General features: G+C 65.6%; 109 protein-coding genes (2 of these 109 cut by a window edge). 69 read left to right on the top strand and 40 right to left on the bottom strand.

Going from position 1 to position 111,857, the window contains the following annotated elements; genetic code table 11:
- Together KT882_RS27945 and KT882_RS27940 are read right to left on the bottom strand one after the other, a co-directional pair.
- A protein-coding gene (locus KT882_RS27945) for a YfcC family protein (protein WP_228893847.1) crosses the window boundary here: on the bottom strand, nucleotides 1-142 show its 5' end (the start). 1,244 nt of this gene lie to the left of the window's left edge; 142 of the gene's 1,386 nt are visible here — the first part of the coding sequence; it begins with the start codon at nucleotides 140-142; its stop codon lies beyond the left edge, outside the window.
- Between the two features lie 16 nt (nucleotides 143-158).
- Complete coding sequence (locus KT882_RS27940; protein ID WP_228893846.1) at nucleotides 159-1,289, bottom strand: succinylglutamate desuccinylase/aspartoacylase family protein; 1,131 nt, start codon at nucleotides 1,287-1,289, stop codon at nucleotides 159-161.
- 116 nt (nucleotides 1,290-1,405) lie between these two features.
- Here KT882_RS27940 and KT882_RS27935 point away from each other — a divergent pair, with 116 nt between their 5' ends.
- From KT882_RS27935 to KT882_RS27925, 3 genes are all read left to right on the top strand, one after another.
- Nucleotides 1,406-2,653, top strand: a complete 1,248-nt coding sequence (locus tag KT882_RS27935; protein WP_161072782.1) for a cyanophycinase — start codon at nucleotides 1,406-1,408, stop codon at nucleotides 2,651-2,653.
- 55 nt (nucleotides 2,654-2,708) lie between these two features.
- Nucleotides 2,709-4,127 carry an IgA Peptidase M64 gene (locus KT882_RS27930; RefSeq protein ID WP_228893845.1) on the top strand — a complete coding sequence of 473 codons (1,419 nt, stop codon included), beginning with the start codon at nucleotides 2,709-2,711 and terminating at the stop codon, nucleotides 4,125-4,127.
- Nucleotides 4,128-4,266: 139 nt separating this feature from the next.
- On the top strand, nucleotides 4,267-4,743 hold the full coding sequence (locus KT882_RS27925; protein WP_161072780.1) for a hypothetical protein: 477 nt from the start codon (nucleotides 4,267-4,269) through the stop codon (nucleotides 4,741-4,743).
- A gap of 69 nt (nucleotides 4,744-4,812) precedes the next feature.
- On the opposite strand, the gene parC is transcribed toward KT882_RS27925, so the two are convergent.
- Entirely contained in the window at nucleotides 4,813-7,305 is a 2,493-nt protein-coding gene (gene parC / locus KT882_RS27920) for a DNA topoisomerase IV subunit A (protein WP_228893844.1), read from the bottom strand.
- Nucleotides 7,306-7,325: 20 nt separating this feature from the next.
- A complete protein-coding gene (locus tag KT882_RS27915; protein ID WP_161072779.1) occupies nucleotides 7,326-9,323 on the bottom strand; it encodes a DNA topoisomerase IV subunit B in 1,998 nt (665 codons plus the stop codon).
- A gap of 245 nt (nucleotides 9,324-9,568) precedes the next feature.
- Between KT882_RS27915 and KT882_RS27910 the strand changes: the two genes are divergently transcribed.
- Nucleotides 9,569-10,450, top strand: coding sequence for a response regulator (locus KT882_RS27910; protein WP_161072778.1), 882 nt, complete (start codon nucleotides 9,569-9,571; stop codon nucleotides 10,448-10,450).
- A 107-nt stretch (nucleotides 10,451-10,557) separates the two neighbouring features.
- The gene (locus KT882_RS27905) at nucleotides 10,558-11,313 is read left to right on the top strand and encodes a TorF family putative porin (protein ID WP_161072777.1); all 756 of its coding nucleotides are present in this window, start codon (nucleotides 10,558-10,560) and stop codon (nucleotides 11,311-11,313) included.
- Nucleotides 11,314-11,328: 15 nt separating this feature from the next.
- Here the strand turns inward: KT882_RS27905 and KT882_RS27900 are convergent, their stop codons facing one another.
- Nucleotides 11,329-12,042: a hypothetical protein gene (locus KT882_RS27900; RefSeq protein WP_228893843.1), complete on the bottom strand. Its 714-nt coding sequence runs from the start codon at nucleotides 12,040-12,042 to the stop codon at nucleotides 11,329-11,331.
- Nucleotides 12,043-12,296: 254 nt separating this feature from the next.
- Here KT882_RS27900 and KT882_RS27895 point away from each other — a divergent pair, with 254 nt between their 5' ends.
- From KT882_RS27895 to KT882_RS27865, 7 genes are all read left to right on the top strand, one after another.
- Complete coding sequence (locus tag KT882_RS27895; protein ID WP_161072775.1) at nucleotides 12,297-12,386, top strand: potassium-transporting ATPase subunit F; 90 nt, start codon at nucleotides 12,297-12,299, stop codon at nucleotides 12,384-12,386.
- Nucleotides 12,386-14,200, top strand: a complete 1,815-nt coding sequence (gene kdpA / locus KT882_RS27890; protein ID WP_228893842.1) for a potassium-transporting ATPase subunit KdpA — start codon at nucleotides 12,386-12,388, stop codon at nucleotides 14,198-14,200. Before KT882_RS27895 ends, kdpA begins: the two co-directional genes overlap by 1 nt.
- Before the next feature lie 40 nt (nucleotides 14,201-14,240).
- On the top strand, nucleotides 14,241-16,337 hold the full coding sequence (gene kdpB, locus KT882_RS27885; protein WP_161072863.1) for a potassium-transporting ATPase subunit KdpB: 2,097 nt from the start codon (nucleotides 14,241-14,243) through the stop codon (nucleotides 16,335-16,337).
- A 13-nt stretch (nucleotides 16,338-16,350) separates the two neighbouring features.
- On the top strand, nucleotides 16,351-16,935 hold the full coding sequence (gene kdpC / locus KT882_RS27880; RefSeq protein ID WP_228893841.1) for a potassium-transporting ATPase subunit KdpC: 585 nt from the start codon (nucleotides 16,351-16,353) through the stop codon (nucleotides 16,933-16,935).
- A gap of 131 nt (nucleotides 16,936-17,066) precedes the next feature.
- Nucleotides 17,067-19,871, top strand: a complete 2,805-nt coding sequence (locus KT882_RS27875) for a DUF4118 domain-containing protein (RefSeq protein ID WP_228893840.1) — start codon at nucleotides 17,067-17,069, stop codon at nucleotides 19,869-19,871.
- Nucleotides 19,868-20,578, top strand: a complete 711-nt coding sequence (gene kdpE, locus KT882_RS27870) for a two-component system response regulator KdpE (RefSeq protein WP_161072771.1) — start codon at nucleotides 19,868-19,870, stop codon at nucleotides 20,576-20,578. Before KT882_RS27875 ends, kdpE begins: the two co-directional genes overlap by 4 nt.
- A 73-nt stretch (nucleotides 20,579-20,651) precedes the next feature.
- Entirely contained in the window at nucleotides 20,652-21,332 is a 681-nt protein-coding gene (locus tag KT882_RS27865) for a DUF4214 domain-containing protein (RefSeq protein ID WP_161072770.1), read from the top strand.
- Nucleotides 21,333-21,412: 80 nt separating this feature from the next.
- On the opposite strand, the gene KT882_RS27860 is transcribed toward KT882_RS27865, so the two are convergent.
- Genes KT882_RS27860 through KT882_RS27850 form a run of 3 tightly spaced genes read right to left on the bottom strand, consistent with a single transcriptional unit; the run spans nucleotide 21,413 to nucleotide 24,044 of the window.
- Nucleotides 21,413-22,582, bottom strand: a complete 1,170-nt coding sequence (locus KT882_RS27860) for a vWA domain-containing protein (RefSeq protein WP_161072769.1) — start codon at nucleotides 22,580-22,582, stop codon at nucleotides 21,413-21,415.
- Nucleotides 22,583-22,584: 2 nt separating this feature from the next.
- A complete protein-coding gene (locus tag KT882_RS27855) occupies nucleotides 22,585-23,181 on the bottom strand; it encodes a GNAT family N-acetyltransferase (RefSeq protein WP_161072768.1) in 597 nt (198 codons plus the stop codon).
- Nucleotides 23,181-24,044, bottom strand: a complete 864-nt coding sequence (locus KT882_RS27850; protein WP_161072767.1) for an AAA family ATPase — start codon at nucleotides 24,042-24,044, stop codon at nucleotides 23,181-23,183. Before KT882_RS27850 ends, KT882_RS27855 begins: the two co-directional genes overlap by 1 nt.
- A gap of 205 nt (nucleotides 24,045-24,249) precedes the next feature.
- On the opposite strand from KT882_RS27850, the gene KT882_RS27845 reads away from it, so the two are divergent.
- Both KT882_RS27845 and KT882_RS27840 read left to right on the top strand, forming a co-directional pair.
- Nucleotides 24,250-24,588, top strand: coding sequence for a c-type cytochrome (locus KT882_RS27845; protein ID WP_161072766.1), 339 nt, complete (start codon nucleotides 24,250-24,252; stop codon nucleotides 24,586-24,588).
- A gap of 11 nt (nucleotides 24,589-24,599) precedes the next feature.
- A complete protein-coding gene (locus KT882_RS27840) occupies nucleotides 24,600-24,941 on the top strand; it encodes a c-type cytochrome (protein WP_107874336.1) in 342 nt (113 codons plus the stop codon).
- Nucleotides 24,942-25,108: 167 nt separating this feature from the next.
- Here the strand turns inward: KT882_RS27840 and KT882_RS27835 are convergent, their stop codons facing one another.
- Nucleotides 25,109-25,540, bottom strand: a complete 432-nt coding sequence (locus KT882_RS27835; RefSeq protein ID WP_161072765.1) for a DUF1841 family protein — start codon at nucleotides 25,538-25,540, stop codon at nucleotides 25,109-25,111.
- A gap of 108 nt (nucleotides 25,541-25,648) precedes the next feature.
- Here KT882_RS27835 and KT882_RS27830 point away from each other — a divergent pair, with 108 nt between their 5' ends.
- Nucleotides 25,649-26,230, top strand: a complete 582-nt coding sequence (locus KT882_RS27830) for a malonic semialdehyde reductase (RefSeq protein WP_228893839.1) — start codon at nucleotides 25,649-25,651, stop codon at nucleotides 26,228-26,230.
- 37 nt (nucleotides 26,231-26,267) lie between these two features.
- Here the strand turns inward: KT882_RS27830 and KT882_RS27825 are convergent, their stop codons facing one another.
- Entirely contained in the window at nucleotides 26,268-27,014 is a 747-nt protein-coding gene (locus KT882_RS27825; RefSeq protein WP_228893838.1) for an RNA pyrophosphohydrolase, read from the bottom strand.
- Nucleotides 27,015-27,217: 203 nt separating this feature from the next.
- Here KT882_RS27825 and KT882_RS27820 point away from each other — a divergent pair, with 203 nt between their 5' ends.
- Genes KT882_RS27820 through KT882_RS27805 form a run of 4 tightly spaced genes read left to right on the top strand, consistent with a single transcriptional unit; the run spans nucleotide 27,218 to nucleotide 32,477 of the window.
- Nucleotides 27,218-28,957, top strand: coding sequence for a proline--tRNA ligase (locus KT882_RS27820; protein WP_228893837.1), 1,740 nt, complete (start codon nucleotides 27,218-27,220; stop codon nucleotides 28,955-28,957).
- A gap of 5 nt (nucleotides 28,958-28,962) precedes the next feature.
- The gene (locus KT882_RS27815) at nucleotides 28,963-29,622 is read left to right on the top strand and encodes a lytic transglycosylase domain-containing protein (RefSeq protein WP_161072762.1); all 660 of its coding nucleotides are present in this window, start codon (nucleotides 28,963-28,965) and stop codon (nucleotides 29,620-29,622) included.
- Nucleotides 29,623-29,679: 57 nt separating this feature from the next.
- Nucleotides 29,680-31,074 (top strand): alkaline phosphatase, encoded by a 1,395-nt coding sequence (locus KT882_RS27810; RefSeq protein ID WP_161072761.1) that lies wholly within the window; start codon nucleotides 29,680-29,682, stop codon nucleotides 31,072-31,074.
- Nucleotides 31,075-31,088: 14 nt separating this feature from the next.
- Nucleotides 31,089-32,477 (top strand): alkaline phosphatase, encoded by a 1,389-nt coding sequence (locus KT882_RS27805; protein ID WP_161072760.1) that lies wholly within the window; start codon nucleotides 31,089-31,091, stop codon nucleotides 32,475-32,477.
- Nucleotides 32,478-32,636: 159 nt separating this feature from the next.
- Here KT882_RS27805 and KT882_RS27800 read toward each other — a convergent pair whose 3' ends face one another.
- Nucleotides 32,637-33,023, bottom strand: coding sequence for an SWIB/MDM2 domain-containing protein (locus KT882_RS27800; protein WP_161072759.1), 387 nt, complete (start codon nucleotides 33,021-33,023; stop codon nucleotides 32,637-32,639).
- Between the two features lie 224 nt (nucleotides 33,024-33,247).
- Entirely contained in the window at nucleotides 33,248-34,615 is a 1,368-nt protein-coding gene (ffh, locus tag KT882_RS27795) for a signal recognition particle protein (RefSeq protein WP_161072758.1), read from the bottom strand.
- A 173-nt stretch (nucleotides 34,616-34,788) separates the two neighbouring features.
- Between ffh and KT882_RS27790 the strand changes: the two genes are divergently transcribed.
- The 11 genes from KT882_RS27790 (at nucleotide 34,789) to KT882_RS27740 (ending at nucleotide 47,673) form a co-directional block, all read left to right on the top strand.
- Complete coding sequence (locus tag KT882_RS27790) at nucleotides 34,789-35,769, top strand: ABC transporter substrate-binding protein (RefSeq protein WP_161072757.1); 981 nt, start codon at nucleotides 34,789-34,791, stop codon at nucleotides 35,767-35,769.
- Nucleotides 35,770-35,778: 9 nt separating this feature from the next.
- Nucleotides 35,779-36,609 (top strand): ABC transporter permease, encoded by an 831-nt coding sequence (locus tag KT882_RS27785; protein ID WP_161072756.1) that lies wholly within the window; start codon nucleotides 35,779-35,781, stop codon nucleotides 36,607-36,609.
- Entirely contained in the window at nucleotides 36,609-37,400 is a 792-nt protein-coding gene (locus KT882_RS27780; RefSeq protein ID WP_161072755.1) for an ABC transporter ATP-binding protein, read from the top strand. The genes KT882_RS27785 and KT882_RS27780 overlap by 1 nt, the downstream gene beginning before the upstream one ends.
- Nucleotides 37,401-37,555: 155 nt before the next feature.
- Nucleotides 37,556-38,359, top strand: a complete 804-nt coding sequence (locus tag KT882_RS27775; protein ID WP_161072754.1) for a cytochrome C assembly family protein — start codon at nucleotides 37,556-37,558, stop codon at nucleotides 38,357-38,359.
- Complete coding sequence (locus KT882_RS27770) at nucleotides 38,356-38,679, top strand: PP0621 family protein (protein ID WP_228893836.1); 324 nt, start codon at nucleotides 38,356-38,358, stop codon at nucleotides 38,677-38,679. The genes KT882_RS27775 and KT882_RS27770 overlap by 4 nt, the downstream gene beginning before the upstream one ends.
- 1 nt (nucleotide 38,680) lies before the next feature.
- Nucleotides 38,681-40,393 carry a sensor histidine kinase gene (locus KT882_RS27765; protein ID WP_161073872.1) on the top strand — a complete coding sequence of 571 codons (1,713 nt, stop codon included), beginning with the start codon at nucleotides 38,681-38,683 and terminating at the stop codon, nucleotides 40,391-40,393.
- Between the two features lie 43 nt (nucleotides 40,394-40,436).
- Complete coding sequence (locus KT882_RS27760) at nucleotides 40,437-41,963, top strand: sigma-54-dependent transcriptional regulator (RefSeq protein ID WP_161073871.1); 1,527 nt, start codon at nucleotides 40,437-40,439, stop codon at nucleotides 41,961-41,963.
- A 386-nt stretch (nucleotides 41,964-42,349) separates the two neighbouring features.
- Complete coding sequence (locus tag KT882_RS27755) at nucleotides 42,350-45,274, top strand: ribonucleoside-diphosphate reductase subunit alpha (RefSeq protein WP_161073870.1); 2,925 nt, start codon at nucleotides 42,350-42,352, stop codon at nucleotides 45,272-45,274.
- Between the two features lie 59 nt (nucleotides 45,275-45,333).
- A complete protein-coding gene (locus KT882_RS27750; RefSeq protein ID WP_187358778.1) occupies nucleotides 45,334-46,434 on the top strand; it encodes a ribonucleotide-diphosphate reductase subunit beta in 1,101 nt (366 codons plus the stop codon).
- A 255-nt stretch (nucleotides 46,435-46,689) separates the two neighbouring features.
- Entirely contained in the window at nucleotides 46,690-47,220 is a 531-nt protein-coding gene (locus tag KT882_RS27745; protein ID WP_228893835.1) for a hypothetical protein, read from the top strand.
- Between the two features lie 204 nt (nucleotides 47,221-47,424).
- The gene (locus KT882_RS27740) at nucleotides 47,425-47,673 is read left to right on the top strand and encodes a hypothetical protein (RefSeq protein WP_161073868.1); all 249 of its coding nucleotides are present in this window, start codon (nucleotides 47,425-47,427) and stop codon (nucleotides 47,671-47,673) included.
- Here the strand turns inward: KT882_RS27740 and KT882_RS27735 are convergent.
- Complete coding sequence (locus tag KT882_RS27735; protein ID WP_228893834.1) at nucleotides 47,670-47,954, bottom strand: RidA family protein; 285 nt, start codon at nucleotides 47,952-47,954, stop codon at nucleotides 47,670-47,672. The genes KT882_RS27740 and KT882_RS27735 overlap by 4 nt on opposite strands.
- A 118-nt stretch (nucleotides 47,955-48,072) precedes the next feature.
- Between KT882_RS27735 and KT882_RS27730 the strand changes: the two genes are divergently transcribed.
- Complete coding sequence (locus KT882_RS27730; RefSeq protein WP_161073866.1) at nucleotides 48,073-48,963, top strand: LysR substrate-binding domain-containing protein; 891 nt, start codon at nucleotides 48,073-48,075, stop codon at nucleotides 48,961-48,963.
- Nucleotides 48,964-49,160: 197 nt separating this feature from the next.
- Here KT882_RS27730 and KT882_RS27725 read toward each other — a convergent pair whose 3' ends face one another.
- Nucleotides 49,161-49,532 carry a hypothetical protein gene (locus KT882_RS27725; protein ID WP_228893833.1) on the bottom strand — a complete coding sequence of 124 codons (372 nt, stop codon included), beginning with the start codon at nucleotides 49,530-49,532 and terminating at the stop codon, nucleotides 49,161-49,163.
- A gap of 147 nt (nucleotides 49,533-49,679) precedes the next feature.
- On the opposite strand from KT882_RS27725, the gene KT882_RS27720 reads away from it, so the two are divergent.
- Nucleotides 49,680-50,732, top strand: a complete 1,053-nt coding sequence (locus KT882_RS27720) for a transcriptional regulator (protein ID WP_161073864.1) — start codon at nucleotides 49,680-49,682, stop codon at nucleotides 50,730-50,732.
- Between the two features lie 93 nt (nucleotides 50,733-50,825).
- Nucleotides 50,826-51,338, top strand: coding sequence for a YggT family protein (locus tag KT882_RS27715; protein WP_161073883.1), 513 nt, complete (start codon nucleotides 50,826-50,828; stop codon nucleotides 51,336-51,338).
- A gap of 81 nt (nucleotides 51,339-51,419) precedes the next feature.
- Here the strand turns inward: KT882_RS27715 and KT882_RS27710 are convergent, their stop codons facing one another.
- The 8 genes from KT882_RS27710 to KT882_RS27675 form a co-directional block, all read right to left on the bottom strand.
- Complete coding sequence (locus KT882_RS27710; protein ID WP_161073863.1) at nucleotides 51,420-52,361, bottom strand: carbohydrate kinase family protein; 942 nt, start codon at nucleotides 52,359-52,361, stop codon at nucleotides 51,420-51,422.
- 9 nt (nucleotides 52,362-52,370) lie between these two features.
- Complete coding sequence (locus tag KT882_RS27705; RefSeq protein WP_228893832.1) at nucleotides 52,371-53,756, bottom strand: DUF3426 domain-containing protein; 1,386 nt, start codon at nucleotides 53,754-53,756, stop codon at nucleotides 52,371-52,373.
- 15 nt (nucleotides 53,757-53,771) lie between these two features.
- The gene (prmA, locus tag KT882_RS27700) at nucleotides 53,772-54,707 is read right to left on the bottom strand and encodes a 50S ribosomal protein L11 methyltransferase (protein WP_228893831.1); all 936 of its coding nucleotides are present in this window, start codon (nucleotides 54,705-54,707) and stop codon (nucleotides 53,772-53,774) included.
- Nucleotides 54,704-56,062: an acetyl-CoA carboxylase biotin carboxylase subunit gene (accC, locus tag KT882_RS27695; RefSeq protein WP_161073860.1), complete on the bottom strand. Its 1,359-nt coding sequence runs from the start codon at nucleotides 56,060-56,062 to the stop codon at nucleotides 54,704-54,706. The genes prmA and accC overlap by 4 nt, the downstream gene beginning before the upstream one ends.
- A 96-nt stretch (nucleotides 56,063-56,158) precedes the next feature.
- On the bottom strand, nucleotides 56,159-56,626 hold the full coding sequence (gene accB, locus KT882_RS27690; RefSeq protein ID WP_161073859.1) for an acetyl-CoA carboxylase biotin carboxyl carrier protein: 468 nt from the start codon (nucleotides 56,624-56,626) through the stop codon (nucleotides 56,159-56,161).
- 90 nt (nucleotides 56,627-56,716) lie between these two features.
- Nucleotides 56,717-57,154 carry a type II 3-dehydroquinate dehydratase gene (gene aroQ, locus KT882_RS27685; protein WP_161073858.1) on the bottom strand — a complete coding sequence of 146 codons (438 nt, stop codon included), beginning with the start codon at nucleotides 57,152-57,154 and terminating at the stop codon, nucleotides 56,717-56,719.
- Nucleotides 57,155-57,237: 83 nt separating this feature from the next.
- Nucleotides 57,238-57,783 carry a TlpA family protein disulfide reductase gene (locus tag KT882_RS27680; RefSeq protein ID WP_161073857.1) on the bottom strand — a complete coding sequence of 182 codons (546 nt, stop codon included), beginning with the start codon at nucleotides 57,781-57,783 and terminating at the stop codon, nucleotides 57,238-57,240.
- The gene (locus KT882_RS27675; protein ID WP_161073856.1) at nucleotides 57,783-58,412 is read right to left on the bottom strand and encodes a hypothetical protein; all 630 of its coding nucleotides are present in this window, start codon (nucleotides 58,410-58,412) and stop codon (nucleotides 57,783-57,785) included. Before KT882_RS27675 ends, KT882_RS27680 begins: the two co-directional genes overlap by 1 nt.
- Nucleotides 58,413-58,503: 91 nt before the next feature.
- On the opposite strand from KT882_RS27675, the gene mpl reads away from it, so the two are divergent.
- From mpl to corA, 9 genes are all read left to right on the top strand, one after another.
- Nucleotides 58,504-59,886 carry a UDP-N-acetylmuramate:L-alanyl-gamma-D-glutamyl-meso-diaminopimelate ligase gene (gene mpl / locus KT882_RS27670; RefSeq protein WP_267478627.1) on the top strand — a complete coding sequence of 461 codons (1,383 nt, stop codon included), beginning with the start codon at nucleotides 58,504-58,506 and terminating at the stop codon, nucleotides 59,884-59,886.
- Nucleotides 59,883-60,485, top strand: coding sequence for a YqiA/YcfP family alpha/beta fold hydrolase (locus KT882_RS27665; RefSeq protein WP_161073854.1), 603 nt, complete (start codon nucleotides 59,883-59,885; stop codon nucleotides 60,483-60,485). Before mpl ends, KT882_RS27665 begins: the two co-directional genes overlap by 4 nt.
- The gene (locus KT882_RS27660) at nucleotides 60,482-61,072 is read left to right on the top strand and encodes a chorismate--pyruvate lyase family protein (RefSeq protein WP_228893830.1); all 591 of its coding nucleotides are present in this window, start codon (nucleotides 60,482-60,484) and stop codon (nucleotides 61,070-61,072) included. The genes KT882_RS27665 and KT882_RS27660 overlap by 4 nt, the downstream gene beginning before the upstream one ends.
- 2 nt (nucleotides 61,073-61,074) lie before the next feature.
- A complete protein-coding gene (locus KT882_RS27655) occupies nucleotides 61,075-63,144 on the top strand; it encodes a ribonuclease catalytic domain-containing protein (protein WP_228893829.1) in 2,070 nt (689 codons plus the stop codon).
- A 137-nt stretch (nucleotides 63,145-63,281) separates the two neighbouring features.
- Nucleotides 63,282-64,166 carry a TonB family protein gene (locus tag KT882_RS27650; RefSeq protein ID WP_161073852.1) on the top strand — a complete coding sequence of 295 codons (885 nt, stop codon included), beginning with the start codon at nucleotides 63,282-63,284 and terminating at the stop codon, nucleotides 64,164-64,166.
- 3 nt (nucleotides 64,167-64,169) lie between these two features.
- Nucleotides 64,170-64,988 carry a shikimate dehydrogenase gene (gene aroE, locus KT882_RS27645; RefSeq protein ID WP_228893828.1) on the top strand — a complete coding sequence of 273 codons (819 nt, stop codon included), beginning with the start codon at nucleotides 64,170-64,172 and terminating at the stop codon, nucleotides 64,986-64,988.
- Nucleotides 64,985-65,707 carry a monofunctional biosynthetic peptidoglycan transglycosylase gene (gene mtgA / locus KT882_RS27640; protein ID WP_228893827.1) on the top strand — a complete coding sequence of 241 codons (723 nt, stop codon included), beginning with the start codon at nucleotides 64,985-64,987 and terminating at the stop codon, nucleotides 65,705-65,707. Before aroE ends, mtgA begins: the two co-directional genes overlap by 4 nt.
- 35 nt (nucleotides 65,708-65,742) lie before the next feature.
- Nucleotides 65,743-66,135: a DUF4124 domain-containing protein gene (locus KT882_RS27635; RefSeq protein ID WP_228893826.1), complete on the top strand. Its 393-nt coding sequence runs from the start codon at nucleotides 65,743-65,745 to the stop codon at nucleotides 66,133-66,135.
- Nucleotides 66,136-66,246: 111 nt separating this feature from the next.
- Nucleotides 66,247-67,212 (top strand): magnesium/cobalt transporter CorA, encoded by a 966-nt coding sequence (corA, locus tag KT882_RS27630; protein WP_161073848.1) that lies wholly within the window; start codon nucleotides 66,247-66,249, stop codon nucleotides 67,210-67,212.
- An 18-nt stretch (nucleotides 67,213-67,230) separates the two neighbouring features.
- On the opposite strand, the gene KT882_RS27625 is transcribed toward corA, so the two are convergent.
- The 6 genes from KT882_RS27625 to thiD form a co-directional block, all read right to left on the bottom strand.
- Nucleotides 67,231-67,665 carry a PIN domain-containing protein gene (locus tag KT882_RS27625; protein WP_228893825.1) on the bottom strand — a complete coding sequence of 145 codons (435 nt, stop codon included), beginning with the start codon at nucleotides 67,663-67,665 and terminating at the stop codon, nucleotides 67,231-67,233.
- A gap of 7 nt (nucleotides 67,666-67,672) precedes the next feature.
- The gene (locus KT882_RS27620; protein ID WP_228893824.1) at nucleotides 67,673-67,900 is read right to left on the bottom strand and encodes an AbrB/MazE/SpoVT family DNA-binding domain-containing protein; all 228 of its coding nucleotides are present in this window, start codon (nucleotides 67,898-67,900) and stop codon (nucleotides 67,673-67,675) included.
- 136 nt (nucleotides 67,901-68,036) lie between these two features.
- The gene (locus KT882_RS27615) at nucleotides 68,037-68,534 is read right to left on the bottom strand and encodes a hypothetical protein (protein ID WP_161073845.1); all 498 of its coding nucleotides are present in this window, start codon (nucleotides 68,532-68,534) and stop codon (nucleotides 68,037-68,039) included.
- The gene (locus KT882_RS27610) at nucleotides 68,531-69,004 is read right to left on the bottom strand and encodes a hypothetical protein (RefSeq protein ID WP_228893823.1); all 474 of its coding nucleotides are present in this window, start codon (nucleotides 69,002-69,004) and stop codon (nucleotides 68,531-68,533) included. The genes KT882_RS27615 and KT882_RS27610 overlap by 4 nt, the downstream gene beginning before the upstream one ends.
- Nucleotides 69,005-69,474: 470 nt before the next feature.
- A complete protein-coding gene (hemL, locus tag KT882_RS27605; protein WP_228893822.1) occupies nucleotides 69,475-70,761 on the bottom strand; it encodes a glutamate-1-semialdehyde 2,1-aminomutase in 1,287 nt (428 codons plus the stop codon).
- A 12-nt stretch (nucleotides 70,762-70,773) separates the two neighbouring features.
- Nucleotides 70,774-71,595: a bifunctional hydroxymethylpyrimidine kinase/phosphomethylpyrimidine kinase gene (gene thiD, locus KT882_RS27600; RefSeq protein ID WP_161073842.1), complete on the bottom strand. Its 822-nt coding sequence runs from the start codon at nucleotides 71,593-71,595 to the stop codon at nucleotides 70,774-70,776.
- A 95-nt stretch (nucleotides 71,596-71,690) separates the two neighbouring features.
- Here thiD and KT882_RS27595 point away from each other — a divergent pair, with 95 nt between their 5' ends.
- From KT882_RS27595 to KT882_RS27570, 6 genes are read left to right on the top strand one after another with little or no spacing between them, the layout of a single operon-like run.
- Entirely contained in the window at nucleotides 71,691-71,843 is a 153-nt protein-coding gene (locus KT882_RS27595; protein ID WP_057153170.1) for a rubredoxin, read from the top strand.
- A gap of 32 nt (nucleotides 71,844-71,875) precedes the next feature.
- Complete coding sequence (locus KT882_RS27590; protein ID WP_161073841.1) at nucleotides 71,876-72,277, top strand: response regulator; 402 nt, start codon at nucleotides 71,876-71,878, stop codon at nucleotides 72,275-72,277.
- A 25-nt stretch (nucleotides 72,278-72,302) separates the two neighbouring features.
- Nucleotides 72,303-72,671 (top strand): response regulator transcription factor, encoded by a 369-nt coding sequence (locus KT882_RS27585; RefSeq protein ID WP_161073840.1) that lies wholly within the window; start codon nucleotides 72,303-72,305, stop codon nucleotides 72,669-72,671.
- A 3-nt stretch (nucleotides 72,672-72,674) separates the two neighbouring features.
- A complete protein-coding gene (locus KT882_RS27580) occupies nucleotides 72,675-73,244 on the top strand; it encodes a chemotaxis protein CheW (protein ID WP_161073839.1) in 570 nt (189 codons plus the stop codon).
- A gap of 26 nt (nucleotides 73,245-73,270) precedes the next feature.
- Nucleotides 73,271-75,592 (top strand): methyl-accepting chemotaxis protein, encoded by a 2,322-nt coding sequence (locus KT882_RS27575; protein ID WP_161073838.1) that lies wholly within the window; start codon nucleotides 73,271-73,273, stop codon nucleotides 75,590-75,592.
- Nucleotides 75,593-75,611: 19 nt separating this feature from the next.
- Nucleotides 75,612-81,392, top strand: coding sequence for a hybrid sensor histidine kinase/response regulator (locus KT882_RS27570; protein WP_228893821.1), 5,781 nt, complete (start codon nucleotides 75,612-75,614; stop codon nucleotides 81,390-81,392).
- A gap of 140 nt (nucleotides 81,393-81,532) precedes the next feature.
- On the opposite strand, the gene KT882_RS27565 is transcribed toward KT882_RS27570, so the two are convergent.
- Nucleotides 81,533-82,999 carry a cryptochrome/photolyase family protein gene (locus tag KT882_RS27565; protein ID WP_228893820.1) on the bottom strand — a complete coding sequence of 489 codons (1,467 nt, stop codon included), beginning with the start codon at nucleotides 82,997-82,999 and terminating at the stop codon, nucleotides 81,533-81,535.
- Nucleotides 83,000-83,132: 133 nt separating this feature from the next.
- On the opposite strand from KT882_RS27565, the gene KT882_RS27560 reads away from it, so the two are divergent.
- From KT882_RS27560 to KT882_RS27535, 6 genes are all read left to right on the top strand, one after another.
- Nucleotides 83,133-83,792 (top strand): YqgE/AlgH family protein, encoded by a 660-nt coding sequence (locus KT882_RS27560; RefSeq protein WP_161073836.1) that lies wholly within the window; start codon nucleotides 83,133-83,135, stop codon nucleotides 83,790-83,792.
- 7 nt (nucleotides 83,793-83,799) lie between these two features.
- Complete coding sequence (gene ruvX, locus KT882_RS27555) at nucleotides 83,800-84,207, top strand: Holliday junction resolvase RuvX (RefSeq protein ID WP_161073880.1); 408 nt, start codon at nucleotides 83,800-83,802, stop codon at nucleotides 84,205-84,207.
- Nucleotides 84,191-84,724 (top strand): bifunctional pyr operon transcriptional regulator/uracil phosphoribosyltransferase PyrR, encoded by a 534-nt coding sequence (gene pyrR / locus KT882_RS27550; protein WP_161073835.1) that lies wholly within the window; start codon nucleotides 84,191-84,193, stop codon nucleotides 84,722-84,724. The genes ruvX and pyrR overlap by 17 nt, the downstream gene beginning before the upstream one ends.
- On the top strand, nucleotides 84,717-85,682 hold the full coding sequence (locus KT882_RS27545) for an aspartate carbamoyltransferase catalytic subunit (RefSeq protein ID WP_228893819.1): 966 nt from the start codon (nucleotides 84,717-84,719) through the stop codon (nucleotides 85,680-85,682). Before pyrR ends, KT882_RS27545 begins: the two co-directional genes overlap by 8 nt.
- The gene (locus tag KT882_RS27540; protein ID WP_228893818.1) at nucleotides 85,679-87,001 is read left to right on the top strand and encodes a dihydroorotase; all 1,323 of its coding nucleotides are present in this window, start codon (nucleotides 85,679-85,681) and stop codon (nucleotides 86,999-87,001) included. Before KT882_RS27545 ends, KT882_RS27540 begins: the two co-directional genes overlap by 4 nt.
- 119 nt (nucleotides 87,002-87,120) lie before the next feature.
- The gene (locus KT882_RS27535; protein ID WP_228893817.1) at nucleotides 87,121-87,888 is read left to right on the top strand and encodes a lysophospholipid acyltransferase family protein; all 768 of its coding nucleotides are present in this window, start codon (nucleotides 87,121-87,123) and stop codon (nucleotides 87,886-87,888) included.
- 6 nt (nucleotides 87,889-87,894) lie between these two features.
- Here the strand turns inward: KT882_RS27535 and KT882_RS27530 are convergent, their stop codons facing one another.
- Nucleotides 87,895-88,752, bottom strand: coding sequence for a symmetrical bis(5'-nucleosyl)-tetraphosphatase (locus tag KT882_RS27530; protein WP_228893816.1), 858 nt, complete (start codon nucleotides 88,750-88,752; stop codon nucleotides 87,895-87,897).
- Nucleotides 88,753-88,870: 118 nt separating this feature from the next.
- Between KT882_RS27530 and rfbB the strand changes: the two genes are divergently transcribed.
- From rfbB to rfbD, 4 genes are read left to right on the top strand one after another with little or no spacing between them, the layout of a single operon-like run.
- Nucleotides 88,871-89,941: a dTDP-glucose 4,6-dehydratase gene (rfbB, locus tag KT882_RS27525; RefSeq protein WP_161073831.1), complete on the top strand. Its 1,071-nt coding sequence runs from the start codon at nucleotides 88,871-88,873 to the stop codon at nucleotides 89,939-89,941.
- Nucleotides 89,938-90,840: a glucose-1-phosphate thymidylyltransferase RfbA gene (gene rfbA, locus KT882_RS27520; RefSeq protein WP_161073830.1), complete on the top strand. Its 903-nt coding sequence runs from the start codon at nucleotides 89,938-89,940 to the stop codon at nucleotides 90,838-90,840. Before rfbB ends, rfbA begins: the two co-directional genes overlap by 4 nt.
- Nucleotides 90,837-91,382 (top strand): dTDP-4-dehydrorhamnose 3,5-epimerase, encoded by a 546-nt coding sequence (gene rfbC, locus KT882_RS27515; RefSeq protein WP_161073829.1) that lies wholly within the window; start codon nucleotides 90,837-90,839, stop codon nucleotides 91,380-91,382. Before rfbA ends, rfbC begins: the two co-directional genes overlap by 4 nt.
- Nucleotides 91,379-92,248 carry a dTDP-4-dehydrorhamnose reductase gene (gene rfbD, locus KT882_RS27510; protein ID WP_161073828.1) on the top strand — a complete coding sequence of 290 codons (870 nt, stop codon included), beginning with the start codon at nucleotides 91,379-91,381 and terminating at the stop codon, nucleotides 92,246-92,248. Before rfbC ends, rfbD begins: the two co-directional genes overlap by 4 nt.
- Before the next feature lie 60 nt (nucleotides 92,249-92,308).
- On the opposite strand, the gene KT882_RS27505 is transcribed toward rfbD, so the two are convergent.
- Nucleotides 92,309-92,644, bottom strand: a complete 336-nt coding sequence (locus KT882_RS27505; RefSeq protein WP_228893815.1) for a hypothetical protein — start codon at nucleotides 92,642-92,644, stop codon at nucleotides 92,309-92,311.
- Between KT882_RS27505 and KT882_RS27500 the strand changes: the two genes are divergently transcribed.
- From KT882_RS27500 to KT882_RS27455, 10 genes are all read left to right on the top strand, one after another.
- Nucleotides 92,604-93,491 (top strand): MraY family glycosyltransferase, encoded by an 888-nt coding sequence (locus tag KT882_RS27500; protein WP_228893814.1) that lies wholly within the window; start codon nucleotides 92,604-92,606, stop codon nucleotides 93,489-93,491. The genes KT882_RS27505 and KT882_RS27500 overlap by 41 nt on opposite strands.
- A gap of 65 nt (nucleotides 93,492-93,556) precedes the next feature.
- Nucleotides 93,557-93,865: an H-NS histone family protein gene (locus KT882_RS27495; protein ID WP_161073826.1), complete on the top strand. Its 309-nt coding sequence runs from the start codon at nucleotides 93,557-93,559 to the stop codon at nucleotides 93,863-93,865.
- Between the two features lie 97 nt (nucleotides 93,866-93,962).
- Nucleotides 93,963-95,345 (top strand): phosphomannomutase/phosphoglucomutase, encoded by a 1,383-nt coding sequence (locus tag KT882_RS27490; RefSeq protein ID WP_161073825.1) that lies wholly within the window; start codon nucleotides 93,963-93,965, stop codon nucleotides 95,343-95,345.
- 14 nt (nucleotides 95,346-95,359) lie between these two features.
- Nucleotides 95,360-96,343 (top strand): lipopolysaccharide heptosyltransferase I, encoded by a 984-nt coding sequence (waaC, locus tag KT882_RS27485; protein ID WP_228893813.1) that lies wholly within the window; start codon nucleotides 95,360-95,362, stop codon nucleotides 96,341-96,343.
- Between the two features lies 1 nt (nucleotide 96,344).
- Nucleotides 96,345-97,661, top strand: a complete 1,317-nt coding sequence (gene waaA, locus KT882_RS27480; protein ID WP_228893812.1) for a lipid IV(A) 3-deoxy-D-manno-octulosonic acid transferase — start codon at nucleotides 96,345-96,347, stop codon at nucleotides 97,659-97,661.
- A 145-nt stretch (nucleotides 97,662-97,806) separates the two neighbouring features.
- Nucleotides 97,807-99,597, top strand: a complete 1,791-nt coding sequence (locus KT882_RS27475) for a CIA30 family protein (RefSeq protein WP_228893811.1) — start codon at nucleotides 97,807-97,809, stop codon at nucleotides 99,595-99,597.
- 22 nt (nucleotides 99,598-99,619) lie between these two features.
- The gene (locus KT882_RS27470) at nucleotides 99,620-100,738 is read left to right on the top strand and encodes a sensor histidine kinase (RefSeq protein ID WP_228893810.1); all 1,119 of its coding nucleotides are present in this window, start codon (nucleotides 99,620-99,622) and stop codon (nucleotides 100,736-100,738) included.
- Between the two features lie 49 nt (nucleotides 100,739-100,787).
- Nucleotides 100,788-101,393, top strand: coding sequence for a response regulator transcription factor (locus tag KT882_RS27465; RefSeq protein WP_161073820.1), 606 nt, complete (start codon nucleotides 100,788-100,790; stop codon nucleotides 101,391-101,393).
- Nucleotides 101,394-101,461: 68 nt separating this feature from the next.
- Complete coding sequence (locus tag KT882_RS27460) at nucleotides 101,462-101,848, top strand: antitoxin PaaA2 family protein (protein WP_228893809.1); 387 nt, start codon at nucleotides 101,462-101,464, stop codon at nucleotides 101,846-101,848.
- A gap of 3 nt (nucleotides 101,849-101,851) precedes the next feature.
- Nucleotides 101,852-102,106: a type II toxin-antitoxin system RelE/ParE family toxin gene (locus KT882_RS27455; protein WP_228893808.1), complete on the top strand. Its 255-nt coding sequence runs from the start codon at nucleotides 101,852-101,854 to the stop codon at nucleotides 102,104-102,106.
- A 12-nt stretch (nucleotides 102,107-102,118) separates the two neighbouring features.
- Here the strand turns inward: KT882_RS27455 and KT882_RS27450 are convergent, their stop codons facing one another.
- The 7 genes from KT882_RS27450 to KT882_RS27420 form a co-directional block, all read right to left on the bottom strand.
- Nucleotides 102,119-103,303: a M48 family metallopeptidase gene (locus tag KT882_RS27450; protein ID WP_228893807.1), complete on the bottom strand. Its 1,185-nt coding sequence runs from the start codon at nucleotides 103,301-103,303 to the stop codon at nucleotides 102,119-102,121.
- The gene (locus KT882_RS27445; RefSeq protein WP_161073877.1) at nucleotides 103,249-103,941 is read right to left on the bottom strand and encodes a lysophospholipid acyltransferase family protein; all 693 of its coding nucleotides are present in this window, start codon (nucleotides 103,939-103,941) and stop codon (nucleotides 103,249-103,251) included. The genes KT882_RS27450 and KT882_RS27445 overlap by 55 nt, the downstream gene beginning before the upstream one ends.
- A 68-nt stretch (nucleotides 103,942-104,009) precedes the next feature.
- Entirely contained in the window at nucleotides 104,010-104,561 is a 552-nt protein-coding gene (gene gmhB / locus KT882_RS27440) for a D-glycero-beta-D-manno-heptose 1,7-bisphosphate 7-phosphatase (protein ID WP_161073818.1), read from the bottom strand.
- 13 nt (nucleotides 104,562-104,574) lie between these two features.
- Nucleotides 104,575-106,683, bottom strand: a complete 2,109-nt coding sequence (gene glyS / locus KT882_RS27435; RefSeq protein ID WP_228893806.1) for a glycine--tRNA ligase subunit beta — start codon at nucleotides 106,681-106,683, stop codon at nucleotides 104,575-104,577.
- A 13-nt stretch (nucleotides 106,684-106,696) separates the two neighbouring features.
- A complete protein-coding gene (gene glyQ / locus KT882_RS27430; protein ID WP_161073816.1) occupies nucleotides 106,697-107,596 on the bottom strand; it encodes a glycine--tRNA ligase subunit alpha in 900 nt (299 codons plus the stop codon).
- Nucleotides 107,597-107,659: 63 nt separating this feature from the next.
- Nucleotides 107,660-109,222, bottom strand: coding sequence for an apolipoprotein N-acyltransferase (gene lnt, locus KT882_RS27425; protein WP_228893805.1), 1,563 nt, complete (start codon nucleotides 109,220-109,222; stop codon nucleotides 107,660-107,662).
- Nucleotides 109,222-110,100 carry an HlyC/CorC family transporter gene (locus KT882_RS27420; protein WP_161073814.1) on the bottom strand — a complete coding sequence of 293 codons (879 nt, stop codon included), beginning with the start codon at nucleotides 110,098-110,100 and terminating at the stop codon, nucleotides 109,222-109,224. Before KT882_RS27420 ends, lnt begins: the two co-directional genes overlap by 1 nt.
- A gap of 120 nt (nucleotides 110,101-110,220) precedes the next feature.
- Between KT882_RS27420 and KT882_RS27415 the strand changes: the two genes are divergently transcribed.
- Entirely contained in the window at nucleotides 110,221-110,505 is a 285-nt protein-coding gene (locus KT882_RS27415; protein ID WP_228893804.1) for a hypothetical protein, read from the top strand.
- A 108-nt stretch (nucleotides 110,506-110,613) separates the two neighbouring features.
- On the opposite strand, the gene ybeY is transcribed toward KT882_RS27415, so the two are convergent.
- Both ybeY and KT882_RS27405 read right to left on the bottom strand, forming a co-directional pair.
- The gene (ybeY, locus tag KT882_RS27410; RefSeq protein ID WP_161073812.1) at nucleotides 110,614-111,075 is read right to left on the bottom strand and encodes an rRNA maturation RNase YbeY; all 462 of its coding nucleotides are present in this window, start codon (nucleotides 111,073-111,075) and stop codon (nucleotides 110,614-110,616) included.
- Nucleotides 111,059-111,857, bottom strand: partial view of a PhoH family protein gene (locus KT882_RS27405; protein WP_161073811.1) — the 3' portion only. It continues 260 nt past the right edge of the window; 799 of the gene's 1,059 nt are visible here — the last part of the coding sequence; its start codon lies off the right edge, out of view — the gene reads right to left on this strand; the stop codon is at nucleotides 111,059-111,061. The genes ybeY and KT882_RS27405 overlap by 17 nt, the downstream gene beginning before the upstream one ends.

The following is a 111,857-nucleotide window of genomic DNA, read 5'->3' as shown; positions in this document are numbered from 1 at the left end:
GGAAGGTGGCCGGATTGATCAGCTGCTTGCCGTTGACCAGGTGGGTGTCGTACTTGCCGCCGGGGATAAGCCAGGTGGCCAGGGCGATCAGCGCCAGGATGGCGAAGACCAGGACGTAGGTATTGGGGATGCGCAGTTTCATGTGGGCCTTGAAAGGGTTACTGGCTGAGCAGGTCGCCGGAACGGAACGCCTGCGCGCCCGCGATTTTTCCGATGTTCCAGCCGCGCAGCACATGGCGGTGCGCGGTGCGCGCAAACAGCACGCCGTCCACCGTGCAGCACACCGTGGTGACGGCGCCGCTGGCCGCGTCGATCACGTCCGCCACCGCGTCGCCCGCCTTGAGCTTCTCGCCCATCTCGCGCTTGTACACCAGCACCCCCGCATGCGGCGCCAGGATGGGTTCCACGCCTTCCAGCGGCGTGGCCTCGCACAGCGGCGCGGGCAGCTCGCCCACTTCCGCATCGAGCACGCCGGCGTGGGCCAGGAAGCGCACCAGCGCGTCCGCGTCCTGCTCCGCCAGCTCGTAGCTCACGTCCATTTCGCCGCGCAGCTCCACGGTGGTGGACAGGCAGGCGGGCGGAATCGGGAATGCGTCGCCGAAGTGCGCTTGCAAGTCCCACCACAAACGGCTGCAGGCCTCGTCGAAGGGCTCGCCGCCCGCCGCCAGGGCCAGCAGCACCGCGTGCGCGCCCATCAGGCGTGCCAGCGGCGCAATCGCGTCCGCCAGCGGCGTGCCGGCGTAGATGTGCAGCACGGCCTCGTTGTCGCAATGCAGATCGAGCACGATATCGGCGTCAATCGCCATCTCCAGCAGCAGTTTTTTGTGCGCCTCGCCGTCGGACTTGGGCTGCCAGGCCGCCACCGATGCCAGCGCGTGCTGGCGGATGGTGCGCACATTGGCGTCCGCGTCCGGCCCCAGCAAGCCCGCCAGCGAGGTTTTCAGCTCCTCCGCCACATGCTTGTAGGCGCGGTTGAAATTCACGCCGGTGGTCAGGTCGAAACGGCCGAAGGGCGCGCCGTGGATGGCCTGCGACAGGCCGATGGGATTGGCCGCCGGCACCAGGATGATCTCGCCCCGCACCTTGCCCGCCGCGTCCAGCGCCTCCAGCCGCTTGCGCAGGAATTGCGCCACCAGCATGCCGGGCACTTCGTCCGCGTGCAGCGCGGCCTGAATATAGACCTTCTTGCCCGCGCCGGGCGTGCCATAGCGGTAGCTGGTCAGTTCGAACTGGGCGCTGCTGTGGGGGGCTGAAATGGGGTGCTTGATGGTGTGGTTAGCGGTTCGCATGGCGGTGGCCCGATCGATAAGGTATCGGGGGATTATGCTCATTTGATGTATATTTGCAAGCAAGAGGTACCGGTGCCGGTGCTTCTCCACGCAATTTCTCGCAAAACGGACCGGATATGGGTGTACTCAAGACTTTGATTCATAGCGTAGGCCGCTTTTCCCTGCTCTGGTACGCCATCTTCGGCGCCCCGATGCACGCCCATGCGGCCGAGCCGGCGCAGCCCAAGGGTTCGCTCGTCATCATCGGCGGCGGCCTGCGCGGCGACAATGCCGACATCTGGCAGCGCATCGTGCAGCTGGCCGGCGGCAAGGGCGCTCGCATCGCGGTATTTCCTTCGGCCGCAGGCACGCCGGAGCGTTCTGGCCAGGCCATCATCGGCTATTTGAAACGCTACGGCGCCGACCCCTTCCTGGTGCCCATCGCCGTCAAGCTGGCCAATAGCGACTACCGCAAGGCGGCCGACGACATGACCCTGGCCGACCGCGTGCGGCGCGCCGACGGCGTGTACTTCGCCGGCGGCGACCAGGGCCGCATCACGCAGGCACTGGTGCGCGCGGACGGCACCCGCACGGCGGCGCTGGACGCGATCTGGGACATCTACCGGCGCGGCGGCGTCATCGCCGGCACCAGCGCCGGCGCGGCCATCATGAGCAGCACCATGTTCTACGACGCGCGCCGCGTGCTCGCCACGCTGCAGGAGGGCGTGGCGGACGGCAAGGACATCGCGCCCGGCCTGGGCTTCATCGGCGACGACATCTTCGTCGACCAGCACCTGCTGATACGCGGCCGCTTCGCGCGCATGATCCCGGCCATGCTCAAGAAGGGCTACCAGCTCGGCCTGGGCATCGACGAGAACAGCGCCATGGTGGTCAACGCCAAGCGCGAGGTGGAGATCATCGGCTACCGAGGCGCCATGCTGCTGGACCTGTCGCACGCCACCATGGATTCCGAATCGAGCGCCTTCAACGTCAGCAACATCCTGATCAGCTACCTGGACAGGGGCGACAAGTTCAACATCGCCACCCAGACCTTCACGCCGGCGCCGGACAAGGCCGACGGGCGGCTGGACAACACGCGGCCGGTGCGGCGCGGGGCGGTGTTCAGCAACGACATCCTGGGCAACAGCGCCGTGGTGGACCTGATGGAAAAGCTGATCGACAGCGACCAGCAGGACGCCATCGGCATCGCCAGCGGCGACCCGCGCGGCACGGCGCCGGAGATCGGCTTCGAGTTCCGCTTCTCCAAGACGCCGGAAAGCACGGGCTACCTGTCGTCGGTGGTGGAAGCGTATTCCATCCTCAACCTGCGGCTCGACATCCGCCCCATAGAAGTGCAACGTCCGCTGTACAAATACAAGAACTAAATTTGGCGTGGGCTGCCTTAGAATACCGGCACACAACCCGGTACAAGGACCAGCCATGACCCTCACCACCAAGGCCCGCGCCGCATTGCTCGGCGCGGCGCTCCTGCTCTCATCCGCCGCGTTCGCAGCGCCCCCCGCCACCGTGCGGCTGGACTATCTCCACACAGGCAACGCCCTGAACGAGCAGTACGCCATGGACCGCGTGGTGATCGAGCCGCTGCCGTGGGCCGGCAAGCTCTCGCGCAACCTGGACGACACCGACCGGGGCGTGAACCGCGTGGAAGTGGTGGACGCCAAGACCGGCGACCTGCTGTATTCGCGCGGCTTCTCCACCATCTTCGGCGAATGGCGCAGCACCGAGGAAGCGCAGAAGACCAGCCGGGGCTTCCAGGAATCCGTGCGTTTCCCCAAGCCGGACCGCCCGGTGAAAGTGCGCATCCTCAAGCGCGACGAGCGCAACGCCTTCTCCGTGGTGTGGAGCGTGGAAGTGGACACCGACGCGCAGGACGTGGTGCGCAAGCAGGAGCCCGCGCCCGCCAAGCCGATCCCCATCCGCGTCAGCGGCCCGTCGCCGGACAAGGTGGACCTGCTGATACTGGGCGACGGCTACAACAAGGCCGACATGGCCAAGTTCGAAGCCACCGCGCGCCGCCTGGCGGACTACCTGTTCAGCGTATCGCCGTTCAAGGAGCGCGCCAGGGACTTCAATGTGTGGGGCCTGGCCGTGCCGACCCAGGAGTCCGGCGTATCGCGTCCCTCCACCGGCGTTCACCACGCCTCGCCGCTGGGCACCCGCTACGATATCTTCGGCAGCGAGCGCTATGTGCTGGCGCTGGACAACCGCGCCCTGCGCGACATCGCCCAGCACGCGCCATATGAATTCATAGAAATCCTGGTCAACAACGACACCTACGGCGGCGGCGGCATCTACGGCCAGTTCAGCACTGCGGCGGCCAATAGCGACTGGGCCAACTACCTGTTCGTGCACGAATTCGGCCACCACTTCGCCGGCCTGGCGGACGAGTACTACACCTCGCCGGTGGCCTACCAGTCCACAGGCGAGCGGGTGGAGCCGTGGGAGCCCAACGCCACGGCGCTGCGCGACCCGGCCAAGCTCAAATGGAAGCACCTGGTGAACGCCGCCACGCCGCTGCCCACGCCGTGGCCCAAGGCCGAATACGAAGCGCATTCGCGCGAATACCAGAAGACGCGCGCCGCGCTGCGCAAGGCCAACCGTCCCGAGTCCGAAATGAGCGCGCTGTTCAAGGAAGACCTGGCCTACACCAGCAAGCTGTTCTCGGCCGCGCCGCACAAGCACGAAGTGGGCGCCTTCGAAGGCGCCAACTACGAGGCCACCGGCTACTACCGCCCGGCGCAGCAATGCCTGATGTTCGACCGCAGCGAGAAGTTCTGCGCCGTGTGCAGCGAAGCGGTCAGCGCCACGATAGACCTGTACTCGCGCGACTCGCGCTGAAAGCAGCGCTAAAACGTTTGGTAACGATTGATACAACTACTGAGTGCGCTAGCGTACAGATGGGCAGGGCGTGTGGGCATATTCTGGATCCGTGACAAGAAATATGCACATCCCAGAAAACAACTGAAAGGTCCATACCATGAATAAGCTGATTGCCACCCTGATCGCAGGTCTGTTCGCTAGCGCCGCCATGGCGCAAACCCCAGCCCCGGCCGCCGACGTTGCCAAGGCCCAGGCCAAGGCTGAAAAAACGGTTGCCAAAGCAGAAGCCAAGGAAATGAAAAAAGACGCTGCGGCCGACCAGGATGTAGCCAAAGCCCAGGCCAAGGCTGACGAAAAAGTCGCCAAGGCGCACGCCAAGGCCGAGAAGACCCATATGAAGGGCGAAGAAAAGGTCGCCAAGGCCGACCCTGAAGACAAGGTGAAAGCCGAAGCCAAGGCCGACAAGAAAATGGCCGCCGCCAACGCCAACGTCGACAAGACTACCGCCAAGGCCGACGCCAAGGTAGCGAAAGAAAAAGCCGAAGCGATGGAAGACAAAGCCATCGCCGCCGCCAAGACCAACGAGGTGAAAGCGAAAGCCGCCGCCGACGTCAAGGCAGCTACCGTCAAATAAGCGTCCGTCAATGAATTGAGCCGCATTCGGGGGAGACCCCGAATGCGGCTCAATGCGTTTTGCAGCAGCTTATTTCGGCGCCAGCGAGGATGCCTTGATGCGCTGGATCAGCTCTTTGCCTTTGCGGGCGCGCTTGCCGAAGTGCGGCGCCAGTAAGTTGCCGGACATTTCCAGCTCGCGCGGCTTGGCCGCCATGGTGCCGTGCACGATCACGCCTTTCTGGCTGATGGCGGCCGCCGACAGCAGCTTCTCTTTCGGATCGAGCTCCATCAGGATCACGCCGCGTCCGCCGTTGGTCAGCGTCTTCATCTCGGCCATGCCGAACACCAGCAGGCGGCCTTTTTCCGACAGCGCGGCCACCGCGCTGGCGTCTTCCGCCACCACCGACGGCGGCAGCACCAGGTCGCCTTCATCCAGCGTGATAAAGGATTTGCCGCCCTTCAGGCGGCTGACCATGTCGCCGGCCTTGGCGATGAAGCCGAAGCCCGCGCTGGAGGACAGCAGCAGCTGGGTGCTGGCCGGACCGGTGAAGTAGTGCTTGATGCGGGCACCGCTAGACAGGTCGACCAGGGTGGTGATCGGCACGCCGTCGCCGCGCGCGTTCGGCAGCGCGGCCACCGGCACCGAGTACACCTTGCCGTTGTCGCCGAAGCCGAGCAGGGTGTCCACGGTGCGGCATTCAAAGGCGTCGTGCAGCGAGTCGCCCACCTTGAAGGTGAACTGGGTCTTGTCGTGGCCTATGCCGGTGCGGGCGCGTATCCAGCCTTTTTCCGAGATGATGACGGTGACCGGTTCGTCCACCACCTTCTGCTCGGCCACGGCTTTCTGCGCTTCTTCGATCAGCGTGCGGCGCGCGTCGCCGTAGGCTTTGGCGTCGGACTCGATTTCGCGGATGATCAGGCGCTTCATCGACGAAGGGTTTTCCAGCAGGTCCATCAGGGTCTGCTTGTCCTTGCGCAGCTCGGCCAGTTCCTGCTGGATCTTGATCGCTTCCAGGCGCGCCAGCTGGCGCAGGCGGAGCTCAAGGATGTCTTCGGCCTGGCGGTCGGACAGCCTGAAACGCTCGATCAGCGCCGCCTTCGGCTCGTCCGAATTGCGGATGATGTGGATGACTTCATCTATATTCAGCAGGACGGTCTCGCGGCCTTCCATGATATGGATGCGGTCGTCCACCTTCTTCAGCTTGAACTGCGTGCGGCGGGTGACGGTCTCGAAGCGGAAGCCGATCCATTCGCTGATGATGTCGCCGATGCCTTTCTGGCGCGGGCGGCCGTCGCTGCCTATCATCACCAGGTTGATCGAGGCGGACGATTCGAGCGAGGTGTGCGCCAGCAGCATCAGCATGAACTCGGTCTGGTCCTGGTTCTTGGACTTCGGTTCGAACACCAGGCGCACCGGCGCGGCGCGGCCCGATTCGTCGCGGATGGTGTCGAGCGAGCCGAGGATGAGCTGTTTCAGCGCCAGCTGGTCGGCCGACAGCGCCTTCTTGCCCAGCTTGACCTTGGGGTTGGTCAGTTCTTCGATCTCCTCCAGCACCTTCTGCGAGGAGGTGCCCGGCGGCAGTTCGGTGACCACGGCCTGCCACTGGCCGCGCGCCAGTTCTTCTATCTTCCAGCGCGCGCGCACTTTCATGCTGCCGCGCCCGGAGGCGTACATGTCGCGGATCTGCGAAGGCGGGGTGATGATCTGGCCGCCGCCCGGGAAGTCCGGACCCGGCACGAGCGCCATCAGTTCGTCGTGGCTGATCTTGGGGTTGCGTATCATGGCCACGGCGGCCTGCGCCACCTCGGTCAGATTGTGCGACGGGATTTCGGTGGCCAGGCCCACGGCGATGCCGGAGGCGCCGTTCAGCAGCACCATGGGCAGGCGCGCCGGCAGCAGGCTCGGTTCTTCGGACGAGCCGTCGTAGTTGGGCTGGAAGTCCACCGTACCCTGGTCGATTTCGTCGAGCAGCAGGCGCGAGATGGGCGTCAAACGGGCTTCGGTGTAGCGCATCGCGGCGGCGCCGTCGCCGTCGCGCGAGCCGAAGTTGCCCTGGCCGTCGATCAGCGGGTAGCGCAGCGAGAAGTCCTGCGCCATGCGCACCAGCGCGTCGTACACCGACTGGTCGCCGTGCGGGTGCAATTTACCCAGCACGTCGCCCACCACGGTGGCGGACTTGCGCGGCTTGGCGGTGTGGCCCAGGCCCAGTTCATTCATCGAGTACAGGATGCGGCGCTGCACCGGCTTCTGGCCGTCGCACACGTCCGGCAGGGCGCGGCCCTTGACCACGGAGATGGCGTAGTCGAGGTAGGCGCGCTCGGCGAAGGTGGACAGGATCAGCGTTTCGCCGCCGTCGCCGCCATCGCCATCGTCGCCGTCATCACCACCGTCGCCGCCGTCGCCGCCATTGCCGTCACCGTCGCCGTCGCCGCTTGCGGCGATCACGTCCGCGATGGTTTCAATGGTGTCTGCAGCGCCGTCGGCCGCATCGGTCAGGTCGATTTCGGCGGTGGCGGTGGCCGGGGTGGCGGCCGGTTCCACCGGCGCCGGTTCGTCAAAGAGATTTGCTTGATGAGTCATGTCAGATAACGTGTGCTGTATTAAATGTCGGCTTCGACTTCGTTGCCGTGTTCCTCTATCCATGCGCGGCGGGCGGCGGCTTCGCCTTTACCCATCAGCATGTTGAAGCGCGCGGAGGAGGTGCTGTGGCCGGGACGGCCCACTTTTACCGGCAGCAAACGGCGCGTGTCCGGGTTCATGGTGGTTTCCCACAGCTGCTCGGCGTTCATCTCGCCCAGACCCTTGAAGCGGGAGATGGACCAGCTGCCGTCCTTCAGGCCGTCCTTGCGCAGCTTGTCCTCGATGGCCACCAGCTCGCCGTCGTCCAGCGCGTACAGCTTCTGGATAGGCTTCTTGCCGCGCGCCGGCGCGTCCACGCGGTACAGCGGCGGACGGGCGATGCAGATGTGGCCATGCTTGATCAGCGCCGGGAAGTGGCGGAAGAACAGCGTGAGCAGCAGCACCTGGATGTGCGAGCCGTCCACGTCCGCATCGGAGAGGATGCAGATTTTTCCGTAGCGCAGGCCGGACAGGTCGGGCGAGTCGCCGAAGCCGTGCGGATCGACGCCGATGGCCACCGAGATGTCGTGGATCTCGTTGTTGGCGAACAGGCGGTCCTTGTCGGTCTCCCAGGAGTTGAGCACCTTGCCGCGCAGCGGCAGGATGGCCTGGAATTCCTTGTCACGGCCCATCTTGGCCGAACCGCCCGCCGAGTCGCCCTCGACCAGGAAGATTTCAGTGCGGGTGACGTCGCTCGATTCGCAGTCGGTCAGCTTGCCCGGCAAAACGGCCACGCCGGACGATTTTTTCTTTTCCACTTTCTGCAGCGAGCGCAGGCGCGACTGGGCCTGCTTGATCACCAGCTCGGCCAGCTTCTTGCCGTATTCAACGTGCTGGTTCAGCCACAGCTCCAGCGGCGGCTTGGCGAAGGTGGACACCAGGCGCACCGCGTCGCGCGAGTTCAGGCGTTCCTTGATCTGGCCCTGGAACTGCGGGTCCAGCACCTTGGCCGACAGCACGAAGGAGACGCGCGCGAACACGTCTTCCGGCAGCAGCTTCACGCCTTTCGGCAGCAGCGAGTGCATCTCGGCGAAGTTCTTCACGGCGCCGAACAGGCCGTCGCGCAGGCCCGATTCGTGGGTGCCGCCGTTCGGCGTGGGGATCAGGTTGACGTAGGATTCGCGCACCACGGCGCCGGTTTCGGTCCATGCCACCACCCAGGCCGCGCCTTCGCCCTCGGCAAAGCCTTCCGTGTCCGGGCCGGCGAACTGCGCGCCTTCGAACAGGGGGATCAGGGTTTCGCCGTCGGAGGTTTGCGCCAGCGCTTCGGTCAGGTAGCCGCGCAGGCCTTCGTCGTATTTCCAGGTCTGGCTGTCGCCGGTCTTGGCGTTGTTCAGCGTGACGGTCACGCCCGGCAGCAGCACGGCCTTGGAGCGCAGCAGGCGCTGCAGCTCAACCTGCGAGATCAGCGAGGAGTCGAAGTATTTGGCGTCCGGCCAGGCGGTGACGCGGGTGCCGGACTTTTTGCCGTCCTTGGGGGCGGGCATGGAGTTCAGCGGCTCCACCACTTCGCCGTGCTCGAACACCAGGTGGTGGAAGCCGTTGCCCTTGTCGTCCTTGCGCCAGACCGAGATCTCCAGGCGCTTGGACAGCGCGTTGGTGACCGACACGCCCACGCCGTGCAGGCCGCCGGAGAAGGCGTAGGCGCCGCCCGAACCCTTGTCGAACTTGCCGCCCGCGTGCAGGCGGGTGAAGACGATTTCCACCGTCGGCACGTTTTCTTCCGGGTGCAGGCCGACCGGGATGCCGCGGCCGTCGTCCTCCACCGTTACGCTGCCGTCGGCATTCTGCGTCACGATAATGTTTTTGCAATGACCGCCCAAGGCCTCATCGGAGGCATTGTCGATCACCTCCTGGATGATGTGCAGGGGGTTTTCCGTGCGGGTGTACATGCCCGGACGCTGCTTGACAGGTTCCAGGCCCTTGAGGACGCGGATGGATGATTCGCTGTAGTCGGAAACTGGATTTTTAGTGGCCATACGTGATCAAGCTAGGTTGTGCGGTTCTCTATTGGTGCGGCAGCTTGCTGCAAAGTGCTGTGATTATATACAGTTATTTTGCTCTGCAAGTGCTTTCTGCGCAACGCCCGCAGGCGCGCTTGCCTGCGCATTCTATCCGCAACCGGCGGCAATGGCGGGAAACTGGACGCCGGAAAGGGTGGGGAGTTGTGGTTAAATAGCTCAATACGTGGGAAAAAGCGGTGCAAATCGTCCATGAGCGAGCCATGAGTGCAGACAAATTTCCGTTCGCGGTGCGCCTGATCGGCTTTGCCGAAGCGCAGGAAGAGGCCCTGGCGGCGGCGCTGAAGCGCGCGCCGCACCACGGCCCGGCGTATTTTTTCCTGCCCGGCGACAGCTTGCAGGAGCCTGACCTGCTGATCGCCAACGGCGCCGAGCTGAAGTCCCTGGCGGTGCTGGCGGCGCTCAATCCCGGCGACGTGCGTCCGGCGCTGCTGCTGGGCGCGCCCCAAGCCGGGCCGGAGCAGGGGGCGGGCCTGCTGACGGCCCTGCCTTATCCCTCCTTGCCCATGCCTTGCGACGACGACAGCCTGCACGCCGAACTGGCCCGCCTGGTGGAGCGCCGCGCCGAAGCGCTGGCCAGGCTGGCTGGCGCGGGCCTGCCGCCGCTGGCGGAACGCCGCGCGCGCGAACGGCTGGATTTCGACCTGACCGACCCGTCCGAGTACGCGGCCATGCGCACCACGGGCCAGGACCGGCGCGGCGCGGTGCTGGTGGTGGACCGCAACGCGCGCTTCAGCCAGCACGTCGCCAAGCTGCTCAAGCCCTGGGCCATTCCGGCGCTATGGGCCTCGGATGAGCCGTCCGCACTGGCCGCCTGCGCCGATGCGCCGCAGATGCTGGCGCCGGTGGCGGTGGTCCTCATCAATACCTCGCTGGCGGAAATCGACCCCTACCTCCTGTGCGCCGCGCTGCGCGAGCAGGCCGGAGCGGATGTGCGCGCGCCGGACGTGGTGCTGCTGGTCTCGCGGGACTACGCCTACGACAGCGCCCGCGCCCGCGCAGCAGGCGCCGCCGGCCTGCTGAACAAGCCGGTGTCCGATCCCACGCTGCGCGCCGCCATCAAGCGGCTGATGCGCATCGCCTGATCCTTACGCGGCGTTTACATCTGCCGCGCCACTTTTTAGACTGTTTTTACGGCCCACCCGATAAGCTGTGCAGCTCCTGTTTTCCGCCACCAAAGAAGGACTGCACCATGAAGAAACTGCTGCTCGCCGCCGCTGCCGCGGCCACCTTGTCTGCGACTTGCGCCGCTGCGCAAGCCGAGGACCAGAAGCCGGACAATGAAACCAGCTTCAACGCCGCCGCCACATCCGACTACCGCTATCGCGGCATCTCGCAGACCCGCCTGAAGCCTGCGCTGCAGGGCGGCGTGGATTACGTCAACAACCCGAGCGGCTTCTACGCCGGCGCCTGGGGCTCAACCATCAAGTGGACCAGGGACGCGGGCGGCGATGGCGGCGTGGAGCTGGACCTGTACGCCGGCAAGCGCGGCCAGCTGGGCGCCGACGTGTCTTACGACGCGGGCGTGCTGGCCTATGTCTACCCGTCCAATGATCTGAAACACGTAGCCGGCTTTGCCAACGCCGACACCACCGAAATCTACGGCCAGCTGGGCTACGGCCCGGCCTACGTGAAGTACTCGCACTCTGTGACCAATCTGTTCGGCTTCGTCGACAGCAAGAACAGCGGCTACCTGGACGTGGGCGCCAATATCGATGCAGGCGGCGGCTACACCGTCAACCTGCACGCGGGCCGCCAGAAGGTGAAGAACGCCAGTCAGGCCGACTATAGCGACTGGAAAATCGGCGCCACCAAGGACTTCGGCGTGCTCACCGGCGCGCTGGCCGTCATCGGCACTAACGCGGGCAAGAGCGCCTACGCCTCGCCCGCCAACGGGAAATTCCTGGGCAAGAGCGCGCTGGTGCTGACGGTCAGCAAAGCGTTCTAAGCCGGGCGGCCTCGCTCAGTCGGCCAGCGAGGCGACCAGCGTCAGGCCGACGGCGAGATAGCGTTCGGCGCCGCGGCGTCCGGCGCGGTCGCCGTAGGCTATGTCGATATCGGCCCGGCCCGGAATCAGGCTGTAGCGCGCGCCCAGCTGCATGTAGCTGCCGGTGCGCTGGCGTCCGTAAGCTTCCGCCGTGAAGGCGGCGCGTTCGCCGGCCGCCAGCTCCAGGCCCAGCGCCCAGCTGCGCTGCAGGCGCGGGCTGGCTGGTTCGGGCTGGCCGCGCAGGCGCAGCCAGCCGACATTCGCGTGCAGCATGGCGCGGTCCCCCGCCAGCTCCACGCTGAGCGGCAGGTTCAGCGACAGGTCACGGTTGCTGTTTGCGCCGGTGCGCCACTGGCCGGCCAGCACCAGGCCCAGTCCCCATCCATCTTCCTGCGGCGCGCGCAGCAGCGTTTTCGCCTGCAGCAGCGACAGCGTATCCCGGCCGCCGCCTGCCAGGCTGCGCGCGCGTCCCGCGCCTGCGCCCAGCTCCCAGCCGCCGCCGAAATTGCAGGCCGGGGCCGTCCAGTATTCGTTCTGAGTCTTGTTGTGCTGTGCCCACGTCTCCAGCTGGCACTGGCGCGGATCGAGGATGGCGGCGTCGTCGGCCGCCATGGGGCGGCCCGCCTGCGCTGCGGGAGCGCATAGCATCAGAAGCAGGGTGCTGCGCCATGCCGGCACGTTTTTTTTCATGGAAGCTCCCGGAACGGTTTCAGCATAAGTGCGCCCGGCGCGATTGTCTATTCTGGCGGCCAATTTTTACACCGCGTTTACACCCTGCCCCACAGTCTTTACAACACTTTTAGGTCTCCGCCGATAAGCTGGAAGCATCAAAACAAGACCTGCGAGGGTATCAAAATGGATGTGGTGTTTATCGGCGCAATCGTCGTTTTTCTGCTCGTGAGCTGCGGCTTTGCCGCCGGCTGCGGCGCGCTGGGAGAGCGGAAATGAATAGCTTTTATCTACTCGGCGCGTTGGCGTCGGCCGGCCTGCTGGTCTACCTGGTGGTGGCGCTCCTGAAAGCGGAGGACCTGTGATGACCATGCAATCCTTTATTCTGCTGGCGCTGTTCCTGGCCGTGCTGCTGGCGCTGGCCTGGCCGCTCGGTATCGTCCTGGCGCGCGTGGGCGACGGCGGCCGCATTCCCGGCCTGGGCTGGCTGCTGCGCGTGGAGCAGCTTCTGTACCGCGCCGCCGGCGTGCCGCTCAAGGCCGAAGAGCGCGGCCAGGGCTGGAAAAGCTACGCCATCGCGCTGCTGGTCTTCAACGGCGTGGGTGCGCTCTTCACCTATGGCCTACAGCGCGTGCAAGCCTGGCTGCCGCTCAATCCGCAGGGACTGGCCAACGTCAGCCCGGATTCGTCGTTCAACACCGCCGTCAGTTTCGTCGCCAACACCAACTGGCAAGGCTACAGCGGCGAGCAGACCATGAGCTACCTGGTGCAGATGCTGGCGCTGACCTGCCAGAACTTCTTCTCGGCGGCCACCGGCATGGCCGTGGCCTATGCGCTGATACGCGGCTTCAGCTCGTGCTCGGCCAAGTCCATCGGCAATTTCTGGGTGGATGCCACGCGCTCCACGCTGTATGTGCTGCTGCCCTTGTCGCTGCTGTTCTCCGTGTTCCTGATGGGCCAGGGCGTGATCCAGAACTTCTCGGCCTACAAGGACGTGGCGCTGCTGGACCAGGTCAGCTACACCGTGCCGAAAACCGGCGCCGACGGGCAGCCCGTGCTGGATGCGCAGGGCCAGCCGGTGACGGAGGCCATGACTGCCACTACCCAGACCATCGCCATGGGTCCGGTGGCTTCGCAGGAAGCCATCAAGATGCTGGGCACGAACGGCGGCGGCTTCTTCAACGCCAACTCGGCGCACCCGTATGAAAATCCGACCGCGCTGTCCAACTTCGTGCAGATGCTGGCCATCTTTATCATCCCGGCCGGCCTGTGCTTCGCCTTCGGCCGCATGGTGGGCGACCGCCGCCAGGGTTGGGCCGTGCTGGGCGCCATGACGCTGCTGTTCGTGGCCACCACCGCCGTGGTGCTGGTGGCCGAGCAGCAGGCCCACCCCGCGCTGCAGGCGCTGGGCGTGGACCAGGCCATGAGCGCCGTCCAGTCCGGCGGCAATATGGAAGGCAAGGAAACCCGTTTCGGCATCAGCGCCTCGTCGCTGTTCGCCGCCGTCACCACGGCCGCCTCCTGCGGCGCGGTGAACGCCATGCACGACTCCTTCACGCCCATAGGCGGCATGATCCCCATGCTGCTGATCCAGTTCGGCGAAGTGATCTTCGGCGGCGTGGGCTCCGGCCTGTACGGCATGCTGGTGTTCGCCATCATGGCGGTATTCATCGCCGGCCTGATGATAGGCCGCACGCCGGAATACCTGGGCAAGAAAATCCAGGCCTATGAAATGAAGATGACGTCCATCGCCATCCTGGTGACGCCCATCCTGGTGCTGAGCGGCACCGCCATCGCGGTGATGACGGACGTGGGCAAGGCCGGCATCGCCAACCCCGGCGCGCACGGCTTCTCGGAAATCCTGTACGCATTCAGCTCGGCCGCCAACAACAATGGCAGCGCGTTTGCCGGCCTGTCCGCCAACACGCCGTTCTACAACACCATGCTGGCCGTGGCCATGTGGTTCGGCCGCTTCGCCGTGATCGTGCCCATCCTGGCCATCGCCGGTTCGCTGGCCGGCAAGCAGCGCCTGGAGGCGAACGCCGGCACCATGCCGACCCACGGCGCCATGTTCATCGGCCTGCTGGTAGGCGTGGTGGTGCTGGTGGGCGTGCTGAACTACGTGCCTGCGCTGGCGCTCGGCCCCGTGGTCGAACACCTGCAACTGTTTAACAAATAAGGAGCATCGCATGTCGCAAGCTAATACATCATCCAAGGACATGGCGCTGCACGCAACGACGCCGGCCCGGCGCCTGAAAATGTTCGACTCCGAACTGCTGCTGCCTGCCATTGCCGATTCGTTCAGGAAGCTGAGCCCGCGCACCCAGTTGCGCAGCCCGGTCATGTTCGTGGTCTACGTCGGCAGCATCATCACCACGCTGCTGTACGTGCAGGCGCTGTTCGGCCAGGGCGAGGCCAGCCCCGGCTTCATCCTGGCCACCACCGTGTGGCTGTGGTTCACCGTGCTGTTCGCGAACTTCGCCGAAGCCATGGCCGAAGGCCGCAGCAAGGCGCAGGCGGCCTCTCTGCGCAGCCTGAAGAAAAGCGTGACGGCCAAGAAGCTGGCTACGCCCAAGCACGGCACCACCTGGCTGCCATGCGATGGCCCCGATCTGCGCAAGGGCAATTACATCCTGGTTGAAGCGGGCGACGTGATCCCCATCGACGGCGAAGTGATCGAGGGCGTGGCCTCGGTGGACGAAAGCGCCATCACCGGCGAATCGGCCCCCGTGATCCGCGAATCGGGCGGCGACTTCTCGGCCGTCACCGGCGGCACCCGCGTGCTGTCGGACTGGCTGGTGGTGAAGGTGAGCGCGAATCCGGGCGAGACCTTCCTGGACCGCATGATCTCCATGGTGGAAGGCGCCAAGCGCCAGAAGACGCCGAACGAGATCGCGCTGACCATCCTGCTGGTGGCGCTGACCATCGTGTTCCTGGTGGTGACCGTGACCCTGCTGCCGTTTTCGCTGTTCTCGGTGGCGGCCGCCGGCAGCGGCGCGCCCATCACCATCACCGTGCTGATCGCGCTGCTGGTCTGCCTGATCCCGACCACCATAGGCGGCCTGCTGTCGGCCATCGGCGTGGCCGGCATGAGCCGCATGATGCAGGCCAATGTGATCGCCACTTCCGGCCGCGCAGTGGAGGCGGCGGGCGACGTGGACGTGCTGCTGCTGGATAAAACCGGCACCATCACGCTGGGCAACCGCCAGGCTTCGGCCTTTATTCCCGCCCCCGGCGTGAGCGAGCAGCAGCTGGCGGACGTGGCGCAACTGGCCTCGCTGGCTGACGAAACGCCGGAAGGGCGCAGCATCGTGGTGCTGGCCAAGCAGAAGTTCAATATCCGCGAGCGCGACATGGCCAGCCTGGACGCGGTGTTTGTGCCCTTCGCCGCCACCACCCGCATGAGCGGCGTGGACCTGCAAGGGCAGGGCGATGTCCGCGCCCTGCGCAAGGGCGCGGCCGATTCGGTGAAGAAGTACGTGGAAGCTATGGGCCAGCCTTATCCGGCGGAAGTGTCGCGCGCCGTGGACGACGTGTCGCGCCGGGGCAGCACGCCGCTGGTGGTGGCGGACGGCGGCCGCGTGATGGGCGTGGTCGAGCTGAAGGACATCGTCAAGGGCGGCATCAAGGAGCGTTTCGCGGAGCTGCGCCGCATGGGCATCAAGACCGTGATGATCACCGGCGACAACAAGCTGACCGCCGCCGCCATCGCCGCCGAGGCGGGTGTGGACGACTTCCTGGCCGAAGCCACGCCGGAGGACAAGCTGAAGCTGATACGCAGCTACCAGTCCGAAGGCCGCCTGGTGGCCATGACCGGCGACGGCACCAACGACGCGCCCGCGCTGGCGCAGGCCGACGTGGCCGTGGCCATGAACTCGGGCACGCAGGCGGCGAAAGAGGCCGGCAATATGGTGGATCTGGATTCGAATCCGACCAAGCTGCTGGAGATCGTCGAAATCGGCAAGCAGATGCTGATGACGCGCGGCTCGTTGACCACGTTCTCGATCTCGAACGACATCGCCAAGTACTTCGCCATTATTCCGGCGGCCTTTGTGGGCACTTACCCGCAGCTGAAGGCGCTCGACATCATGCATCTGGCCAGTCCTTCGTCGGCGATTATGTCGGCGGTGATTTTCAATGCGCTCATCATCATCGCGCTGATCCCGCTGGCGCTGAAGGGCGTGCAGTACCGCGCCATCGGCGCCACCGCGCTGCTGCGCCGCAATCTGCTGGTGTACGGCGTGGGCGGCATTTTCCTGCCTTTCGCCGGCATCAAGCTGATCGACATGCTGCTGGCCGCGTTCAACCTTGTTTAAACAGGAGCACACCATGACTTCCCATCTTCGTCCCGCGCTGGTGATTTTCGGCGCGCTTACCCTGACCTGCGGCGTGCTGTATCCGCTGGCCGTTACCGGCATCGGCAGCACGGCCTTCCCGGCACAGGCGGCGGGCAGCATCGTTGAGGTGAACGGCAAGGCCGTCGGCTCGGAGCTGATCGGCCAATCCTTCACTTCGCCCAAGTACTTCTGGGGCCGCCCGTCGGCCACCGTGCCGATGGCCAATAACGCGGCTGGCTCCAGTGGCTCCAACCAGGGGCCGCTGAATCCGGCGCTCACGGACGCGGTGAAGGGGCGCATCGAAGCGCTCCAGGCGGCGGACCCGGGCAATACGGCGCCGGTGCCGGTGGACCTGGTGACGGCCTCGGCCAGTGGACTTGATCCCGAAATCAGCGTGGCGGCTGCCCAGTACCAGGTGCGCCGCATTGCCGCCGCGCGCGGGCTGGACACGGAGCACGTGCGCGCGCTGATAGAGCGCGAGATGCGCGGACGGGTGTTCGGCTTCTTCGGCGAGCCGCGCGTGAACGTGCTGGCGCTGAATCTGGCGCTGGATGGAAAAAGCACGCATACTCGCTGATGGCGGCGCTGGCGGGTTACGCGCTGCGCGCTAACCCGCCCTACATTTACGCCGTAGTCTCGTAGGGCGGGTTAGCGAAGCGTAACCCGCCGAACGCAAGCCGTCAGCACGGCGTTTTACTTGTGATAATTATGCTTCCAATCGACAGTCAACGGCCTGATCCCGACGCGCTGCTGGCGCAGGTCCAGGCGCAGGAGCGCAAGGCGGCGCGCGGCAGGCTGCGCATTTATTTCGGCGCGTCGGCCGGTGTCGGCAAGACCTACGCCATGCTGTCCGCCGCGCGCAAGCTGCAGGCGGCGGGGCAGGGCGTGCTGGTGGGCGTGGTGGAAACCCACGGCCGCAACGAGACCGCGTCTCTGCTGGACGGCCTGGATGTGCTGCCGCTGAAGGAGGTTGCCTATCGCGGCAAGGTGCTGAAGGAATTCGACATCGACGCCGCGCTGGCGCGGCGCCCGCCGCTGATACTGATGGACGAGCTGGCGCATTCCAACGCGCCCGGCTCGCGCCACCCCAAGCGCTGGCAGGACGTGGAAGAGCTGCTGGACGCGGGCATCGACGTGCTCACCACCGTCAACGTGCAGCACCTGGACAGCCTGAACGACGTGGTGGGCGGCATCACCGGCATCCGCGTCAACGAAACCGTGCCTGATACGGTGTTCGACGAGGCGGACGAAGTAGTGCTGGTCGATATCCCCGCAGACGAACTGCTGGCGCGGCTGAAGAGCGGCCGCGTGTACCAGGAGCAGCAGGCCGAGCGCGCGTCGAAGAACTTCTTCCGCAAAGGGAACCTGATCGCGCTGCGCGAGCTGGCGCTGCGCCGCACCGCCGACCGCGTGGAGGACGACGTGCGCGCCTACCGCGTCGAAAAATCCATCGACGCCATCTGGAAGACTGGCGCTTCGCTGCTGTGCTGCGTAGGCCCGCGCCCGGGCTGCGAGCACGTGGTGCGCAGCGCCGCGCGCCTGGCCGTGCAGCTGGGCACCGAGTGGCACGCGGTCTACATCGAAACCCCGGCCCTGCAGCGCTTGCCCGAGGCGGAGCGCGAGCGCATCCTGAAGGCGCTCAAGCTGGCGCAGGAGCTGGGCGCCGGCACCGCCGTGCTGACCGGCGCCGACATCGCCGCGACGGCGGTTGAGTATGCCCGCAGCCACAACCTGTCCAAGATCATGCTGGGACGGGTCCATCCCACCTGGCCCTGGCGCGCCGCCCATATCAAACGCATGGCCAGCCTGGCGCCGGACGTGGACCTGATCGAGATCGGCACCGCCAGCCGCGAGAGCGCGCCGGCGGTGGAGGCGGGCGGCCTGGCTGGCTTGTCGCCCTTCGGCCGCACGCTGGTCAACCCATTCAATCCGCCCGGCGAGGCGGCAGCTCCGCGCGCTTCCACCGCGCTGGATGAGCAGCCCGACCCCGCCGCCAAACGGCGCGGCTGGCCTTATGCGGCCGCCGCAGCCGCCAGCATCGCCGCCGCGCTGGCGGCCACGCCGCTGCTGCCATATATCGACCAGGCCAATATCGCCATGCTGTTCCTGCTGGTGGTGGTGCTGGTGGCGGTGCGGCTGGGGCGCGGCCCTTCGGTGCTGGCCACCTGCGTGAGCGTGCTGTGTTTCGACTTCTTCTTCGTGGCGCCGCGCTTCAGTTTTGCGGTGTCGGACTTCCAGTACCTGATCACCTTCGGCGTGATGCTGGCGGTGGGCCTGATCACCGGCCACCTGACGGCCGGCCTGCGCTTCCAGGCGCGCGTGGCCTCGCACCGGGAGGCGCGTGCGCGCGCCCTGTACGAGTTTGCGCGCGAGCTGTCCGGCGCGCTGCAGACCGAGCAGATTTTCGACAGCACCCGCAGCGCCGTGCAAACCGCCTTCCGCGCGAGAGCAGTGCTGCTGTTGCCGGACGCCGACGGCCGCCTGCAGCCGCCTGCGCCGCAAGCGGGCGGCGGGGCGGGCTACTTGTCGGTGCTGGACATCGGCATCGCCCAATGGGCTTACGACCGTGCTGAAAGCGCGGGCCTGGGCACGGACACGCTGCCCGCCAGCCGCATCTTCTACCTGCCGCTGGTGGCGCCGATGCGCACGCGCGGCGTGCTGGCCATCGAGCCGGAGAACCGGCGCTGGATACTGATCCCCGAGCAGCGGCGCCAGCTCGACACCTTCGGCGCTCTGGCCGCCATTGCGCTGGAGCGCGTGCACTACATTGAAGTGGCGCAGGGCGCGCTGGTGAATATGGAGTCCGAGCGTCTGCGCAATTCGCTGTTGGCCGCCTTGTCGCACGACTTGCGCACGCCGCTCACGTCGCTGGTCGGCCTGTCCGAATCGCTGGCCGGATCGAAGCCCGAGCTGTCGCCGCAGCAGCTGGACCTGGCGCAGTCGCTGCACGCCGAGTCGCTGCGCATGAGCACCCTGGTGTCCAATCTGCTGGACATGGCGCGCATCCAGAGTGGGGAGGTGAAGTTCAACCTGGAATGGCAGCCGCTGGAGGAAGTGGTGGGCAGCGCCTTGCGCGCCAGCGCGCCGCAGCTGAAGCAGCACAGCATCAGCACCCAGCTGCCGCATGACCTGCCGCTGCTGCGCTACGACGCCGTGCTGATCGAGCGCGTGCTGTGCAATCTCCTGGAGAACGCCGCCAAGTACACGCCGGCCGGATCGCACATCGTCGTCAGCGCAGCGCTGCACGGCGCATGGATGAATGTGATGGTGTACGATGACGGACCGGGCCTGCCACATGGCCGCGAGGAGGCCGTGTTCGAGAAATTCACGCGCGGCGAGCGCGAATCGGCCAAGCCGGGCGTGGGCCTGGGGCTGGCGATCTGCCGCGCCATCGTGGAAGCGCACGGCGGCACCATACAGGCCGCCGCCTCGCCGCTGGGCGGCGCCGCTTTCGTCATCGCGCTGCCGCTGGGCACTCCGCCGGAACCACCGCAAGAAATACTGGAACAATGAATACTCAAGTACATGAAACGTCGCCCGTCGCCCTGCTGGTGGAGGACGAGCCGCAGATCCGCCGCTTTGTGCGCGCCGCGCTGGAGGAGGAGGGCTGGCAGGTGCACGAGTGCCCCACCATGCAGCGCGGCCTGATCGACGCGGGCACCCGCAAGCCGGACCTGGTGGTGCTCGACCTGGGCCTGCCGGACGGCGATGGCATTTCTTTCCTGGGCGACCTGCGCAAATGGTCCACGGTGCCGGTGATCGTGCTGTCGGCGCGGGTGAACGAGGCCGACAAGATCAAGGCGCTGGACGCGGGCGCGGACGACTATCTGACCAAGCCTTTCGGCGTGGGCGAATTGCTGGCCCGCGTGCGAGCCACCTTGCGCCGCCAGCGCCAGCCGCAAGCCGACACCTCGGGACTGGTGCGCTTCGGTGCGGTGGAGGTGGATTTGCAGAACCGCCGCGTGACGAAGAACGGCGAAGGCGTGCATCTCACGCCGACCGAATACCGTTTGCTGTCCGTCCTGGTCGGCAACGCCGGCCGCGTGATGAGCAACCCGCAGCTGCTGCGCGCGGTGTGGGGGCCGTCGCAGAGCGAAAACGGCCACTACCTGCGCATCTACATGGGCCATTTGCGCCACAAGCTGGAAGACGATCCGGCCCAGCCGAAATACCTGCTGACCGAGACGGCTGTCGGTTATCGCCTGCAACTGCCGGCTTAGAAACAAATTGTAATTCTTCCCATGCGCGCCAAACGTGCGGCCTAAGATTGTTCATCGATTAGGCGAGGAGGGCATGATGAGCTATGTACTGTACGGCACGGACAGGAACGACAATATCGACGGCACGGCCGGCAATGACGACATCTACGGCTATGCCGGTTCGGACTCGCTGTTCGGCGGCCGCGGCGACGATTTCCTGGACGGCGGCACGGGCCTTGACGAGGCCTTCTACAACGGCTACCGCGACGAGTACTCGGTGCTGGCCGACGGCAAGCAGTTCTGGGTGAAGGACCTGGTGGGTTCGGACGGGCTGGACCTGCTGAAGAATATAGAACGCCTCAACTTCAAGGACGGCGCGGTGGCGCTGGATATCGACGGCAACGGCGGCGAGGCGTACCGGCTCTACCAGGCAGCGTTCAACCGCGCGCCGGACGAGAAGGGGCTGGGCTATTGGATTGCGCAGCTGGACCACGGCGCCAGCTTGCGCGCGGTGGCGGCGGGCTTCGCCAGCTCCGGCGAGTTCCTCGCCACGTATGGGGCGAACGCCAGCAATGGCGATGTTGTGATGCGCCTGTACGCCAACGTGCTGCACCGCGCGCCGGACCAGGCGGGGTTTAACTACTGGGTCAATGTGCTTAATACCAAGCAGGATACGGTGGCTGGCGTGCTGGCCGGGTTTAGCGAGAGCCAGGAGAATTACGCGCAGTTGATCGGCAAGATGCAGGATGGGGTTGATTATCAGCCTTGGGTGTAGCTGGCAACTGGCGGGTTACGCAGCGGCGCTGCTAACCCGCCCTACGGTGTTTCCCGGTGCCGCCGGTAGCCGCCTGAGGGCTATTTGCTGAGCATGCGCATGGCGCGTTCGAGGCCTTCTATCGTCAGCGGGAACATGCGGTTGTTCATGAGCTGGCGGATGACGGCGATCGACTGGCGGTATTGCCACAGGCCTTCGGGCTCGGGGTTGAGCCAGATGAATTTGGGGAAGGCGTGCGTGAAGCGGCCCAGCCATTCGGCGCCGGCTTCTTCGTTGTTGTATTCGACCGAGCCGCCCGGCTGCAAAATCTCGTAGGGGCTCATGGTGGCGTCGCCGACGAAGATGACCTTGGTGTCCGGCGTGTATTTGCGCAGCACGTCCCAGGTGGGGAAGCGCTCGGCGTTGCGGCGGCGGTTGTTCTTCCACAGGTAGTCGTAGACGCAGTTGTGGAAGTAGAAGAATTCCATGTTCTTGAATTCGGTCTTGGCCGCCGAGAACAGCTCTTCCGTGCGTTCGATGTGGTCGTCCATGGTGCCGCCCACGTCGAGCAGCATCAGCACCTTGATGTTGTTCTTGCGCTCGGGCTGCATCTTGATGTCGAGGAAGCCGGCGTTGTTGGCCGTGGCGCGTATGGTCTGGTCCAGCGCCAGTTCTTCTTCGTGCCCTTCGCGCGCGAACTTGCGCAGGCGCCGCAGGGCGACCTTGATGTTGCGCGTGCCCAGCTCGCGCTCCGAGTCGTAGTCCTTGTAGGCGCGCGCTTCCCATACTTTGACCGCCGTGCGGTTGCCGCCCTTGCCGCCTATGCGCACGCCTTCGGGATTGGTGCCGCCGTTGCCGAACGGGGAGGTGCCGCCCGTGCCTATCCATTTGCTGCCGCCTTCGTGGCGTTCCTTCTGCTCTTTCAGCAGCTCGTTCAGGCGGTCCATCAGCTTGTCGTAGCCGAATTTTTCCAGCGCCGCTTTCTGTTCTTCGCTCAGCTCGCGCTCCATGCGCTTGATGAGCCAGTCGAGCGGGATGGCGCTGTTGGTGTCGAAGGCGCCGTTGATGCCTTTGAAGTACTGGGCGAAGGCGCGGTCGAACTTGTCGTAGTGCGCTTCGTCTTTCACCAGCGTCAGGCGCGACAGGTAGTAGAAGTCGTCCATCGACGAGTCGATGACGTTCTTCTGCATCGCTTCCAGCAGGGTCAAAAACTCCTTGATGGAGACGGGGATCTTCGCGTCTTTCAGCGTGAAGAAAAAGTCGATCAGCATGCTCAGTCTCTGCTTAGCTTGTAGCGCAGGTGCGCTTTGATTTCCGGCCATTCGCCGCGCACGATGCTGTACACAACGGTGTCGCGCACGGTGCCGTCGCGGCGCAGCGCGTGGTGGCGCAGCACGCCGTCCTTTTTCGCGCCCAGGCGCTCGATGGCGGCCTGCGAGGCGTGGTTGAAGTTGTCGGTGCGGAAGCCGACCACGGCGCAGCCCAGCGTGTCGAAGGCGTGCGTGAGCAGCAGCAGCTTGCAGCTGGTGTTGACGTAGCTGCGCTGGCGGCTGCGCGCGTACCAGGTGTAGCCGATTTCCACGCGGTCCAGCGCGGGCACGATGTCGTGGTAGCTGGTGGTGCCGATCACGGCACCGGTGGCCGTGTCGATGACGGCGAAGGCGTAGCGGCCGGGGCGCATCTCGAGCGCGGCGGCGATGTACGCTTCCACCATGTCCGGCTCGGGCACGGAGGTGATGCGCAGCTTCCACAGTTCGCCGTCGCAGGCGGCGGCGCGCAGGCCGGCGGCGTGCTGCAGGCCGAGCGGCTCCAGGCGCACGCCGTTCAGCTCCAGCGTCATGGGGGCGAAATTGGCCAGCAAGGCGTTCATCAGCGGTTGGTCCTGTTCATGAACACCAGGCGCTCGAACAGGTGCACGTCCTGTTCGTTCTTCAGCAGCGCGCCGTGCAGCGGCGGCACCACGGCCTTGGCGTCCTTGCTGCGCAGCGCTTCCGGCGGGATGTCTTCGGCCAGCAGCAGCTTGAGCCAGTCCAGGAACTCGGAGGTGGACGGCTTTTTCTTCAGGCCGGGCACGTCGCGCACTTCGTAGAAGGTTTGCAGCGCGGTGGCCAGCAGCTCCTGCTTCAAGGTGGGGTAGTGCACCTTGACGATCTGCTCCATCGTGTCCTTGTCCGGGAATTTGATGTAGTGGAAGAAGCAGCGGCGCAGGAAGGCGTCCGGCAGTTCCTTCTCGTTGTTGGAGGTGATGATGACCAGCGGGCGGTGCTTGGCCTGCACCATTTCGCGCGTCTCGTAGACGTAGAACTCCATGCGGTCCAGTTCGCGCAGCAGGTCGTTCGGGAATTCGATATCGGCCTTGTCGATTTCGTCGATCAGCAGCACCACCGGCTCGGGCGCGGTGAAGGCCTGCCACAGCACGCCCTTGACGATGTAGTTGTGGATGTCGCGCACGCGTTCGTCGCCCAGCTGGGAGTCGCGCAGGCGCGAGACGGCGTCGTATTCATACAGGCCTTGCTGGGCCTTGGTGGTGGACTTGATGTGCCACTGCATCAGCGGCATGTTCAGCGCGGCCGCCACTTCTTCGGCCAGCATGGTCTTGCCGGTGCCCGGCTCGCCCTTGATGAGCAGGGGGCGCTGCAGCGTGAGCGCCGCGTTCACTGCCAGTTTCAGATCATTGGTGGCGACGTAGTTGTCGGAGCCCTGGAAGCGCTGGCCTTTATTATTAGCGTGCATGAAAGCTGTCTCGTAGAGGATTTTCGATGCCACGAGTATATGCCAGATCGCTATACCACACTGCGGGCGGATGATGTGGACTCGCAACTTGTTATTGAGTTAGAATCGTTCGCTGTTGGCGTAAAAGTCAACTTTTATGCCCTCGGAGCATCGCAGTATCGTATCAGTATCATCAATATTACTGACGTTAACTTAGCCATCCACCATGAAAAAAATCTACGCAGTTCTCGTGCTTGCAGGCATCGCCAACGTTGCCGCAGCGGCGGACATCGTTGGAGACGCCAAGGCGGCTCCAGCCAAGATCGAAATGTGTATCGGTTGCCACGGCATCCCAGGCTACAAAGCCACTTTCCCCGAGGTGTTCCAGGTGCCCATGATTGGTGGCCAGTCGGCTAAGTACATCGAGAATGCGCTGCAAGGCTACAAAAAAGGCGAGCGCAAGCATCCGTCCATGAAGGGCATCGCCACCAGCCTGTCGGACCAGGATATCGCCGACATCGCTGCCTACTATTCGCAGCAGACCCAGAAAACCGCGCAGAAATGAGGGCCAAGCACATGAAAAAACTGATCATCGCCCTGTTCTGCGCAAGCGCTTCCTTCGCCGCCACCGCCGGCGGCAATATCGACGCCGGCAAGGCGCTGGCCGAGAAGTACAGCTGCGCGGCCTGCCACGGCAAGGACTACAATTCGCCGATCGACCCGTCGTATCCCAAGCTGGCCGGCCAGCACAAGGATTACCTGCAGCACGCGCTGACCGCCTACAAGCGCGGCGACGCCGCCAACGGCCGCAGCAACGCCATCATGACCGGCCAGGTCAAGCCGCTGACCAACCAGGACATCAAGGATCTGGCGGCGTATCTGCACAGCCTGCCCGGTACGCTGGCGGTGCATCGCTGATTCCGCACCGCAGCATAAGAGAAGCCACGCATTGCGTGGCTTTTTTTTGCGCCGCGTGTTGTCGGGTTACGCTGCGCTAACCCGCCCTACGATCGCCATCGGCCGCTATCGGCCGCGAGCGCTGCGTAGGGCGGGTTAGCAAAGCGTAACCCGCCGGCGCCGCAACGTCAGCGCGCTGCGCGCCGCTGCACCGCTTCGATATAGGCCAGCGCGTCCAGAGGCTGGCCGCTGCGCTGCGCGTTCCAGATCATCTCGCCCAGGCATTCCATGATTTCGTGCTGGGCCTCGTGCGCCGAGTCGAGCTTGAGCGTGAGCGCCGTGGCGGCCGCGCGGATGCCGGGCGGTTGGTCGATGGAAATCTGCTCGTCGATGGACAAGTGCATGGACAGGTGCAGGAAGGGGTTGGTCTGGCCGCTGTCGACGGAATAGTCGCGCGCGAGCGCCGCGTCCACGTCGCTGAGCACGTCTTCGTACTCGGGGTGGTGGCGTATCCAGTCGCCGGCCATGATTTCCAGCGGCGTGAGGATTTCGTTGGCGCGCTGTTTCTGGAAGACCGCGCAGAAGAAGCGGCGCACATCGTCGGAGGACGGATTGAACATAAGAGGGAGGACAAGGGCTGCTGGAAGCCGATATTGTACCTTGGCGCGGATTTGTGTACCCTGAGCCAGTTCATTAATGTAATTTAAACCATCTTGCCCGGAGCCAGCATGCTGAACCAAGACGCACTCGACACCCTGTTCCACCAAGCCCGCAGCCACCAGGGCTGGCAGCCGCGCGACATCAGCGACGAGCTGCTGCGCCAGCTGTACGACACGCTGAAATGGGCGCCGACCGCGTTCAACGGTTCGCCGGCGCGCTTCGTGTTCGTCAAGTCCGCCGAGCAGCGCGCCAGGCTGGCCGCCTGCGCCTCGCCCGGCAACGGCCCCAAGATCGAGGTGGCGCCGGTGACCGTCATTGTGGCCATGGACACGGCCTTCTACGAGAAGTTCCCGCTGCTGTCGCCGCATGTGGACGGCCAGGCTTTCTTCGCCGGCAAGACGGCCATGATAGACACTTTCGCCATGCGCAACTCCTCGCTGCAGGGCGGCTACCTGATCCTGGCGGCGCGCGCGCTCGGCCTGGACTGCGGCCCCATGTCCGGCTTCGACGAGGGCAAGGTCAACGAGGCCTTCTTCGCCGGTACCACGCTGAAAGCCAATTTCCTGTGCAGCCTGGGCTACGGCGTGCCGGAGAAGCTGCGCCCGCGCGCGCAGCGCCTGCCGTTCGAGGACGCCTGCAAAATCGTCTGAGCATAAAAAAACGGACGCCGAGGCGTCCGTTTTGCTTTTACTCCTGTCCCGGCTGCACGATGCGGGGCGTGTCGTCCGCGCAGTCGCAGGGATCGCCGTCCACCAGGGCCGGGGCGCCGCCCGCTGCGGCGGCGTTGGCGGCATTGGCTGCGTTGGCGGCCACTGCGGCGATTGCGCGGTTGGCAATGTTGCTGCTATTGCCACCGCTGCCGCCACTCGTGCCGTTGCCGCTGCCGTTTCCATTGCGCGGCGCGTGCGGCTGGCGCAGGTAGCGCGACGTATGGTGGCGGTTGCCGCCGTTGCCGTGCGCCGGCCACGTCAGGAAACGCGACAGCTCCTGCAGGGCACGCTGGTACACGTCGCGCTTGAACTCGATCACCACGTCCAGCGGCACCCAGTACTCATGCCAGCGCCAGGCGTCGAACTCGGGGTGGTCGGTCAGGCGCAGGTTCACGTCATTGTCGCGCGCGCACATGCGCAGCAGAAACCAGATCTGCTTCTGGCCACGGTAGTGGCCGCGTATCTCGCGCTTGATAAAGTGGTCCGGCACCTCGTAGCGCAGCCAGTCGCGGGTGCGGCCGACGATCTTGACGTGTTCCGCCCGTAGTCCTATTTCTTCCTCTAGCTCCCTGTACATCGCCTGTTCAGGCGTTTCGCCGTACTTGATCCCGCCTTGCGGGAACTGCCATGAGTGCTCGCGCACCCGCTTGCCCCACCACACCTCGTTATGGGCGTTAAGCAGGATGATGCCGACGTTGGGCCGAAACCCTTCACGGTCGAGCATGTTGCACCTCAAACTTTCTGCTTGCAGTACGTCCTTCTTATATTTTTGCCCACAAACCTGCGCGCCAGCCCGGTTTTCGGGGTACGAAAACCGTCGGCGGGCCATCTAATGAACGCATTTGTATAAAGTATGGACGCATCAGCCAGCTAATCCTTTAAAATTAGGTTGATTATAACTCTCTCTTTTTAAAAAGAATTCACCGTATGCGTGCCTCCCGATTTTTTATTTCAACTCTCAAAGAAGCGCCGTCCGACGCGGAGATCGTCAGCCACCAGTTGATGATGCGCGCCGGCATGATCAAACGCCTGGGCTCGGGTATCTACACCTATATGCCGATGGGCCTGAAGGTGATCCGCAAGGTCGAGGCCATCGTGCGCGAGGAGATGAACAATGCCGCCGCCATTGAGCTGCTGATGCCTCTGGTGCAGCCGGCCGAGCTGTGGCAGGAGACCGGGCGCTGGGACAAGATGGGCGCCGAGCTGATGCGCGTGAAAGACCGCCACGGCCGCGAGTTCGCCATCCAGCCGACGTCCGAGGAAGTGATCACCGATGTTGTTCGTTCGGAAATTAAATCCTACAAGCAGCTTCCGTTGAATTTTTACCACATCCAGACCAAATTCCGCGACGAGCGCCGTCCGCGTTTCGGCCTGATGCGCGGCCGCGAGTTCACCATGAAGGACGCCTACTCCTTCGACCGCGACCTGGCCGGCATGCAGCAGTCGTACAAAGTCATGTTCGACGCCTACACCCGCATCTTTACCCGCTTTGGCCTGAAGTTCCGCGCAGTGGCGGCCGACAACGGCGCCATCGGCGGCACCGGTTCGCATGAGTTCCACGTGATCGCCTCCACCGGCGAGGACGCGCTGGTGTACTGCCCGGATTCGGACTACGCGGCCAATATGGAAGCGGCCGAGGCGCTGGCCACCGGCACCCGTCCTGCGCCCGGCGCCGAACTGGTGAAAACCTCCACGCCGAAAGCGGCCAAGTGCGAAGACGTGGCCAAGCTGCTGGGCACCGCGCTGAGCAACACGATCAAGACGCTGGCGCTGACCGTGGAGCAGCAGGGGGAAGATGGAACAGCCGGCAAGAAGCAGTACTTCATGCTGCTGCTGCGCGGCGACCATGAGCTGAACGAAATCAAGGTCGGCAAAGTGCCCGGCCTTGCCAACCACCGCTTCTCGACCGAGGCGGAGATCCTGGAAGTGTACGGCTGCATCCCTGGCTACCTGGGTCCGATCGGCACCAAGGCGCCGGTCACCGTGGTGGCCGACCGCACCGTGGCCAATATGGCCGACTTCATCACCGGCGCCAACGAGGCGGACTTCCACTACACCGGCGCCAACTGGGGCCGCGACGTGGCCGAGCCGGCCATCGTGGCCGACCTGCGCAATGTGGTCGAAGGCGACCCTTCGCCGGACGGCAAGGGCGTGCTGGCGATCGAGCGCGGCATCGAAGTGGGCCATGTGTTCCAGCTGGGCACCGCCTACTCGGAATCCATGAAGGCCACCTTCCTGGACGAAAACGGCAAGGCCGCGCCGCTGCAGATGGGCTGCTACGGCATCGGCGTGACCCGCATCCTGGGCGCAGCGATCGAGCAGAACTTCGACGAGAAAGGCATTATCTGGCCAACCTCGCTGGCGCCGTTCGAGCTGGTGCTGTGCCCGATGGGCTATGACCGCAGCGAGCTGGTCAAGGAAGAGACCGACAAGCTGTACGCCGCCGCGCAGGCCGCCGGCATCGACGTGATCGTGGACGACCGTGGCCTGCGTCCGGGCGCCATGTTCGCCGACTGGGAACTGATCGGCGTGCCGCACCGCGTGGTGATCGGCGAGCGCGGCCTGAAGGAAGGCAACCTGGAATACCAGGGCCGCCGCGATACCGAAGCAACCCCGGTGCCGCTGGCCGAGGTGGTGGACTTCATCAAAGGCAAAGTGCAGCAGTGAACAGCATGATCCATCAGCGCAAAGGCGCGGAACGGCGCCGTTTCTGGGCCAGGCCGCTGCGCTGGTGGCATGTGCTGGCGTTTTCGACCGGCGTGCTGGGCGCGCCGTTCGGTTTTGCCGGCAACCAGCAGGAAGAAGCGCTGGCCGACACCGTGCGGCTGGCGCTGTCGAACGCCATCCTGGACGCCCGTCCGCCCAAGCCCAGTTTCAGCAATCCCGCCGACCGCCAGCGCTACGAAATGTGGCTGGGGCAGATGTCGGCGCGGCTCAAGCGCAAGCTGCCGGACGAGCAGGTGCGCACCGAGTTCCTCGAGACCGCGTGGTACGAGGCGCGCCGCGCCGGGCTGGAGCCGGGCCTGGTGCTGGGGCTGATCCAGGTGGAGTCGGCCTACCGCAAGTACGCGGTGTCCGTGGTGGGCGCGCGCGGCTATATGCAGGTGATGCCGTTCTGGACCAATGTGATCGGCGACAGCGACCGCCGCAAGCTGTTCAATATGCAGACCAATCTGCGCTACGGCTGCGCCATCCTGCGCATGTATATCGACATGGAGCGCGGCAACCTGTTCCTGGCGCTGGGCCGCTACAACGGTTCGCGCGGACGGCCCGACTATCCGAACGCCGTGCTCGCGGCGTGGAACAACTGGAAAACCTCCCCTCCGATCTGATTTTCCGCCGCACCGATTTCAGATAAGATGGCTGCCTTTGCGACACTGGGACAGGCCATGAAAAATCGGATTCGGAACACGGCGGACAAGCTGGCCATTGCCGCCATCGCCGCCGCACTCGGCGCGCTGGCAGGCTGCGCGGGCAGCGGCGCTAAGCAGGGCCCGCAGGTGCAGGCGCCGCTGCCGCCCGCCATGCCGGCTGAATCCGCAGCGCTCAGGCACATCATCTTCCTGGTCGGCGACGGCATGGGCATCAACACGCTGACCGCCGCGCGCAACTACGCCGTGGGCGAGTCCGGCGACCTCGCCATCGACACGCTGCCTGAATCGGCTTACGTCAAGACCTATTCCAACGACATGCAGGTGACCGACACGGCGGCCGCCATGTCGGCTTACATGACGGGCGTGAAGACCAATAACGGGCAACTGGCCGTGAGCGGCTGCGGCGCGGGCGCGGGTGCAGCCCCGCGCGCGCCGGCCACGCTGCTGGAGCTGGCCCGCAAGCGCGGCTGGGCGGCGGGCGTGGTCAACGGGGCCAGCGTGACGGACGCGCTGACGGCGGCAGGCTATGCGCACACCTGCCAAGCCACGCGCAATGAGGACATCGCCGCCGCGCTGGTGCCGGACGGCGCGGGCTACAACGAACAGCTGGCGGGCGGCCTGGACGTGGTGCTGGGCGGCGGCGCGCAGTATTTCCACAAGCGCGCCGACGGCCGCGACCTGCTGGCCGAATTGCGCGGCAAAGGCTACCAGCAAGTGGCCGACGCCGCCGCGCTGCAGGCGCTCGCACCGGCTGCGGGGCAGCGCGTGGCTGGCATCTTCGGCGCCAAGGCGCCGTCGCTGCCGGCCATGACTTCGGCAGCCATCGACGTGCTGGCCGGCAGCGGCAAGGGTTTCTTCCTCGTGGTGGGCAACGGCCAGATCGGCCAGGCGCAGCGCGCATCGACCGCGCGCCGCGCGCTCGACGAAACCGTGGCGCTGGACAAGGCGCTGCAAACGGCCATCGCCAAGATGCAGGCCATCGACCCCGGCCTCAAGCACACGCTGATCGTCATGACCGCCAGCAGCGACAGCACGCTGATACTGAACGGCTACTCCATCCGCACCGGCAAGACCACCGCCACCGAACCCGGCGTGCTGGGCCTGGTGCGCAAATACTCGAACGGCAGCTACTACAAGGACCTGGACGACGTCCCCTACACCATCATCGGCTACGGCAACGGCGTGAACCGCGTGCAGGGCAGCCGCGCCGGCGGCTCGCTGCTGAGCGACGCCATCGTCACCGAGCCGGGCTACCGGCAGGAGGCCACGGTGCGCATGGCGCCGGGCAGCACCACCAACGGCGGCACGGACGTCTACCTCGGCGCCATCGGCGCGCGCGCGGCGGACTTCCGGGGCACGCTGGAGAACACGCAAGTACACACGCTGATCAAGAACGCAGCCGGCTGGTAAAGGATAAAAACAATATGAAACCATATCTCGCGATTCCCTCCCTGCTGCTGGCGGCAAGCGCCGGCGTCCATGCCGGCGAAGCCAAGAACATCATCTTCTTCCTTGGCGACGGCATGGGGCCGACCGCCATCACCGCCGCGCGCATCCACCAGTACAAGGAAGAGGGCCTGCTCAAGTTCGAGCGCCTGGAGCGCGTGGCGCGCATCAAGACCTACTCGCAGGATGCGCAAACCACCGACAGCGCGCCTTCCATGGGCTCCTACATGACGGGCGTGAAGATCCAGAACGAAGTGATCTCCATGTCGTCCGACACCAAGGCCAGCGCGCCGAAGAAGGACGCGCACGGCAACCTCACCATCGACACCTGCGCCGCCGGCAACGGCCGCCCTGCGGCGACGATACTGGAACTGGCCAAGGCGCACGGCAAGGCGGTGGGCGCGGTCACCACCACCGAGGCGACGCACGCCACGCCTGCCTCCACTTACGCGCACAGCTGCCACCGCAACAGCGGCTACGCCATCGCGGTGCAGGCGGTGCCGGGCGGCGCGGGCTACAACGCGGCGCTGGGCGACGGCCTGGATGTGCTGATGGGCGGCGGCCGCCACCACTTCACGCCTTACAGCGCCGCCAACACCAAGGGCCGCGCCGACGGCCGCGACCTGCTGGCCGAACTGGCCGCGCGCGGCTACGCGGTGGCCACCGACAAGGCGCAGATGGACGAGGCCAGGCCGGGCCGCAAGTTCGTGGGCCTGTACGCCAAGGAAGACCATCTGGCGTATGAGCTGGAGCGCGGCGCGCGCAATCCGAAAGGGGAGGCCGCCACGCAGCCCTCGCTGTCGGAGATGACGTCCAAGGCCATTACGCTGCTGTCGGCCAGGCCGGAGGGTTTCTTCCTGATGGTGGAAGGCGGCAAGATCGACCACGGCCTGCATGACTCGAACGCCAAGCACGCGCTGGTGGACCTGGTGGCGTTCGACGACGCCATCCAGACCGCCATCGACCGCATGCAGCTGCTCGATCCGGGCCTGCGCAACACGCTGATCGTGATCACGGCCGACCATGACCACACGCTGGCCTTCAACGGCACGGCGCGGCGCGGCAATCCCATCCTGGACATCGTGCGCAACGCGGACGGCACGCCGGCGCGCGACGCGGACGGCCGCACCTACACGGCGCTGGCTTTCGGCAACGGGCCGAACCGCCCCAACGAGCGCGCCGACGTGTCCAGCGAGACTGCGCTGGGCGATGATTATCACCAGGAGACGGGGATCCGCATCAAGGGCGAGACGCATGGGGGCGGGGACGTGAAGCTGTACGCCACCGGCGCGGGCGCGCAGGCGTTCAAGGGGACGATGGAGAATACCAGGGTGTTCGAGCTGATGAAGGCCGCGTTCGGATTCTGACGCGGTGGCGGGTTACGGCCGCAACGTGTATCGCGTATCGCGGATCGCCTTCGTAGGGCGGGTTAGCGCAGCGTAACCCGCCAACACGCGGCGCAAAAAAAAAGGCCCCGGCCGCGCGTGCGACGGGGGCTTTAGTGTGCGCTGCGCACGCGCAGGCTCTTATTTCAAGTGATCGGAGATCAGCTTGGTCATTTCGAACATGGACACTTGGGCTTTGCCGCCGAAGACGGCTTTGAGCTTGTCGTCTGCGTTGATCATGCGGCGGTTGGCCGCGTCTTGCAGGTTCAGCTTCTTGATGTAGTCCCACACTTTCTTGGTGACTTCGGTGCGCGGCAGCGGGGAGGCGCCTACCACGGCGGCCAGCGAAGCCGATGGGGTCAGTTCCTTCATGAAGGCGGCGTTGGGCTTGCGTGGTGCTGCGGCTTTCTTCGCGGCGGCTGGTTTGGCGGCGGCGGTTTTGGCCGGCGCTGCTTTCTTGGCCGCAGGCTTTGCTGCTACTGCTGCTTTCTTTGCTGGTGCTGCTGGGGTTTTCTTGGCTGTTGCCATATTCGAGCCTCCTTAACGAACACAGGGAAAAGTTGCGCAATTCAATCGCACGGCTAATATTGGTTGGGATTTGCCGACTATGCAAGTGTTTTTCGAGTTTTTTCTCGGAAACGCCACGTAAAGCCCGCCAATGCTGGGCTTACGCACCGCGGCGGTGAGAAAACCGCGCGCGCGGGCGCAAAAAAAGCCGGCGCGCGGCCGGCTTTTCACTCGGGGAGAGGCGCTTAGCGCAGGCCCGGCATCATGCCTTTCATGGAGCGCATCATCTTCATCATGCCGCCGCCGGACAGCTTTTTCATCATGGTCTGCATCTGCTCGAACTGGTTCAGCATGCGGTTCACTTCCTGCACCTGCACGCCGGCGCCGGCCGCGATGCGGCGCTTGCGGGTGGCTTTGATCAGCTCCGGCTTGGCGCGTTCGCCCGGCGTCATGGAGTCGATAATGCCGACCATGCGGCGCACCTGCTTGTCCGCCTGGTCCATATTGGCGCCGCCGGCGGCCTGCTGGAACTGGGCCGGCAGCTTGTCGACCAGGCTGGCCATGCCGCCCATTTTCTTCATCTGGCCCAGCTGCGCCTTGAAGTCGTTCATGTCGAACTTGCCGCCGGATTTCACTTTCGCGGCCAGGTCGGCCGCCGCCTTGGCGTCCACGCCTTTGCGCGCTTCTTCCACCAGGGCCATGATGTCGCCCATGCCCAGCACGCGGCTGGCCATGCGGGCCGCGTCGAACGGCTCCAGGCCGTCCAGCTTTTCGGAGACGCCGGCGAACTTGATCGGCTTGCCCGTCACGTGGCGCACCGACAGCGCGGCGCCGCCGCGCGAGTCGCCGTCCAGCTTGGTCAGCACGATGCCGGTCAGCGGCAGCGCGTCGTTGAAGGCCTTGGCGGTGTTGATGGCGTCCTGGCCCAGCATGGCGTCGACCACGAACAGGGTTTCGATCGGCTTGACCGCCGCGTGCACGGCGGCGATTTCCTTCATCATCTCTTCGTCGATGCCGAGGCGGCCGGCGGTGTCGATGATCAGCACGTCGTGGTAGTGCTTCTTGGCCCAGTCCAGCGCGGCCAGCGCGATGTCGACCGGCTTGTCCTGCGCGGTGGACGGGAAGAAGTCGGCGCCGACCTGGCCGGTCACCGATTGCAGCTGGGCGATCGCGGCGGGACGGTAGACGTCGGCCGAGACGGTCAGCACTTTCTTCTTCTTTTCTTCCTTCAGGTATTTGGCCAGCTTGCCGACGGTGGTGGTTTTACCCACACCCTGCAGGCCGGCCATCAGGATGATGGCGGGCGGCTGCTGGGCGAACGACAGCTGCGACGCTTCCGGGCCGAGGTCCGCGCCCATCAGGGCGGCCAGCTCGCGCTGCACCACGCCCACCAGGGCCTGGCCCGGCGACAGCGAGGAAATGACTTCCTCGCCCAGGGCTTTTTCCTTGACCTTGGCGATGAAGTCGCGCACGGCCGGCAGGGCGACGTCGGCCTCGAGCAGCGCCATGCGCACTTCGCGCAGCATCTCGGCGGTGTTGGCTTCGGTCAGGCGCGCCTCGCCGCGCATGGTCTTGACGACCTTGGCAAGGCGCTGAGTCAGATTGTCTAGCATGTTGTGCCTACGTGAATGCGACGAAACCGCCATTCTACCTTATGGCGGCGCCGGCGCCGCGGCCGCCGGGGGCCGCGGCGCATGGCGCGGCGGCACTGATTTTTTTATATTCTTGCTTGAAGCACACGAACGCTTGGTATGATGGACGCACACCTTTAAATAGAGGAGACGGCATGAAACTGAAACTGATCGGCAGTGTGTTGGCGGCGGTGGTGTTTTCCGGTTCGGTCCAGGCGCAGGCGCAGGGGCCGGAAATCGTGCGGCTGGGGAACCTGAAGTTTGCGCATTACGGCGCCGTCTCCTATATAAAAGAGATTGCGCCCAAGTGCGGCATCAAGGTCGAGGAGCATATGTTCGCCAAGGGCCTGGACGTGATGCAGGCCATTATCGCCGGCGAGCTGGACGTGGGCACCACGGCGTCCGAGGCGGCCATTTCCGGCCGGGCCGGCGGCGCGCCCATCGTGGTGGTGGCCGGCTTCGCCAAGGGCGGCGCGCGCCTGGTGGGACGGGCCGACCTGAAGCTCAAGACGGTCAAGGACCTGAAGGGCAAGAAGGTGGGCGTGACGCGCGGCGGCATCCAGGAGGTACTGCTGCTGGCCGAGCTGCAGCAGGCCGGCCTGACCGTGTCCGACCAGCCGGGCAAGGACGTGCAGCTGGTGTTCCTGGCCTACGCCGATCTGAACCAGGCCCTGCTGGGCAAGAATATCGACGCCATGATGCAGTCCGAGCCGCAGTCCTCGCAGGCGCTCAACAAGGGCTTCGGCAACGAGATCATCAAGCCCTACGACACGCCGATCGGCGAACCCATCCGCACCATGGTGATGACGGAGAAGTTCTATAAAGAGAAGCGGCCGCTGGCCGAGAAGTTCATGCGCTGCTTCGTCGAGGCCACCAAGACCTTTATCGACCAGCCGGCCGTGGCGGAGAAATACGTGCGCGAGGTGGTGTTCAAGGGCCAGATCACCAGCGACGACTTCCAGGACGCGATCAGCAATTCGCCGTATTCCTATGACATCACGCCCGAGCATATCCAGACCACCACCGACGTGATGGTGAAAACCGGCGTGGGCAAGATGGCCAAGCCGCCGGTGGCCAGGGACTGGGTCAAGACCGACCTGCTGGACGCGGCCAAGAAAAGCCTGAACGTCAAATAAGGAGGCGCTATGGGGCTCTCTTTCAAGACCGCGTGGCGCGAGGTGGGCGTGGGCCTGGTCGTGCCGGCGGTGGTGATCGCCGTGTGGCAGGCGGTGGCGGTGCTGGGCTGGGTGAACCCGCAGGTGCTGCCCTCGCCGCTGGCGGTGGTGGAGAAGTGGATCGCCTACCTGCTGCCGCTGCAGCCCTACGCGGCGGACCAGGGCAGCTGGCTGGCGTGGGCCTTTTCGGGCGAGCTGATACACGACGCCATGGGCAGCATGTACCGGGTGGTGGTGGGCTTCGTCATCGGCGCCGGGCTGGCCCTGCCGCTGGGGCTGTCGATGGGGGCCAGCGCGCGCGTCTACGCCTGGCTCAATCCCCTGGTGCAGCTGCTGCGGCCGATACCGCCCATCGCCTACATCCCGCTGTCCATCCTGTGGTTCGGGCTGGGCAATCCGCCGGCCGTGTTCCTGATCGCGCTGGGCGCCTTCTTCCCGGTGCTGATGAACACCATCGCCGGCGTGCGCCAGGTCGACAGCATCTATATCCGGGCGGCGCGCAACCTGGGCGCGTCCGGCACCACCATGTTTGTGCGGGTGATGCTGCCGGCCGCCGTGCCGTATATCCTGTCGGGCGTGCGCATCGGCATCGGCACCGCCTTCATCGTGGTGATCGTGTCGGAGATGATCGCGGTCAACAACGGCCTGGGCTTCCGCATCCTGGAGGCGCGCGAGTATTTTTGGTCCGATAAGATTATCGCCGGCATGATCAGCATCGGCCTGCTGGGCCTGGCCATCGACGTCGGCATGAACCGCCTCAACAATTACCTGCTGCGCTGGCACCGGGGACTGGAGCACTGATGGCACATATCGTAATCGAGCAGGTGGGCAAGGTCTTCAAGACCGCCGAGCGCGACGTGGTGGCGCTGCAGGACATCAACCTGGACATTCCGCAGGGCCAGTTCGTCTGCCTGCTGGGGCCGTCCGGCTGCGGCAAGTCGACGCTGCTGAACGCGGTGGCCGGCTTCGCGCCGCCCACCAGCGGCCGCATCGTGGCCGGCGGCCAGCAGGTGGAGGCGCCGGGGCCGGAGCGCGGCATGGTGTTCCAGGAGTACGCGCTGTTTCCGTGGATGACGGTGGCCGACAATATCGCCTTCGGCCTGCAGATCAAGGGCCAGCCCAAGGCCGAGATCGAGGCCACGGTGGCGCGCCTGCTGGCCATGCTGTCGCTGAGCGACTTCCGCAACCGCTTTCCCAAGGATTTGTCGGGCGGCATGCGGCAGCGGGTGGCGATCGCGCGCGTGCTGGCGCTCGATTCGCCCATCATGCTGATGGACGAGCCCTTCGGCGCGCTGGACGCGCTCACGCGGCGCAATCTGCAGGACGAGCTGCTGCGCATCTGGTCCGAGCTGAAGAAGACGATTATTTTCGTCACGCACAGCATCGAGGAGGCCATCTATATGGCGGACCGCATCGTGGTCATGACCTACCGGCCCGGCACCGTCAAGCGCGACCTGCTGGTCGAGCTGCCGCGCGGGCGCGACCCGGCCGCGCCGGAGTTCAACGCGCTCAAGCGCGAGCTGGGCCAGCTGGTGATGGAGGAGCAGCAGCGCCACCACCACGACGAGCTGCGCATGGCGGCGGTGGATTAGTGGCGGCGCTGCGGCGGGTTACGCGGCTCCGCCGCTAACCCGCCCTACGGGGTCGCCATCGGTGGCGCGGATCGTAGGGCGGGTTAGCGCACAGCGCGTAACCCGCCAACCTGCCGGCCCGCCCGCCGGCGCGGCATAGTGTAAACTTATCCCCCATGCAGACTTATTTTTTGATCGCAGCCGCGCTGCTCTATATTGTGTGTGCCGTCCTGCCGCCGCGCCGGGCCGGGCTGATTTCGGCCGTCACGGCGGCGGCCTGGCTGCTGCACGGCGCCAGCCTGTGGCTGGCGGTGGCCGCGCCGGGCTCGCTGCGCATCGGCTTTGCCGCCATGCTGTCGGCCGCGCTGTGGATTTCGGTGGGCGCCTACTGGCTGGAAAACCGCAACTTCGCGCTCGACGGCCTGCGCCGCATCGTCATGCCCAACGCGGCGCTGGCGGCGGCGCTGCAGGCCGTGTTCCCCGGCGCGCTGGTGGCGCTGGACGGCAACGCGCGCATGCTGGGCTGGCATATCGCCATCGCCACGCTGGCCTACGCCACCTTGACCATCGCCGCCTTCCACGCGGTGCTGATGGCGCTGCAGGAGTCGCGCCTGCACACGCGCGGCGAGCGCAGCGGCTTCCTGTCGGCCGCGCTGGACCAGCTGCCGGCCCTGCTGACCATGGAAAAACTGCTGTTCCGCATGATAGGCTTCGGCTTCGTGCTGCTCAGCCTGACCGTGCTGTCGGGCATCGTGTTTTCCGAGGAGCTGTTCGGCAAGGCGCTCAAGTGGGACCACAAGTCGGTGTTCACCTTGCTGTCCTGGCTGCTGTTCGCGGCGCTGCTGGCCGGGCGCCACTTCCGCGGCTGGCGCGGCAAGACGGCGCTCAGTTTCACCCTGGCGGGTTTCGCCACCCTGCTGCTGGCCTATGTCGGCAGCCGTTTCGTACTGGAAGTGGTTTTGCATCGAGGATTGGCATGACACGTATTCTGTTCTGGCTGGCGCTGATATTCCTGGTGGTGGCGGCGATCCGCAGCAAGCTGCGCGCGGCCGCGCGCGCCCAGCAGCCGCAGGCCGACGCGCGCGAGGCCGCGCGCCGCGCCGCCGAGCTGGCCGAAGCCGAGGCGCGCGCCCGCCAGGGCGCCTCGCCCCAGGCCCAGGCGCGCGCGCGCGCGGTGGCCGAGGCGGAAACCATGCTCAGCTGCGCGCACTGCGGCATCTTCTTCCCGGCCTCGGAAGCGGTGCGGCGCGGCGGGCGCGACTTCTGCAGCCAGGCGCACGCCGAGCAGCCGGCGTCCTGACGTGACGGCGCGCCTGCAAGCGCTGACGGCGGCCTCGCGCGACACCTTCTGGCGCTCGCTGCAAACCCTGAACGCCACCCGCGTGGTGATCGCGCTGGTGCTGCTGGCCTACCTGAGCGTGGACAGCCGCGGCCTGCGCGGCCAGGCGCCGTATTTCTATGCCCAGGCCTGCGCCGCCTACCTGGCGCTGGCGCTGGGCTTCGCCGTGCTCACGGCCAAGCTGCGGCGCCGCTTCCTGGGCCAGCTGCTGCTGCAGATCGCCTGCGACCTGGCGCTGATCTCGCTGCTCTACCTGGGGGCCGGCGGCGCGCGCAGCGGCCTGGCCATCCTCTACCTGTTCCCGCTGGCCGGCCTGGCCATCCTGGCGCCGCTGGTGCTGGCGCTGTTTGCCGCCTCGCTGGTGGCGCTGTTCATGCTGGGCGCGGCGCTGTGGCAGATCGCCGTGCTCGACGCCGACAGCACCTTGCTGCAGGCCGGCCTGTTCGGCGCGGCCCTGCTGGCGGCGGTGCTGGTGGTGAACCGCATGGCCGCCAAGCTGATCGGGCAGGAGGAGCTGGCGGCGCGGCGCGGCGTGGAGATCGGCGTGCAGCAGTCGGTCAACCGGCTGGTGATGGCGCATATGAGCGACGGCATCGTGGTGCTGGGCACGGACGGCCAGGTGTACGCCGGCAATCCGGCCGCGCAGCAGATGCTGGGCCTGGCCGGCGACAGCGCCTTCCCGCTGGACGCGCTGCCGGCGCTGGCGCCGCTGGCGCGCGCCTACCGCGACTGGCTGGCCGACCCGGCGCTGGCCACGGCCTTCCTGACCATCAAGCCCTACACCGACCCGGCGCTGCAGGAGGTGACGGCGGCCTGGAGCGCGCGGCGCGACCTGGCGGCGCATTTGAAGGTGCGCTTCGCGCCGGTCGAGACCGAGGGCCTGGGCGTGGAGCGCAGCGTGATCTTCCTGCAGGACGTGACGGCCATCGAGAACCAGGCCCAGGACCTGAAGCTGGCCTCGATGGGGCGGCTCACGGCCAGCATCGCGCACGAGGTGCGCAACCCGTTGTCGGCCATCGGCCACGCCACGGCGCTGCTGAGCGAAGACCTGGACGGGCCGGTGCACACGCGCCTGCTCAAGATCGTGGGCGACAATGTGGCGCGCGTGAACCGCATGGTGGAGGACATCCTGCAGCTGTCGCGCAAGGCGCAGCCGCACAGCGAGCCGCTGGCGCTGGCCGGCTTCCTGGCCGAGCTGGCGGCCGAGTTCCAGGACACGCACGCGCTGGCGCCCGGCATCGTGCAGCTGGACGTGGAGGCGCTGGCGGCGCGCGCGGGCGGGGCCGGCGAGGGCGGCCAGGTGCGCTTCGACGCGCTGCACCTGCGCGAGGTGCTGCTGAACCTGCTCAACAACGCGGTGCGCTACGCCAGCGGCGGGCCGGCCAGCATCCGCCTGTTCGTGGTGGGCGGCAAGGGCCGCAGCCCGGGCCTGGAGCTGCACGTGCAGGACGACGGCCCCGGCATCACGCCCGAGGTGCGGCTGCACCTGTTCGAGCCCTTCTACACCACGTCCAGCAAGGGCACCGGCCTGGGCCTGTATCTGGCGCGCGAATTGTGCTTGAATAACGAAGCCATGCTGGACTACGAATACCGCTTCGACACGGCGGCGCAGGCCGACGGCAGCCGCAAGTCCAGCGGCCGTTTCGTGATCACGTTTGCGCGCCCGGGCGCCTGAGCCGGCCCGGACCGCCACCACCACACTATATAAGAAGGACACCATGAGTGCACCCCGCAGTTCCCCGCGCGTGCTGGTCGTCGACGATGAAGCCGACCTGCGCGAGCTGCTGGAAATCACGCTGCTCAAGATGGGGCTGGACGTGGACAGCGCGGAAAACCTGGCGCAGGCGCGCGGCTACCTGGCGCAGGCCGGCGGCGGCGCCGGCTACGCCCTGGTGCTGACCGATATGCGCCTGCCCGACGGTCTGGGGCTGGAGCTGGTGCGCGAGGTGTCGGCCAGCTGCCGCAACACGCCGATCGCCGTGGTGACCGCCTACGGCAGCGCCGACAACGCGGTGGTGGCGCTGAAGGCGGGCGCCTTCGACTACATCAGCAAGCCGGTGGCGCTGGACCAGCTGCGCGTGATGGTGCAGTCGGCGCTGCGGCTGAACGCGCCGGCCGGCGCGGCCGGGACGGGCGAGGGCGCGGGGCCGGGCGCGGCCGGCCAGCCGCCGGCCAGCCGGCTCAAGGGCGATTCGGCCGTGATCCAGGCGCTGCGCGCGCAGATCGCGCGGCTGGCGCGCTCGATGGCGCCGATCGCCATCAACGGCGAGTCCGGCAGCGGCAAGGAGCTGGCGGCGCGCGAGATCCACGCGCAAAGCTCGCGCGCGGGCCAGCCGTTTATCGCCGTCAACTGCGGCGCCATCCCCGAGGCGCTGATGGAGGCCGAGTTCTTCGGCTACCGCAAGGGCGCGTTCACCGGCGCGGCCGACGAGCGCGACGGCTTTTTCCAGGCCGCCAACGGCGGCACGCTGATGCTGGACGAGGTGGCCGACCTGCCGCTGGCCATGCAGGTCAAGCTGCTGCGCGCCATCCAGGAGCGGCGCGTGCGCAAGATAGGCGCCACGGCCGAGGAGCCGGTGGACGTGCGCATCATCAGCGCCACCCACAAGAACCTGGAGCAGCTGGTCGAGCGCGGCGCGTTCCGGCAGGATTTGTTCTACCGGCTCAATGTGATCGAGCTGAGCCTGCCGCCGCTGCGCGAGCGCCCGGACGACCTGGGCGTGCTGACCGACGCCATCCTGGCGCGGCTGGGCACCTTCGAGCAGCGCGTGGTGCTGGGGCCGGGCGTGCTGGAGGCGCTGCGCGGCTATGCCTTCCCGGGCAATGTGCGCGAGCTGGAGAATATCCTCGAGCGCGCGCTGGCCTTTGCCAACGACGGCGTGATCGAGGTGCGCGACCTGGCCCTCAAGGGCGGGCGCGCCGGCGACATGCCGCCCGGCTATGTGCCGCCGCCGGCCGAGCTGCGCCGCGAGGAGGGCGCGCCGGGGACGGCGGCGTCCGCGCCGTCGGGCTACCAGCCGCTGCCGGCCGCGGCGCCGGCCTACGCCCCGGGCGCGCTGGCGCCGGATGCGCTGCCGAGCAATCTGCCGGACTACCTGGCCCAGGTCGAGCGCGACATCATCATGCGCGCGCTGGCGCAGACCCAGTACAACCGCACCCAGGCCGCCAGCCTGCTGGGCATCAGCTTCCGCCAGCTGCGCTACCAGATGCAAAAATTGAACATCCAGGAGCCGGACGGGCTTTAGACTATAATGCTGGCCCGCCGGGTTTTTGCCAGCCCGGACGGGTCTGGATGAAGCGGCAATGTTGCGTTTACGCCAGTGCCGCAGGCGCGGCGCCCGGGGCGGGCGCGGCTGGTGCCAGGCGCCGCCGCGTGGTCGGTGAGCGCCCGCTAACCCGCTACGGCCTGAACGGCGGGGCGTCCCTAAAAGTCAACAGAAATTTCGTGCTCCAAAGCCAAATTTCCCCCTTGTCTAGACCCCACGGGCTCACTACAATTAGTGGCACAATTTGACCAGTTCACTAGATGTAGTAAAAAAACTTGGCAATCGTTCAAAGATGCTTTAGGGCAATCGACGAACTTTATTCTCACAAAACATGCGCGCAGCACGCTGCTAAACCGGGAGCTTCAATGCAATCAACTCAAGACATCACCAACAATCCGGCGCCACAAGCGCCGGCATCGGCGGGCGCAGTCAGCGGCCTGGCCACGGCTGCCAGCGCCCTGGGCGATTACCGCATCATCCGCCGCAACGGCGCGGTGGTGGCGTTCGAACCGTCCAAGATCAATGTCGCCATGACCAAGGCTTTCCTGGCCGTGCACGGCGGCCAGAGCGCCGCGTCCGCCAGTGTGCGTGAGATCGTCGAGGAGTTGACCAACGGCGTGGTGAGCGCGCTGGTGCGCCGCCAGCCGTCCGGCGGCACCTTCCATATCGAAGACGTGCAGGACCAGGTGGAACTGGCGCTGATGCGCTCGGGCCAGCACGACGTGGCGCGCGCCTACGTGCTGTACCGCGCCAAGCACATGGAGGAACGCCGCCTGAAGAAGGAATCGCAGGGCGCCGCCGCCGCCGCCGAGCCGCAGCTGAGCGTGACCGAAAACGGCGCCCGCCGTCCGCTGGTGATGCAGGAAGTGCGCGACCTGATCGCCGCCGCCTGCTCCGGCCTGGAAAAGCACGTCGACTCGGACGCCATCCTGGCCGAGACCGTGAAGAACCTGTACGACGGCGTGCCGGTCGAGGAACTGCACAAGTCCGCCATCCTGGCCGCCCGCGCGCTGATGGAAAAAGACCCGGCCTACTCGCAGGTCACCGCCCGCATCCTGCTGCACACCATCCGCAAGGAAGTGTTCGGCCATGAAGTGGCGCAGGCCAAGGCCGCCGCCGAATACCTGACCTACTTCCCGCAATACATCGCCAAGGGCATAGCAAACGAGCTGCTGGACCCCGAGCTGGCCAAGTTCGACCTGGCCAAGCTGGCCAAGGCCCTGGTGGCCGACCGCGACCTGCAGTTCGGCTACATCGGCCTGCAGACCCTGTACGACCGCTACTTCCTGCACGTGCGCGACGTGCGCATCGAGATGCCGCAGGCCTTCTACATGCGCGTGGCCATGGGCCTGGCGCTGCGCGAAGAGAACCGCGAAGCGCGCGCCATCGAGTTCTACAACCTGCTGTCGACCTTCGACTTCATGTCGTCCACCCCGACCCTGTTCAACTCGGGCACCTTGCGCTCGCAGCTGTCGTCGTGCTACCTGACCACCGTGTCGGACGACCTGGAAGGCATCTACGACGCGATCAAGGAAAACGCGCTGCTGGCCAAGTTCGCCGGCGGCCTGGGCAACGACTGGACCCCGGTGCGCGCGCTGGGCGCCCACATCAAGGGCACCAACGGCAAATCGCAGGGCGTGGTGCCCTTCCTGAAAGTGGTGAACGACACCGCCGTGGCGGTCAACCAGGGCGGCAAGCGCAAGGGCGCGGTGTGCGCCTACCTGGAAACCTGGCACATGGACATCGAGGAATTCCTCGACCTGCGCAAGAACACCGGCGACGACCGCCGCCGCACCCACGACATGAACACCGCCAACTGGATTCCGGACATGTTCATGAAGCGCGTGATGGAAAAGGGCGAGTGGACGCTGTTCTCGCCGTCCGAAGCGCCGGACCTGCACGACAAAGTGGGCAAGGCCTTCGAGCAGGCCTACCTGGGCTACGAAGCCAAGGCCGCCGCCGGCGAAATGCGCGTGTTCAAGAAGATCGCCGCGCTGGACCTGTGGCGCAAGATGCTGTCCATGCTGTTTGAAACCGGCCACCCCTGGATCACCTTCAAGGACCCGTGCAACATCCGCTCGCCGCAGTCGCACGTGGGCGTGGTGCACTCGTCCAACCTGTGCACCGAGATCACGCTGAACACCGGCCCGGACGAGATCGCCGTCTGCAACCTCGGCTCCGTCAACCTGCCGGCCCATATGAAAGAGGGCAAGCTGGACCACGTGAAGCTGCAGAAGACCATCCGCACCGCCATGCGCATGCTGGACAACGTGATCGACATCAACTACTACGCGGTCGACAAGGCCCGCAACGCCAATATGCGCCACCGTCCGGTCGGCCTGGGCGTGATGGGCTTCCAGGACTGCCTGCACATGATGCGCGTGCCGTTCTCGTCGCAGGAATGCGTGAGCTTCGCCGACACCTCGATGGAAGCGGTGTGCTACTACGCCTACCTGGCCTCGACCGAGCTGGCCGAAGAGCGCGGCCACTACGAGTCCTACAAGGGCTCGCTGTGGGACCGCGGCATCCTGCCGCAGGACTCGATCGCGCTGCTGGCCGAAGAGCGCGGCGCCGGCTACCTGGAGCAGGACCGCTCGGCCGCCATGGACTGGACCCCGGTGCGCGAGCGCATCGCCAAGTTCGGCATGCGCAACTCGAACTGCGTGGCGATCGCTCCTACCGCCACCATTTCGAACATTATCGGCGTGTCGGCCTGCATCGAACCGACCTTCCAGAACCTGTACGTGAAGTCCAACCTGTCGGGCGAGTTCACCGAGATCAACTCCTACCTGGTGCGCGACCTGAAGGCGCGCGGCCTGTGGGACGAGGTCATGATCGCCGACCTGAAATACTTCGACGGCTCGCTGGTGAAGATCGACCGCGTGCCGCAAGACCTGCGCGACATCTACGCCACCGCGTTTGAAGTCTCGCCGAGCTGGCTGGTGGAAGCGGCTTCCCGCCGCCAGAAGTGGATCGACCAGGCCCAGTCGCTGAACATCTACATGGCCGGCGCGTCGGGCAAGAAGCTGGACGAGACCTACAAGCTGGCCTGGCTGCGCGGCCTGAAGACCACCTACTACCTGCGCACCATCGCTGCGACCCACATGGAGAAATCGACCTCCAAGACCGGCGCGCTGAACGCGGTGGCCGTGGACGGCGGCGCCTCTGCCAGCGCCTTGGCGGCTGCGGCCCCGGTCGCGGCGGCTCCTGCCGCCGCCGAGGAAGACGGCGCCGCCTGCTACCTGCGTCCGGGAGACGACGGTTTCGAGGAATGCGAAGCCTGCCAGTAATACAATAGGAGGACCGCGCCGCGTGCGCGGTCCGTTTGCCAATTCAAGAAGGAAATATCATGCTGTCCTGGGACGAAGACACTGCGCCTGCCGCGCAACCCCACGCACCACTCAACGCCGAAGGCACTGCCGAGCAGATCGCCCGCCGCGTGAACGCCGACGACAAGCGCGTCATCAACGGCCAGACCGACGTCAACCAGCTGGTGCCGTTCAAGTACAAATGGGCCTGGGACAAATACCTGGCCGGCTGCGCCAACCACTGGATGCCGCAGGAAGTGAACATGCAGCGCGACATCGAGCTGTGGAAGAACCCGAACGGCCTGACCGAAGACGAGCGCCGCCTGGTGAAACGCAACCTGGGCTTCTTCGTCACCGCCGACTCGCTGGCCGCCAACAACATCGTGCTGGGCACCTACCGCCACATCACGGCGCCGGAATGCCGCCAGTACCTGCTGCGCCAGGCCTTCGAGGAAGCCATCCACACCCACGCCTACCAGTACATCGTGGAGTCGCTGGGCCTGGACGAGCAGGAAATCTTCAACGCCTACAATGAAGTGAAGTCGATCCGCGACAAGGACGAGTTCCTGATTCCGTTCATCAACACGCTGACCGACCCGGCTTTCACCACCGGCACCGTGGAAAACGACCAGAAGCTGCTGAAATCGCTGATCGTGTTCGCCTGCCTGATGGAAGGCCTGTTCTTCTACGTCGGCTTCACCCAGATCCTGGCGCTGGGCCGCCAGAACAAGATGATGGGCGCCGCCGAGCAATACCAGTACATCCTGCGCGACGAGTCCATGCATTGCAATTTCGGCATCGACCTGATCAACACCATCAAGATGGAAAATCCGCTGCTGTGGACGCCTGCCTTCAAGGAAGAGATCAAGGGCCTGTTCCTGAAGGCCGTGGAGCTGGAATACGCTTACGCGGAAGACACCATGCCGCGCGGCGTGCTGGGCCTGAACGCGGCCATGTTCAAGGGCTACCTGCGCTTCATCGCCAACCGCCGTGCTACCCAGATCGGCCTGGAAACGCTGTTCGACCAGCCTGAGAATCCATTCCCATGGATGAGCGAGATGATCGATATGAAGAAGGAACGCAACTTCTTCGAGACCCGCGTCACCGAATACCAGACCGGCGGCGCCCTGAACTGGGACTGATCCGTTTCTGCTCCACCCGAAACCCGGCCGCGCGCCGGGTTTTTTCATGGGGGCGCGGTGAGCCCGCGCAGCCCCCTCTGCCTAACATGTCGAATTTGTGTGCCTAATTCTGCCTAATTGCGCCTAAAACGAACTTTTTCTTTTCGCCGCTGTCAAATAGACAGGAATAGGCGAAACGAGGCAAGATTAGACAGGGGAATTAGTATGGATAGGCAGAGGGATTTCGCAGGCATACCACCTGCGGCGCACATCGAATTGCGCGACTACCTGCGCACTTCCGGCAGTACGCTGAGCGTATCCGAGGCGCTCAGGCTGGCCATCAAGCACTGGATCGCCGCGCAGCGCGCAGCCGCAGAGCCGGTGTGCGGCTATCAATGGAAGCAGTTGTTCTTACCCTCCGGCAGCTTGATCCGGATGCGTCACGGCGAGCAAAGCTACGTCGCCGAGGTGATGGGCGACGAGCTGCTCTATCAAGGCATGCCGGTCTCGCCACGGCAGTTCACCCTCATGGTAGCAGGCCACGGCCGCAACGCATGGCGCGACGTCTGGGTGCGGCTGAACGGCGAGCGAAACTGGACCCAGGCCATCCGGCTGCGGCGGGCGCTGGAGCAGCGGCCCGTGGCGCAATCCCCGGTTGAGGCAATGGCCGCCGCTGCCCGTACCATGAGCGACGCTCTGCAAACCACGCTTGCCCTTGTTGAGCACGTTCATCACCAAGCTTCGCTGCGGCCTGAACAACGCATTCCCAAGCGCCGTAGGCAGGAGGACATGATGCTGGACGAGTGATTCCACGCCGGAGTTCCGTATCGAAGGCAACCACACCACGCTGGCGGACTACGTGGAGTCGGCCGTCGAAGGCCGTACGCAGGACAGTGGCACGCTGTGTGAGATCTCCAATATAGAAGAGACCATGCAATATATAGAGCGGACCGTCGAGCCGGGCAGCCCGCTCAGCGAGCGCTTCATGCGCGAGCTGCACAGCATGGCCGCGTGGTCCGTCTGCTGACCTATGCGCTACTAATTAAGTACGCAAGCTCGACCGCCTCCGACTACGGCTACCTCCAGGAAAAAATCCTCGTCCCGGCGCTGGCCGTGTCGCGCGAGCGCGGCCTGATTGCGGCGGACGAGCACACCGTGCTGCTGGCCGTCATGAAGTTGAAGACCGCCAAGTCGGCCGACCTCTCCGCCAGCATGCCCGCGCTGGGCGATGAAGGCTTCATCCCCGCCGCGCTGAACTAGCCGGCGGCGGCGATGGCTTCGATCTCTATCATCGCCTCCGGCGCGTACAGCGCCGCCACTTCCACGATGGTGTCGGCCGGGTAGGGCGGCGCGAACCACTGGCGGCGCAGCGCGACGATCTTGCCGAAGTGCCGCATCGAGGTCAGGTAGATGGTCACCTCGATGACGCGCCGCAAGCTCGACCCGCCCGCCACCAGCACCCGCTCCAGGTTGCGGAACGCCTGCGACAGCAGGTAGGGCGCGTAGGGATCGGGCGTGGTATGGATCTGTTCCAGCTGCATGGCATCTCCTTCAATGACTGAGTTAAAATGAACTGAAGCACATTATGTGTACGCCGCTCCATGGCGGCAAACGATCATTCCTCACCATATAGGTGAGCAAAACTAATCCATAGCCACGATGAGAAAACTGCCCGCCATCGGCGCGCTGCGCGTGTTCGAAGCGGCCGCGCGCCGCCTCAGCTTCAAGGACGCGGCCGAGGAGCTGAACGTCACGCCCACCGCCGTCAGCCACCAGATCAAGCACCTCGAGCAGGCCATCGGCGTCGAGCTGTTCGAGCGCGGCCCGCGCCGCGTCACCCTCACCGCCGCCGGCCGCCAGCTTTTCCCCACCTTGCGCGACGGCTTCGACAGCATCGAGCGCGCCATCGAGCAGCTGGTGCGCGCGCAGGGTGCGCAGGTGGCGCGCCTGTCCTCCACCGTCGCCTTCATGGCGCGCCGCCTGGCCACCCGCGCCGGCTCCTTCCGCGATGCCTACCCCGACTGGACCCTGCGCCTGGACGCGTCCAACGAGCTGGTCGACCTCGACGCCGATGCCGACGCCGCCATCCGCTACGGCAGCGGCCTCTATCCCGGCCTGCTGGTCGAGCACTTGTTCGAGGACCGCTTCGCGCCCGTGTGCAGTCCGCTGCTCAACATCCGCAGCATGCGCGAGCTGCGCCGCGCCACGCTGATCCACTTCGAGTGGGGCGAGGCGGTGCGCGGCGACGAGCGCGCGGTCGAGTGGCGCCAGTGGCTGGCCGCCGCCGGCGCGGCCGGCATCGACGCCGACACCGGCGTGTCCTTCAGCGAGGAACTGCACGCCGTGCAAGCGGCCATCGCGGGCCAGGGCATCGGCCTGCTTAGCCTGACTTTGGTGGAGGAGGAACTGGCTGCGGGCGTGCTGGTGCAGCCGTTCGACTTGTCGCTCGCCAGCTTCCGCTACGACCTGGTGTACAGCGCGCGCGCGTCTGCGCGGCCGGCCACGACGGTGCTGCGGCATTGGGTGCGCGAGCACTTCAGTGCGCACTGATCAGCACTCGAAAGTGAGAGCCCAAATGCGCGCCGAAGCGCACCTGTGCGCGCAAGGCTTCCTTGGCCGCGCATCGAAAAAACGCGCGCGCATTTTTTCAATTCGCGCACGCGCGTGATCGTGATCGGCGACGCACCGCGCGCGAAAAAATCGGCGCGCAGCGTCCGCATTTGATGAACTAATGTGCGATAGCGCGCCTATCGTGCAAAAAAGAGTGCGAAAGTGAGTTGTGCCGGTTGCGCACCGACAAGGTTTTCGTGTAATTTACGAGATTGAATTTGCGTGATTTTTTTTGTGCGGTTTTTTGAGCCGCGCGCGCCCGCAAAACGATCAACAAAATGGGATTCGAGACACGCACGAGTATGCACAAGACCACACCGTTTTTGCGATGACCGCCTCGCCTGGCAATGTCCAGGCCGGGCGGTTTTTTCTTCAAAAATCAAAAACGTGATGTGGCTGCGATGGGGAACACCGGTGCTGAACACACGCCCGCCACCCGCCAACATCGTAACAAGATTTAGTGCGCCGGCCGTTCCGTGAACGCCGGCGTCGGGGCTGAAGCGCTGCAAACGTGAGGAGTTGCAGCAGTTCAGCTGGTGCCGAATTCATTAGCGCAAACCATCCGTTTGCGCCGATGAATAATTCGCCTGGCCAGGGGGCCGGACGGGTTTTAATCTTGTGCGTAATTCTCATCTCTAGATGAAGGAGAGACCAAAATGGCTACAGCGAAAGCAAAGAAAGAAGTAAAGAAACCAGCGGCTAAAGCAGCCGCTGCCACCAAACCGGTTGCCAAGAAAGCCGCCGCGAAACCAGCCGCCAAGGCCGTGGTAAAAGCTGCCGCTAAACCAGCAGCCAAGCCAGCAGCGAAAAAAGCCGCCGCCAAACCGGCAGCCAAACCAGCGGTGAAAAAAGCCGCCGCTAAACCAGCAGCCAAGCCAGCAGCGAAGAAGGCCGCCGCCAAACCAGCAGCCAAGCCAGTCGCGAAAAAAGCCGCAGCGAAACCAGCAGCCAAGCCAGCAGCGAAAGCAGCAGCCAAGCCAGTAGCGAAGAAGGCCGCCGCCAAGCCAGCAGCGAAGAAAGCCGCCGCCAAGCCGGCAGCCAAGCCGGCAGCGAAGAAGGCCGCCGCCAAACCAGCAGCCAAGCCAGCAGCGAAGAAAGCCGCCGCCAAGCCAGCCGCTAAGCCAGCAGCGAAGAAAGCCGCCGCTAAACCAGCAGCCAAGCCAGCAGCGAAAAAAGCCGCCGCCAAGCCAGCCGCTAAACCAGCAGCGAAGAAAGCCGCCGCTAAACCAGCAGCCAAACCAGCTGCAAAAAAAGCCGCCGCCAAACCAGCAGCCAAGCCAGCCGCCAAGAAAGCCGCTGCCAAGCCAGCGGCTAAACCGGCCGCCAAAAAAGCTGCCGCTAAACCAGCAGCCAAACCAGCCGCGAAAGCCGCTGCTAAACCAGCCGCCAAGCCAGCCGCCAAACCAGCAGCAGCCAAGCCTGCGGCGAAAGGCGTCGCCAAGCCAGCAGCAAAAAAGGCGGTTAAGGCAGTTGCCAAGCCGGCAGCTGCCCCGGTAGCAGCCGCTCCGGCCGCGCCAGCTCCAGTAGTGGCCAAGCCGGCCGCGAAAAAGCCAGCCGCGCCGAAAGCTGCCGCCCCTAAGAAGGAAGCCGCCAAGCCTGTCGCCGCTGCTGCTCCTGCCGCCGCCGCACCGGCTGCCGCACCAGCCGCCAAGACCGCGCCTACCCCGGCCGCCGCCTGGCCATTCCCGACCAGCACCCGTCCATCCTGAGCTGAGTCGTCGCTAGCCTTATGAGGCAAGGCCGCTGTGTGAGACAATCACACAGCGGTTTTTTTATGGAGGGAGCCCGTGCTTAGTATCGTCATGCTGATAGTGGACACCGTCGCCGGTTTGCTCGGCGCTGTCCTGTTGTTGCGTTTCTGGATGCAAGCCATCCGCGTGCGTCCGCCGTCGTCGGTGGCGCAATTCACTTTCCAATTATCCGACTGGCTGGTGCGCCCCCTGCGCCGGGTGGTCCCGGGGGTGGGCGGCTTCGACTGGGCCAGCCTGATCGGCGCCTTCCTGATCGTGTTCCTGGCCACCTCGGTGCTGTTCTTCGTCGGCGCCGCGTGGCAGACCGTGCTGCTGGCGGCGCTGTACCGCTTCCTGCAGTGGATACTGTACGGCTTCATGGCCATGCTGGTGATCGAAGCCATCTTCAGCTGGGTCAACCCGCACGCGCCGCTGGCACCCTTCATCCGCGCCCTCAACGAGCCGCTGCTGCGCCCCCTGCGCAAGGTGGTGCCGCTGGTGGGCAATCTCGACCTGTCGCTGCTGGTGGCCCTGATCCTGCTGCAGATCGCGCAGCTGGTGCTGGGCATGCTGTTCGGCCGATAAAAAAAGTGCGGCTCGCGCCGCACCTGCATCTTGTCACTGCGTAGGGCGGGTTAGGCCAAAGGCCGTAACCCGCCATTTTTTTTATTCGTAACGGTAGCCGAACGCCGCCTCGAAGCGCTCGCCGATCTGCGCCTTGGTCAGCACGTGGTTCTGCGCGCCCTTGTGCGCGATCTTGATCGCGCCCAGCAGGCTGGCCAGGCGGCCGGTGGTTTCCCAGTTCAGGCCATGCGTGATGCCGTACAGCAGACCCGCGCGGTAAGCGTCGCCGCAACCGGTCGGGTCCAGCACCGCTTCGGCCGTCACGGCCGGAATGGCGATGCGCTGGCCGCCGGTGTAGATCTCCGAACCCTGCTCGCCGCGCGTGACGATCAGCGCCTCCAGGCGGCCGGCGATGTCCTGCAAGGTCAGGCCGGTCTTCGACATCAGCAGCTCGATCTCATAGTCGTTGCAGGTCACATAGGTGGCCTTGTCGATAAAGGCGATCAGCTGTTCGCCGTTAAACATCGGCATCTGCTGGCCCGGATCGAACATGAAGGGGATGTCCAGCGCGGCCAGGTCGTCGGCGTGCTTGAGCATGCCCAGGTGGCCGTCGGGCGAAATGATGGCCACGCGCGCCGGGCCGGCGTTGGCCACCGGGTTCTCGTGCGCGAAGGACATGGCGCCCGGGTGGAAGGCGTTGATCTGGTTGTTCTCGCTGTCGGCCGTCACGAAGCACTGCGCCGTGTAGGCGTCGCCCTTGATCAGGATGTTGGCGGTGGAGATGCCCAGCTTCTGCAGGCGCGCCAGGTAAGGGCCGCTGTCCTGGCCCATCACGCCGACGATGCGGCCTTCGCCGCCCAGCAGCTTGAGGTTGTAGGCGATATTGCCGGAGCAGCCGCCGAACTCGGTGCGCATGGTCGGCACCAGGAAGGACACGTTCACCTTGTGCAGCTGGTCGGCCAGCAGGCTGTCGGCGAAGCGGCCTTCATGCTGCATGATGAAGTCGATGGCGAGCGATCCGCAGATCAGGGAGGTCTGGTTCATGATAGGTTCTTATGGATAGAAAACAGCGATGTGATAGCCCGATGCCTTGACCTGGGCTAGTTCGAAATACAGCTTCACGGATTGTTCGGAGCGCGGCGCAAAGCCCTTGGCGAGGTCCGCCGCGCCGGCGGCGTTGCCAGCGGCGGCCGCCGGCGCCAGGTAGTCGCGCGGCGCGAACACGCGCCGCAGCACGGGCTTGCCGGCGTCGTCGTTCAGTATCAGCTCGATGTGCGGCCAGGCCTGCGCGGTGCGCGCGCCGTTGCGCAAGGTGGTGGTGAAACTGAAGACATTCTCGGCCAGGGTCTGCAGCTCGCCCTGTTCGATGCTGAGCGCGTCGATCTGCGCCGGCAGGTCCACCGTGCAGCCGGCCAGCGCGCAGGCCGACACCAGCGCCGGCTTGAGCGAGGGCACGGCGGCGGCCAGCGGGTTGCGGAAGGTGCCCAGCACCTGCGCGGCCAGCGCGGCCAGCAGCAGCGGCACGCCGAGCGCCATGGCGACGCGGGCCGCCTTGCCCACCTGCTTGCGGCGCCGGTCGCGCTTGACGAAGCCGGGTTCGTCGTCGTCCGCGCCGTCCGCATCGCGGCCGGTCTGGCCGGCGGAGACCGGCGTGGCGGGGCCGGTGGCGGCGGCTGCGGCGGCCGTGGCGGCGCTGGAGAGCGTGACAACGTCGTCATCGTCGTCCTCGCCGGCGGCGCCGGGTTCGATGCGGTGCTCTGCGCTGTCGGAGCGTTCCTCGCTGCGGGGCGGGAAGGCGTCCAGTTCGAAACTGTCGTGCAGCGCGACGGCGGTCAGGTGCTCGTCGGGCAGATCCAGCGTTGGCTCGCGGCGGCCGTCGGCGTCTTCCAGCGGCGCATCCAGGCGGTCTTCATGATCGACGCGGTCTTCATCGTCCAGCGCGGACAGGGGCGGGTATTCAGGGCGCGGCGGCTCGGCCTCCGGCGCCGGCAGCGCATCATCGGATGCCTCTTCCTCGGCGGCGGGCGCGGCGTCGACGGCCTCCGGAACCGGCTCGTCCTCGGGCTCGGCGCCCGGCTCGGTGTCCAGCTCCACGTCCAAGTCGAGGTCCAGGTCGAAGGCCTCGTCGCCGGGCATGACGGGGGCAGGGGCCGGCTCAGGGGCCGGCTCGGCCTCCAGCTCCAGCTCCCCGTCCTCGGCGCGCGCGTCGAGCGTGGTGATCAGGGCGTCGAGTTCAGGGGAGGAGGTGGGCGCCGGAGTGGGCGCCGCTGGCAGATCAATAATGACGGGCTGCTTGAGCGCCGGCTCCACCAGCGCGGCATTGCCGTCGAAGACTTCATTGCAGGCGCCGCAGCGCACTATGCCCCCACGTAATTTCAACTGGTCGTGGGCGACCCGAAATATCGTGTTGCAGTGGGGGCATTTGGTGGCGAGCGCCATCGGGCTAGCGCGAGCTTAGCGGGCCGGAGGAACAGTGTCGCTGCCCAGCACGCCGTGCAGCGCAACCCAGCCGTCCAGCTCAGCCCACACGCCCAGCTTGATGAACGGCGCATACGCGGCCGCCACTTCCTCGGCCTGGCGCGCCAGCACGCCCGACAGGATCAGCGAACCGCCGTCGGCCACGCGGCCCGACAGCATCGGCGCCATCAGCTTCAATGGGCTCGACAGGATATTGGCCACCACCGTGTCGAAGCGCGCCGTGGCGTGCGCCGACGCGGCAAAGGCGTCCGGCAGGAAGTACGCGATCTCGCCGACCTGGTTGCGCTGCGCGTTGTCGCGCGCCGACTCGATCGCCTGCGGATCGATATCCACGCCCGCCACCGTGCCCGCGCCCAGCTTCCTGGCCACCATGGCCAGAATGCCCGAACCGCAGCCATAGTCCAACACCGTCTTGCCCGGCGCAGGATGCGCTTCCAGCCACTCCATGCACAATCGCGTGGTCGGATGCGAACCGGTGCCGAAGGCCAGGCCCGGGTCCAGCTCCAGGATCAGCGCGTCGGCGTCAGGCGCCTCGTGCCAGCTCGGCACCACCCAGATGTTCTTGCCGATGTGGATGGGCTCGAACTGCGACTGCGTCAAGCGCACCCAGTCCTGCTCCTCCACGCCGCGCAGCGTGAACTTCGGCACTTCGGCCAGGCTGATGGCGGCGGCCGCTTCGGCCACGATGGCCGCCTGGTCGGCGTCCTCGCCGGTCAGCGCCACCACGCGGGAATGGTCCCACGCCGCCTCTTCCGGCTCCATGCCCGGCTCGCCGAACAGGGGCTTCTCGGCGTCCGTGCCTTCATCGGCATCTTCCACCGAGACGGACAGGGCGCCCGCTTCCATCAGCGCGTCCGACAGCGCCTCGGCATGGTCGCGTGCGACCTCGATGACGATTTCTACGTAGTTCATGCGCCCGCCTTAGGCATCGCTGCCAGTTTCTGTTCCAGGTAATGGATGTTGGTGCCGCCTTCGATAAAGCGCGCGTCCACCATCAGTTCGCGGTGCAGCGGGATGTTGGTCTGGATGCCCTCGACCACCATTTCCGACAGCGCGATCTGCATGCGGCGGATGGCCTGCTCGCGGGTGGCGCCGTAGGTGATGACCTTGCCGATCATCGAATCATAATGCGGCGGCACATAGTAGCCGGCATAAGCGTGCGAATCGACGCGCACGCCGGGACCGCCCGGCGCGTGCCAGGAGGTGATGCGGCCTGGCGACGGCGTAAACTTGAACGGGTCTTCGGCGTTGATGCGGCACTCGATCGAATGGCCGGCCAGCATCACGTCGCGCTGGCGGAAGCGCAGCTTCTCGCCGGCGGCGATGCGGATCTGCTCCTGCACGATGTCGATGCCGGTGATCATTTCCGTCACCGGATGCTCCACCTGCACGCGGGTGTTCATCTCGATGAAGTAGAACTCGCCGTTCTCATACAGGAACTCGAAGGTGCCCGCGCCGCGGTAGCCGATCTTGCGGCACGCTTCGGCGCAGCGGTCGCCGATCTTCTCGATCAGCTTGCGCGGAATGCCCGGCGCCGGCGCTTCCTCGATCACCTTCTGGTGGCGGCGCTGCATCGAGCAGTCGCGCTCGCCCAGCCAGACGGCGTTCTTGTGCTCGTCGGCCAGGATCTGGATCTCCACGTGGCGCGGATTCTCCAGGTATTTCTCCATGTAGACTTCCGGATTGCCGAACGCGGCGCCGGCTTCCGCCTTGGTCATCTGCACCGCGTTGATCAGGGCCGCCTCGGTGTGCACCACGCGCATGCCGCGTCCGCCGCCGCCGCCGGCCGCCTTGATAATGACCGGGTAGCCGACCTTGCGCGCGATCTGCACGATGGCTTTCGGGTCGTCCGGCAGCGCGCCGTCCGAACCGGGCACGCAGGGCACGCCGGCCTTGATCATGGCTTGCTTGGCCGACACCTTGTCGCCCATCATGCGGATCGACTCGGCGCGCGGGCCGATGAACACGAAGCCGGATTTCTCCACGCGCTCGGCGAAGTTGGCGTTCTCCGACAGGAAGCCGTAGCCCGGATGGATGGCCTCGGCGTCGGTCACTTCAGCGGCGCTGATAATGGCCGGCATGTTCAGATAGCTCAGGGCGGAGGAGGCCGGGCCGATGCAGACCGACTCGTCGGCCAGCTTCACGTACTTGGCGTCCTTGTCGGCTTCGGAGTGGACCACCACCGTCTTGATGCCCATTTCTCGGCAGGCGCGCTGAATGCGCAGCGCGATTTCACCGCGGTTGGCAATGAGGATTTTTTCAAACATGGCAGGTTCTGTGTTTGTGGGGAGCGGCTGCTCCAGGATGAGAGAGTGCGGAAGATCGGAGCGGCCGGCGGATGCGTCCACGGCCGCGGGTCCGATTTAGCCGATCACAAACAGGGGTTGGCCGAACTCGACCGGCTGGCCGTTTTCCACCAGGATCTGGGTCACAACGCCGGACACGTCCGCGTCGATTTCGTTGAGCAGCTTCATCGCTTCGATGATGCACAGGGTGTCGCCTTCCTTGATGGACTGGCCCACTTCGACGAAGGCCGCCGCGCCGGGGGCGGACGAACGGTAGAAGGTGCCCACCATGGGCGACTTGACCACGTGGCCGGTAGGCTCAGCGGGGGCAGCCGGGACGCTGGCGACCGGGGCCGGCGCCATCGGCGCGGCGGCGTGCTGGTATTGTGGCTGCATGCCTTGCGGCTGCATCATCACCACTTGGTTTTGCGGCATGGCCGACGATTTGACGATGCGTACCTTGCTCTCGCCTTCCGTCACTTCCAGCTCCGCGATATCCGATTCAGCGACCAGGTCTATCAACGTCTTGAGCTTGCGTAGATCCATCTGAGACTCCCTGTGTATCTTTGTTATGTGATTGTGGGCAGCAAGCCTTTGTGGGGCGTCGCCGCGATAAATGCGCGCAGATCGCGTAGATTAACGGATTTTAAGGGCAAAGTCGATGGCTAAGCGATACCCGTCTATGCCCAGTCCGCAGATCGTTCCTTGCGCGACCGCGCTGAGAAATGAATGGTGGCGGAATTCCTCGCGCCGGTAAATGTTCGAAATATGGACTTCAATAAACGGTATCGCCACCCCGGCCAGCGCATCGCGCAGGGCCACGCTGGTGTGCGTCAAACCGCCCGGATTAATCACGATGGCGTCCACCCCCTCGCCGCGCGCGGCGTGGATGCGGTCGATCAGCGCGCCCTCGTGGTTGCTCTGGAAACTGGCCAGCTCCGCGCCGGCCGCCGCCGCCTGCGCCTGCGCCGCCCGTTCCACGTCGGCCAGCGTGTCATGGCCATACACTTCGGGCTCGCGCGTCCCCAGCAAATTCAGGTTGGGGCCATTCAGCAACAGGAGTTTTTTTGCCATGTGTCCAGACCAATTTCCGCGAAAGTTTCGCATTTTGCCGTCAACAGCGACCCTTGGCAAGTAAAAATATATTGCCGATTTTCTTACATACTTGCAAGATCTGCACGCAGCTCATCGAACTTCAGGCGGCCCAGATAGGTCTTTTTCACCTGGCCGTTGGCGCCTATCAGCACGGTAAACGGCAGGCCGCCATGGGCGTTGCCCAGCTGGCGCGACAAATCCGTGCCGCTCATGCCGCCCACGTACACAGGATAGGCGATTTTGTGTTTTTCCGCGAATTCGGCGATGTTTGAGGGGCTATCGATGCCGATGCCGATGATTTGCAGGCCCTTGCCGGCCTGCTCGCCCTGCAGCGCGGACAGTTCCGGCATCTCTTCCACGCAGGGACCGCACCAGGTGGCCCAGAAGTTGACCACCAGCGGCTTGCCCTGCCATTGCGCCAGCGCCTGCTCCACGCCCTTGCCGTCCTTCAGCTTCTGCTGGAACAGCGCCGCCACCGGGGCCGCCAGCGGCGCGCCCGGCGCCGCAGCCACGGCGGCAGGCTGCTTGTTGTGCAGGCTGGCCCACACGCCGGCGCCGCCGCAGGCGATAGCGATCGCGGCATATACGAGATAGTTCTTTTTCGACATTATGTTTCTTGGTGAGTACTCATTATTAATAGCGCGCGCACGCCGGCGATGTCGGCGCGCAACGGTTTGCCGTCGCTGCGGGCCTTCAGCGCGCCGCGCATATCGTCCAGTTCATACAGCGCCGCGTGCACGCCTTCCTTGTGCCACAGGAAGCTGACCGTTTCCACCGGCTCGTAGCGCGGCCCCTTGAAGTGCGGCGTTTCCGACAAGTCGATATTGACGTTCTTATTTAATAAGAAGATCTCCACTTCCTTGGCGCTGTCGGCAAACAGCTGCAAATGGATGTCATCGTGCGGCCCGGCGGTGCCGTTCAGCACGGCGCCGGTCAGGAAGGGATTGTACTGCTCCAGCGCTTCCATCACCTGCAGCGCTACCGTGCGCAGGCGGAACAGGCGGGCCGGCTGGGTGTCCGCGTTGAACAGCGCGTGGTACAGCCGCACCTCGTCCTCGATCTGGTGGTTGTCCGGCAGCACGCCGGTGTTGGCGCTGGCCTGTTCGCCCAGCACCTGGCGCGCCGCCTTGCGCTTGGCCGTGCCGTAGTCGGCGCCGTCGGCCGCGATCAGGCGCGCGGCGGCCGCCGCGATCTGCGCGCGCAATAGCTGAATGTCATCGTTTGGGGGAGGCGTCATGTCCGAGATCATACTCTGAACCGGAAGAGGCCACGCGTCAGGTAAAATCACCGTCCTGACAGACTGTTCGTGTTCCCCAAGCACTCTCAACATGCATATTCATATACTCGGTATTTGCGGCACCTTTATGGGCGGCCTGGCCGTGCTGGCCAAGGAGGCGGGCCACCGCGTCACCGGCTGCGACGCCAACGTCTACCCGCCGATGAGCACCCAGCTCGAAGCCCAGGGCATCGAACTGATACAGGGCTTCGGCCCGGAACAGGTGGCGCTCAACCCGGACCTGTATGTAATAGGCAACGTCGTTTCGCGCGGCAATCCGCTGGTGGAAGAAATCCTGAACCGCAGCCTGCCTTATGTGTCCGGCCCGCAGTGGATGGGCGAACACATCCTGCGCAACAAGTGGGTGCTGGCCGTGGCCGGCACGCACGGCAAGACCACCACCTCGGCCATGCTGGCCTGGATACTGGAAGACGCCGGCTACGCGCCCGGCTTCCTGATCGGCGGCGTGCCGATGAACTTCGGCATCTCGGCGCGACTGTCGGGCAAAGGCGTCGATTCCGACTTCTTCGTCATCGAAGCGGACGAATACGACACCGCCTTCTTCGACAAGCGCAGCAAGTTCGTGCACTACCACGCCAAGACGGCCGTGCTGAACAACCTGGAATACGATCACGCCGACATCTTCCCCGATCTGGGCGCCATCGAAACCCAATTCCACCACCTGGTGCGCACCGTGCCCGGCATCGGCCGCGTTATCGCCAACGCCGACGAGGCTGCGCTCGAGCGCGTGCTCAAGCGCGGCTGCTGGAGCGAGAAGGAAAGCTTCGGCGGCGCGGACGGCGCCAATTGGACGCTGAAGGAATACGAAGACGGCAGTTTCGACGTCGTCTTCAACGGCGAGACGGCGGGCAAGGTGCAATGGGAGCTGACCGGCAAGCACAACCGCTCCAACGCGCTGGCGGCCATCGCCGCCGCGCGCCACGTCGGCGTGCCGATCGCGCAGGCGGCCGAGTCGCTGGCGCGCTTCGTCAGCGTCAAGCGCCGCATGGAAGTGCGCGGCGTGGTCAAGGGCGTCACCGTCTACGACGACTTCGCCCACCATCCGACCGCCATCGCCACCACCGTGGGCGGCCTGCGCCAGAAGCTGCGCCACGACGGCGCCAAGGCCGGACGCATCCTCGCCGTGCTGGAGCCGCGCTCCAACACCATGAAGCTGGGCGCCATGAAGGACGCCTTGCCCGGCAGCCTGGCCGAGGCCGACCAGGTATTCGGCTTCGGCAGCGAAAAAGCGCTGGGCTGGAGCCTGGGCGCGGCGCTCGCGCCCATGGGCGCCATCGCCAGCGCCTACGACGACATCGCCGTCATGGTGGAGGCCATTGTTGCGCAGGCGCAGCCGGGCGACCATATCGTCGTCATGAGCAACGGCGGCTTCGGCGGCGTGCACCAGAAGCTGCTGGAGGCGCTGGCCCGATGATTTTGTACCTGCACGGATTCCGCTCCTCGCCGCAGTCGATGAAAGCGCGGCTGATGGGCGAGCGCATGGCCGCGCTGGGCCGCAGCGCGGAATACCTCTGCCCGCAGCTGCCCGCCTCGCCCAGGCTGGCCATGGAGCTGGCGCTGTCCCTGCTGGACGGCGTGCCCGCCCAGCAGCTGGCCGACGAGCTTACCGTGGTCGGCTCCTCGCTGGGCGGCTACTACGCCACCTGGCTGGCCGAACGCCTGGGCTGCCGCGCGGTGCTGCTCAACCCGGCCATTGTGCCGCGCCAGGACTTGCAGAAGCACGTCGGCGTGACCACGCAGTTCCACTCCGACGAGCCGTTTGAATTCAAGGCGGAATATATAGACGAGCTGCGCGCGCTCGACGTGGCGCGCATCACGCGGCCCGAGCGCTACTACCTGATCGCCGCCACCGGCGACGAAGTGCTGGACTACCGCGACATGGTGGCGCACTATCAAGGCGCGCGCCAGCACGTGATACAGGGCAGCGACCACGGCATCAGCGAATTTGCCGACTATATAGAGAGCGTGCTGGAATTTTGCGATGCGCGTCCCGGAACCGGCGGTTCCCTGTGAAGGGCCGTTCGCTGCGTCTTGCGAACTGGCACAGCCACGTCATCGCCGTCAACGCGCCGGAGGCCATGCGCCACTGGCTCACCGGCGGCGGCTCGCTGACGAATAAACTGAAAGCGCACAGCCGCGCCTTCCGCGTGCAGAAGCTGCACCAGCATCCCGCGCTGTGCCTGGCCGACGAGGCCGCCGCCATCGGCCTGCACCGCCCCAGCCGGGTGGTGGAACGCGAGGTGCTGCTGCGGTGTGATAATACGCCGGTGGTGTTTGGCCACACCGTGGTGCCGACCACGGCCGACGCCAGCGACTGGCCGCTGTTCAGCGCGCTGGGCGAACGCTCGCTCGGCTCCACGCTGTTCGGCGACCCGCAAGTGCGGCGCGGCGAGCTGGAATTCGCGCGCCTGCGCCCCTGCCATCCGCTGGCCCGCCGCGCGCGCGCCGCGGCGGGGCTGCAGGGCGAACAGATATTGTATGCACGGCGCTGCTTGTACCAGCGCCATAATGGATTGCTGCTGGTCACCGAGGTCTTCCTGCCCGAGGTGCTGAGCCTGGCGCCGGCAAGGGCCAATTCGACTTTAGAGAACAGAACATAATAATGAACGTATTTTTCGAAGAATCCGGCGATTTCAAAGTCGGCTCCGTCATGTCCCACGCGGGCGAGGCTTACCAGATTGAAATGGCCAGCGGCAAGCGCAACAAGGTCAAGGCCAAGGACGTGCTGCTGCAGTACGAAAAGCCGGCCCCGGCCGAACTGCTGGAGCAGGCCAAGGCGGTGGCCGCCGAACTGGACCTGGAGTTCCTGTGGGAAGTGGCGGGCGAGGACGAGTTCGGCTTTGCCGAGCTGGGCGCCGAATACTTCGGCCACGCGCCGCTGCCGCACGAAGCGGCCGGCCTGATCCTGGGCCTGCACAACGCGCCCATCTATTTCTACAAGAAGGGCCGCGGCCGCTACAAGAAGGCGCCCGAGCAGTCGCTGCGCGCCGCGCTGGCCGGCATCGAAAAGAAAAAGCAGCAGGCCGTGATCCAGGCCCACTACGTGGAAGAACTGAAAGCCGGGCAGCTGCCCGAGAGCATGAAGTCCATCGTGCAGCAGCTGCTGTTCAAGCCGGACAAGAACACCATCGAATACAAGGCGCTGGAAGCGGCCTGCAATGAAACGCACCAAAGCCCGCAGCGCCTGATGCTGGCGGCGGGCGGCATCGCCTCGCCGAAGGACTTGCACATGTCCAAGTTCCTGTTCGAGAACTTCCCCAAGGGCGCGGGCTTCCCGGACGTGCCGGTGCCGGCCGTGCCGGCCAAGCTGCCGCTGGCCGCCGTGGAAGCGTTCTCCATCGACGACGTCACCACCACCGAGATCGACGACGCCTTCTCCGTTACCCACCTGGAAGACGGCAAGGTCAAGGTCGGCATCCACATCGCCGCGCCCGGCCTGGGCATCCGTCCGGACGACGCGGTCGACAAGATGGCGCGCGCGCGCATGTCCACCGTCTACATGCCGGGCGACAAAATCACCATGCTGCCGGACAGCATCGTGGAAGCCTACACCCTGGCCGAAGGCAAGACCTGCCCGGCGCTGTCGCTGTACGCCACGCTGGACCCGGCCGACTGGAGCGTGGTCAGCACCGAAACGCGCGCCGAGCTGGTGCCCATCGCCAACAACCTGCGCCACAACACGCTGGACGAGCTGGTCAACGAAGAAACCCTGGCCAGCGGCGAGGGCGAGTATCCGCGCAAGGCCGAGTTGGGCCTGCTGTGGAAATGGGCGCTGCAGCTCGAAGCGGCGCGCATGCTCAAGCGCGAAGGCTTCGGCCTGAAGCCCGAGCAGAACAACCGCGTGGACTACAACTTCTACGTTGAAGACGACGTGGTGACGGTCACCCGCCGCAAGCGCGGCGCGCCGCTGGACAAGATCGTCGCCGAGCTGATGATCTTCGCCAACAGCACCTGGGGCAAGCTGATGCACGACCACGGCGTGCCCGGCATCTACCGCAGCCAGGGCCAGGGCGTGGGCGGCTGGGCCGCCAAGATGCAGGTGCGCATGCTCACGCACGCCGCGCCGCACCAGGGCCTGGGCGTGGACCAGTACGCTTGGAGCACCTCGCCGCTGCGCCGCTACACCGACCTGGTGAATCAGTGGCAGATCCTGGCCGTGGCCGAGAAGGGCGTGGCTGCGCCCTTCGTGGCGCCGTTCAAGCACAAGGACGCCAACCTGTTTGCCATCGTGTCCCAGTTCGACGCGGCCTACTCGGCCTACAACGACCACCAGAGCAATATGGAGCGCTACTGGTGCCTGCGCTGGCTGGGCCAGCAGGAGCAGCGCCAGGTGGAAGCGGTGGTGCTCAAGGACGAAGTGTTGCGCCTGTCCGACATTCCCCTCATCATCCGCCTGGCCGGCATGCCGCCCGCCGCGCGCGGCGCCCAGGTCAAGCTCGACATCCTGCGCTGGGATGAAGTGGACCTGAGCGTGGAAGCGCGCCTGCTCGAAATCGTGACGGCCCCGGCCGCGGCGGACGCCGAGCTGGACTACGAGGAAGAGGAAGAGACGCCGGCCGAGCACGAGCAAGCGCTGGCCGACGCGGCAGCTCCCGCCGACGAGCAGGCCGAAGTGGCCGACCTCGCCAGCGAAACCGCCGTCACCGAGCCGGCGCCGGAGCAGGGCGCGTAAGCCGCCGGGCCGCCCGCGTTGCAACGTTCGCCGCCGCAAGCGTAGGGCGGGTTAGCGGGCGCAGCCCGCGTAACCCGCCAATGCGCCGCCGCATGTCGTAGAATGTGCAATCCTTAGATGTTGCCGATGGTTCCTGCGTGAAGTCTTTCCAAGAAAACCGCTTCCTGTATTTCGCAACTGGCTTCTCCCTGCTGGCGCATGGCCTATTGCTGGCCGTGACCTTCGTGGCGCCGAAAAGCTTCAAGATCGAGCCGGCCGACCCCGGCCTGGAAGTCATCCTGGTGAACGCCAAGCACGACAAGGCGCCGCTGAAGGCCGACGCCCTGGCGCAGGCCAACCTCGACGGCGGCGGCAAGGCCGACGCCGGCCGCGCCAAGTCGCCGCTGCCGGACATGCGCAAGAACGAAACCGGCGAAAGCGTCAAAGCCACCAAGCGCCGCATCGCCGAGCTGGAGGAAACCCAGCGCAAGCTGCTGACCCAGGCCGTCAAGCCCAATCCGCTCACGGCCGCCCCGGTCACGGAAAAAGCCAAGCCCGACCCCATGCCCACCGGCGCCGACCTGCTGGAAAGCAGCAAGGCCATCGCCCGCATGGCCGCCGAGATCACCCAGACCATCGACGACCAGAACAAGCGGCCCAAGAAAACCTTCATCACCCCCAGCACGCGCGAAGTGGGCTACGCCATGTACTACCAGCGCCTGCAGCGCAAGGTGGAGGAGGTGGGCACGCTGAACTTCCCGCAGAAGAACGGCCGCAAGCTGTACGGCGAGCTGGTGGTCTACATCCCCATCTTCCAGGACGGCACCATCTACGAGAAGGAGGGGGGCGTGCGCGTGGAGAAAAGCTCCGGCAACGACGCGCTGGACGAGGCCGCGCTGCGCATCGTGCGCCGCGCCGCGCCCTTCGGCAAGTTCCCGCCGAATATGCTGTCCAGCGAGCGCGACGACCTGTGGGTCATCATCACCCGTTTTAAATTCACCCGGGAAGAAAAACTGGAATCCAACTTGAGTGGAACAAATTAAAAAATGGACAAGTACTGCGTCTTCGGCAACCCCATCGGCCATAGCAAATCGCCCGACATCCACGCCGCCTACGCGCTGCAGACCGGCCAGCAGCTGAGCTATGAAAAGCGGCTGGCGCCGCTGGACGGCTTCCCGGCCGCCGTGCGCGCCTTCGTGGCCGAAGGCGGCAAGGGCGCCAACGTCACCGTGCCCTTCAAGCTGGAAGCCCACAAGCTGTGCGGCGCGCTCACCATGCGCGCGCAGGCGGCCGGCGCCGTCAACACCCTGCTGTTCACCGACGACGGCACCATAGGCGACAACACCGACGGCGCGGGCCTGGTGAACGACATCGTCGGCAACGCCGGCGTGCCCATCACCGGCAAGCGCGTGCTGCTGCTGGGAGCCGGCGGCGCCGCGCGCGGCGCCGTGCTGCCGCTGCTGGAGCACCACCCGTCCCAGCTCACCATCGCCAACCGCACCGTCGCCACCGCCGAGGCGCTGGTGGCGCAGTTTGCCGCCCTGTCCGGCGGCGCGGCCTTGTCCGCCTGCGGCTACGAGGCGCCGCGCGGCCAGTATGACATTGTCATCAACGCCACCTCGGCCAGCCTGCAGTCGGACCTGCCGCCGGTGCCGGCCGAGGTGTTCGGTCCCGGCACCCTGGCGCTGGATATGATGTACGGCAAAGAGCCGACGGTTTTCATGCAGTTCGCTGCAGATCACGGCGCGATCGTGCGCGATGGCCTGGGTATGCTGGTGGAGCAGGCGGCCGAGGCCTTTATGGCCTGGCGCGGCGTGCGTCCGCAAACCACGGAGCTGCTGGCCCAACTGCGTTCAAAACTATGACAAAAGCGCGCAAAGCGGGTGCTGCGCGCGGCAAATGGTGGTGGGTGAAGTGGATCTTCATCGCCCCGGTGCTGCTGTTCGTCCTGGTGCAGCTGTATTTCCTGGTGCAGATCTGGTGGTGGGTGGGCCATAACCCCACCACCACGTCGTTTATGCGCGCCCAGCGCGAGGCCTTGCAGGAGGTCAATCCCAAGGCCAATATCCAGCAGCAGTGGGTGCCTTACGCGCGCATCTCGGGGAACCTGAAAAGGGCGATTATCGCGTCCGAAGACGCCAATTTCTCGGAACATGAGGGCGTGGACTGGGAGGCGCTGCAAAAAGCCTACGAGAAGAACAACAAGAAGAAAAAGGTGGTGTCCGGCGGCTCCACCATTACCCAGCAGCTGGCGAAGAATCTCTTCCTGTCCGGCTCGCGCAGCTATCTGCGCAAGGGCCAGGAGCTTATCATTACGTATATGCTGGAAGCGCTGATGGACAAGGAGCGCATTTTCGAGATCTACCTGAACGTGGTGGAGTTCGGCAAAGGCATCTTCGGCGCCGAGGCGGCGGCCAAGCACTACTACGGCATCAGCGCGTCCAGGCTGGGCGCGGCCCAAGCCGCCAAGCTGGCCGTCATGCTGCCCAATCCCCGTTTCTATGACAGCCACCGCGATTCCAACTACCTGGCGCGCCGCACCGGCGTTATTTTGAAGCGCATGGGGGCGGCTGAACTCCCCTGAGTTACCATAAAGCATTATTTAGCCCGGGAGGCGGCATGCGGCATCGTCAGCGCGGTATCAGTTTGATCTTGGTGGCGGTGTTGATGGCGGGCGTGGCCGCCCTGGCGATGGCGGCGATTTTCTCCATGCGCTACGAGCGCAACCTGTTCGCCGAAGGCCTGGCCAGGCTGGCCGGCAAAAGCCCGGCCGCAGCCCCGGCGGCGGGCGCCGTGCCGTCTTCCGCACCCGGCAACCAGCTGCGCCGCTGCGTGATCGACGGCAAAACCGTGTTCTCCGACACCGAATGCAGTGCCGCCAACCGCACCACGAAAAACGTTGTCGTGCATGAAACAAAGGGCATGGAAGCCCCCCGCGCGCCCAAGCCGGACCCGGCCGATGCTGCACCGCAGGATTTACGCGTGAAAATGATAGAAAAGGCCGCCCGCTAGGGCAAAAAACAGCAAGCAAAGGTGGCCTAAAAAAGGCCTTGCGAGTACACTTGCGCTGTTTCGTTTTCTGCGCTTGTGAGCGCCTGGACCCACCGCTGGCTGAGAGTGCCTATGATTAATGTCTTCGTTCTGCAAAATGGCCGTCTCAACCAGGTTCCCATCGAATCCCGTGAAGACCTGGAAAAGCTCGAACCCGTCTGGGTCGACCTGACCGACCCGAACGACGACGAGCGTGCCTGGGTCAAAGCCATTTACGGCGTAACGCTGCCGGGCGAAGACGAAGTCAAGGACATTGAAGCCTCGGCCCGCTATTACGAAGCGGAAAACGGCGACCTGCACCTGCGCACCGACTTCCTGCTGGAAGAAGACGACGGCCCTTCGCGCATCGTCACCGTGGCCTTCATCCTGGCCAAGAAAATGCTGTTTTCGGTCCATACGGACGACCTGCCGGTGTTCCGCCTGGTGCGCATGCGCGCCCGCTCGCGCCCCGGCTCCATCGCCGACTACATGGACGTGCTGCTGGACCTGTACGCCACCGACGCCGAATATTCGGCGGACGCGCTGGAAGGCATCTACCAGAACCTGGAAGAAGTATCCGGCCGCGTGCTGCAGGAAGAATTCACCGATAGGGACGCAGCCGACGCGCTGAGCGCCATTGCCCACGAGGAAGACTTGAACGGCCGCATCCGCCGCAACATGATGGACACGCGCCGCGCGGTGAGTTTCCTGATGCGCGGCCGCCTGCTCAATTCCGAGCAATTCGAAGAAGCGCGCCAGATTCTGCGCGACATCGAATCGCTGGACGGCCACACGTCCTTCCTGTTCGACAAAATCAACTTCCTGATGGACGCCACGGTCGGCTTCATTAACATTAACCAGAATAAGATCATCAAGATCTTCTCGGTTGCCAGCGTAGCTTTCCTGCCCCCGACCCTGATCGCCAGCGTCTACGGCATGAACTTCGACAATATCCCCGAATTGAAATGGGCGCTGGGCTATCCCTGGGCCTGGGGCCTGATGATCACCAGCGCCATCGCCCCCTTCCTCTACTTCCGCCACCGCGGCTGGCTGAAATAACTTTGCCCGAAGGCGCCATCACGGCGCCTTCGTCCCTTCCAGTGACTGCGCTGCAAGGTCGAATGTATAAGTTGCCTCGTAAGGCTCGGACCAGGCTGCCATAACGACTTGAGCTTTTTGAATGATCAGGGCATCCTGAAAATCAATATGGCGTACGCCTGATCGCGTAATGACAGGTGGTGCGTTCGCATAGTCCAATAGCGCGGACCAAACGGATTCGCGGCTTTCAAATTCGAGTTTTGGATTGTGAAGCAGGGCATTGATGGCCGTCACAATTTCAGCTTTCTGAGCGTTGTAGCGCTTGCCGCGCAGCGTCCACACAGCTTCAGCAAGCACGATGTCTGTGATCAGGATGCAATCATTGTCTTCAAACAGCCGGCTCGTTTGAATGGTTTGCAATGGATCGTCGTGAAGCAGGTATCGCAGCAATACGTTGGTATCAAGCGCGATCATGCCGGGCTTATACTTGCGGGTTTTCTAGCGCATCCAGCAGTGATTCTTCGTCAGAGCAGACATCCTTCGCATTGAGGTGCCGCAAGACGCCCCAGCCACTGCCATCAATCATCTTCATGAGGGTGATCTCGCCTTTGTGCTCGCAAATGGAAAAGCAGTCCCCCGGTTTGAGATTCAAGCGGTCACAAAGAACCTTAGGCAACGTTATTTGGCGCTTTGAGCTGAGTGTCGGCATGGATGGCCTCTTTACTGAGGTGGCATTAGTAAAGATAGTACTTGCAAATACCAGCGTCAATTGCAGCTTTGCGTCGGCTTTTGATCGGAATCAAAGTCGCTTGATTCATCGCGGCGCTCAAGGAAATCCGTTCGGCTTACACCATGCGCGGGCTGAAATCGAGCGATAGTGAGCGGTGGAAGGGGATTTCCTGCCATTGGGCGTGCAGCGCCTGAGCGCGCTGGTACAGGCAGGCATGCACGTCGACGCCGGCCAGGTCGAACGGCGGGTGACCGCGCGCGGCGCAGGCGCTGTTGGCGGCTTCCAGGAAGGTGTCCAAGTCAAAACTGCCCGACCAGAGCTGGGTCTGCAAGCCTTCCACAATGGCTTCCACTTGCGCCGCCTGCTGGTGCACCGCCGGGTTGCTGGCGTCGTGCACGGTCTGCATCACGAATTGCGCGTCCGCGCCCAGCGCCACCTGGCTCAGGAAACCGTGGCGCAAGGGCAGGGCGGATTCCACCACGTAATGGATCAAATCGTGCGGCAGGATACCCTGGCGCGGCATCAGCGTGTCGGTCGCGCTGCCGTTGTTGCGCACGAAACGGAGCACGTCGTACTTGTCGTTACTCGAACGTTTTTCTGCAATAAGTTTCATTGCAGTAGTATGCCTTTTCTAACACTGTTGAATTCTATCCAACAGTCACGAAAAGCTTTTCGCGCAGATTCCTGATAAATTCCGCGGGCTGATCCAGGCTCAGATAGACCGTGTTCCACGGTCTGCGGACGGCCGAACAGGTCCGGCAACTGGCTGCCCGGTTTTACCCCGATCAGCACATTCGCCGCACCAAACTGAGTGTGGCGGCGCACGCCGGTGCAACGCCGCACGGGGCCAGATGCCTCATCTACCGATTCCATCATCGAATAAGGAATGACAACATCGGCGGCCAGAGAGCCGCACTGAATAAATAGCACGGTATTTCCCATCGATGGCGGGCGATATAAAGTTGAACGGTAATCGGCTACCATATACAGCAAAGCCCGGGCGCTCAAAGCACTCGCCACAATGGCTGCTGTAGGCTGGAAGATAAAATGCAGATGCAGATGCAGATGCAGATGCAGATGCATATGCGTCAACGGCAATTCAAACAGGACGGCTAATGCATGAATAGCGCGTAATGTCAGACGCGGGCTTCAAATAGCGCAAGCGCCGAATAAGTGTTTTACCCCAATCCTTCGATGGATTTCTTCAAAGCCTCATTCGCATTGCGTGAAACACGCAGGAAGCCGGATAACTTATAAATGAGAAAAATCCCAATCCCAATTCCGCCACTGCGCCCAGTGCAAGAGATACATGGCGGTAATCCTCCAGGGTATGGAATATGATTTTATTTTGCTCGTGAATGATGTGGCGGCCAATAAAAATTGCCAGCCAATCGCCATCTTCTAGCCCGCCACTTGCGCGTGCCTGCCGGTGGGGGCGATCCGGCAATCTTGCTTGATTCTGGCGCGATCAAGCCAGAAACTGGCTTGCTATGGGCGATAAAAAGCCGCCGCAGCCCCTGAGGGGCGTTGCGGCGGCTGTTTTCGGTGACGGCTTACTTCAGCGCCGCGAATACCTTGCGGGCCGCTGCGATGGTCTCGTCGATAACCGCATCGTCGTGCTGGGCGGATACAAAGCCCGCTTCAAACGCCGCCGGTGCGAAATAAACGCCTTCGTCCAGCATGGCGTGGAAGAAGGTATTAAACTTGGCGCGGTCGCCCGCCATCATTTCAGCGTAATTATTCGGCGGTACTTCGCTGAAATACAAGCCGAACATGCCTCCTTCGGCATCCGCGCAGAAAGTCACGCCGGCTTCCTTGGCCGACTCAGTTAATCCCGAAGCCAGGCGTTTTGCCGATGCAGCCAATTTATCGTAGAAACCCGGCTGTTGAATAATCTTCAGCGTGGTCATGCCCGCAGCCACCGCCACCGGATTGCCGGATAATGTGCCGGCCTGATAAACCGCGCCCAGCGGCGCCATTTTACTCATCAATTCAGCGTTGCCGCCAAATGCCGCCACCGGCAAGCCGCCGCCAATAACTTTGCCCAGCGCAGTCAGATCGGGTTTAATGCCATACAATTCCTGCGCACCGCCCAGGCCGACGCGGAAACCGCACATGACTTCATCGAAAATCAGGATCGCGCCGTGCTTGGTGCACAGATCGCGCAAGGCTTGCAGGAATGCCGGCGTGCCTTTAATCAGGTTCATATTGCCCGCCACCGGCTCCACAATAACGCAGGCGATTTCAGAACCGAAATTGGCGAAGGCCTCGGTAATCTGTTCCACATTGTTATAGTCCAGCACCAGCGTATGCTTGACGAAATCTTCCGGCACGCCCGCCGAGGTCGGATTGCCGAAAGTCAGCAAGCCGCTGCCGGCTTTTACCAATAAGGAATCGGCGTGGCCGTGATAGCAGCCTTCGAACTTGATAATCTTGTCGCGGCCGGTGGCGCCGCGCGCCAGGCGCAGGGCGCTCATGGTCGCTTCGGTGCCGGAAGACACCAGGCGCACCTGTTCGATCGATGGCACCAGGCGGCAGATTTCCTCCGCCATGTCGATTTCCGCCTCGGTCGGCGCGCCGAAGGACAGGCCGCGCGTGGCCGCTTCCTGCACCGCCTTCACCACGTCCGGATGCGCGTGGCCGACAATCGCCGGGCCCCAGGAGCCGATGTAATCTATATAACGCTTGCCGTCCGCGTCCCAGAAATACGGGCCTTCGGCGCGGGTGATGAAACGGGGCGTGCCGCCCACCGAGCGGAACGCGCGCACCGGCGAGTTGACGCCGCCGGGCGTGGTTTTCTGGGCGCGCGCGAACAGCGTATCGTTCTTCGATTCAGTCATGATGTCTCTTAGCTATTTAAGTTGAAAGTTGCGGTTCGGCACCAGCTTGCCCATGCCGTAGCGCTGGGCATGGGCCAGCGCGCCCTGGGTGTAGTCCTGCGCCAGCGCCACGGCGGTCGGCGTGTCCGCGCCGAGCGCCAGGTAGGCGGCGATGGCGGCCGACAGCGTGCCGCCCGCACCGAGGAAGGGGCCGGGCAGGTGCTGCCAGGCGTCGTGCCGCACCATGCCGTCGGCGCCGTACAGCGTGTTGGCGCGCACCGCGTCGCCGTGGCCGTTGCCGGCCGGGGTGCCGGTCACCAGCACAAACTCGCAGCCCAGGTCGATCAGGTAGCGCACGTCCTCCTCGACGGTGGACTCGGCGCCATCCCCTTCGCGCCAGGTTTCGGCCAGGCGCCCCAGCTCCACCTGCGACAGCATCAGCACCGACGCCTGCGGCACCAGCAGCTGGCGCACGATGGTGAGCAGCTCGTCGGCGTCCTCGCCCGCCTCGGGCAGGCGCGAACTGAAAGGATCGAGCACCAGCGGCGCGTCCGGATAGTCGGACACGATTTCGGCAATCGCCGACGCGTGCTCCATGTTTTGCAGCGCGCCTATCTTGAAGGACGACACCTGCGCGTCCTCCAGCAGCACGCGGGCCTGGTCGGACACCCAGTCCGGATCGGTCTCCTGCAGGTCTTCGATGCGGGCGCTGTCGCCGATCAGCAACGCGGTGGTGACGGCCAGGCCGTGGCAGCCCAGGGCGGAGAACACGGCCAGATCGGCGGTGACGCCGGCGGCGCCCACCGGGTCGACGGCGCCAAAGGTCAGGATAAGGGGAGAAGTTTGGTTTTGCACGGCGGGTAGATTAAGATACCTGATTCGGCATTTTACTTGATAGAAGGTGACACAACGTGAGTAGCAATGATACAACGCAGGCATACCAGACCTGGATGTGCCTGATCTGCGGCTGGATCTACGACGAGGAAGCCGGTTTGCCGGAAGAAGGCATCGCTCCCGGCACCCGCTGGGCCGACGTGCCGATCAACTGGACCTGCCCGGAATGCGGCGCGCGCAAGGACGATTTTGAAATGGTGGCGATTTAAGCTATCTTGTCGGTATATCTCGGTGAATAAATATGACGAATACGCCGCAAGCGACCGGTTTGAAAATTATGGTGATCGACGATAGCAGCACCATTCGCCGGTCCGCCGAGATATTTCTGAGCCAGGCGGGCTACCAGGTGGTGCTGGCCGAAGACGGCTTCGACGCGCTGGCCAAGATCAACGACCACCACCCGGCGCTGGTCTTCTGCGACATCCTGATGCCGCGCCTGGACGGCTACCAGACCTGCGCCCTGATCAAGAAGAGCGCCAAATTCCACGCCACGCCGGTGCTCATGCTGTCCTCCAAGGACGGCCTGTTCGACCGCGCGCGCGGCGCCATGGTGGGCTCGGCCGCCTACCTGACCAAACCATTTACCAAAGACAGCCTGCTGGCGGCCGTGCGCGAGCATACCGCAGGCGCGGCAGGGGTCTGAGCACCGTAAGAACAGCGAGGGCATTATGGCCATACAAAGAATACTGATCGTCGACGATTCGCCGACCGAGCGCTACTACCTGACCGACATCCTGGTCAAGAACGGCTTTTCCGTCTCCACCGCCGAAAACGGCGAGGAGGCCCTGGTCAAGATCAAGGCCGACAAGCCGCAGCTGATCCTGATGGACGTGGTCATGCCCGGCGCGAACGGCTTCCAGGTCACGCGCTCCATCGCGCGCGACCCGGAACTGCAGGACGTGCCGGTGATTATCTGCTCCAGCAAGAACCAGGAGACCGACCGCATCTGGGGCTTGCGCCAGGGCGCCAAGGACTACCTGGTCAAGCCGGTCGACGCGGCCGAGCTGCTGGCCAAGATCGCCGCCCTTGGCGGCTAAGCGATGAGCGGCGCCGAGACCGGACTGCCCACCACCCCGGCGCCCGAGCCGAGCGGCGCCGAGCGGCGCAGCCGTTTGCGCCGCTATCAGGCGCAGCTGCTCGAGCGCATGCATGACGCGCAAAGCGGCAACAGCGCCGCCGGGCGCGAGCTGGGCGTGCTGTTCGGCGCCAGCCGCTGCCTGCTGGACCTGACCCAGATCGGCGAAATCGTGCCCTGGCAGGCGCCCAGCGCGGTGCCGCTGGCGCGCGACTGGTATCTGGGCCTGGCCAATATCCGCGGCCAGCTCACCGGCGTGATCGACTTCGCGCGCTACCTGGACTATGCGGCCACGCCGCCGGCGGCGGACAGCCGCATCATCACTTTCGCGCCCGGCCTGGGCTTCAACTGCGCGCTGCTGGGCGCGCGCGTGCTCGGCCTGCGCAAACTCGACGACATGACGCCGGCGCCGCTGGCGGACGACGCGCCATCCTGGTGCGTGCAGCAGTTCCTGGACCAGGAGGGGCAGCTATGGTCGCGCCTGGACCTGGCCCTGCTGGTGCGGGAAGAAAGGTTCCTGCAAGTCGGTCTGTAATATTTTTGCCAATAAGGGACGGTGTAATGGGATTCATCAAGAATTTGTTCGCACGCTCCAAGCAGGACGCTCTCCAGGAAGCGGCGCCTGATTCGGAATTTGCCAGCTATGGCAGCGCGGCACCGGCGCTGTCGCCGGCGCCTACCGATACCGTCCCCGTCCCGGAGCCGGGCGCCGACAGCAGCGCGCCGCTGCGCCTGCGCGACGCCTTGCGCCGCCGTGGCAGCGGCGCCGCCAGCGACAGCGGGCCTGGCGTCAAGCTGCCCTTGATCGGCCACTTGCCGGCGCAGCGCCAGCTCAGCATCCTGTCCACCGCGCTGGCCGCCTGCCTGCTGCTCAGCGCCGCCGCCGTGGGCCTGAACATCCGCAACAGCAGCGTCACCTCGGCCCAGACCCAGATCGCGGCGGACGCGCTGATGCACTCGCAGCGCGTCGGCAAGGCCGCGCCCAACGCGGTGCAGGGCAATCCCGAGGCCTTCCGCCAGCTGGCCGACAGCCGCAAGGAACTGAACCAGGACTTCAAGCTGATGCAGGCCGGCGGCGACTACCAGGGCCGCAGCATCGGTTCGCCCGGCGCCGCCATGGCCAGCGCGGTGGCCGCCGCGCGCAAGACCTGGGACACGTCCGAGCGTTCGGCGGACACCATCCTGCGCCTGCAGCCCGAGCTGACCGGCCTGGAAAAAACCCTGCGCCAGCTGGACCGCCTGTCGCCCGACCTGCTGGAGCAGACCGAAGCGATCGCCGCGCTCAAGCTGCTGCGCGGCGGCACCGCGCGCGAGATGGCCGCCCTGGGCAAGCTCACCATGCTCACGCAGCGCATGAACCGCAGCGTGAGTGAATTCATCACCGCCGGCGGCATCAGCGCGGAAACCGCCTTCCAGCTTGGGCGCGACATCACCGTGTTCCGCAACACCGTGGACGGCTTCCTCAACGGCAGCGAAGCGCTGGCGCTGCCCGCCACCCGCGACGCGGAGCTGCGCACCCTGTTCACCGAGCTGAAAACCCCGTTCGAAACCTACCAGCAGCTGGTCGGTTCCGTGCTCGACAAGCTCGATAAATTCACCGCCGCCAAGGTGGCCGAGCAGCAGATCTTCAGCGAAAACGAGGCCCTGCGCCAGCGCCTGGCCGCCGTGCTGTCCGGCTACCGCGACCAGCAGGACTCGCTCAACTACAGCTTCTGGCTGATGGTGGCCGCCGGCCTGCTCACGCTGATGGCCGCCGCCGCCATCGGCCGCGTGCTGCTGCAGGACTCCAACAACCGCACCCGCGGCGCGGACCGCCGCCGCCAGGAAGCGGAAGCCATGCGCCTGCAGGCGCAGCGCAAGGAGGAGGAAGCCAAGGCCATGAACGACCAGAACCAGGCCGCCATTCTGCGCCTGATGAACGAGCTGCAGGAAGTGGCCGACGGCGACTTGACGGTGCAAGCCACCGTGTCCGAGGACATCACCGGCGCCATCGCCGACTCGGTCAACTACACGGTGGAGGAGCTGCGCGGCCTGGTGGGCCGCGTCACCAGCACCGCCGAACAGGTGACCTCCGCCTCCAGCCACGCGCAGAACATCTCCAGCGACCTGCTGCTGGCGTCGCAGCAGCAGTCGCGCGAAATCCAGGACGCCAGCGCCACCGTGGTGAAGATGGCCAACGAAATTACCGAAGTGTCCAAGTCCGCCTCCGAATCGGCCGACGTGGCGCGCCAGTCCGTGGCGGCGGCGCGCCAGGGTTCGACGGCGGTGGAAAACGCCATCAAGGGCATGCACGAGATCCGCGAGCAGATCCAGGAAACCTCCAAGCGCATCAAGCGCCTGGGCGAATCGTCGCAGGAGATCGGCGAGATCACCGAGCTGATTTCGGACATTACGGAACAGACCAACGTGCTGGCGCTGAACGCCGCCATCCAGGCCGCGTCGGCCGGCGAGGCGGGACGCGGCTTCTCGGTGGTGGCCGAGGAGGTGCAGCGCCTGGCCGAACGCTCGGGCGAGGCGGCCAAGCAGATCGGCGCGCTGGTGCGCACCATCCAGACCGACACCCACGACGCGGTGGCGGCAATGGAGAAGTCCACCCAGGGCGTGGTGGAGGGCGCGCGCCTGTCCGACGCGGCCGGCGCGGCGCTGTCGGACATCTCCCAGGTGTCGAACCGCCTGGCCGAGCTGATCCAGGGGATTTCCTACGCCACCGGCATGCAGGCGACATCCGCCAGCGGAGTGGCGCAGAATATCCAGCATATCCTGTCCGTGACCGAGCAGGCGCAGGACGGCACGCAGCAAACGGCGCAGTCGATTCACAAGCTGTCCATGCTGGCGCAGGAACTGAAAAACTCGGTTTCGCGCTTCCGCATCTCGGCATCCTGATTACTTTGAAAGACCCAGCATGACCCATCCTGATTTTCCGACCGCAGCGCAATTCGACACCGGCCCCTTGTCCTGGGTGATGGTGGAAATCCGCGAGGCGCTGGTCCGCTCCAGGACCGCCTTGTTCGAGGCGGGCGGACGGGCGCCGGAAGACCAGGCCACCTCGCTGCAGCACGCCCGCAGCCATTTGCACCAGGCGCACGGCGCGCTGCAGATGGTGGACGTGGACGGCGTGGAAGTCATGACCCACAGCGCCGAGCAGGCGCTGGAACGCTTCAAGTCCGGCGCGCTCAAGTGCAGCCCGGACAACGCGCAGACCGTCGCCAATCTCTACCAGGCGCTGACCGAATACCTGGAAGAGCTGCTGGAAGGCGCGCCTTTCCAGCCGGTGCGGCTGTTCCCCTATTACCGCGCCTTGCAGGAAATGCTGGGCGCCGAGCGCATCCACCCGGCCGACCTGTTCTTCCCGGACCTGTCGCTGAACGCGCGCATGCCCGCCGCTGCGGACGCGGCGGCGGCGGACTATCCTGCCTGCCGCCAGCGCTTCGAGCGCGCCTTGCTGCCTTACCTGAAAAGCACGGACGCGGCGGCCCAGCAAACCCACGCGGCGGCGCTGCGCGACGCGGTGGCGCAAGTGGCGGACGCGCAGCAGGACGCCAAGGCGCGCACTTTCTGGCTTGCGCAGCAGGCCTTCGCCGAGCTGGTGGCGGCGGGCCATCTTGAAGGCGGCCTGTATGTAAAGCAGCTCTTCGGCTTGATCAATTTGCAGATGCGCCGTCTCACGCAAGGCAACGCGGCGCTGCCCGACGGCATGCTGCGCGAAGCGCTGTTCTTCATCGCCACCGCGCTGGCCGGCCCGCACGCGGAAGAGGTGTCGCCGCTGGTGCTGCACCTGGCCAGCGTGTTTGGCCTGGAAGGCGCGGTGCCCAGGGACTACGAGGCGCGCCGCTACGGCCAGATCGACACGGAAGTGCTGGCGCGCGCGCGCCAGGCCATGGCCGAGGCCAAGGCGGCCTGGCAGCATCTGTCGGAAGCGGTGATCGATCCGGCGCTGGATGACGCCTTCGGGCGGGCGCTGGCGACGGTGGCCGTCACCAGCGACAAGCTGGGCATGTCCGCGCTGGCCACGCTGATGCGGCAACTGGCCGACGTGGCCAACGCCGCCGTCACCGCCGGACGCAGCGAAGCGCTGGCGATGGAAATGACCACCGCGCTGCTGTTCGCCGAGCACGGACTGGAACACATCCGCCGCCTGCCGGACGACTTCTCGGCCCACGCCGACACCATCGCCCAGCGCCTGCGTGCCTTGCTGGCCGGCGGCGAAGCGCCCGAACCCGCACCCTGGCAAGGCGGCATCGTCCAGCAAATGCAGCAGATGCAGCAGGACGACACGGTGACCGCGCTGGCGCTGGAAATGAAAACCGGCCTGCGCCAGGTCGAGAAGGTGCTGGACGATTACTACGGCGATCCGTCGCTGCGCGCCCCCTTGCAGGAGCTGGACGGCGTGCTGCACCAGCTGCAAGGCGCGTTGGCCATCCTGGACCAGGACGACGCCATGCGCGCCGCGCTGCACGTGAAGGACGAGGTGCGCAAGCTGGCCAGCGGCCAGGGCGACGCCTCGCAGGAATCGAAATTGCTGGACGAGGTGGCGCAGAATGTCGGCGCGCTGGGCTTCTTTGTCGACATGCTGGCGCAGAACCCGGCCGCCGCGCGCGAGCGCTTCGCGTTTGACGAAGGGCAGGGCGCTTTCCGCGCCGTGCCGTTCAAGAAGCTTGCCGCCGCAGGGACGGTGCCTGTGCCTGTACTGCAAGAGACGGTTTCGCCGACCACCTCGCCCACGCCTGCGCCTGCGCCCGGACCGGCGCCGCAAGCGAGCGACGCGGCCATCGAGGCGGAGCTGCTGGAGATCTTCATCAGCGAAGCGCAGGAAGTGCTGGAGTTCGTGCGCGCCACGCTGGCCAAGCCGCGTTCCGAATCCGGCAGTGGTGACAACCCCGCTATGCTGCGGCGCTCCTTCCACACGCTCAAGGGCAGCGGTCGCATGGTTGGCTTGAACCAGTTCGCCGAAGCCGCCGCCAGCATCGAGCGCACCATGAACGTGTGGCTGGCCGAAGAGCGGCCCGCAACGGAAGCCTTGTTTGGATTGCTCGAATACGCCGGGCAGGAAATGACGGCGTGGGTGGCCGAGCTGGTGGCGCAGGGCGTGTCCTCCCGCAGCGCGGACGCCATCTCCGCCGCCGCTGCGCGCGTGCAGGAAGGCGCTGCCTTCGAACCGCCCGCCGCCGCGCCAGCCGCGCCCATCTCCTCCGATGAAGCATCGTCCGTTCCGGCCCCCGATATCGGCACCGCAGCTGCCGACGTCGACGTTGCTGCTGCCGACACTGACGCTGCGCCTGTCGCCGCCGATGCCACCGCGCCATCCAGCGCCGCGCCTGCCGAACCGGCTCGCGAGCCCGTGCAGGCCAACGGCAACGTCATCGAATTCCCGAGCACCGCCGTCCCCCTGGTTCCGCCGGAGGAGGACAACGTCAAGCACATCGGCGCGCTGACGATACCTCTGCCGCTCTACAACATCTACCTGGCTGAAACCGACGAACTGGTGCGCCTGCTGGTGCGCGACTTCGGCGAATGGCGCCACGAAGGAAGCCGCCCGGTCAACCCCGAAGCGCTGCAAGCGGCCCACACGCTGACCGGCACGTCCGGCACGGTCGGCTTCAAAGCCCTGCGCGACCTGTCCTACGAACTCGAACAGACGCTGGAAGACCTGCAAGCTCCCGCACCCCAGCTCGACCACGCCCAGCACGACCTGCTCGACTTCGCGGTCGAGCGCATCCGCCAGATGCTGCAAAGCTTCGCCCTCGGCGAAGTGGCGGCCGAGCAGCCCGAGTTGATCAGCGCCCTGCACAAGCTGCGCGACGAATTGTCCCAAGTGCACAGCGCCGGCCCCGGCCTCGACGCCCGCCTGGACACGCTGTTCTCGGCCGACGGCGAGCCCACCGCAGGCCTTGCGCCGCACGCCGCCGATACCGCTGCCGTCCCGGAATCCAGCCCCCTGTCCGCCGTGCCCGACGAAAGCCCGGAAGCCAAGCTGGACGAGCTGTTCGCCGCCACCTACGCCAGCCTGCTTGAAAGCCCGCCGCCCGAATCCGACTTCGCCAGCCTCGTTCCCTCGGCCGCGCCAGCCGCGCCGAAGCCGTCCGCCCCCGCTGCCCGCGATGACTTCGACGACCTGTTCGACTCCGCCTTCGACGACGCCTTTGCCGCCCCGCTGTCGCAAATCACCGCGCCCACCGAAGCGGACGCCGAAGCACACGCCGAGCTGCTCGCCTTCGCCGCCCCGGAGCCTACGCCCGAACCGGTCCTCACGCTGGTCCCTTCGCCCGCGCCAGAACCCGAGCCCGAGCCAGCGCACGAGCCTGAGCCCGACGTCATCGTGATTCCCTTGCCGGACGCGCCAGCCGAACTGTCGGCCGCCGTCCCCGGCAGCTACCAGGACGAACTGGACGCGGACCTGCTGCCCGTGTTCCTGGAAGAGGGCGCCGACCTGTTGCCGCAAATCGGCCAGGCGTTGCGCACGTGGCAGCGCAATCCGTCCGACTTCAGCCACGCCCACATGCTGCAGCGCGTGCTGCACACAGTGAAAGGCAGCGCCCGCATGGCCGGCGCCATGCGCCTCGGCCAGCACGCCCATGAAATCGAAACCCACATCGAAAACATGGTCCACGCCAACAGCGCCTCGCCGCAGGCATTCGAGGAACTGCTGGCCCACTACGACCACGCCCTGGTGCTGTTCGAACAGCTCCAGCAGCCCGCCGCGCCGGCTACCGCCGCCCCGGCCGCCAACGACGCCGCCCCATCCATCGCGCCAGCATCCGGCGCCGATGCAGGCGCAAGCAGCGCACCGCCAGCCGCCGCTGCGCGCCCGGCAACCGCCAACGCGCCCGCCGACGAAACCGACCCCGCCGCCCGCTCCCCGCTGGTGCGCGTGCGCGCCGACATCCTGGACCGCCTGGTGAACCAGGCCGGCGAAGTCTCCATCTCCCGTTCCCGCCTGGAGAACGAAGTGGGCACCCTGCGCACCTCGCTGACCGACTTCTCCGACAACCTGGCCCGCCTGCGCCGCCAGCTGCGCGAGATCGAAATGCAGGCCGAATCCCAGATCGCCTCCCGCATGGCCATCTCCAGCGAACGCGAATTCGACCCGCTCGAATTCGACCGTTTCACGCGGCTGCAAGAGCTCACCCGCATGATGGCCGAAAGCGTCAACGACGTGGCCTCCTTCCACGAAAGCCTGAGCCGCAGCGTGGACACCGCCAGCGCCGACCTGGCCCAGCAAGCCCGCATGACGCGCGACCTGCAGCGCGACCTGATGCGCGTGCGCATGGTGCCCTTCGCCAGCATCTCCGAGCGCCTGTTCCGCGTGGCGCGCCTGAGCGCCAAGGAAATGGACAAGCGCGTCAACCTCGACATCCGTGGCGGCGCCGTGGAAATCGACCGCAGCGTGCTTGAACGCATGGCCGCCCCGTTTGAACACCTGCTGCGCAACGCCATTGTGCACGGGGTGGAAAGCCGCGCCCAGCGCAGCGCCGCCGGCAAGGACGAAACCGGCGAACTGCTGGTGCAAGTCAGCCAGCAAGGCAACGAAGTGGTGCTGGAATTCAGCGACGACGGCGCCGGCCTGGACCTGGACCGCATCCGTGACAAGGCCCGCCGCATCGGCCTGTTGCACGAAGGCGAAGACCTGAGCGACGCCGACACGGCCGACCTGATCTTCGAGCCCGGCTTCTCCACGGCCGACGCGCTGACCGAACTGGCCGGACGCGGCGTGGGCATGGACATCGTGCGCTCCGAAGCGCAGGCGCTCGGCGGCCGCGTGGACACCTTCACTGAAAACGGCAAGGGCGCGCGCTTCACCATCCACCTGCCGCTGACGCTGGCGGTAACGCAAGTGGTGCTGCTGGCCGCAGGCGGGCGCACCTACGCGCTGCCGTCCACGCTGGTCGAGCAGGTGCTGCAGATGAAGGAAAACGCACTGCAGGACGCACGCGGCAAAGGCTGCGTGGCGCTGCAAGGGCAGGAATCGCCGCTGCACTATCTGCCAACGATGCTGGGCCTGGCCGGCCAGCCGCCCACACAGCGTTCCGCGCCGGTGCTTATGCTCCGCAGCGGCAACGAGCGCGTGGCGCTGCAGGTGGATGAAGTGGTGGGCAACCGCGAGGTGGTTATCAAAAACATCGGCCAGCAGCTGGCGCGCATGCCGGGCATTTCCGGCGCCACGGTGCTGGGCTCGGGCGAGATCGTGCTGATATTGAATCCGGTGGCGCTGGCGCAGCATCTGGCGGTCCGTCCGGACCTGGTTGCGCCTGCGGGCGATGCCGGGGAAGCGGCGCCGGCGGCGCTGGCCGCAGTGGGCAGCACCATCATGGTGGTGGACGATTCGCTCACCGTGCGCCGCGTGTCGCAACGCCTGCTGGAGCGAGAAGGCTACCGCGTGCTGCTGGCCAAGGATGGCCAGGACGCACTGGAGCAGATGCAGGAAAGCCGTCCGGACCTGATGCTGGTCGATATCGAAATGCCGCGCATGGACGGTTTCGACCTGACCCGCAATGTGCGCGGGGACGAGCGCACCAGGGACATCCCCATCATCATGATCACCTCGCGCAGTGCGGACAAGCACCGCAATTACGCCATGCAGCTGGGTGTGAACGCCTATTTCGGCAAGCCTTTCCAGGAGCCGGTGCTGCTGGGGGCAATCGAGGGGCTGCTGGCGGACCAGCGGCGGGTTACGCCTGGCGGCTAACCCGCCCTACGTGATATGACGAAATCGTGGCAGCAATGCCATGTGATATGACAAAATCGTGGCAGCCATGCCACGTGATATGCCGAAATCGTGGCAGGCGTAGGGCGGGTTAGGCGAAGCCGTAACCCGCCATGCTCCGCCTATGTCGCCTTCACCACTGCGTAGCGCTCCAGCGTGCGCTTGCGCGCCTCGTCGTGCATCACCAGCGGCTCGGGATAGTTATCGCCGAGCCGCACGCCTTTGTCCGCCAGCAGCATGCGCGGCACGGTCCACGGCGCATGGATTTCCTTATGGCTGAGCTGAGCCAGTTGCGGCAGATAGCGCTTGATGAATTTCCCCTCGCCGTCAAACTTCTCCGACTGCGTCACCGGATTGAATATGCGGAAATAGGGCTGCGCATCGCACCCGGAAGACGACGCCCACTGCCAGCCGCCGTTGTTGGCCGACAAATCAAAGTCGTTCAAATGCTGCGCAAAGTAAGCCTCGCCCCGGCGCCAGTCTATGCCCAGGTCCTTGATCAGGAAGCACGCCGTCACCATGCGCAGGCGGTTGTGCATATAGCCGGTGCGGTTCAGCTGCAGCATGGCCGCGTCCACCAGCGGATAGCCGGTGCGGCCCTCGCACCAGGTCGCGAACAACTCGTCCGCTTCCGGCCCGGTCTCCCACGCGATGGCGTCGTAGGCGGGCTTGAACGACGCCCCCACCACATGCGGATGGTGATACAGGATCATCATGTAGAACTCGCGCCAGATCAGCTCCGACAGCCACACCGCGCCGCCTTCGCCCGCCAGTCCGCGCGCGGACAGCTCGGACACTGTGCGCACCAGGTGCCGTATCGACACCGTGCCAAAGCGCAGATGCAGCGACAAATAGGACGGCCCCTTCACCGCCGGATAGTCGCGCGCCGTGCCGTAATCCGCCACGCGGGACAGGAAATCGTCGAACAGCTGCGCGCCGCCGCTCATCCCGGCAGGGATCTTCAGCTCCGCCAGGTTGGTGCGCTCAAAGCCCAGCTGCTCCAGCGTAGGCGCCGGGGCGGCCAGCTCGGCGGAGGAGGGCGGCGGCGCGAAATGGGCCGCCAGCGGCTCGACCGGCAGCGCGGCCAGGCACTCCGGCTCGGCCAGCATCTTCTTCAGCCACGCATTCTTGTATGGCGTGAACACCGAAAACGGCGTGCCGGACTGCGACAGCACCTCGCGCTTTTCGAACACTACCTGGTCCTTGAAGGTGAAGAACGGCCGCGCATCCGCCGCCAGCGCCTTGGCCACGGCCTCGTCGCGCGCGATGGCTGCCGGCTCGTAGTCATGGCTGGCGTAGACCGCGTCCACCCCCAGCTCGGCCGCCAGGCGCGGAATCTCCTGCTCCGCCACCGCGTGCCGGGCTATCAGGTGCCCGCCCATCTGGCGCAGCTCAGCCGCCAGCTCCGCCACGCAGGCGTGGATGAATTCCACCCGCCGGTCCGCGCGCGGCAGGCCGTCCAGGATGGTTTTGTCGTAAATGAAGACGCAATGGACGCGCGCGCTGCGCTGCAAGGCATGGTGCAGGGCGGCATGGTCGAAAGCGCGCAGATCGCGCCGGAACCAGACCAGGGTGGTGCTTTTTGTCATGTTTTATCGATTTAATGGCCTTGCGGGACGTCGCCCGGGGGGGCCGCAACGTGGCTGCGGCGCGTTTCATAGTAAACTATGGCCTGAACCATTATAAAAGAACACCCGCAGCCCAGCAGAGAGAGCAACGCGTATGAAGAAAACTAAAGCTGGTCACGCTCTGCCCGCTCCCGGCCGCCGCCCGGAGTCCGATGACCCTTTGGCGCCCGTGGCAGCCAGGGACAGCGCCGCACTGAATCTGGCGAACCACTTCCTGATCGCCATGCCATCCATGCAAGACCCCGTTTTCGGCGGCACCGTCGTCTATGTGTGCGAGCACAACGAAAACGGCGTGCTTGGCGTGGTCATCAACAAACCCACCGACATGACCATGCAGGTGCTGTTCGAGCGCATCGACCTGGAACCGGCCTCCGACCTGGCCCCGGCTATCGTCGATGAACCCATCATGTTCGGCGGCCCGGTGCAGGACGATCGCGGCTTCGTGCTGCACACGCCCGGCGCGCGCTACTCGTCCTCGCTCACCGTGACCGACGACGTGGCCTTCACCACCTCCATCGATGTGCTGGAAGCGGTGGCGCGCGGCAACGGCCCGGAGCGCATGCTGGTGTCCATCGGCTACTCGGGCTGGAGCCCGGGCCAGCTGGAGGACGAAATCAGCCGCAACGGCTGGCTCACGGTGGGCGCCGACGCGCACATCCTGTTCGAGCTGCCGGTGGAGGAGCGCTATTTCGCCGCCATGAAACTGCTCGGCTTCGACCCGCTGATGCTCGCGTCCGAAGCGGGCCACGCCTGATGCGGTGCTGAGCGTGGAGAAACTCGACACCATCCTCGGCTTTGATTTCGGCATCAAGCGCATCGGCGTTGCCATCGGCAACAGCGTGCTGCGCACCGCCTCGCCGCTGGCCGTCATTTCCAGCATTGGCAACGACGCCCGCTTCGGCGAGATCGCCGCCCTGATCCAGCAATGGGAGCCCACCCTGTTCGTGGTCGGCCTGCCCAGCCATCCGGACGGCACCGCGCACGACATGACCGCTCGCTGCCGCAAGTTCGCCAACCAGCTCCACGGCCGCTTCAGCCTGCCGGTGGTGCTGGTCGACGAGCGCTACTCGTCGGCCGTCATTTCGGCCAAGCGCGGGGAGGTCATCGACGACCGCGCCGCCTCCATCATTCTGCAACAATACTTTGACGAATATGTCCCTTCCAACTAACTCCACCGCGCCTTCCGCACTCGATGCGGAAGCGCTGTACGCCGAGCTGCTGCAGCAGGTGAAAGCCGGCCTGGCCGACGCCCACGAACCGGCCATCGTCGGCATCCACTCGGGCGGCGCCTGGCTGGCCGAACGGCTGGCCGCCGACCTGGGCCTGTCCGCGCGCTGCGGCGTGCTGGACGTGTCCTTCTACCGCGACGACTTCGCCAAGAAGGGCCTGCCGGCCGAAGTGAAGCCCACCCAGATCGGCTTCGACGTGGCCGGCGCCACGCTGCTGCTGGTGGACGACGTGCTCTACACCGGCCGCACCACCCGCGCCGCCATCAACGAGCTGTTCGACTACGGCCGTCCGGCCAAGATCATGCTGGCCGCCCTGGTCGACCGCGGCGAGCGCCAGCTGCCCGTGGCCGCCGACTTCGTCGCCGCCAAAGTCGCCGTGCCGGCCGGGCAGGCCCTGGTGCTCAAGCGCACCGAGGCCGGACAATTCACGCTTACCATCGAAAACGACCATGCTTAATCCGCAACTGAACAAACACGGCGAGCTGCAGCACTTGCTGTCGATCGAAGGGCTGCCCAAGTCCATCGTCAACCACATCCTGGACACCGCGTCCTCCTTCGTCGGCGTGTCCGACCGCGAAGTGAAGAAGGTGCCGCTGATGCGCGGCAAGAGCGTGTTCAACCTGTTCTTCGAGAACTCCACGCGCACCCGCACCACCTTCGAGATCGCCTCCAAGCGCCTGTCGGCGGACGTGATCAACCTGAACATCTCGGCCTCCTCGGCCAGCAAGGGCGAGTCCCTGCTCGACACCATCGACAACCTGTCGGCCATGCACGCCGACATGTTCGTGGTGCGCCACTCGCAGTCCGGCGCGCCCTACCTGATCGCCAAGCACCTCAACGACCACAAGCAGCACCACGTGCACGTGGTGAACGCGGGCGACGGCCGCCACGCGCACCCCACGCAGGGCCTGCTGGACATGTACACCATCCGCCACTACAAGCAGGATTTCACCAAGCTGACGGTGGCCATCGTCGGCGACATCCTGCACAGCCGCGTGGCCCGTTCCGACATCCACGCGCTGACCACGCTGGGTGTGCCCGAAGTGCGCGCCATCGGCCCGCACACGCTGCTGCCGGGCGGCCTGGAGCAGATGGGCGTGCGCACCTTCACCAATATGGACGAAGGCTTGAAGGGCGTGGACGTGATCATCATGCTGCGCCTGCAGAACGAGCGCATGAACGGCGCGCTGCTGCCGTCGGCGCAGGAGTACTTCAAGAACTACGGCCTCACGCCCGAGCGCCTGGCGCTGGCCAAGCCGGACGCCATCGTCATGCACCCCGGCCCGATGAACCGCGGCGTGGAGATCGACTCCGCCGTGGCCGACGGCCCGCAAGCGGTGATACTGCCGCAGGTCACGTTCGGTATTGCAGTCCGCATGGCGGTGATGAGTATTTTGGCAGGGGCGAAGGAATGAAACTGGTAATCAAGAACGGCCGCGTGATCGACCCGGCCAACGGCGTGGACGGCGTGCAGGACCTCTACATTGAAGACGGCAAGATCGCCGGCGTGGGCCAGGCGCCCGCAGGCTTCAGTGCCGGGCAGAGCTTCGACGCCAGCGGCCTGGTGGTCGCCCCCGGCCTGGTCGACCTGTCCGCGCGCCTGCGCGAGCCGGGCTACGAGTACAAGGCCACGCTGGAATCGGAAATGCAGGCCGCCATGCAAGGCGGTGTCACCAGCCTGGTGTGCCCGCCCGACACCGACCCCGTGCTCGACGAGCCCGGCCTGGTGGAAATGCTCAAGCACCGCGCGCGCCGCCTGAACCAGGCCCACGTGCACCCGCTGGGCGCGCTCACCATGGGCCTGAAAGGCCAGTCCATCACCGAGATGGCCGAGCTGACCGGCTCCGGCTGCATCGGCTTCTCGCAGGCCGAAGTGCCGGTGGAAGACACCACCGTGCTGCTGCGCGCGCTGCAATACGCCAAGACCTTCGACTACACGGTCTGGCTGCGCCCGCAGGACGCGCATATCGGCCGCGGCGGCGTGGCCCACAGCGGCCCGCTGGCGTCGCGCCTGGGCCTGTCCGGCGTGCCGGTGATGGCCGAGACCATCGCCCTGCACACCATCTTCGAACTGATGCGCAGCACCGGCGCGCGCGTCCACCTGTGCCGCATCTCCTCGGCCGCCGGCCTGGAACTGGTGCGCGCGGCCAAGGCCGAAGGGCTGCCGGTCAGCTGCGACGTCGGCGCCCACCACATCCACCTGACCGACGCCGACATCGGTTTCTTCGATTCCAACGCGCGCGTGACGCCGCCGTTCCGCGCCCAGCGCGACCGCGACGCCATCCGCGCCGGCCTGCTGGACGGCACCGTGGACGCCATCTGCTCCGACCACACCCCGGTGGACGACGACGAAAAGCTGCTGCCTTTCGGCGAAGCATCGCCGGGCGCCACCGGCCTGGAACTGCTGCTGTCGCTGGCGCTGAAATGGGCCGACGACTACGCCGCCGCCCAGCCGGGCGTGGGCGAGGGCGGCGCGCTGGCGCTGGCCATCAGCCGCATCAGCGCCGACGCCGCGCGCGTTTCCGGCCTGGACCGTGGCCAGAACGCCGGCCAGCTGTCCGTGGGCAGCGTGGCCGACGTCTGCATCTTCGACCCGGCCGCGCGCTGGACCGTGCAAGGCAGCGCGCTGGCCAGCCAGGGCAAGCACACGCCCTTCCTCGGCTACGAGCTGTCGGGCCAGGTGCAGGCCACCATCGTCGCCGGCCGCATCGCCTACCAGCGCAACGCCCGCTAGGCACGCCGCCCGCCCGCGCGCTCCGCCCGTTTTTTGTCATTTTCAGTTTGGGGTCAGTTCTACCATCGCGTCATGCTTTGCGGCATGACGCGATGGTAGAACTGACCCCGTCTTAAGGTGTGAACATTTTGCTTATTTACCGCTTGCTGCGGGTGGTGCTGCACGTGCTGTACGGCATGACGGTGTGCGCCACCATCTTTCCCTGGATAGGCCTGGAGGCGCGCAACCGCCATATCCGGCGCTGGTCGCGTTCCTTGCTGGCCATCTTCAATGTGACGGTGGAGCTGGCGCCGGACAGCGCGCCGCCGCTGGAGCACGCCATGATCGTGGCCAACCACGTGTCCTGGCTCGATATCTTCGTGGTCGACGCGCTCTATCCCTGCCGCTTCGTGGCCAAGGCGGAGATCCGCTCCTGGCCGCTGGCCGGCTGGCTGGCGGAGAAGGCGGGCACGGTGTTTATCTCGCGCGGCAGCAAGCGCGACCTGCGCAATATCTTCAAGGGCCTGGTGCACAGCCTGCAGGCGGGCGAGCGCGTGGCCTTCTTCCCCGAGGGCACCACGGCGCCGCAGGGCACGCTGCTGCCTTTCCACGCCAATCTGTTCGAGGCGGCGGTGGACGCCAAGGTGATGGTGCAGCCGCTTGCGCTCAGCTATGCGGACGCCGCCGGCGGCCACCATCCGGATGTGGACTTTATCGGCGAGACCACCTTTGCCGAGAGCGTGCTGGCCATCCTGCGCGGCCCGCCGGTGCGTGCGCGCCTGCGCTTTCTGCCAGCCATGGACGCCACCGGCGCCCACCGCCGCGACCTGGCGCAGGCCGCGCATGACGCGGTCTCGGCCGGGCTGGGCATTGCGGCGGAGCCCGGCGGGTTACGCGCGCAGCGCTAACCCGCCCTACTTCTTGCCGGCGTGCTCGCGGTATTCCGGGCACTGCACCTGCATCAGCGTCCTGTCGTCCAGGCATACGGCCGACAGGTAGCCGCCCCACACGCAGCCGGTGTCGAGCGCGATCAGGTTGGGCGTGAGCATCAGCCCCAGCGCGGACCAGTGGCCGAACACCACCGTCGCGTCCTGCGTGCGGCGGCCCGGCACCTCGAACCACGGCATCAGGCCGCTGGCCGGGTCGGCCTTGGCGCTTTCCTTCTGCTTGAAGTCCATCACGCCGTCCATGCTGCAGAAACGCAGCCGCGTCAGCGCGTTGACGATGCAGCGCAGCCGCGCCGGGCCTTGCAGGTCGTCGCGCCAGGCGTCCGGCTGGTTGCCGTACATCTGCGCCAGGAAGCCGGTCCAGCCGGGGCCGCGCAGCGCCGTTTCCACTTCGCCGGCCAGTTCCATCACCTGCTGCGCGTCCCACTGCGGCAGCACGCCGCCGTGCACCAGCAGGTGGCGGCCGCGCTGCAGGGCCATGGGCCGCGTGCGCAGCCAGTCCAGCAGCGCCGCGCCGTCCGGCGCTTCCAGGATGTGCTCCAGCGTGTCCGAGCCGGAAGCGGGGCGGATGCCGTTGGCCACCGCCAGCAGGTGCAGGTCGTGGTTGCCCAGCACGGTGTCGATGCGGCCGTCGCTGGCCACCGCCAGCGCATGCACATAGCGCAGCGTGGCCAGCGAGTCCGGGCCACGGTTGATCAGGTCGCCGGTGAACAGGATGGAGGGCGCCAGCGCGCCGGTGGCCGATTCCTGCGCCAGGATGCGCTCGACCAGGGCGACAGTCTGCTCGTGGCAGCCTTGCAGGTCGCCAATCACATAGGTTTTCATGGATGTTGCGATTAAGGAAATAAATTAATTGTAAGGAGCGCTAATTTCTCGCGGAATCCGGCGAGTTTCACATAAAATCATGCCTACGACTAATTTAACGCTCAGTGCGGGATGCTAAATGATTTTTGTTACAGGCGGTGCGGGCTTTATCGGCTCCAACTTTGTACTTGACTGGCTGGCGCAATCCGATGAGCCTGTCCTTAATTTCGACAAGCTGACGTATGCCGGTAATTTGAATAACCTGGCCACGCTGAAGAGCGACAGCCGCCACGTGTTTGTGCGCGGCGATATCTGCGACCAGGCCCAGGTGCTGGAATTGCTGCGCACCCACAAGCCGCGCGCGATTGTGCATTTTGCGGCGGAAAGCCATGTGGACCGTTCCATCCACGGTCCCGGCGAATTTATCCAGACCAATATCAACGGCACCTTCAGCCTGCTCGAAGCGTCGCGCAGCCACTGGAACGAGCTGCCGGAAACCGAGCGCGCCGCGTTCCGCTTCCTGCACGTGTCCACCGACGAGGTCTACGGCACCCTGGGTCCGGACGACGCGCCCTTCAGCGAAACCACGGCCTACGCGCCGAACAGCCCTTACTCGGCCTCCAAGGCCGCCTCGGACCACCTGGTGCGCTCCTACCACCACACCTACGGCTTCCCCACGCTGACCACCAACTGCTCCAACAACTACGGTCCGTATCACTTCCCCGAGAAGCTGATCCCGCTGATTATCGCCAATGCGCAGGCCGGCAAGCCGCTGCCCATCTACGGCGACGGCCAGCAGGTGCGCGACTGGCTGTATGTGAGCGACCACTGCGCGGCCATCCGCCGTGTGCTGGAAGCGGGCCGCCTGGGCGAGACCTACAACGTGGGCGGCTGGAACGAAATGGCCAACCTGGACGTGGTCCACACCCTGTGCGACATGCTGGACCAGCTCAAGCCCAAGGCGGCAGGCAGCTACCGCGACCAGATCACCTTCGTCAAAGACCGTCCCGGCCACGACCGCCGCTACGCCATCGACGCGCGCAAGCTGGAGCGGGAACTGGGCTGGAAACCGGCCGAGACCTTCCAGACCGGCATCAAGAAAACCGTGCAGTGGTATCTCGACAACCAGGCCTGGGTGGCGGACGTGCAGTCCGGCGGCTACGCCAACTGGGTGGCAACCAATTACTTCAACCGGGACGGCGCGCAATGAGCACTGCAATGAAAACCCGCAAAGGCATTATCCTGGCCGGCGGCTCGGGAACCCGGCTGTATCCGGTCACCATGAGCATCTCCAAGCAGCTGCTGCCGATCTACGACAAGCCGATGATCTACCATCCGCTGACCACGCTGATGCTGGCCGGCATACGCGAGATCCTCATCATCTCCACGCCGCAGGACACGCCGCGCTTCAAGGAGCTGCTGGGCGACGGCAGCCAGTGGGGCATCGAGCTGAGCTACGCCGTGCAGCCGACGCCGGACGGCCTGGCGCAAGCCTTCATCATCGGCCGCGACTTCGTGGGCGACTCGCCGTCCGCGCTTATCCTGGGCGACAACATCTACTACGGCGCCACGCTGGAAGGCGTGCTGCGCAGCGCCAATGCGCGCACCGAGGGCGCCACCGTGTTTGCCTATCACGTGCATGATCCGGAGCGCTACGGCGTGGTCGAGTTCAACGACCAGCAGCAGGCGGTCAGCATCGAGGAAAAGCCGGCCCAGCCCAAGTCGAGCTATGCCGTCACCGGCCTGTATTTCTACGACAGCCAGGTGTGCGATATCGCGGCCGGCATCAAGCCTTCCGCGCGCGGCGAGCTGGAGATCACCGACGTCAACCGCGCCTACCTGGAAGCGCAGCAGCTGACGGTGGAAGTGCTGGGGCGCGGCATGGCCTGGCTGGACACCGGCACCCACGATTCGCTGCTCGACGCGTCGCAATTCATCGCCACCATCGAAAAGCGCCAGGGCCTGAAAGTGGCTTGCCCGGAGGAGATCGCCTACCGCCGCAACTACATCAGCGCCGACCAGCTGCGCGCGCTGGCCGAGCCGCTGAAGAAAAACAACTATGGTCAATATCTGCTGGGCATCCTGGACGATAAGGTAATTTCCCGATGAAAATCTCGGCCACCCCGCTGCAGGGCGTGCTGCTGATCGAACCGACCGTGTTCGGCGACGCGCGCGGCTACTTCTACGAAAGCTTCAACGCGCGCCGTTTCGCCGAATTGACCGGCGTGCAGGCCAGCTTCGTGCAGGACAACCACTCGCGCTCGGCCAAGGGCGTGCTGCGCGGCCTGCATTACCAGATCCAGCAGGCGCAGGGCAAGCTGGTGCGGGTGACGGCCGGCGCCATTTTCGACGTGGTGCTGGACATCCGCCGCAGCTCGCCCACTTTCGGGCGCTGGCACGGGGTGGTGCTGTCGGCCGAGAACAAGCATGAGCTGTGGGTGCCGCCGGGCTTTGCGCACGGCTTCACCGTCACCAGCGACATGGCCGAAGTGCAGTACAAGACCACCGACTACTGGGCGCCCGAGTTCGAGCGCTCGGTGATCTGGAACGATCCCGCCGTGGGCGTGGCGTGGCCGCTGGACGGCGAACCGCTGCTGTCGGCCAAGGACAGGGCCGGCGTGCCGCTGGCGCAGGCGGAAGTGTTCCCATGAAAATCCTGCTGACCGGCTGCAGCGGCCAGGTGGGCTACGAGCTGGAGCGCAGCCTGCAGGGGCTGGGCCAGGTGGTGGCGGTGGACCGCAGCCGCATGGACCTGGCCGACCTGGACCAGGTGCGCGCCGTCATCCGCGAGGTGCAGCCTGGCCTCATCGTCAATCCGGCCGCCTACACGGCGGTGGACAAGGCGGAAAGCGAGCCGGAACTGGCCTTCCGCATCAACGCCGAGGCGCCCGGCGTAATGGCCGAGGAGGCCAGGAAACTGGGCGCGGCCCTGGTGCATTATTCCACCGACTATGTCTTCCCCGGCGGCGATCCCGCGCCGCGCGTGGAGACCGACGCCACCGGCCCCATCAACGTGTATGGCGCCAGCAAGCTGGCCGGCGAGCAGGCCATTGCCGCCTCCGGCGTGCGCCACCTGATCTTCCGCACCAGCTGGGTGTACGGCATGCGCGGCAAGAATTTCCTGCTCACCATGCTGAAGCTGGCGCGCGAACGCGACGAGCTGCGCATCGTGGCGGACCAGCACGGCGCGCCCACTTGGAGCCGCACCATTGCCGACGCCACCGCGCTGGTGCTGGCCAAGGCTGCGGCGGGCGGGGCGGACGGGCAGCAGCCGTGGTGGGAACAGCACGGCGGCATCTACCACCTGAGCAGCCAGGGGCAGACCACCTGGTTCGAGTTCACCCAGGCCATCATCGAGCAGGCCGGCATAGCATGCCGGCTGCAGCCCATCACCAGCGCCGAGTATCCGGTGCCGGCGCGGCGGCCGCACTACTCGGTGCTGTCCTCGCAGCGCCTGGTGCAGCAGCTGGTCCAGCTGCCGCACTGGCGCGAGGCGCTGGCGCTGTGCATGCGCTAGGGCCGGCGGCCGGCGTATGTATCGAATGGTAAGCGCCGGCATGGTGTGCGGCGGTATTTGTTAGAATCCTGCCGCGCCCGGCCTTTCCGCCGGGCTTGCCGTATTGCGGATTACCACGCGCTCCGGAATCTTGTATTGATAAATAATAATGTTTTCATTCTTAGTGAGCTTTATTGCGTCCGCGCTGCTGACCTTGCTGGTCATTAAAGAAGCGAAATTACACGGACCAGCGCTGGATTTGGATTTCGGCGGCGTACAGAAAAACCATGCGCATTCGGTGGCCCGTATCGGCGGGCTGTCGATATTCTTTGCCGTCGCAATAAGCGCGTGCATCTCCATTTGGCGGGTGCCGGCCATGACCAGCTGGATGATGTCGCTGATGGCCTGCGCCTTCATCGCTTTCGCCGGCGGCATTGTGGAAGATTATACGGGCCGGGTCAGCCCCATGCGCCGCCTGCTGCTGACCATGATAGCGGCCTTGCTGGCTTATTTCCTGCTCGACGCGCGCCTGGACCGCATCGATTGGCCATTCTCGGTATGGGCGCTGCCGTATATCTGGCTGGCGCTGCCGCTTTCCGTGCTGGCCGTGGCCGGTATTGCCAACGCCATTAATATTATTGACGGCTTTAATGGCCTGGCCAGCGTGGTGACTATCTGCATGCTGCTCTCGCTGGGCTATGTGGCGCTGCAGGTCAACGATATGTTCGTGCTGGTGGCGGCCCTGATGGTGGCCGGCGCCACCGCCGGTTTCCTGGTGTGGAACTATCCGGTCGGCCTGATCTTCCTGGGCGACGGCGGCGCCTACTTTATCGGCTTTATGCTAGGCGAGCTGGCGCTGCTGCTGGTGGTGCGCAACCCGCAAGTGTCCACCTGGTATGCGGCGCTGCTGCTGATTTATCCGGCTTTTGAAACGCTGTTTTCGGCTTATCGCCGCATGTTTGTCCGGGGCAAATCGCCCACCATGCCGGACGGCATACATTTGCACAGCCTGATATTCCGCCGCATAGTGCAATGGGCGGTGGGCCGCAAGGAAGGCCGCGCTTTATTGCGCCGCAATTCATTGACCTCGCCTTATCTGTGGATGTTTTCATTGATGGCGGTTATTCCCGCCACCATGTTTTGGCGCCATACCTGGGTGCTGATGGTCTTCTGCTTGTTGTTTATGACCAGCTACATCTGGTTATATGCGCGCATCGTGCGATTTAAAGCGCCGCGCTGGATGATACGGCACAAGAAACACTAGAAAATTTGTCATTTTGTAGTATATTTCGATCAGAATCATTTACCCAACCACCAAAGGATAAAGTTATGGATCTGACGAATCTGTCTTCGGCTCAATTGCGCGATCTGCAAAAACAGCTGGAGCGCGAATTAAAGAAACGCGAAAGCGAAGACCTGGCGAAAGCCCGCGAACAGATATTGGCGATTGCGCAATCCGTTGGCGTGCCGGTGAAAGACCTGATCGGCGGCGCGGTGCGTCCTAAAACCGGTTCGGTGGCCGCGCGCTACCGCAATCCGGCCGACAGCTCGCAGCAATGGACCGGCCGCGGCCGCCAGCCCAAGTGGGTCAAAGAGTGGGTGGATTCCGGCAAGGCGCTGGACGGCCTGCGTATCTGACGCCCCGGGGCGCTTGGCGCCCCCGTTACAGGTTATACTGACAATGATGTGCCCGCACTTGTGCGGGCCGCTTTTTTATTAAACTTCCGAAATCTCTATGGTCTCCCTGTCTAAATCGATCTTCAAAGCCTACGACATCCGCGGCATCATCGGCAAAACACTGGACGCCGGCGTCGCTAAACAAATCGGCCACGCCTTCGGCCTGGCCGCCGCCGCCAAGGGCGAGCGCAGCGTGGTCATCGGCCGCGACGGCCGCCTGTCCGGCCCCGAGCTGACCGCCGCGCTGGCGCAAGGCCTGCAGTCGGCCGGCGTGGACGTGATCGACCTGGGCGTGGTGGCCACCCCGATGGTGTACTTCGGCACCAATGTGCTGAACGCCAATTCGGGCATCATGGTGACCGGCAGCCACAATCCGCCGGACTACAACGGCTTCAAGATGGTGCTGGCGGGCGAAGCCATCCACGGCGAAGCCATCACCGGCCTGTACGAATCCATCCTGGCCAATGCCGGCAAGGTGGCGGCCGTGCCGGGCGCCTACAGCACCTACGACATCCGCGCCGAGTACCTGGCGCGCATCATCGGCGACGTGAAGATCGCGCGTCCGATCAAAATCGCGGTCGACTGCGGCAACGGCGTGGCCGGCGCCTTCGCGGGCGACCTGTATCGTGGCATGGGCTGCGAAGTGGTGGAGTTGTTCTGTGAAGTGGACGGCACCTTCCCCAACCACCACCCGGATCCTGCCCACCCCGAGAACCTGCAGGACCTGATCCGCGCGCTGCAAGAGACCGACGCCGAAATCGGCCTGGCCTTCGACGGCGACGGCGACCGCCTGGGCATCGTCACCAAGGACGGCCAGATCATCTACCCGGACCGCCAGATGATGCTGTTCGCGCAGGACGTGCTGACCCGCCATCCGGGCGAACAGATCCTGTACGACGTGAAGTGCACGCGCCACCTTGCCCCGTTCATCGAAAAGAGCGGCGGCGTGCCGTTGATGTACAAGACCGGCCACTCGCTGGTGAAGGCCAAGCTGAAGGAAACCGGCGCCCCGCTGGGCGGCGAAATGAGCGGCCACATCTTCTTCAAGGACCGCTGGTACGGCTTCGACGACGGCCTGTACTCGGGCGCGCGCATGCTGGAGATCCTGACCCGCGAAGCCGACCCGTCGGCGCTGTTGAACTCCCTGCCGCAGTCGGACAGCACGCCCGAGCTGCACCTGCACCTGAAGGAAGGCGAGAACTTCATCGTCATGGACAAGCTGCGCAGCGACGCCAAGTTCCCCGGCAATGAGCGCATCATCACCATCGACGGCCTGCGCGTGGAATACGCGGACGGCTTCGGCCTGGCGCGCTCCTCGAACACCACGCCGGTGATCGTGATGCGCTTCGAAGCCGAAACCCCGGAAGCGCTGGCGCGCATCCAGGGCGAATTCAAGCGCGTGATCCTGGCCGCCAAGCCGGACGCCGAGCTGCCTTACTAAAGCACTAAAGCACGATGAAAATTCTGCTGGTGCGCGTCTCCTCCCTGGGGGACGTGCTGCACAACATGCCCATCGTGGCCGATATTGCGCGCCATTATCCGGACGCGCAGATCGACTGGGTGGTGGAGGAGGGCTACGTGAGCCTGGTGCGGCTGAACGGGCGGGTGCGCAACATCATCCCGTTCGCGCTGCGGCGCTGGCGCAAGAGCCTGGGCAAGCCGGAAACGCGCGCCGAGATCAAAGCCTTCTTCCGCACGCTGCGCGCCGAGCAGTACGATTTCGTGTTCGACACCCAGGGCCTGCTCAAGACCGGCATCATCATGGGCGCTGCCCGCGTGGTGAAGGGCGGGCAGAAGGTGGGCCTGGCCAACGGCAGCGAAGGCTCGGGCTACGAAGGCATCTCGCGCTTCTTCCACACCAAAAGCATTCCGCTCGACCCGCGCACGCACGCCGTTGCGCGCGGCCGCCTGGTGGTGGGCGCGGCGCTGGGCTACGACGCGAACACCCCGGCCGACTTCGGCCTGCCTGCCGTGTCGCCGTCCGACCCGCGCCCCGATTGGATGCCGGCCGGGCCGTATGTGGTCTACTTCCACGGCACCGCGCGCGACGCCAAGAAATGGGCGCCGGCCAGCTGGATAGAACTGGGCGCCGCGCTGGCTCCCATGGCCATACTGCTGCCCTGGGGCTCGGCGAAAGAAAAGGCCGAAGCCGAAGCGCTGGCCGCCAGCCTGCCCAACGCGCGCCTGCTGCCCAAGCTGTCCATGGCGGACGCGGTGCTGCTGGCCCGCCACGCGGCGCTGGCCGTGGGCGTGGACACCGGCCTGACCCACATCGCGGCCGCCTTCACCACGCCGACGGTGGAAATCTACGCCGACTCGCCGCGGTGGAAAACCGAGGGCAACTGGTCGCCCAAGATCATCAACCTGGGCGACCGCGGCACGCCGCCGTCCGTGGCCGAAGTGCTGGCCGCCGCGCGCTCTCTGCTTTCCGCGCACTGACATGCTGAGACTCTATTCCCTGATATGGTGGCTGGCCATGCCGCTGGTGCTGGGCCGCCTGTGGTGGCGCGGGCGCAAGGAAGCGGGCTACCGCGCGCACTGGAATGAACGGCTGGCCGTCTACCGTCCGCGCGCCGCCAACGACGAGCCGCACACCATTTGGGTGCACGCCGTGTCGGTGGGCGAGACGCGCGCCGCCGAGCCGCTGGTGGACGCGCTGCTGAAGGAATATCCGCGCAGCCGCATCGTCATGACGCATATGACGCCGACCGGCCGCGCCACCGGCAAGCAGCTGTTCGGCAAGCACGGCGCGCGCCTGGCGCAGGCCTATCTGCCGTATGACACCATCACCATGGTGCGCCGCTTCATCCGCCACTTCGAACCGCGCATCTGCATACTGATGGAAACCGAAGTCTGGCCCACGCTGATCGCCGAGTCCGGCAAGGCCGGCGTGCCTGTGGTGCTGGCCAATGCACGCCTGTCCGAGCGCTCGCTGCGCAAGGCCAAGAAACTGGGCACGCTGATGGCGCAGGCCGCGCGCGGCATCACCCTGGTGGCCGCGCAAACCGATGCGGACGCCGAACGCGTGCGTTCGCTGGGCGTGCAGCAGGTGGCCGTCACCGGCAGCATCAAGTTCGACGTGGTGGTGCCCGCCGCCGCGCTGGCCGTGGGCGCAGGCCTGCGCGCGCAGATCGGCGCCCATGGCGCGCGGCCCGTTATGCTGTGCGCCAGCACGCGCGAAGGCGAAGAGGAACCGATACTGGACGCCTTCCGCGCCGCGCTGGCGGCCGGCACGCTGCCGGCGGAGACCTTGCTGCTGCTGGTCCCGCGCCATCCCCAGCGTTTCGATGAAGTGGAGCAGATGGTGTCGGCGCGGGGCCTGTCCGTGCAGCGCCGCAGCGCGCTGGCGCAGCCCGGCGCCGGCGTGGCCGCTGCCACGCAAGTCCTGCTGGGCGACTCCATGGGAGAAATGTTCGCCTACTACGCCGTCTGCGATCTGGCCTTTATCGGCGGCAGCCTGCAGCCGCTGGGCGGCCAGAACCTGATCGAAGCCGCCGCGCTGGGCAAGCCGGTGCTGATCGGCGAGCACACCTTCAACTTCGCGCTGGTGACCGAGCAGGCCGTGGAAGCAGGCGGCGCCGCCCGCATCGCCAGCGCCGAAGACCTGATGCAGCAAGCCGCCGGCCTGCTGCGCGACGACGTCGCCCGCACCGCCATGGGCCACAGCGCGCAAGGCTTCGCCAACCAGCACCGGGGCGCCACCCAGCGCACGCTGGCCTTGCTGCCGGCCCTGCTGTCCCAGGAAGCGCACGCCTGACATTTGTCATCCCCAACTGGTGTCAGTTTGCGCTGGTGCGGCGATATAAAAAAATCCATACTCGAGGCACTCATCGCCCCGTAGGGCGGGTTAGGCCGGCAGGCCGTAACCCGCCGCAGGGTCCGTACCAACCTGGAGACCCAGTATGAAATCCCGCCATCAATTATTGCTGCTCGCCGCCTTGTGCTCATCTCCCGCCTGGGCCGACACCTGGCTGATCCAGAATGCCCGCGTGTTCGACGGCGAGCGCATGCACGCCAGCCGCTCCGTGCTGGTGGAAGGCGCGAAAATCGCCGATGCCGATTTCCGCGGCGCGGCGCCCGCAGGCGCCAAGATCGTCGACGGCAAAGGCCGTACGCTGCTGCCCGGCCTGATCGATTCCCACGTCCACGCCTACCGCCATTTCGAACTGCCGCTGCTGTTCGGCGTGACCACGCAGATCGACATGTTCACCGGCGTCTCCATCATGCAGGACGCCACGCGCCGCATGCGCGAAGGCAGCAACGCCGACCAGGCCGACCTGTACTCGGCCGGCACGCTGGCCACCGCGCCCGGCGGCCACGGCACCGAATACGGCATGGCCATCCCCACGCTGACCAAGCCCGAGGAAGCGCAAGCCTTCGTAGACGCGCGCATCGCCGAAGGCTCCTACTTCATCAAGATCGTCATGGAGGCGGGCCACCCCGGCCGCGCCTTCCAGTCGCTGGATGCGGCCACCGTGAGGGCGCTGATCGAGGCGGCGCACAAGCGCGGCAAGCTGGCCGTGGTCCACATCAGCACCTTGGCGGACGCCCGCACGGCGCTGGAAGCGGGCGCGGACGGCCTGGTGCACCTGTTCCTGGGCGAGCAGATTTCGCCGCAGGACCTGGACAGCTTCGCCAAGCTGGCGCGCGCGAAGAAGGCCTTCGTCATTCCCACTTTCAGCGTCATGGAGAGCATTGCCGGGCTGCCGGCAGCGGACATTATCGGCGACGCATCCGCCGCCGCGCTGCTGAACAAGCTGCAGAAATCCGAACTGGCCAACGGCTACGGCAAGCAGGCCAGGCCCCAGATGATGGCCGCGCCCAAAGCCGTCACGGCCGCGCTGCGCAAGGCGGGCGTGCCGCTGCTGGCCGGCACCGACGCAGGCAATGCAGGCACGCAGTACGGCGCCAGCCTGCACCACGAAATGCTGTCGCTTACGCAGGCCGGGCTGACGCCGGCCGAAGCGCTGGCGGCGGCCACCTCGGTTCCCGCGCAGGCGTTCAAACTGCCGTCGCGCGGCCGCATCGCCAAAGGCTACAAGGCCGACCTGCTGCTGGTGGACGGCGACCCCGGCGCCGACATCGGCGCCACGCGGCGCATCGTCCAGGTGTGGAAGGACGGCGCGCAGGTGACGGGCCTGCGCGACGCGCAGCGCGCCAAGGTGGCGCAGGAACTGCAAGGCACGCCGGGCCAGGTGCTGCCCGCCGACGGCCGTATCAGCCTGTTCAGCAAGGACAAGCTGGCCAGCCCCTTCGGCGCCGGCTGGATGCCATCGAACGACGCCTTCATGGGCGGCAAATCCACCGTCAGCCTGAAGCCGCTAGACGGCCCGGACGGCGTGCTGCAAGTGGACGCCAGCGTGGCGCCCGGCTTCGCCTATCCCTTCGCGGGGCTGGCCTTCATGCCCGGCGCGCAGCCCATGCAGGCGGCCAACCTGAGCGGCGCCAAGGTGCTCCGCTTCCGCGTGCGCGGCGACGGCCAGCGCTACGGTGTTTCCATTATGAGCCAGGGCGGCAATATCCCGGTCAGCCAGCCTTTCACGGCGGAGGCGGAGTGGCGCGAAGTGAGCCTGGCGCTGGACGCCTTCAAGGGCGTGGACACGGCGGCCATCACCATGATCTCGTTCAGCGCCGGCCCCAAGCCGGGCGCTTATCAATTCCAGATCAGCGACGTGCGCTTGCTGGCACAATAAGCGTATTCGATAGGGAGAACGCATGCGGCTGATACGGCGATGGATAGAAGGACCATGGGTACCGCCCCAGGTGGGGCGCGCGCCCTACCTGTGGGTGGCGTCGCTGGCATTCTTCGGCTGGAAGTACCTGTACGTGGATGCCTACGCGCTGGAGTTTGTCCTGCTGGCGCTGACCTTGATCCTGTTCGTGCCGGTCTATTTCGGCAGCTTCTGGTACACCGGGCGCGAGGCTGCGCCCTTCATCGCGGTCTCCTTTGCGCTGGGCGTGGCATGGTCGCCGTTCAACTTCGGCGCGAGCACCTTCTTCATCTTCTCCGCCGCCATGTGCTCGCGCCTGGGTCAGCCACGCCTGGCCTACGCCTGCCTGGCGGCCATACTGGTTTCCGCCACCGCCCTGGCGATGGCGCTGAAGCTGCCGTTCAGCTTCCTCATTCCCACGCTGGCCACCGGCGCGCCGGTGGGCATCGCCTCCATCATGGACGCGCAGGTGCGCAACTCGCGCAAGCAGCTGCTGCTCAAGCAGGAGGAAGTTGAGCACATGGCGCGCATCGCCGAACGCGAACGCATTTCGCGCGACATGCACGACTTGCTGGGCCACAGCCTGTCGCTGATTACGCTCAAGGCCGAACTCGCGGGCCGCCTGCTGGACCGCGACCCCGCCGCCTGCCGCGCCGAGATCAAGGATATCGAAGCGAGCGCGCGCCACGCGCTGGCCGAAGTGCGCAGCGCCGTCAGCGGCTACCGCGAAACCGGCTTTACCCACGAGCTCGAGCGCGCCCGCGCCGCGCTGTCCGCAGCGGGCGTAACGCTGCATGCGGACGCGCCGTCGCTGGCCATGCCCGCCACGGCGGAGAACGTGCTGGCGCTGGCCTTGCGCGAAGCGGTCACGAACATCCTGCGCCACGCCGGGGCCACGCACTGCGAAGTCAGCCTGGGCATGCAGGGCGGGCTGATCGTGTTCCGCATCAGCGACAACGGCAAGGCGGCGCAGGCCGGGGCGGTAGTGGAGGGCAACGGCTTGCGCGGCATGCAGGAACGCGTGGCGCAGCTGGGCGGCTGGCTGGGCATGCAGTTTGAACAGGGCATGTCGCTGGAGCTGCGGCTGCCAATGGAGCGCGCTGCGCAAGGAGGAAAACCGTGATAGTGATGTTGAACCCCGCAGGTCCGGCAACGCCGCCGGGAGCATGCGCATGATACGTGTGCTGATCGCCGAAGACCAAGCCTTGCTGCTGGGCGCCCTGGCCGCGCTGCTGCGCCTGGAGGACGACCTGGAAGTGGTGGGCCAGGCCCGCAACGGCCAGGAAGCGCTGGCGCTGTGCGGCACGCTCAAGCCGGACGTGGTGCTGACCGATATCGAAATGCCGCTGATGACGGGGCTGGAGCTGGCCGCCGCGCTGCGCGATCAGGGCGCCGCCACCAAGGTCGTCATCGTCACCACTTTCGCGCGCTCGGGTTATTTGCGGCGCGCCATGGCGGCCGGTGTGCGCGGCTATTTGCTGAAAGACGCCCCGGCCGAAACGCTGGCCGCCGCCATCCGCAGCGTGCACGAAGGCGGACGCGCGATCGCGCCCGAGCTGGCGCTGGAAAGCTGGAGCGGCGGCGAGGATCCGCTGAGCGAAAGGGAGCGGCAGGTGCTGCGGCTGGCCGGCGAAGGCCGCAGCGGCGCCGAGATCGCGCGCCAGCTGCACCTGTCCGAAGGCACGGTGCGCAACTACCTGTCCGAAGCCATCAGCAAGCTCAACGCCGGCAACCGCGTCGAAGCCTTCCGCCTCGCCCGCGACGCGGGCTGGCTTTGATGCACGTCGAAGCGGTATGCATGCCGTTTGCTATACTCGAAACCTAAAGCGCCAAGGCGGGAGAGCCAATGGATACGATTGCTGAAACGATCAGCCAGGCAGAACTGGTTGAACTGATCCGGCGCGAAGCGTCGCTGACCGGCAGGAAAAATGGCTGGCATCTGATTGTGACGATGGACTCCGGGCGGCGCGTGCTGGCTGGACCAGGAGGAAGCGCACAGCTGTTCCCGACGTTGGAAACGGCTGCGGCGCGCATGCACGGCCTGGGGATTACCGCGTTTCGCGTTGACACTGCTGGCGCCAGTTTTCCTCCCGATCCTGCTTACGAAGCCTGGTTTCGCCAGCAAGTCCAGGATTCCCTGGATGATACATCTCCTACCATTGCCCACTCCGAAGTGGAAGACCAGTTTGCCGCTAAGCGCGCTGCGTTAAAACGGAAGATGGCCGGAGGCTAAGCTATGGTTCCGCGCTGGCGAGCAAAGGCAGTGCGGGACCGCGAAAAGCTTTTCGATTTCATTGCAGCGCTTAGCCCTCAGGGCGCTTTGCACGTCGATGTGGAAATTTCACGCGCAGTTGCACTGCTGGCTGGTAGCCCGGAGCTTGGACGCAAAGGGCGGGTGAAAGCGACGCGCGAGTACGTCGTCACGCCCAACCTCATCCTGGTTTATCGCCTTAGGCCAAGCTTCAGATCCTCGAAATCGTGCGCCTGCTAGGCGCTCGCCAGCTTAGTTGAACAGCGTGGGCAGTTCCTGCGCGCGCTTGCGCAGCAGGGACTTGGCTTCGTCGTAGGCGGGGTAGATGCGGCCGACGGCGGCCCAGAATTGCGGGCTGTGGTTCATTTCCAGGATGTGCGCCAACTCGTGCGCCACCACGTAGTCGATCAGCGGCAGCGAGAAGTGGATCAGGCGCCAGTTCAGGCGGATCACGCGCTGCGCCGTGCAGGAGCCCCAGCGCGTGCCGGCCGAGGTCAGTGCGAAGGCGCTGTATTCCACCCCCAGCCGCGCCGCATACAGGTCCAGGCGCTGCTCGAACAGCACCTTGGCCTGCTGCTGCATCCATGCGCGCACGCGCTCCTTGAGCAGGGTCTCCGTGGCGCCCTGCACCAGCCCCATATGCAGCTCGCGCGTGTCGGCGTTGTAGTCGGTGCGGTTGCGGGTGGCCGTGTACAGGCGCAGTTTCAATTCGCCGCCCAGGTAGGGTAGCACGGCGCCGTCTTCCCATGCCACCGGCGGCTTTTCCAGCCGCGCCGCGCGCCGTTCGCGCCGTTCATCGAGCTTGGTGATGATCCAGTGCTGCTTGGCGCGGATGGCGTTGTCGATTTCGGCCACGCTGACGCGCTTGGGCGCGGTCACGCGCAGGCCGTCGTCGTCGATCATGAAGCCGATGGAGCGGCGCGTGGAGCGGCGCAGCGTGTATTCCAGGATGAACTGGCCCACCAGCAGCTGGCGGCGCGGCAGCGCGTCCACCGGCGGCGCTGGCGGCTCGGGCGCGCGCACAGGCACCGGCACGGGCGGCGGGCGCAGCAGATTGGCGCTCGGCGGCGCATGCGCGTCGCCGTTAGCCGAAGGATCAGGCCTTGAAACAGGAACGGTCGGGAAGGGCGGAGCGGCTGGTGTTGCTGGGGATGCGGCGGCGGGTGAAGCAGCAGGTGTCGCGGGTGTGGCAATGGCGGGGCGCGGCGCCTGCCAGGTGGACGGTGCGGGGACGGGCATGGGGGACGACGGCGGATGCATCACCGCCGCATTGGCGGCGGGACCGGCAGGACGCGATGCGGCGCCCGGCGTGCTTTCTCCGAACAGGTCAAGCTGCCCCTCGTCGGCCTTGGCGGCCGGCCTGGCGGCGGTGGCCAGGTCGTCTAGCCAGCGCTGTAGGCGTGGGGCGAAATGACGCGCATTTCTGATTCTATCCACTGTTCCACCTGCTCCATCAGCTCGTCCGGACTGCGTCCTTCCGAGGAAATCGGCTTGCCGACGGAGACCGTCACCTTGCCGGGCTTTTTGATAAATGAATTCTTGGGCCAGCATTCGCCCGAGTTCAGCGCGATCGGCACCACCATGGCGCCGGTCTCGATCGCCAGGCGCGTGCCGCCGCTCTTGTACTTGCCGGTCTGGCCCACCGGGATGCGGGTGCCTTCCGGGAACATGATAATCCACAGGCCTGCCTTCAGGCGGCGCTTGCCGTGCGCGACCACCTGCTTGAAGGCGTTCTTGCCCTGCTTGCGGTCGATGGGAATCATGCGCAGCGCGGCGATGCCCCAGCCGAAGAAGGGAATGTAGAGGATCTCTTTCTTGAACACGAACACCAGCGGGCGCGGCAGGCTGCACAGCAGGAAGATGGTCTCCCACGCCGACTGGTGCTTGGACAGCACCACGGCCGGCGCGTCCGGGAAGTTTTCCCAGCCCTTGATTTCGTATTCGATGCCGCAAATGACCTTGGCGCACCAGATGACGAACACATTCCAGCGCGAGACCACGAAGTAGCGCTTGGCATACGGTAGCGGCGTTGCCAGCATGCAGACGACGCACCAGATGATGGTGGCGATCGCCATGACGACGGCGAATATCAAGGAACGCAGAAACAGTACAGGCTTACCCAATGCGATACTCCAAAATCAAATCAGTTGGCGGCGGCGGGGGATTTCAGCAAATGGTCCACCATGGCCGCCAGGTTGGCGAAGACCATTGTACCGGGTGGCAGGCCGCCCGTGGCATTGGTTTTTTCACCTTTTCCGGTCAACACCAGGTAGGGCGCGCAGCCGCTGATGAATCCGGCCTGCAGGTCGCGCAGCGAATCGCCCACGGTGGGCACGCCTTTCAGGTTGACGTTGTAGCGCTTGGAGATCTCGGCGAACATGCCCGGCTTGGGCTTGCGGCAGTCGCAATTGTCCGCCGCCGCGTGCGGGCAGAAGAAAATCGCCTCGATCTCGGCGCCCACCTGCTGCGCCAGCATGTGCATCTTCTGGTGGATGGCGTTGAGCACCGTCATGTCGAAGTACTCGCGCGCGATGCCGGACTGGTTGGACGCCACCACCACGCGGTAGCCCGCCTGGTTCAGGCGGGCGATGGCCTCCAGCGATCCCGGCACCGGGATCCACTCGGCGGGCGACTTGATGAAGTCCGGCGAATCATGGTTGATCACGCCGTCCCGATCAAGGATGATCAGCTTCATCGCGACGCCCATCTTATGCCGCCAGTTTCGAGATGTCGGCCACGCGGTTCATCATGCCGTGCAGCGAGGACAGCAGCGCCAGGCGGTTGTTGCGCAGGGCGACATCCTCGGCCATCACCATCACGTCGTTGAAGAAGGCATCCACGTCGTCGCGCAGCTGGGCCAGCGTTTTCAGCGTGCCGGCGAAGTCGCCTTTTGCGAAGGCGGCGTCCACTTCCGGCTGCACGCGCACGATGGCGGCGTGCAGGCTCTTCTCGGCGGCGTCCTGCAGCAGGGCGGCATTGATGCCCGCGCCGCCGGTTTGCGCCAGGGCTTCTTCGTTCTTCTTGAGGATGTTGGTGATGCGCTTGTTGGCGCCGGCCAGCGAGGCCGATTCCGGCAGCGCGGCGAAGGCCTGCACGGCCTCCAGGCGCTGCACGATGTCGTCCAGGCGGTCCGGATTTTGCGCAACCACGGCTTCGATCTCGTTCGGCGTGAAGCCGCGCTCGCGCAGGATGCCGCGCAGGCGGTCCAGCATGAAGGCTGCCACGTCGGCGGTCGGGTCCTTGAAGCCGGCCACGGAAGCGAACTGCCTGGCGGCGTCGGCCAGCAGGCCGGAAATCGACAGCGGCAAACGCTTCTCGATCAGCATGCGCAGCACGCCCAGGGCGTGGCGGCGCAGCGCGAACGGGTCCTTGTCGCCGGTTGGCGCCAGGCCGATGGCCCAGATGCCCACCAGGGTTTCCAGCTTGTCGGCCAGGGCCACGGCGGTACCGGTGGCGGTGGCTGGCAGGGCGTCGCCCGCGAAGCGCGGCTGGTAGTGCTCGGAAGCGGCCAGCGCCACGTCTTCATGCTCGCCGTCGTGGCGCGCGTAGTAGGTACCCATGATGCCTTGCAGCTCAGGGAACTCGCCCACCATGTCGGTCAGCAGGTCGGCCTTGGACAGGCGCGCTGCGCGCTCGGTCAGGGCCACGTCCGCCCCCAGCTTGCCCGCGATGGCGCCGGCCAGCGCGGTCACGCGCTCGCTGCGCTCGGCTTGCGTGCCCAGCTTGTTGTGGTAGACCACGTTCTTCAGCAGCGGCAGGCGCGATTCCAGGGTCTTCTTCTTGTCCTGCTCGAAGAAGAACTTGGCGTCGGACAGGCGCGGGCGCACCACGCGCTCGTTGCCGCCGATGATGGCGTCCGGCGTGCCGGTTTCGATGTTGGACACGATCAGGAAGCGCGAACGCAGCTTGCCGGCCGCGTCGGTCAGCGCGAAGTATTTCTGGTTGGTCTGCATGGTCAGGATCAGGCATTCCTGCGGCACGGCCAGGAACTCTTCCTCGAAGCGGCATTCGTACACCACCGGCCATTCCACCAGCGCGGTCACTTCGTCCAGCAGCGATTCAGGCATCAGCACCTGGTCGGCGCCGGCCTTTTCCAGCAGCGAGGCGCGGATCTTTTCCTTGCGCGCTTCCACGCCCGGCACAACCTTGCCCTGTTCGGCCAGCACGGCTGCGTACGCGTCGGCATTGGCCACGGTTACATTGCGCGCGCCGGGTGCGGTCAGGAAGCGGTGGCCTTCGGTCACGTTGGACGCGGTCAGGCCCAGCAGCGTCAAAGGCAGCACGTCGGCGCCATGCAGCGCGATCAGGCTGTGCGCGGGGCGCACGAACTGCACGGTGCTGCCGTCCGGACGCTGGTAGCTCATTACTTTGGGAATCGGCAGCTTGGCCACGGATTCTTCCAGCGCGGCCTGCGCGCCGGCCAGCAGCTGCGAGCCCGGCGCGGTGTAGGTGTAGAAGAAGCTCTCGGCCTTGCCGTCCTGCGCTCGTTCCAGGTCGGCTACGGTCAGGTCGGGGAAGCCCAGCGCGGCCAGCTTCTTGGCCAGCGGCGCGCTCGGGTTGCCGTCCTTGTCCAGCGCCACCGACACCGGCAGCACTTTTTCGCGGATCGACTTGTCCGGCGAGGTGGCGCGCACCTTGGTGATGGAGACGGCCAGGCGGCGCGGCGTGGCGTGCACGGTGGCGGCGCTGTCTTCTTCCAGGAAGTCGCGCGATTTCAGGCCGTTGACGATGCCGGAGGCGAAAGCGGCGCCCAGTTTGGCCAGCGCTTTCGGCGGCAGTTCTTCGGTCAGCAGTTCAATTAACAGGGTCTGGTTCATGTCGTTCTAATCTTTAAGCTGCTGGGGCCATCGGGAAGCCGAGGCGTTCGCGGGAATCGTAGTAGGCCTGCGCCACGAGGCGCGACAGGGCGCGCACGCGGCCGATGTAGGCGGCGCGTTCGGTCACCGAGATGGCGCCGCGCGCGTCCAGCAGGTTGAAGCTGTGCGACGCTTTCATGATCTGCTCGTAGGCCGGCAGCGTCAGTTGCAGCTCGATCAGGCGCTTGGCTTCGGACTCGTGATTGTTGAACTGCGCGAACAGCAGCTCGGTGTTCGAGTGCTCGAAGTTGTAGGCCGACTGCTCCACTTCGTTCTGGTGGAACACGTCGCCGTACTTCAGCGTTTTCGTGACCCCATTTTCCTCCCACTGCGTCCACACCAGGTCGTACATATTCTCCACGCCCTGCAGATACATGGCCAGGCGTTCGATGCCGTAGGTGATTTCGCCCAGCACCGGCTTGCAGTCGAGGCCGCCCACTTGCTGGAAGTAGGTGAACTGGGTCACTTCCATGCCGTTCAGCCAGACTTCCCAGCCCAGGCCCCAGGCGCCCAGGGTCGGGCTTTCCCAGTCGTCTTCAACAAAGCGCACATCGTTCTGCTTCAGGTCCAGGCCCAGCGCTTCCAGCGAACCCAGATACAGGTCCAGGATGTTTTCCGGCGCAGGCTTCATCACCACCTGGTACTGGTAGTAGTGCTGGCCGCGGTTCGGGTTCTCGCCATAGCGGCCGTCTTTCGGGCGGCGCGAAGGCTGCACGTAGGCCGCGCGCCAAGGCTCGGGGCCGATCGCGCGCAGGAAAGTACCGGTGTGGAAAGTGCCGGCGCCGACTTCCATGTCATAGGGCTGGAGCAGGGCGCAACCCTGCTTGTCCCAGTAGGATTGCAGCGTCAGGATGATTTGTTGAAATGTGAGCATCGTTATTCTTTGGGATGGCTAGCCATAAACGGCTAATTTTAGCCGGGTTTGGCTACTGTTTGGCTACTTATCGGGGTGCTTATTCGCGTTTTTTCGGGACCAGAGCCACGCGCCGGCCACGGCCAGCGCGGCCAGGACCAGGAACAGTCGGTTGCCCAGCACGATGTAGGGCGTATCGCCCGCCATGCCGCGCACCGAGGCTTTCAGCACGCCAGCCTGGTAGTAGGGCAGCGCCGCCGTCACCTTGCCGTGGCTGTCGATCACCACGCTGGCGCCGGTGTTGGTGGAGCCGAGCATGGGGCGGCCGGTTTCCAGCGTGCGCATCTGCGAAATCTGCAAGTGGTGCGGGATGGCGATGGATTCGCCGTACCAGGCCAGCTCGGAGACGTTCAGCAGCAGGGTGGCCGGATTCGGATCGGCCGCCAGCTGCGCCGCGATCTCCTCGCCGAACAGGTTCTCGTAGCAGATATTCGGCAGCACGCGCTGCGACTTCACCTGGAACGGCGCCTGCAGCGCCTTGCCCGGCGTCTGGTCGCCCAGCGGAATGTGCATCATGTCCGTGAACCAGCGGAAGCCGGTCGGGATGAATTCGCCGAACGGCACCAGGTGGTGCTTGTCATAGCGGTAGGTTGGCAGGCCCGATGCGGGCGGCAGGCCGATCACGCTGTTCGAATACTGGGTGGGGCTGTCCATCAGCGGAATCCCCAGCACCAGGTGGCTGCCCGAGCGCTTGGCGAACTGGCCCAGGCTGGGCAGGTAGTCCGGCGGCAGCTGGTGCTGGAACAGCATGATGGCCGTTTCCGGCGTGGCGATCAGGTCGGCCGCTTCGGCGGTGATGGTGTCGCGGTAGCGGCGCAGCGTGGCTTCGGTGTGGCGCGCGTCGAACTTCTGCTGCAGGGGCGTATTCCCTTGCAGCAGGCGTACCGAGATCGGCTCGCCCACGGGATGGGTCCAGTCGATGTGGCGCAGGCCGAAGCCGGCGGCCATGACGGTGGCCAGGCCGCCCAGCGCGTACCAGCGCGTGCGGTGCGCGGCCAGCAGCAACGCGCCGGCGCACAGCGCGGCCAGCCAGCTCACGCCGTACACGCCCACGATGGCCGCGTAGCCGCCCAGCGGGCCGTCGTTATGGGCGTAGCCGGCGGCGGCCCAGGGGAAACCGGTGAACAGCCAGCCGCGCACCCATTCGAACAGCGCCCACATGGCGGGCAGCATCAGCAGGTTGGCGGCGGGCAGCGGCAGCAGCCAGCGTTTGCGCAGCCACAGCGCGGAATACATGGCCAGGGCGGCGTAGATGCCCATGGCGGCGGCCAGCAGGGCGATGGCGGCCACCGCCAGCGGCAGCGGCAGGCCGCCGAAGCGGTTCAGCGCCACCACCAGCCAGTGCGTGTTGGCCAGGCACCAGCCGAAGCCGAACGCCCAGCCCACCAGCGCGCCGGCTTTCGGCGTGGCCGAACGCAGCGCCTGGTAGAACAGCGCGGCCAGGCAGAGGATTTGCAGCGGCCACCAGCCGAAGGGAGCAAAGGAGAAGACGCTGGCGGCGCCCGCCAGCGCGGCGATGATCATGCGGCCACGGGTGCTGCGCTGCGGTGCGGGAGCGTCGCCGGGTTGGGCGCGGCGCCAGCGCATCAGTCTTGTTCGTCCACTGCCGGCGGCAGCTTCTCGACCAGCAGCACGTGCAGCTGGCGCGCATCCGAACGCAGCACTTCAAAGCGCAGGTTGCCGATGTCGAAGGTGTCGCCCTTGTGCGGCATGCGCTCGAGGTGCTTGACCGCGTAGCCGCCTATGGTGTCGGCGTCCTCGTCGGACAGGTCGGTGTCGAGTTCCTCGTTGAACTGGCTGATCTCGGTCAGCGCCTTGATGCGCCAGCGCGGGCCGAACTTGCCTTCCTTGATGGAGAGGATGTTGTCTTCCTCTTCGTCGAAGTCGTATTCGTCCTCGATGTCGCCGACGATCTGCTCCAGCACGTCCTCGATGGTGATCAGCCCGGCCACGCCGGAATACTCGTCCACCACGATGGCCATGTGGTTGTGGTTGGCACGGAAGTCGCGCAGCAGCACGTTCAGGCGCTTGGATTCGGGAATGAACACGGCCGGACGCAGCATGTCGCGCACGTCGAAGCTCTCTTCGGCGTAGTAGCGCAGCAGGTCCTTGGCCAGCAGGATGCCGATCACCTTGTCGCGTTCGCCCTCGATGGCGGGGAAGCGCGAGTGGGCCGTTTCCAGCACGGTGGGCATCCATTCCTCGATGGGCTTGGAAATGTCGATCACATCCATCTGCGAACGCGGCACCATGATGTCGCGCGCGGACAGGTCCGACACCTGGAACACGCCCTCGATCATGGACAGCGCATCGGCGTCGATCAGGTTGCGTTCGTGGGCATCGTGCAGCACTTCGAGCAGTTCCGCGCGGTTCTCGGGCTCGGGGGAGATGAAAGCGGTGAGTCGCTCAAAAAGCGATCTGTGGGGTTTGGCGTCAGTCTTGACGCCACTAGGGTGCTCTTGCATAGGAGGCGTGAGCCAGTTGTTTCGGAGTGCTATAGGATACTACAAATGCCGCCGGCCCTCCGTTTTTGTCTTTTTTGGCGCTACAATGGGAGACTTTTTATCTCTTGCGCGGAGTCCGCCATGGTCAGCAGCATCTCCTCCCTCAACCCGGCCACCGGCCTGGTCCCGCAGCGAAAAATCGCCGAGCAGGCGGCCGATGTCGACACCGTGGCGCCGGACGCCCAATCGATCAACGACGTGCCGCCGGCCGAAGCCAGCCCCGAAGCGCCGCCGCCCGAAGCGCCCGTGCCCATGCGTTTCGACAGCGAGAAGCTGCCGCCCGACACCACCGCCCGCCTGATTGAAAAGACGCCGTTCGACGCCAACCGCGCCTTGCTGGGCACCAGCGGCACCAAGGGCGGCTGATTGGCGGGTTACGCGGCTGCGCCGCTAACCCGCCCTACGAAATAAGCACATCGACGGTCTTTTGGGACCGTAGGGCGGGTTAGCGCGCAGCGCGTAACCCGCCGGCCTTTACGCGTAAGGATCCGCGTAGCCCAGCCCCGCCAGGATCTCGGTCTCCAGGCCTTCCATCTCGGCCGCTTCCTCGTCGTCCATATGGTCGTAGCCTTGCGCGTGCAGCACGCCGTGCACGATCAGGTGGGCCGTGTGCTCCTCCACCGTCTTCTTCTGCTCGGCCGCTTCCTTTTCCAGCACATCGGTGCACAGGATGATGTCGGCGCGGGTGGGCTCGTCCTCGGCGTAGTCCTCGCCCTCGTTGTAGGCGAAAGTCAGCACATTGGTGGCGTAGTCCTTCTCGCGGTAGTCGCGGTTCAGCACGCGGCCTTCCTCCGCATCCACAAAGCGTATGGTCAGCTCGGCCGGGGCGAACAGCGCCGCCTTGATCCACCGCCGCACCAGGGGGCGCGTGATGCTGTCCTGCAGGCGCGGGTCGGCGTATTGCACCGACAGGGTCAGTTTATTTTTTTCGGGCATGTTTAACAGCGGCAGTCTTGGCTGGGGTGAACAGGGGGGAAATCTCGGCCGAGGCGTTGTGCGCGCTCTCGTAGGCGTCCACGATGCGCGCCACCAGCGGGTGGCGCACCACGTCCGCGCTGGAGAACTGCGTGAAGGCGATGCCGCGCACGTCGCGCAGCACGTGGCTGGCGTCCACCAGGCCGCTCTTCTGGCTTTTCGGCAGGTCGATCTGGGTGGTGTCGCCGGTGATTACGGCCTTGCTGCCGAAGCCTATGCGGGTCAGGAACATTTTCATCTGTTCCACGGTGGTGTTCTGCGCCTCGTCCAGGATCACGAAGGCGTGGTTCAAGGTGCGCCCGCGCATATAGGCCAGCGGCGCGATCTCGATCACGCCTTTTTCAAACATTTTCTGCGTGCGGTCGAAGCCCAGCAGGTCGTACAGCGCGTCGTACAGCGGGCGCAGGTAAGGGTCCACCTTCTGCGCCAGGTCGCCCGGCAGGAAGCCCAGGCGTTCGCCCGCTTCCACCGCCGGGCGGGTCAGGATGATGCGCTTGACCGCGTCGCGCTCCAGCGCGTCCACCGCGCAGGCCACCGCCAGGTAGGTCTTGCCGGTGCCGGCCGGGCCGAGGCCGAAGCTGATGTCGTGGTCGAGGATGTTGCGCAGGTATTTGATCTGGTGCGGCGTGCGGCCGCGCAGGTCGGCGCGGCGCGTTTTCAGCACCGGGCTGGTGATGTCCGGCTCGTTGAACGGCGGTTCTTCCATATCCGGATCGAGCTGCGGCGCCAGGCCGGCGCGCTGC

Origin of the sequence: Pseudoduganella aquatica (assembly GCF_020865585.1) — a bacterium.
GTDB lineage: Bacteria > Pseudomonadota > Gammaproteobacteria > Burkholderiales > Burkholderiaceae_D > Rugamonas > Rugamonas aquatica_A.
This window is presented reverse-complemented; position numbering and strand designations above follow the sequence as displayed.

Coding starts and splice junctions, on each gene's coding strand:
- KT882_RS27940 (WP_228893846.1), bottom strand. CDS start 1,289: ATGCGAACCGCTAACCACACCATCAAGCACCCCATTTCAGCCCCCCAC.
- KT882_RS27935 (WP_161072782.1), top strand. CDS start 1,406: ATGGGTGTACTCAAGACTTTGATTCATAGCGTAGGCCGCTTTTCCCTG.
- KT882_RS27930 (WP_228893845.1), top strand. CDS start 2,709: ATGACCCTCACCACCAAGGCCCGCGCCGCATTGCTCGGCGCGGCGCTC.
- KT882_RS27925 (WP_161072780.1), top strand. CDS start 4,267: ATGAATAAGCTGATTGCCACCCTGATCGCAGGTCTGTTCGCTAGCGCC.
- parC (WP_228893844.1), bottom strand. CDS start 7,305: ATGACTCATCAAGCAAATCTCTTTGACGAACCGGCGCCGGTGGAACCG.
- KT882_RS27915 (WP_161072779.1), bottom strand. CDS start 9,323: ATGGCCACTAAAAATCCAGTTTCCGACTACAGCGAATCATCCATCCGC.
- KT882_RS27910 (WP_161072778.1), top strand. CDS start 9,569: ATGAGTGCAGACAAATTTCCGTTCGCGGTGCGCCTGATCGGCTTTGCC.
- KT882_RS27905 (WP_161072777.1), top strand. CDS start 10,558: ATGAAGAAACTGCTGCTCGCCGCCGCTGCCGCGGCCACCTTGTCTGCG.
- KT882_RS27900 (WP_228893843.1), bottom strand. CDS start 12,042: ATGAAAAAAAACGTGCCGGCATGGCGCAGCACCCTGCTTCTGATGCTA.
- KT882_RS27895 (WP_161072775.1), top strand. CDS start 12,297: ATGAATAGCTTTTATCTACTCGGCGCGTTGGCGTCGGCCGGCCTGCTG.
- kdpA (WP_228893842.1), top strand. CDS start 12,386: ATGACCATGCAATCCTTTATTCTGCTGGCGCTGTTCCTGGCCGTGCTG.
- kdpB (WP_161072863.1), top strand. CDS start 14,241: ATGGCGCTGCACGCAACGACGCCGGCCCGGCGCCTGAAAATGTTCGAC.
- kdpC (WP_228893841.1), top strand. CDS start 16,351: ATGACTTCCCATCTTCGTCCCGCGCTGGTGATTTTCGGCGCGCTTACC.
- KT882_RS27875 (WP_228893840.1), top strand. CDS start 17,067: ATGCTTCCAATCGACAGTCAACGGCCTGATCCCGACGCGCTGCTGGCG.
- kdpE (WP_161072771.1), top strand. CDS start 19,868: ATGAATACTCAAGTACATGAAACGTCGCCCGTCGCCCTGCTGGTGGAG.
- KT882_RS27865 (WP_161072770.1), top strand. CDS start 20,652: ATGATGAGCTATGTACTGTACGGCACGGACAGGAACGACAATATCGAC.
- KT882_RS27860 (WP_161072769.1), bottom strand. CDS start 22,582: ATGCTGATCGACTTTTTCTTCACGCTGAAAGACGCGAAGATCCCCGTC.
- KT882_RS27855 (WP_161072768.1), bottom strand. CDS start 23,181: ATGAACGCCTTGCTGGCCAATTTCGCCCCCATGACGCTGGAGCTGAAC.
- KT882_RS27850 (WP_161072767.1), bottom strand. CDS start 24,044: ATGCACGCTAATAATAAAGGCCAGCGCTTCCAGGGCTCCGACAACTAC.
- KT882_RS27845 (WP_161072766.1), top strand. CDS start 24,250: ATGAAAAAAATCTACGCAGTTCTCGTGCTTGCAGGCATCGCCAACGTT.
- KT882_RS27840 (WP_107874336.1), top strand. CDS start 24,600: ATGAAAAAACTGATCATCGCCCTGTTCTGCGCAAGCGCTTCCTTCGCC.
- KT882_RS27835 (WP_161072765.1), bottom strand. CDS start 25,540: ATGTTCAATCCGTCCTCCGACGATGTGCGCCGCTTCTTCTGCGCGGTC.
- KT882_RS27830 (WP_228893839.1), top strand. CDS start 25,649: ATGCTGAACCAAGACGCACTCGACACCCTGTTCCACCAAGCCCGCAGC.
- KT882_RS27825 (WP_228893838.1), bottom strand. CDS start 27,014: ATGCTCGACCGTGAAGGGTTTCGGCCCAACGTCGGCATCATCCTGCTT.
- KT882_RS27820 (WP_228893837.1), top strand. CDS start 27,218: ATGCGTGCCTCCCGATTTTTTATTTCAACTCTCAAAGAAGCGCCGTCC.
- KT882_RS27815 (WP_161072762.1), top strand. CDS start 28,963: ATGATCCATCAGCGCAAAGGCGCGGAACGGCGCCGTTTCTGGGCCAGG.
- KT882_RS27810 (WP_161072761.1), top strand. CDS start 29,680: ATGAAAAATCGGATTCGGAACACGGCGGACAAGCTGGCCATTGCCGCC.
- KT882_RS27805 (WP_161072760.1), top strand. CDS start 31,089: ATGAAACCATATCTCGCGATTCCCTCCCTGCTGCTGGCGGCAAGCGCC.
- KT882_RS27800 (WP_161072759.1), bottom strand. CDS start 33,023: ATGGCAACAGCCAAGAAAACCCCAGCAGCACCAGCAAAGAAAGCAGCA.
- ffh (WP_161072758.1), bottom strand. CDS start 34,615: ATGCTAGACAATCTGACTCAGCGCCTTGCCAAGGTCGTCAAGACCATG.
- KT882_RS27790 (WP_161072757.1), top strand. CDS start 34,789: ATGAAACTGAAACTGATCGGCAGTGTGTTGGCGGCGGTGGTGTTTTCC.
- KT882_RS27785 (WP_161072756.1), top strand. CDS start 35,779: ATGGGGCTCTCTTTCAAGACCGCGTGGCGCGAGGTGGGCGTGGGCCTG.
- KT882_RS27780 (WP_161072755.1), top strand. CDS start 36,609: ATGGCACATATCGTAATCGAGCAGGTGGGCAAGGTCTTCAAGACCGCC.
- KT882_RS27775 (WP_161072754.1), top strand. CDS start 37,556: ATGCAGACTTATTTTTTGATCGCAGCCGCGCTGCTCTATATTGTGTGT.
- KT882_RS27770 (WP_228893836.1), top strand. CDS start 38,356: ATGACACGTATTCTGTTCTGGCTGGCGCTGATATTCCTGGTGGTGGCG.
- KT882_RS27760 (WP_161073871.1), top strand. CDS start 40,437: ATGAGTGCACCCCGCAGTTCCCCGCGCGTGCTGGTCGTCGACGATGAA.
- KT882_RS27755 (WP_161073870.1), top strand. CDS start 42,350: ATGCAATCAACTCAAGACATCACCAACAATCCGGCGCCACAAGCGCCG.
- KT882_RS27750 (WP_187358778.1), top strand. CDS start 45,334: ATGCTGTCCTGGGACGAAGACACTGCGCCTGCCGCGCAACCCCACGCA.
- KT882_RS27735 (WP_228893834.1), bottom strand. CDS start 47,954: ATGCAGCTGGAACAGATCCATACCACGCCCGATCCCTACGCGCCCTAC.
- KT882_RS27730 (WP_161073866.1), top strand. CDS start 48,073: ATGAGAAAACTGCCCGCCATCGGCGCGCTGCGCGTGTTCGAAGCGGCC.
- KT882_RS27720 (WP_161073864.1), top strand. CDS start 49,680: ATGGCTACAGCGAAAGCAAAGAAAGAAGTAAAGAAACCAGCGGCTAAA.
- KT882_RS27715 (WP_161073883.1), top strand. CDS start 50,826: ATGCTGATAGTGGACACCGTCGCCGGTTTGCTCGGCGCTGTCCTGTTG.
- KT882_RS27710 (WP_161073863.1), bottom strand. CDS start 52,361: ATGAACCAGACCTCCCTGATCTGCGGATCGCTCGCCATCGACTTCATC.
- KT882_RS27705 (WP_228893832.1), bottom strand. CDS start 53,756: ATGGCGCTCGCCACCAAATGCCCCCACTGCAACACGATATTTCGGGTC.
- prmA (WP_228893831.1), bottom strand. CDS start 54,707: ATGAACTACGTAGAAATCGTCATCGAGGTCGCACGCGACCATGCCGAG.
- accC (WP_161073860.1), bottom strand. CDS start 56,062: ATGTTTGAAAAAATCCTCATTGCCAACCGCGGTGAAATCGCGCTGCGC.
- accB (WP_161073859.1), bottom strand. CDS start 56,626: ATGGATCTACGCAAGCTCAAGACGTTGATAGACCTGGTCGCTGAATCG.
- aroQ (WP_161073858.1), bottom strand. CDS start 57,154: ATGGCAAAAAAACTCCTGTTGCTGAATGGCCCCAACCTGAATTTGCTG.
- KT882_RS27680 (WP_161073857.1), bottom strand. CDS start 57,783: ATGTCGAAAAAGAACTATCTCGTATATGCCGCGATCGCTATCGCCTGC.
- KT882_RS27675 (WP_161073856.1), bottom strand. CDS start 58,412: ATGACGCCTCCCCCAAACGATGACATTCAGCTATTGCGCGCGCAGATC.
- mpl (WP_267478627.1), top strand. CDS start 58,504: ATGCATATTCATATACTCGGTATTTGCGGCACCTTTATGGGCGGCCTG.
- KT882_RS27665 (WP_161073854.1), top strand. CDS start 59,883: ATGATTTTGTACCTGCACGGATTCCGCTCCTCGCCGCAGTCGATGAAA.
- KT882_RS27655 (WP_228893829.1), top strand. CDS start 61,075: ATGAACGTATTTTTCGAAGAATCCGGCGATTTCAAAGTCGGCTCCGTC.
- aroE (WP_228893828.1), top strand. CDS start 64,170: ATGGACAAGTACTGCGTCTTCGGCAACCCCATCGGCCATAGCAAATCG.
- mtgA (WP_228893827.1), top strand. CDS start 64,985: ATGACAAAAGCGCGCAAAGCGGGTGCTGCGCGCGGCAAATGGTGGTGG.
- KT882_RS27635 (WP_228893826.1), top strand. CDS start 65,743: ATGCGGCATCGTCAGCGCGGTATCAGTTTGATCTTGGTGGCGGTGTTG.
- corA (WP_161073848.1), top strand. CDS start 66,247: ATGATTAATGTCTTCGTTCTGCAAAATGGCCGTCTCAACCAGGTTCCC.
- KT882_RS27625 (WP_228893825.1), bottom strand. CDS start 67,665: ATGATCGCGCTTGATACCAACGTATTGCTGCGATACCTGCTTCACGAC.
- KT882_RS27620 (WP_228893824.1), bottom strand. CDS start 67,900: ATGCCGACACTCAGCTCAAAGCGCCAAATAACGTTGCCTAAGGTTCTT.
- KT882_RS27615 (WP_161073845.1), bottom strand. CDS start 68,534: ATGAAACTTATTGCAGAAAAACGTTCGAGTAACGACAAGTACGACGTG.
- KT882_RS27610 (WP_228893823.1), bottom strand. CDS start 69,004: ATGCATCTGCATCTGCATCTGCATCTGCATCTGCATTTTATCTTCCAG.
- hemL (WP_228893822.1), bottom strand. CDS start 70,761: ATGACTGAATCGAAGAACGATACGCTGTTCGCGCGCGCCCAGAAAACC.
- KT882_RS27595 (WP_057153170.1), top strand. CDS start 71,691: ATGTGCCTGATCTGCGGCTGGATCTACGACGAGGAAGCCGGTTTGCCG.
- KT882_RS27590 (WP_161073841.1), top strand. CDS start 71,876: ATGACGAATACGCCGCAAGCGACCGGTTTGAAAATTATGGTGATCGAC.
- KT882_RS27585 (WP_161073840.1), top strand. CDS start 72,303: ATGGCCATACAAAGAATACTGATCGTCGACGATTCGCCGACCGAGCGC.
- KT882_RS27580 (WP_161073839.1), top strand. CDS start 72,675: ATGAGCGGCGCCGAGACCGGACTGCCCACCACCCCGGCGCCCGAGCCG.
- KT882_RS27575 (WP_161073838.1), top strand. CDS start 73,271: ATGGGATTCATCAAGAATTTGTTCGCACGCTCCAAGCAGGACGCTCTC.
- KT882_RS27570 (WP_228893821.1), top strand. CDS start 75,612: ATGACCCATCCTGATTTTCCGACCGCAGCGCAATTCGACACCGGCCCC.
- KT882_RS27565 (WP_228893820.1), bottom strand. CDS start 82,999: ATGACAAAAAGCACCACCCTGGTCTGGTTCCGGCGCGATCTGCGCGCT.
- KT882_RS27560 (WP_161073836.1), top strand. CDS start 83,133: ATGAAGAAAACTAAAGCTGGTCACGCTCTGCCCGCTCCCGGCCGCCGC.
- pyrR (WP_161073835.1), top strand. CDS start 84,191: ATGTCCCTTCCAACTAACTCCACCGCGCCTTCCGCACTCGATGCGGAA.
- KT882_RS27545 (WP_228893819.1), top strand. CDS start 84,717: ATGCTTAATCCGCAACTGAACAAACACGGCGAGCTGCAGCACTTGCTG.
- KT882_RS27540 (WP_228893818.1), top strand. CDS start 85,679: ATGAAACTGGTAATCAAGAACGGCCGCGTGATCGACCCGGCCAACGGC.
- KT882_RS27530 (WP_228893816.1), bottom strand. CDS start 88,752: ATGAAAACCTATGTGATTGGCGACCTGCAAGGCTGCCACGAGCAGACT.
- rfbB (WP_161073831.1), top strand. CDS start 88,871: ATGATTTTTGTTACAGGCGGTGCGGGCTTTATCGGCTCCAACTTTGTA.
- rfbA (WP_161073830.1), top strand. CDS start 89,938: ATGAGCACTGCAATGAAAACCCGCAAAGGCATTATCCTGGCCGGCGGC.
- rfbC (WP_161073829.1), top strand. CDS start 90,837: ATGAAAATCTCGGCCACCCCGCTGCAGGGCGTGCTGCTGATCGAACCG.
- rfbD (WP_161073828.1), top strand. CDS start 91,379: ATGAAAATCCTGCTGACCGGCTGCAGCGGCCAGGTGGGCTACGAGCTG.
- KT882_RS27500 (WP_228893814.1), top strand. CDS start 92,604: ATGACCAGCTGGATGATGTCGCTGATGGCCTGCGCCTTCATCGCTTTC.
- KT882_RS27505 (WP_228893815.1), bottom strand. CDS start 92,644: ATGAAGGCGCAGGCCATCAGCGACATCATCCAGCTGGTCATGGCCGGC.
- KT882_RS27495 (WP_161073826.1), top strand. CDS start 93,557: ATGGATCTGACGAATCTGTCTTCGGCTCAATTGCGCGATCTGCAAAAA.
- KT882_RS27490 (WP_161073825.1), top strand. CDS start 93,963: ATGGTCTCCCTGTCTAAATCGATCTTCAAAGCCTACGACATCCGCGGC.
- waaC (WP_228893813.1), top strand. CDS start 95,360: ATGAAAATTCTGCTGGTGCGCGTCTCCTCCCTGGGGGACGTGCTGCAC.
- waaA (WP_228893812.1), top strand. CDS start 96,345: ATGCTGAGACTCTATTCCCTGATATGGTGGCTGGCCATGCCGCTGGTG.
- KT882_RS27475 (WP_228893811.1), top strand. CDS start 97,807: ATGAAATCCCGCCATCAATTATTGCTGCTCGCCGCCTTGTGCTCATCT.
- KT882_RS27470 (WP_228893810.1), top strand. CDS start 99,620: ATGCGGCTGATACGGCGATGGATAGAAGGACCATGGGTACCGCCCCAG.
- KT882_RS27465 (WP_161073820.1), top strand. CDS start 100,788: ATGATACGTGTGCTGATCGCCGAAGACCAAGCCTTGCTGCTGGGCGCC.
- KT882_RS27460 (WP_228893809.1), top strand. CDS start 101,462: ATGGATACGATTGCTGAAACGATCAGCCAGGCAGAACTGGTTGAACTG.
- KT882_RS27455 (WP_228893808.1), top strand. CDS start 101,852: ATGGTTCCGCGCTGGCGAGCAAAGGCAGTGCGGGACCGCGAAAAGCTT.
- KT882_RS27445 (WP_161073877.1), bottom strand. CDS start 103,941: ATGGCGATCGCCACCATCATCTGGTGCGTCGTCTGCATGCTGGCAACG.
- gmhB (WP_161073818.1), bottom strand. CDS start 104,561: ATGAAGCTGATCATCCTTGATCGGGACGGCGTGATCAACCATGATTCG.
- glyS (WP_228893806.1), bottom strand. CDS start 106,683: ATGAACCAGACCCTGTTAATTGAACTGCTGACCGAAGAACTGCCGCCG.
- glyQ (WP_161073816.1), bottom strand. CDS start 107,596: ATGCTCACATTTCAACAAATCATCCTGACGCTGCAATCCTACTGGGAC.
- lnt (WP_228893805.1), bottom strand. CDS start 109,222: ATGCGCTGGCGCCGCGCCCAACCCGGCGACGCTCCCGCACCGCAGCGC.
- KT882_RS27420 (WP_161073814.1), bottom strand. CDS start 110,100: ATGCAAGAGCACCCTAGTGGCGTCAAGACTGACGCCAAACCCCACAGA.
- KT882_RS27415 (WP_228893804.1), top strand. CDS start 110,221: ATGGTCAGCAGCATCTCCTCCCTCAACCCGGCCACCGGCCTGGTCCCG.
- ybeY (WP_161073812.1), bottom strand. CDS start 111,075: ATGCCCGAAAAAAATAAACTGACCCTGTCGGTGCAATACGCCGACCCG.